We start from the raw sequence: 114695 nt of genomic DNA, 5'->3' as shown, positions 1-114695 counted from the left end.
TCTTCGTCGACACGCTCGGCGGCACGCTCACCGTGAAGGTCACCGACGACACCGAGTCGCCGGACGGCATCTACGAGGAGCCCGTCGACGAGCCGCTGCAGTCGCTGGCCGACGCCGACGTCGAGTACGCCGAGGTCGGGCCGCTGGTGCTGCTGCGGGTGCGGCCGTACAAGGAGACGGACTGGCGGTACCTCGTCTTCAACTCGCTGCTCTCCAGCGTCCGGCGGCTCGACTCGATCGGGCCCGCGTGCCACCGGCTGCCCGAGGACCAGGGGATCATCTTCCCCGGCGGCTACTACCTCACCACCGGCACCGCGAAGACCTTCGACACCGCCGAGGAGCTGACCGAGCCGGTCTTCGAGGGCGCGGTCCGCTCACCCAACGGTGAGGACGTGCTCTACGTCTTCCGCTCCCGCGACGGCCTGCGCAGCCTTCTCCTCCCCTACAACCTGATCCGCCAGGAGGTCGCCACTCCGCTCACCGGGCGCGGCCACGCGCTGCTCGACGACGGCACGCTGATCCTGCTCCGGGACAACCCGGACGGTCCGGCCCGGGTGCACCCGTTGCAGCGCTGGCAGACGCCGTACGTCTCCGACACCTACGCCGCCGCCCGGCCCGCCGGGACCGGGCCGCTCGCCCGGACCGGCAACGCCGACCTGGTGCGCGGGATTTCGGACTGCCTCGCGCTCGCGCACGGCGTTCAGGACATGACGCCGACGACCGCCGTCTACGGACAGCTCGCCGCCGACTGCGCCCGCGCCCAGGACCGCTACCACTGGCTGTCCGACCCCGAACTGGGTTCGCTGGCGGAGCCGTTGGGCGAGCTGCGGGCCACCGCGCAACAGGTGCTGGCCGAGTTCACCGCCGTACAGGAGCTGACCCGGCGGGCCGCCGAAGCGCTGGAGGAGACCGCCGCGCGGATCACCGCGCTGGTGCGGCGGGTACGTGGCGAGGTTCCCGGGTCGGCGTCCGTCTGGGTCGAGCGGCTGACGGAACTGCGGCAGGCGCACGGTCACTTGGCGACGGTCGGCGAGATGCGGTACGCCGATGTCGAGCGGATCGCGGAACTGTCGGCCCGGACCGAGGACGACATCGCCTCCGCCGCCCAGCGGGCCGTGTCCTTCCTCGCCCGCGAGGACGCGTTCGACGGGTACCACGAGGACATCGCGGGGCTCGTGGCCGAAGCGGGTGCGCTGGAGACCGTCCGGGACGCCTCCGCCGTGACCGACCGGCTGTCCGCGATGACGGAGGGACTCGCCACCGTCACGGATGTGGTCGCCGGTCTCGACATCGGCGACGCCACGGTGCGTACGTCGATCCTGGAGCGGATCGCGGAGGTGCTGGGCGGGGCGAACCGGGCCCGCGCCACGCTGGACGCGCGCCGCCGGGAGCTGCTGTCGAAGGAGGGGCGGGCCGAGTTCGCCGCCGAGTTCGCGCTGCTCGGGCAGGCCGTCACGGGCGCGCTGGCCGCCGCCGGATCGCCGGAGGCCTGTGACAACCAACTGGCGCGCCTGCTGCTCCAGTTGGAGAACCTGGAGTCGCGGTTCGCGGAGTTCGACGACTTCCTCGCCGAGCTGGCCGAGCGCCGCACCGAGGTGTACGAGGCGTTCTCGGCGCGCAAGCAGACCCTCCAGGACGAGCGGGCGCGGCGCGCGGAGCGGCTGGCCGGGTCGGCGGACCGGGTGCTCGACACCATCGCCCGGCGGGTCGCCGCGCTGGAGGACCTCGACGCCGTCCACACCTACTTCGCCTCCGACCCGATGGTCGCCAAGGTCCGCCGGACCGCCGACGAGTTGCGGGAACTGGGCGACCCGGTACGGGCCGAGGAGCTGGACGGGCGGCTGAAGGCGGCCCGGCAGGAGGCGGGCCGCGCCCTGCGCGACCGCACCGAGCTGTACGCGGACGGCGGGTCCGTGATCAAGCTGGGCCGCCACCGCTTCGCGGTGAACACCCAGCCGTTCGACCTGACACTGGTGCCCTCCGGGGACAGCCTCGCCTTCGCGCTGACGGGGACCGACTACCGGGCCCCGGTCACCGACCCGGAGTTCGCGGCGGCCCGGCCGTACTGGGAGCAGCTGCTCCCCTCGGAGAACGCCTCCGTCTACCGCGCCGAGCATCTGGCCGCCCGGCTCCTCGACGAGCACGGGGCCGGACACCTCGCCACGCTCGCCGACACCGAACTGGCCTCTCTCGTCCGGGAGTCGGCTGCCGAGGCGTACGACGAGGGGTACACGCGGGGCGTCCACGACGAGGACGCCACCGCCATCCTGGCCGCCCTGCTGCGGCTGCACACAGACGCCGGGCTGCTGCGCCACGAGCCGGCCGTCCGCGCGGCGGCCCAGCTCTTCTGGGCGTACGGCTCCGACGAGGCGCGGCGCACCTCCTGGACCAGGCGCGCGGTCTCCCTGGCCCGGGCCCGCGACACGTTCGGGCTCGCCCCGGCCATCGCGGCGCTCCAGGAGGAGTGGGCGTCGGCGATCGGCTCCCCGTCGCCCTCCGCACCGGCCCACGCCGTCGCCGCGTACCTCTTCGAGGAGCTGACCACCGGGCCCTCCGGGTTCGTCGTGGGCTCCCCGATCCGGGCCTTCCTGGAAGCCTTCCACCGGGCGGCGGGCCCCGACGCGTACGGGGACGACCTCGCGGCCCTCGGCGACGACCTGGCCGCGCGCCGGCAGCTCGTGGAGGGCTGGCTGGCCCCGTACGCCGAGGCCACGGGGGCGGGCCTCGGCGACGGCGATCTGGCGGAGGCCGTGGCGGTGGAGCTCTGCCCGGAGCTGGAGCGTTACGCCTGCGACGCCCCGCTCACCGAGCGGCTGGAGGGTCTTCTCGGCGATCACCCGCGGATCGCGGACGGCGGGATCCTCACCGTACGGATCGACGAACTCCTCGCCCGTACCGCCGAGTTCCGCAACGACACCGTGCCCGGGTTCCGCGCCTACCAACGGCTGCGCACCTCGCTGGTGACCGCCGAGCGCGGGCGGCTGCGGCTGGACGACCACCGGCCGCGCGTGATGTCGGCGTTCGTCCGCAACCGGCTGCTCGACGAGGTGTATCTGCCGCTGATCGGCGACAGCCTGGCCAAGCAGCTCGGCACCGCCGACGCCGACCGGCGCACCGACTCGCAGGGCATGCTGCTGCTCGTCTCGCCGCCCGGCTACGGCAAGACGACGCTGATGGAGTACGTCGCGGACCGGCTCGGCATGGTCCTCGTCAAGATCAGCGGTCCGAACCTGGGCCACGACGTGACCTCCCTCGACCCGGGCCAGGCCCCGAGCACCACCGCCCGGCAGGAGATCGAGAAGATCAACTTCGCCCTGGAGGCGGGCAACAACACGCTTCTCTACCTCGACGACATCCAGCACACCTCGCCCGAACTGCTGCAGAAATTCATCCCGTTGTGCGACGCCACCCGCCGCATCGAGGGCGTGCGGGACGGCGAGCCGCGCAGCTACGACCTGCGGGGCAAGCGGTTCGCGGTGTGCATGGCGGGCAACCCGTACACCGAGTCCGGCGAGCAGTTCCGGATCCCGGACATGCTCGCCAACCGGGCCGACGTGTGGAACCTCGGCGAGGTCCTCAGCGGCCGGGACGACGTCTTCGCGCTGAGCTTCGTGGAGAACGCGCTGACCGCCAACCAGGTCCTCGCCCCGCTGGCCGCCCGCTCCCGGGACGATCTGGCGCTGCTGGTGCGGCTGGCGGGCGGCAGCGACCCGGCCGCGCGCGCGGAGCACCTGGAACACCCGTACAGCGCAGCCGAGTTGGACCGGATCCTGGCCGTGCTGCGCCATCTGCTCACGGCCCGGAACACCGTGCTCGCGGTGAACGCGGCGTACATCGCCTCGGCCGCGCAGACGGACGCCACGCGCACCGAGCCGCCGTTCCGGCTCCAGGGCTCCTACCGCAACATGAACAAGATCGCCGAGCGGATCGTGCCCGTCATGAACGACGACGAGCTGTCCGCCGTCGTCGAGGACCACTACGCGGGCGAGGCACAGACGCTCACCACCGGCGCCGAGGCCAACCTGCTGAAGCTGGCCGCCCTGCGCGGCACGCTCACCGCCGGACAGGCCGAGCGGTGGGCGGCGATCACCGCCTCCTACGTCCGTACGCAGGCGCTCGGCGGTCCGGACGGCGACCCGATGACCCGGGCGGTGGCCGCGCTCGGGCTGCTCGCGGACCGGATCGCGGCGGTCGAGACGGCGATCCAGCGGGCGGCGGACCCCCGGCACCTGCCGGCCGGGCCGTCGGCGCCGGTGCACCAGCCGCATCCGCCGCACCCGGTGAACCCGCCGGTCACGGCGCACGAGCGGGCCGCCGTGAACCCGCCGCACGTGGTCGACGACCAGGCCGCGCCCGACCGTCGTGCGAAGATCACCAACACTCCACACTGATCGGGACCGATCGGGAAGACCGAGCCGGAGGGATCACGGCATGCTGGGTTTCGTGCCTCCACTTCCTCAGCAGCCGGGACGGCCGCCGTCCACCGGCCACATGATCGTCTGCGGTGACGACGCCCTGGCGCGCCGGCTCGCCGTGGAGCTGCGCTTCGTCTACGGGGAGCGGGTCACGCTGCTCCTGCCGCCGGGCCGGTACGCGAACAGCCCGGAGACGCCGCTGACCCAACGGGGTCGGGCAGCCGCCCTGTTCGGCCGGATGTCGGCGGCGATGAACCGCGCGGGCAACGGCGGCGGGAACACCGGCGGCAGCGGTGACACCAACGCCGGAGTCGAGGCCGTCCGCATCATGGAGGCCCCCGAGCCCTCCGACGACGTACTGGAGGAGGCGGGCGTCGACCGGGCCGCCGCCCTCGCGCTCGTCTACGACGACGACGAGCGCAACATCCGCGCCGCCCTGACCGCCCGCCGCCTCAACCCCCGTCTGCGGCTGGTGATCCGGCTCTACAACCGCAAGCTCGGGCAGCATCTGGAGGAGCTGCTCGACCAGGCGGCGGCCGTCGCCATGCCCGGCATCGACCCGGCGCTGCTGGACGCCTCCACCACCGTCCTGTCCGACGCCGACACCGCCGCCCCGGCCCTCGCCGCCACCGCGCTGACCGGCAGCAGCAAGATCATCCAGGCCGAGGGGCTGCTCCTGCGCGCCGCCGAGCGTCCCCCGCCCCGCTCCGGCGAGCGGGCCGACCCCGGCCTGTGCACCCTCGCCCTGCTCTCCTCCACCACCAACGACCCGGCGGGCGCGGAGGGTTCGGACAGCAGCGGCGACGAGGCCCCGCAACTGCTGCCCGACGAGAGCGCCATCGCCGCCGCGACCGGCCGGGGCACGGTGGTCCTCGAAGCGGTCAGCCGGGCCGACCCGGACCGTCCGGCCACCCGCATGGGCGGCCGGGGCGCCCCGCTCTCCCAGGTCTTCTCCCGCAGGCTGCGCTGGTCGGCCCTCGGCGTCGCGGTCGCCGCGCTCGCCCTGGTGATCGCCTCGCTCCTGACCACCGAGGACACGGCGATCCACTCCACCTATCTGACCCTGCTCGACCTGCTGGGCATGAACGACCCGGCGGAGGGCGCCCCACCGGCCCGGCAGATCATCCAGCTCCTCTCCGGCATCGCCGGGCTGCTCCTGCTCCCGCTGCTGCTCGCCGCCGTCCTGGAGGCGTTCGGCACCCTGCGCACCGCCTCCTCGCTGCGCCGGCCGCCGCGCGGTCTGTCGGGGCACGTGGTGCTGCTGGGGCTCGGCAAGATCGGTACGCGCGTCCTCGTACGGCTCCGCGAGCTCGACATCCCCGTGGTCGTCGTCGAGGAGGACCCCGAGGCGCGGGGCATTCCGCTGGCCCGCTCGATGCACGTGCCGACCGTCATCGGCGACGTCACCCAGGAAGGCGTCCTCGAAGCGGCCAAGATCCGCCGCGCCCGCGCCCTCCTCGCCCTCACCAGCATCGACACCACGAACCTGGAAGCGGCGCTGTACGCGCGCTCGGTGAAGCCGGACCTGAGGGTGGCGCTGCGGCTGTACGACGACGAGTTCGCCACCGCCGTCTACCGCACCCTGCGCACCGCGCACCCCGGGGCCCTGACCCGCTCCCGCTCGGTCTCCCATCTGGCCGCCCCGGCCTTCGCGGGCGCCATGATGGGCCGCCAGATCCTCGGCGCGGTCCCGGTCGAGCGCAAGGTCATGCTGTTCGCGGCCCTGGAGGTGGCGGGGCACCCGCAGTTGGAGGGCCGCACGGTCGAGCAGGCGTTCCGGGCGGGCGCCTGGCGGGTCCTGGCCATCGACGCCACCCCGCCCGGCGACCGCACCCCCGACCTCGCCGCCCCCCTGCCGTTCGACCCGGAGGGCGACGCGACGCCGCCGCCCTCCGGCCTGGTCTGGGACCTGCACCCCGGCTACGTCCTTCGCGCCCAGGACCGGGTGGTGATCGCCGCCACCCGCCGCGGCCTCGCGGAGCTGCTGCGACGGCAGCGGTCGGTGGTGCCGGGACGGTAGGGCTGCCGAGACGCCCCGGTGGCCGCCGACCGCCGGGGCGTCTCGGCGGCGGGCCCGGGCTACCGGAACGCGCCCATCGCCTCCCGCACCTCGTCCAGCGTGGCCTCCGCCAGCGCGTTCGCCCGCTCGTTGCCCGCCCGGAGCACCGACCGCACGTACGGCAGGTCCTTCGCGTACTCCGCCCGCCGGGCCCGGAAGGCGGCCAGGTGGCCGTTGACCGCGTCGGTCACCGTCCTCTTGAGAGCGGCGGCTCCGCCGTCGCCGATCTCCGCCGCGACCTCGCGCGGGTCCCGCTCCAGGCAGAGGGCGGCCAGCAGCACCAGCGAGGAGACGTTGGGGCGGGTGTCGGGGTCGTAGGTGATGTGCCGGTCGGCGTCCGTGGTCGCGCCCTTGATGAGGCGGGCCGTCTCGTCGGCGGTGGCGCCGAGCGGGACGGAGTTGGCCCGGCTCTTGCTCATCTTCGTGCCGTCCGTGCCGAGCAGCAGGGGCGCGGCGGAGAGCAGGGTCTCCGGTTCCGGGAAGACATCGCCGTACCGCTCGTTGAAGCGGCGGGCGATCGTCCGGGTGACTTCCAGGTGGGGCGCCTGGTCCCGGCCGACCGGAACCAGGTTGCCCTTGCAGGACAGGATGTCGGCGGCCTGGTGGACCGGGTAGGTGAGCATCAGCCCGCTGACCGTGGACTGCCGGGAGTGCGCGATCTCGTCCTTGACCGTGGGGTTCCGGTTCAGCTCCGCGACGGAGACCAGGCTGAGGAAGGGCAGCATGAGCTGGTTGAGCGCGGGGACGGCGCTGTGGCAGAAGACCGTGGACCGGGCGGGGTCGAGACCGAGGGCCAGATAGTCCAGGAGCAGTCCGTCGGTGTACTCCCCCAGCCGCTCCGCGGTGTCCCGGTCGGTGATGACCTGGTAGTCGGGGATGAGGACGATGACGTCCACGCCGAGTTCCTGGAGGCGGACCCGGTTGAGCAGGGATCCGAAGTAGTGGCCGAGGTGAAGGGCGCCGGTGGGGCGGTCCCCGGTGAGGACCCGGAAGCTGCCGGGGTCCTGGGCGATGCGGCGCTCCAGCTCGGCGGAGGCGGCCGGGGCGGGCGTGGTGGCGGTGACGGCGGTGGGCGCTGTGGCGGTGGGCTTTGCGCCGGTGGTGGTGGATGCGTGTGCCGGTGTGGTGCTGGTCATGGGATCGGGTCTCTCCTCGCGTGGATGGTGCGTGGAGGACGGCCCCGCCGGTGAGCGCCGCTGCGCTTCGTCTCCGTTTCCGCGCCGTACGAGGTGCCGTACGAGGGCAGCGAAAAGGGCCGTCCATGTCGAACGGCCCTGGTTCCGTGCGGATGCTGTGGCCGCTCCTACGAGGAGCGCCACCAGTTTCGGCACGGGACGGAGGTCATGGCTTCACTATAAAGGGGTCCGCTTCCCGCGGGGGCTTCATCCTGCTGGGGTCTACTTCGGCGCGTGCCCGCCCACGGAGAAGAGGAGCCAGATGAATCCGGCGAAGAGGTGCGTCGCAAAGACATAGACGAAGACGCGCAGGAACACTCCGCGCGCTTTCCACTCCTCGCTGCTGCTCCTCAGCTCGCTCACCGCTCCAGAGTACGCCCGCCCGGGGAGGGCGCCCGGCCGCGCGGAATAGGACGGAGAGGGGTCCCGTTGTAGAGTGTAGTTCAACGTTCAACCAAATCGGTCAGGACCTCCGGATCCCCGGATCCCCGGCCGGGACTCAGGAAGGCGGACGCCATGCAGTTCGGGATCTTCACCGTCGGAGACGTCACGACCGACCCGACCACCGGCCGGACCCCCACCGAGAACGAGCGGATCAAGGCGACCCTGGCCATCGCACAGAAGGCCGAGGAGGTCGGTCTGGACGTCTTCGCGACCGGCGAGCACCACAACCCGCCGTTCGTCCCGTCCTCCCCGACGACGACCCTCGGCTACATCGCCGCCCGCACCGAGAACCTGATCCTGTCCACTTCCACCACGCTGATCACCACCAACGACCCGGTGAAGATCGCCGAGGACTACGCCACCCTCCAGCACCTCGCGGACGGCCGCGTCGACCTGATGATGGGCCGGGGCAACACGGGACCGGTCTATCCGTGGTTCGGCAAGGACATCCGCCAGGGCATCCCGATGGCCATTGAGAACTACGCCCTGCTGCACAAGCTGTGGCGCGAGGACGTCGTCGACTGGGAGGGCAAGTTCCGTACGCCGCTCCAGTCCTTCACCGCCACCCCGCGCCCGCTGGACGGCGTCCCGCCGTTCGTCTGGCACGGCTCCATCCGCTCGCCGGAGATCGCCGAGCAGGCCGCGTACTACGGCGACGGCTTCTTCCACAACAACATCTTCTGGCCCATGGAGCACACGGAGAAGATGGTCGGCCTCTACCGGCGCCGCTACGCCCACTACGGGCACGGCACCGCCGAACAGGCCATCGTCGGGCTCGGCGGCCAGGTGTTCATGCGGAAGAACTCGCAGGACGCGGTACGGGAGTTCCGCCCGTACTTCGACAACGCGCCGGTCTACGGCCACGGCCCGTCCCTGGAGGACTTCACCCGCGAGACCCCGCTGACGGTGGGCTCCCCGCAGGAGGTCATCGAGCGGACCCTGACGTTCCGGGACGCGGTCGGCGACTACCAGCGCCAGCTGTTCCTGATGGACCACGCGGGGCTCCCGCTGAAGACGGTCCTGGAGCAGCTCGACATCCTCGGCGAGGAGGTCGTGCCCGTCCTGCGCAAGGAGTTCGCCAACCTGCGGCCGGCCGGTGTGCCGGAGTCCGCGCCCGTCCACCCGGCGGTCGCCGCCGCCCGGGCCTCCGGAAAGGAGAGCTGACCCCGATGTTCGCCACCACCCCGCTGCGCATCGTCGCCGTATCGGCCGGGCTCAGCCAGCCGTCCTCCACCCGGCTGCTGGCCGACCGGCTGGCCGCCGCCACCCGTGAGCGCCTCACGGCCGAACAGGACAGAGACGTGGAGGTCCGCGTCATCGAGCTGCGCGATCTCGCCGTGGACATCGCGAACCACCTGGTCAGCGGATTCCCGTCGGCCGGACTGCGTGGGGCGATCGACGCGGTGACGGAGGCCGACGGGCTGATCGCCGTGACGCCCGTCTTCACCGCCTCGTACAGCGGACTGTTCAAGTCGTTCTTCGACCTGATCGACCACACCGCGCTGACCGGCAAGCCCGTCGTGATCGCCGCGACGGGCGGCACCGCCCGGCACTCGCTGGTCCTGGAGCACGCGCTGCGCCCGCTCTTCGCCTATCTGCGGGCCGTCACCGTGCCCACCTCCGTCTACGCGGCGTCGGAGGACTGGGGCTCCTCGGGCGACGAGTACACCGAGGGCCTGCCGTCCCGGATCCGGCGCGCTGGCGGCGAGCTGGCCTCCGCGGTCCTGGGCCGTACGGTCTCCGGGGCCTCGCGGACCCTGGGTCTGGACGACGGGGAGGACGCGGTCGTCCCCTTCGAGCAGCAGCTCGCGGACCTGCGGCTGGACTGAGACCGGGGGAACGAGCCCACGGGGCGGGTCACATCGACCCGCCCCGATTGCCCTACTTGATTACAGTGAGACAGGGCGCTGTACCGAGCGCGACCGAGCGCGACCGAGCTGGAGGCAGATATGGGCAGGATCGTTGTGGGCGTCGACGGCTCCGAATCCTCGATCAAGGCACTGCACTGGGCCGTGCGCCAGGCCGAGCTGACCGGCGCCACGGTGGAGGCCGTGAACAGCTGGGAGTACCCCGCCACCAGCTGGGCGTCGATGATGCCGGGCATGCCGGAGGACTTCGACCCGCAGGCCCTCGCCACCGTCTCCCTCACCGAGGCGCTGGAGGAGGCCCTCGGCGCCGAGGGAGCCGCCGCGGTCAGCAAGATCGTGGTCATCGGCAATCCCGCCCAGGCCCTGCTGGACCGTGCCCGGGGCGCCGATCTGCTCGTCGTCGGGGCCCGCGGCCACACCGGCTTCAAGGCCACCCTGCTGGGCTCGGTCAGCCTCCACGTCACCCAGCACGCGCCGTGCCCGGTGACGGTGGTCCGCGACTGACGGTCGCGGAGGCTGTTTCGCGTGCGGCCCCGGGAAGCGGCCCGCGGAGAAACGAGGGGACGTTGTCAGTGGCTGCTCCTATCGTGTGGTCATGACCCCTGCTCTCTTCGGGCGCGACCACCCCGTCGGCGTACTCCGCTCGGAGATCGCCCGGGCCACGGACAGCCACGGCGGTCTCGTGCTGGTCACCGGCGAGGCCGGGATCGGCAAGAGCACTCTTGTCACCGACGCCGCGCACGAGGCGCGGCGGCGCGGGGCGCTGGTGGTCGGCGGTTCCTGCTGGGACTCCGACAACACTCCGGGCTACTGGCCCTGGGTACAGGTTCTGCGCGGTATGCGCCGGTCCGCCACGGCGGCGGAATGGGCGGCGGCCCAGGAGGCGTCCGACGGCCGGCTCGCCGTGCTCCTCGGCGATCCGGTCAGGTTCGCCACGGGCGGCTCGGACGGCCCGGGGCCCAGCACACTGTCGGTCCCGGGAGCGGCGGCCGGGGGCCCGGGCGCCGGTGCGGCCCAGGGCGGCGACCCCGGCACGGCGACGGGCACGAGCCCACCGGGCGGCGGTTCGCCCGGGCACGGCTCTCCGGGCGGCGGTCCGCCGGGGGCCGACTCTTCGAACGTCGGCTCTCCGGGCGGCGGTCCGGCGGAGGGGCCCGAGGCCTTCGGGCTCTTCGACGCGGTGACCACGGCCCTCGTCACGGTCTCCCAGAGCCGGCCGCTGGTGGTCGTCCTGGACGATCTGCACAGCTCCGACCCGGCCTCGCTGCGGCTGCTCGAATTCGCCGCCCAGCACGCCTGGTTCGAGCGGCTGCTGCTGATCGGCACCTACCGGGACGTCGAGGTGGAGGCCCCCGGGCACCCGCTCCAGCAGCTGATCCTGCCACTGGTCTCGCGCGCCGCCGCGACGCTCACGCTGACCGGCCTCGGCCGGGACGAGGTGGGCGCGCTGATGACGGTGACGACGGGCCGTGAGCCCGCACCGCAGCTGGTCGACGAGGTCCACCGGCGCACCGGCGGCAACCCCTTCTTCGTCGAGCAGACCGCCCGGCTCTGGCACAGCGGGGCCCCGGTCTCCACCATTCCGCCCGGTGTACGGGAAGCGGTCCGGCAGCGGCTCGCCCTGCTGCCCGAGCCGGTCGTCGCCCTGCTGACCAGCGCCGCCCTGCTCGGCCGGGAGTTCCGCCGGCAGGTCCTGGCCGTGGTGCACGGTTCGCCGGTCCCCCATGTGGAGCGGCTGCTGGAGTCGGCAGTCGTCGCCCGGGTCGTCGTTCCCCGCCCGTCCGGTCAGTACGCCTTCGCCCACGACCTGCTGCGCGAGACGCTGTACGCCTCGCTGGACGACGCCGAGGCCCGCGAGGCCCATGCCGCCGCCGTACGGGCCCTGGACGCGCACGGCGGCATCGGTGACGCCGTGGGGCCCGGCGAGCTGGCCCGGCACGCCCACCTCGCGGGCGGGGCGCTGGAGCGCGACCGCCGGATCGACCTGCTGCTGGCGGCAGCCCGGGACGCCTCGGGACGCCTGGCCGACGAGGAGGCCGTCGGCCACTACCGACGCGCCCTCGCGGTGGCCTCCGGCGAGGTTCCCGATCTCCGACGGGCCGCGCTGATCGGTCTCGACCTCGCGGAGCAGCTCCGGCACGCGGGGGAGAGCGCCGAGGCGCAGCGGCTGCTGGACGGGGCGGTCGCCCGCACCCGGGAGCTGGACGACCCGGAGCTGCTGGCCCGGGTGGCGATCACCCTGTACCGCGACGGCTCCATGGGCGGCGGCCACGACGCCTCCACGAAGGACCTCCTCGTCGGGGCGCACCGCGAACTCACCGGCAAGGAGGGCCAGGAGCACCTCTCCGACGACCGGCTCGCCCAGGAGCTGGCCATCCACATCATGGCGCTGGCCCGCAGCGGCTCGGACGACGAGGCGCTCGCCTTCTCGCTCTGGGCGCGCCACGACTCCGTGTGGGGCCTCGGCTCGGCGGTGGAGCGGATCGAGCTGACCGACGAGATGACCGTCATCGGCCGGCGCACCCGGCACCAGGACATGGAGCTGCACGCGACGTCGATGCGCTGGGTGGCGCTGCTGGAGCTGGGCGACCCGGCCTTCGTCGACCAGTTCCGTACGTTCGTCCGGCTCGCCGAACAGAGCGAGCTGCCCCGATTCGCCCTGGGCATCGCCGTCGACACCAGCCTGATCGCCTCCCTGCAGGGCCGGTTCGCCGAGGCGACCACCGCATTGCGGGACGACGCACTCGACCCGGAGAACAACGACCACGCGGCCTTCGGCTTCATGGGGCACCACCTGCGCTGGGCGCTGCATCTGCTTCAGGGGCACTTCGCCGAGGCCGAGGAGGTCCTCGGCAGGCTTCCGGCCGCCGGGTACCCCTACCCCGGGCTGCTGGAGTCGGTCACGGCGGTGGAGCAGGGCGACGCGACGCCCGCGCTGCGTCTGATCGCCGAGCAGACGGACCGCGACGGCCCCTATCCGCGGGCGTTCATGCCGCTGTGGCTCCGGCTGCTGGCCCAGACGGCCGCGGTGACGGGCGACCGGCGCCTCATCGCCCGCGCGGAGGACGAGCTGACCCCGTACACGGGCCAGTGGATCGTCTCGCTGTACGGGTGCGACATCGGCGGCCCCGTCGACCTCTGGCTCGGGATGCTCGCCGCCGCGCGCGACGACCAGGACGCGGCAGTGGCGGCGCTCACCGAGGCCGCCGCCTCCTCGGACCGCCTCGGCGCCCGCCCCTGGGCCGTACGCGCCCGGCTCGGCCTGGCCCGCGCCCTGCTCGCCCGCGCCGGTGCGGATTCCGCCGGTGGCAGGAGTGGCGGTGCGGAAGGTGGCGGGGCGGCGGCGGGTGGCGGTGACGCGGGGCGGGCTCGGCGGCTGCTCGGTGAAGTGGCGCGGGAGGCGGGCGAGTTGGGCCTGCGTCACCTGGAGGCCGAGGCCTCGGCCCTCCGCACGGCCCCGCCCACCGCTCCTCGCACCGTCGCCGCCTCCGCCGCCACTTCCGCCACCGCCGGGACCGGCGCCACCGCCGCTCCCGGCCCCGCCGAGTTCCGGCGGAACGGGCCCGTGTGGCAGCTGCGGTGGGACGGGGTGACCGTGCACGTCCCGGACGCCAAGGGGCTGCGGGACCTGCACAGTCTGCTGGGGCTGCCCGGCGCCGACGTCCCGGCGGTCCAGCTCCTCGCGCCCGAGGGCGGGGAGCTCGTCGTCGCCGCCGGACAGCTCGGCGGCGACCCGGTGCTCGACGAGGAGGCCAAGCGCCGCTACAAGGAACGCCTGGCCCGGCTGGACGCCGAGATAGACCGAGCCGCCGCCCGGGACGACACCCGGCAGGTCGAGACGTACGACCGGGAGCGGCAGGCCCTTCTCGACGAGCTCCGCACCGCGGCGGGGCTCGGCGGCCGGACCCGGCGGCTGGGCGACCAGACCGAGCGGGCCCGCAAGACGGTCACTGCCCGGATCCGCGACACCCTGCGCAAGCTGGAGACCCTGCACCCCGCGCTGGCGGCCCATCTGAAGGCCTCCGTGACGACCGGGACCACCTGCGCCTACCGCCCTGAACACTCCCCCGACTGGCGCCTCTGACCCGAGCCGCCCCTTCTCCCGATCCGGCTACTCCTCCTGTTCCTCGACGACGACGTCGGCGACGGCACACGCCACGTTGTCGGGCCCGCCCGCCTCGCGGGCCAGGCCGACCAACCGGCGTACGGCCTCTTCCGGGTCGTCCGCCGCGACGACCGCCGCCCTCAGGCCCGCCTCGTCCACCACCGCCGACAAGCCGTCCGAGCAGAGCAGATAGCGGTCCCCGGCCAGCACCTCCTGCAGGCGGACATCGGGACGGGACGCCACCGCGACCTGGGCGGACCGCGCCTCGCCGGCCAGGGCCTTCAGCAGCAGTGCGCGCTGCGGATGGGAAGCGGCCTCCTCCTGGCTCAGCGAACCGTCGTCGATCATCGACTGGACCAGGCTGTGGTCGTGCGTGATCCGGAACAGCTCACCGCCCCGCAGCAGATACGCCCGCGAGTCCCCGATGTGGACGAGCCCGAGCCGCGACCCGGTCCACAGCATCGCGGTGAGCGTGGTCCCCGAACCGTCCGGGGCCGCACAGGACGCGACCGCCTCCCGGACCGCCCGCGAAGCGGAATCCGCCGTGTCCTCCAGGGCGTTCAGCAGATCCGCGGCGGAGGGAGCACCGCCCCCGGAGCCCCACGCGGAGGGCTTGAGCGCCTCGATCGCCGCCGCACTCGCCTCGGCCCCGCCCTCCCCGAAACCGTCGGCGACCGCCAGCAGCCGGGGCCCGGCGAACGCCGCGTCCTGGTTCGCCGTACGCACCGCCCCGGTATCGGTCAGCGCGGCGCAGCGGATCGCGAGGGCCCCCGCCCCCGCACTGCGTGTGCTCCCCGTACTGCCGGTGTTCCCCGTGCTGCCTGTGCTTCCCGTGTTCCCCGTGGTGCCCGGTATCCGCGCCATGGCCCTGCCTTCCGCTGACAGATGGTCGACGAGGTACATCGCCAGATCGCGCCGGGCCGCCGTCTCGGCCTCCACCCGTGCCCAGTAGGCCCGGATCTCCACCGCCGCGGCGCCCGCGTCGAGCGCCACGACCGGGCCGATCCGGCTCAGCGGCATGCCGATCCTGCGCAGCCACGCCACGAGCCGGGCCTCCTCCGCCTGCGCCGGGTCGTAGTACCGGTAGCCGTTCACCGGGTCGACCAGGGCCGGCCGGAGCAGGCCCAGCTCGTCGTAGCGCCGGAGCGCCTTGGCGGAGAGCCGGGACAGCCGGGCGAACTCCCCGATCGTCACCAGCCCCCCGCTCGCGGCGCCCACCGCGCGGCCTTCGCCTTCCACCCCGTACCTCCTCGTACCGGGCGCTTCCCGCCCGGCCCCACCGATGCTGGGGCTTCCCCCGCGGGGAACGTCAAGGATGCCTGCGCGAGTGGGTCCGCCGTCGGTCACTTCCGGTTGTAGAGCCGCATCGTCACCACGCCGAAGACCGTCATGAGCACCCCGGCCCAGCTCAGCGACCAGACGATGTCGGCGGCCGGCCAGTTGCCCGCCATCAGCTCACGCACCGCCGTGGCGAGGTGGGTGACCGGGCTGTTGTTCACGAAGGCCTGGAGCCAGCCCGGCATCGTCTTCGGGTCGACGAAGACATTGCTGAGGAAGGTCAGCGGGAAGATCACCATCATGCTGACGCCCATCACCGACTTCTCGGAGCGCAGCAGCAGACCGAACATGGTCCAGATCCAGGAGAACCCGAACGAGAACACCACCAGCAGAGCGATGCCCGCCAGCACACCGAGCACACCGCCCTCCGGCCGGAACCCGATGATCATGCCGATGGTGAGCATCACCGCCGACGCCAGCAGATAGCGCAGGACGTCGCCGAGCAGATAGCCGACCATCGGGGCGGGCCGCCAGATCGGCAGCGTGCGGAACCGGTCGAAGACGCCCTTGGCGATGTCCGTGTTCACCGCGACACCCGTGTACATCGTGATCATCACGACGCTCATCACCATGATGCCGGGCAGCAGGAACTGGATGTACTCCTCGGTGGAGCCGGCCAGCGCCCCTCCGAAGAGGTACGTGTACATCAGGACCAGCATGATCGGGAAAGCCGTCACATCGAAGAGCTGATCCGGCACGTGCTTGATCTTCAGCATGGCGCGCCAGCCGAAGGTCACCGATGCCGACAGCGCGCTGGGCCTCGGCGGGCGCTCGTGGCCCACCAGGAGCGCCGAGAGGCGTTCCCGGTCCGGCGCGGCGAGCTCGACGCCTTCCAGCTCCGTCTTGGCGGTCGCGGTGCTCATGCCGCCACTCCCTTCTTGTCCGTGAGTGCGAGGAAGACCTCGTCGAGGCTGGGCTGTCCCAGCGAGAAGTTGTCGACCGTGATGCCGGAACCGGCCAGCTCGGCCAGGGCGCGCCCGGCCTGTTCCGCCGCGCCCTGCTCGGTCCGCTGTCCGTCGACCCGGGCGGTCAGCGCCACCGGGTCCGCGTCCAGCTGGACCTCCGCGTTCAGTGCGAGCGCCAGCACTCGCTGGGCCTCGGCCCGCTGGCCGGCGTCCCGCAGCCGCAGATGGACGGTGCCGGCGCCGACGGACGCCTTGAGCTCGCCCTTGGTCCCCTCGGCGATGACCTTGCCGTGGTCGATCACCGCGATACGGGAGGCCAGCTGGTCGGCCTCGTCCAGATACTGGGTGGTCAGCAGCACCGTGGTGCCGAGGGCGACGATCGCCCGCACGATGTCCCACACCTGGTTGCGGCTGCGGGGGTCGAGTCCGGTGGTCGGCTCGTCCAGGAACAGCACGTCCGGGGTGTTCAGGATGGACGCGGCGATGTCGATGCGCCGCCGCATGCCTCCCGAGTAGTTCTTCACCTGCCTGCCCGCCGCTTCGCTCAGCCCGAACCCTTCGAGCAGCTGGGCCGCCCGGTCGCGGGCCGCCGGCTTGGAGTGCCCGAGCAGCCGGCCGAGCAGGACGAGGTTCTCCGAGCCGGTCAGGTCCTCGTCCACCGAGGCGTACTGCCCGGTCAGGCTGACCCGGCTGCGGACCGCGTCGGCGTCCTTCACGACGTCCTTGCCGAACACCCGGGCCGTGCCTCCGTCGGGGCGCAGCAGGGTCGCGAGCATGCGGACGGCGGTGGTCTTGCCGGCGCCGTTGGGTCCGAGGACGCCGTAGACGGTGCCGGTGGGGACGGCGAGGTCGATGCCGTCCACCGCGCGGTTGTCGCCGAAGACCTTCACCAGCCCCGTGGTCTCGATGGCCAGTTCAGTGCTCATGATCCATTCCTTGTGGGTCGTCGGTGGAAGTCTGCGAGCTGCGGCGGGCCCGGCAGCTCACGAGACGTACGGGCGGACGGCGCGCGCCTCGCGCAGGGCCCAGCCCCACCAGCCGAGCTGGTCGAGCATCAGGCCCACGGACCGGTCCCGGCCGGTGTCGCCGGGGTGGCCCTCCAGCGGCTGCTGGAGGAAGTCGAGCGCGACCCCGTTCCTCAGGGTCACCGTGTGCAGCTCGGTGAAGACCGAGCGCAGCTGCTCCACGGCGTACAGCCCGGCGGAACCGTGTCCGTAGCTCACGAAGGCGACCGGCTTGGCCTGCCACTCCTCGTACGCGAAGTCGATGGCCTGCTTCAGCGAGGCGGGGAACGAGCGGTTGTACTCCGGGGTGACCACGACATAGGCCTCGGCCCTGGCGATCTCCTCGGTGAACTCCGTCATCTGCTCGGTCGCCCGCCCCGGGTAGTGCACGGGGAAGTCGAAATCGGCGAGATCCAGCACGGCGAGGTCCAGCTCGCTCCGGCCCCGGGCCCGCTCCATGAACCAGCGGCCGACCGCATCGCCGATGCGGCCCTCGCGGGTACTGCCGATGATCACCGCGACCCGCAGCGGAACACCGTCCGTCGTCATCGCCCGCTCCTCCTCCCGCGTCCCGGGGCGCTTCGCTCCCTCACCTCTTGGGCGCCAGACACCAAGGCGCGGCCGCCAGATCGAATCTGGCGGCCGCGCACGCGGTCACGGGGAGCCCGGACGCCGGACGGGCCTCAGGTCTCCCGCGTGTAGAAGAGGTAGAACGAGACGACGAGGACACCCGCCCCGACCGCCAGGCCCAGCCCGGTCGACCGCAGCACGCTGGTGTCGGTGAGGCTCACCAGGAAGCCGATCGCACACGCGGTCAGCGCGCCGTACGCGGCCGCCCGCAGCTCGCGCGGCAGGGACTGCTGGATCCGGCCCAGCGCGAAGCAGAGGGCCGCCAGGGCGATACCGGAGACGAACCCGAGCAGGACCTGCCCGCCGGTGCTGGGGCCGCCGTCGCGGCGGATGAACGCCGCGTAGAAGCCGTAGATCACGCCGAGCACCAGAGGCAGGGCCCAGGCGAGCCGGGTGTGGTGGCGGGTTCGCGCATGCGCGCGGGCGCCCCTTCGGCCGGGCATGGCTGCGTGTGTGGCCATCGCGGACAGCTCCTTCCGTCGCCCCCGTCGCACGCCCCCGTTCCTCCAGAGCACACCCGCCCGCGCGACCCGGCAACTCGAATGGCGTACGGCCCGGAGCGGCCCGGCTCCGTACGGGATTCCCTGGAGGGGTGCGGACCTCTCCCTCGGCGACCTCGTCGATCTCGGCGGCCTTCTCGGCGCTCCTGCTCCTCCTGCTCGCCGTCCTCGTGCCGTTCGGCGCGCTCTCCGCCTGGGTCGACCTGGAGATCGACGACACCGACCGGTACGTCGCCGCCGTCTCCCCGCTCGCCTCGGCCCCGGCGGTGCGGACCACCGTCGCGAACCTGGTCACCGAGGAAGCGATGCGGCAGATCGATCTCGGCCCGCTCCAGGACACGGTCCGGGAGTTCCTGCACGAGTCCGTACGGTCCTTCACCACCACCGAGGCCTTCCAGCAGGCCTGGGACACCGCGAACCGGGTCGCGCACCAGGCGGTGGAGGCCGCCCTGGATGGCAACAGCGGAGAGGCCGTGACGATCGACCTGGCCCCGGTGATCGAGCAGGTCAAACAGGACCTGGTCCGTGACGGGGTGCCGTTCGCGGATCGGATCCCGGTCGAGCGGACGGAAATCACCGTGCTCGGCCCCGGTCAGGCCGACGACCTCAGGGACTCGTTCCGGTGGCTTCGCTCCTGCAGCATCTGGCCGGCGGTCGCGACGCTGGTCCTGCTCGTCCTGGTGGTGGGCATCGCGACCGTACGGCGTGGGCTGCGGGCCGGGCTGTGGACCACCGCGATCGTGGGTGCCGGGTTCGTGCTCGGCGCGGTCCTGCTCCGGGTGCTGGTCGCGGTCGGCCGCAGCCGGGTGCTGGACGAGGTGCCGGGCAGCGACCGGGACGCGGCCGCCGCGGTCTTCGACGCCCTGACCGACTCGCTGCGGACCACGGCGTGGGTGGTGCTGGCGGTCGGCGCGGCGCTGCTGGTGGGGGCGGTCTCGGCGCGGGTGCTCCTGCGGAACAGGACGTCCTCGGCCGACGTGCGATGAGGCGGTGACCGGGTGAGAGTGGGATCCGTGGCCGTCACCGGGCGACGACCGCCACTGCGACCCGAAAGAGGCGTCATGGCCGACCGAGACATCTTCGAGAACATCGACGAGCTGGTCTCCGAGGAGCGCGACCTTCGCGACCGCTCCGTGGCGAAGATGGGCCTGTCCACGGACGAGAAGGCCCGGCTGCAGGCGGTGGAGGTCCAGCTCGACCAGTGCTGGGACCTGCTGCGCCGACGGCGGGCGCTCAGCGAGTACGGCGAGGACCCCTCGACGGCGAAGGTCCGCCCCGCCGCCGAGGTGGAGGGCTACCAGAGCTGAACCAGAACTGACCGTGACGGCGGATCCACGGCCCGAAGCGTGCTGGTGGTGACCGCCGTCCGGTGTTTCACGTGAAACACCGGACGGCGCGCGTCAGCTCTCCGGCGGGCGCCCCTGAAGACGTTCCATCTCCCGGCGGTCGCGCTTGGTCGGACGGCCCGCGCCCCGGTCCCGTACCGGAACCTGGATCGCGATCTCGCGGGGCGGCGGGGGCGGGCTGTTGTCGACGAAGCACTCCACGGCCACCGGCGGGCCGACCCGCTTCTTCACGATCTTCGAGACGACGACCACCCGGTCCCGCCCCGCGTGCCGGAGCCGCACCTCGTCGCCGACGCGCACGGCCTGTGCGGGCTTGGCCCGCTCGCCGCCGACCTTCACATGTCCTGCCCGGCAGGCGGCGGCCGCCTGGGCACGGGTCTTCGTCAGCCGGACCGACCAGATCCACACGTCGACCCGGACGCTTCCCTCCGCCTGCGGCGCGTCACCGGAAACCATGGGTCCGACTGTAATGCGGACCGGGCGGCGGACGGGAAGCAATTCCGGGCGGCGGACGGAAGGCAAGGGCGGGCGGGAGGCACGAGGACCCTCCCGCCCGCCGACTGCGTCCTGGTCCTGCCGGGCCTCACACGCCGATGTCGCGCCCGTCCTTGCGCCAGACGGCGACGACCGAGGGACGGACGATCCTGCCCGGTCCGTCGGGCCAGACGCTCGCCGGCTTCTCCACGGAGGCCCCGTCGATCTCGCCCGGGTGCTGGACCGCGACCAGGACACGGCGGTCCTGGATGACCGGGCCACAGGTCTCGGCCCCGGCCGGGACGGTGAGGAACTGCTTCAGTTCGCCGCGCCGGTCACCGTGGGTCGCCACGCCGAACAGGCCGTCGTGCGAGTCGAGCTTGTTCCCGTCCGTGGAGATCCACAGGTTGCCGTGGGCATCGAACGCCACGTTGTCCGGGCAGGAGATGGGGCTGACGTTCTCCTTGGGGAAGCCGGCGAAGTACGTCGACGGGTCGTCCGGGTCGCCCGCCACGAGGAACAGCCGCCAGGCGAAGCCGTCGCCCGCCGGGTCGTCCCAGTTCTCCGCGAGCTCCAGGATCTGCCCGTGCTTGTTGCCGTTGCGCGGGTTCGCCTCGTCCGCCGCGGCCTTGCCCTCCTTGCCGCGGTCCGAGTTGTTGGTGAGCGCCACATAGACCCGGCCGGTGCGCGGCGAGGGCTCGACGTCCTCGGGGCGGTCCATCTTGGTCGCGCCGACCTTGTCCCCGGCGCGCCGGGTGTAGACGTACACCTCGTCGGCGGTCATGCCCGGCACGTGGGAGGTGGTGCCGGTGGCCAGCGGGATCCAGACGCCGCTGCCGTCGAACTCACCGTCGTTGGGCAGCTTTCCGGTGCCGTCGATCTCGGTGACCGGCGAGTCGCCCGTCAACTTGGCGACGTACAGCGTGCCCTCGTCCAGCAGCGTCAGGTTGTACTCGCGGGCGGCCCGCGAGTTTCCCTTCTTCATCCGCCTGCTGGAGACGAACTTGTAGAGGTAGTCGAACTTCTCGTCGTCGCCCATGTAGACGACCGGGCGGCCGTCGGAGGTGAGCCGGGGCTCTGCCGCCTCGTGCTTGAACCGGCCCAGCGCGGTCCGCTTGCGCGGGGTGGAGTCCGGGTCGTACGGGTCGAGTTCGACGACCCAGCCGAAGCGGTTGGCCTCGTTGGGCTCCTTCGCCAGGTCGAACCGCCGGTCGAACCGCTCCCACTTGCGCTCGGTGGCGCCCGTGCCGATCCCGTACCGCTTGTGCATGTCGGTGTTGCCGTTGGCGAAGTACTGGTTGAAGTTCTCCTCGCCGTGCAGCGTGGTGCCCCACGGAGTGGTGCCGCCCGCACAGTTGTTGAGGGTGCCGAGCACCTTGCGGCCCGTGCGGTCGGCGGACGTCCGCAGCAGCGGGCTGCCCGCCGCGGGGCCCGTCAACCGGAACTCGCTCGTCGCGGTCAGGCGGCGGTTCAGCGGGTGCCGGTTGACCGGGCCCAGCTTTCCGGTGCGGTGCTCCTCCTGGACGACGACCACGGAGAGTCCGTGCGCCGCCCAGGCGATCTCCACCTGTTCGCGGGTCGGGTTGGCCGGATCGTAGCCGCGGAACATGAGGATCTCGTCCGTGTACTCATGGTTCGCGACCATCACCTGCCGCCCGCGCTCACCGCGCAGCGGGAGCAGGGAGAGGAAGTCGTTGTTGTAGCCGAACTGGCCCGCCTGCGCCTTCGCCGTCTGCTTGTCCGGGTTGAAGGCGGGCGCGCCGCGCAGGATCGGCTCGCCCCAGCGGATCACCACGTTCTGGGCGTACCCGTCGGGGATCGTGACCTTGTCGTCCTTGTTGGGGGCGACCGGCGAGAACCGCAGGCCACGCGCCCCGGACGGGGCCGGTTTATGGGGGTGACCCGGTTTGTTCCCGTGTCCGGCGAGCGCGGCGGCCTCGGCCTGCGGGGCGCTCGGGCCGGTCAGGGCGGCGGCCCCGGCGGCGGAGGCGACGGTGACCACGGCGGCGGCGCGCATCATCGAGCGGCGCGACACGGCTCCGGCGATGATGTCGCCGGCGTACTCGTTGTCGCTGGTGTTGGGCGTCTCCTTGAAGCAGGCGTCGCCGCAGCGGAAGCGGCAGGTCAGCGCGGAACGCCCACCGGGATGCGAACTGATGAACGGCAGCAGATTGCGCACGTGGATTCCCTCCGTCTGGTGTCGTGCGTGACGGTAGGTGCGCCTCCACGCGATCCGAGGGACTCCCGGTGAACGGCGAGTGAAGTCCGGGCCACCGCTGTGCCCTTGGGGGTCGGCGGTGGACACCGTCGGGGACTCGGTCAGGGAACGGTTTCGGCTCGGTTGACGCAGCGGTGGGCCGCACCGGCGAACGGCCGGATCCGGCCGCTAACCTTACGTATCCGTCCTGGCCAGGGATGAATTCACCCAGGTCGGACATTCCCCGCACCCAACTCATGCGAAAGGCCTCGCTCATGGGCATTCGGAGCTTGCTGCGTAAGGTGTTCGGCCGCACGGAGCAGGACGAGCCGACCACGGCCACCGTCCCGCCCCAGGCCGAGCGCACTCAGCCCAAGGAGACGGAGCCGGAGACCACTTCGGCGGCCGAGCCCGCCGCGGAGAAGAAGGCGTCGATCCCGGCGCCCGCCTCGCCCGCGTCCGCCACCCCGTCCTCCGCCGGCGCACCGTCCACGGCGTCCGCGTCCGCCGCCGCCGGCTCCACCGGCTCCGGCGACTCCACGGAGCGTGACGGTTCGAAGGCCACCGACATGGTGGCGGAGGCCTTCGACAAGGCGGCCGCCACCGCCAAGCCGTCGCCGACCGTCCCCGCGCAGGCGTCGGCCCCGGAGGAGACCGCGGAGGAGACCCCGAAGGCGGAGCAGCCCGCGGAGCCGGAGCCGGTGGCCGCCGAAGAGCCGGTGGCCGCCGAGAAGCCCGTGGCCGCCGAAGAGCCCGTTGCCGTCGTGGAGCCGGTCGAGGCCGAGGAGCCCGTATCGGCTCCGGAGCCGATCACGATCGACCTCGATCTCGACGAGACCCCGGGGCCGGAGGCCAAACCGGAGCCGGAGCCGGCAGCGGAGGCCGCACTGGCGGTGGCTGAGGTTGCGGAGACGGCTCCCGAGGCCACACCTGAAACCGCTCCCGAGGCGCCTCAGGCCACCTCTGAGACCCCTGAGCCCTCCGGCGCCTCCGCGACCGCCGAGGCTCCCAAGGCCCCCGAAGCCTCAGCGGCACCGGCGGTCACGGAAGAGACCCCCGCGGCCCCCACCACCCCGGAGCCGGCCGCGGCCGAAGAAGCCCCCGAGGCCTCCACCGAACCGGCCGCCGCCATCGCCCCCGGCAAGCCCGCCACCACCCTCGCGCGGGTCAAGTCGCAGGCTCCGCAGCTAGTCGCCCCGTACAAGGCGGCGCAGGCGGCGCTCAAGGGGCACGGGCTGACCGGGCTCCGTGCCCGCGTCTACCTGGTGCTCGACCGCTCCGGTTCGATGCGGCCGTTCTACAAGGACGGCAGCGCCCAGCACCTGGGCGACCGGACGCTCGCGCTCGCCGCGCACCTGGACGAGGACGCCACCGTGCCGGTCGTGTTCTTCTCGACCGACATCGACGGCACCGGGTCCATCGAGCTCTCCGGCCACGAGGGCCGCGTCGACGAGCTGCACGCGGGCCTCGGCCGGCTGGGCCGGACGCACTACCACCGCGCGGTCGAGGAGATCGTCGCGCACTACGAGAAGTCGGAGGCCACCGGTCCGGCTCTCGTGATCTTCCAGACGGACGGCCCGCCGGACGCCAAGCAGGCAGCCCGGCAGGCCCTCACGGAGGCGGCGCGGCTGCCGCTGTTCTTCCAGTTCGTCGCCTTCGGCGAGCAGGACGCGAAGGGCTTCGACTTCCTGCGGAAGCTCGACGCCCCGAACACCGGCTTCTTCCACGCCGGCCCGGCGCCCCGCGAGATCGCGGACGCCGAGCTCTACCGGGAGATCCTCGCCGGGCTGCCGGCCTGGACCGCCGCGCGCGCGGCCGGCTCCGAGGCCTGATCGACCGGAAGCCGTACGGTCACGGCGAGACCGCCGCCCTCGGGGCCCGGTCTCGCCGTGACCGTTCCGCCGTGGGCCATCGTGATCGACCGCACGATCGACAGACCGAGGCCCGACCCCGGCCCCATCCGGTCCCGGCCCTCGCCCCGCCGGAACGGTTCGAAGAACCCCGCGATATCGGCCTCGGAGACCACCGGGCCGGTATTGCGCACCAGCAGGGCCCCCTGACCGCTCAGCGAGACCTCCACCGAGCCGCCCGGCACGTTGTACGTGACCGCGTTGGCCAGCAGGTTCGCCACCAGCTGGGCGAGCAGCAGCCGGTTGCCGCGCACGGAACACGCGGCCGCCGTCACCTTCACCGCCGGCCCGCCGTCCGTCCTCCGGACCTCCGGGCCGCCGATCGTGCCCCGTACCGCCGGATGCCGGGCCGTCTCCTCCCTGACCACGTGGTCGAGGCGGACCGACTCGCGCTCGTCCGTGGCCAGACCCCGTTCGCTGCGGGCCAGCACGAGCAGCCCCTCGATGAGCCGCTCGCTGCGCCGGTTGGTGTCCAGCAGGGTCTGCCGGGTGCGGACGAGGTCCTCGGGGGACGGGTCGTCCAGGCCGACCTGGATCGCGGCGCGCTGGGTGGCCAGCGGGGTCCGCAGCTCGTGGGAGGCGTTCGCGATGAACCTCCGCTGGCTGTCGAATGCCTTCTCCAGACGGGCCAGCAGCGCGTCCAGGGTCTCGCCCAGCTCCTTCAGCTCGTCGTCGGGGCCGCTGGACGCGATCCGCTCGTGCAGGGTCCGTTCGCTGAGCCTGCGGGCCTTCGCGGTCATCGCGTGGACCGGCTGCAGCACCCGGCCCGCTATCCACCAGCCCACCCCGACCGCGCCCGCCGTCATCACGAGCAGCGCGGCGAACGACCAGTTCATGAGCTGCTTGCCCGCCGCGTCGCTGACATGGTCGGTGATCTCGTAGACGGTGGGCGATTCCACGGGGCTACGGCTGATGACGGGGCCGTTCACCCTATGGCCGGGCGGTGCGACGACGTATCGGGGCGGGCCGATGACGTATCCGGGCGGGCCGACGGCCGCCGAGGAGGCGATGGCCCGCGCATCGGTCTCCGTACCGGCGCGGGAGGCCAGGTTGACGGTGGCCAGCAGCGCGGTGCCGAGCACCAGGAAGACACCGCCGTACACGAGGGCGATACGGGTCCGGATCGTCGTGTGCGGCAGCTTCGAGGCGTCCACCAGCCGCCGCAGGACCATCCGCTTCACAGGGCGTACCCGACGCCCTGCACGGTGCGGATCAGCGCGGGCTCGCCGAGTTTGGCGCGGAGCTTGCTCATACAGACGCGGACGGCCCCGGTGAACGGGTCGGCGTTGGCGTCCCAGGCCCGCTCCAGCAGCTCTTCCGCGCTGACCGTGCCGCCGTCGGCCTCCAGGAGCAGCTGCAGCACGGTGAACTCCTTCGGCGAGAGGTCCAGATCCCGGCCGTCGCGGAGCGCGGAACGCCGTACGGTGTCGAGCCGGATGCCGTGCCGTTCCAGCTGGGGCGGTACGGGCCGGGCGCTGCGCCGGCGCAGGGCGCGCACCCGGGAGACCAGCTCGGGGAACTCGAAGGGTTTGCTGACGTAGTCGTCGGCCCCCAGGTCGAGCCCGGCGACCCGGTCCTCCATGGTGCCGGAGGCGGTGAGCATCAGGATCCGGGTGCGGGAGCCGGAGGCGACCAGGCGGCGGGCCACGTCGTCGCCGTGCACCCGGGGGAGGTCGCGGTCGAGCACGACGACGTCGTAGTCGTGCAGGCCGAGGTAGGCGAGGGCCGCGTCGCCGCTGTACACCGTGTCGACCGCGAAGCCGGCCCGGCGCAGTCCGGTGGCGACCAGCTCCGCGAGGATCTCCTCGTCCTCGGCGACCAGTACCCGCATGGTGTTGTCCCCTGCCTCGTGCACGCTTGTCCGCTCCCTCCCAGGATGCGACTTTCCTTCGGGAACCATTACGGGAACGGATGTTTCGCAAAGCTCTCCACCGGAGGGCTTCGCTCCGCCCGCGCGGGAGGCCACCGTTCATCGATGTGAGTGGATCTTGATCGGGCCGTTAGGATTTCGACCATGGCGGCCACTGGATCCGAGAAGCAGGGGGCGACGGCGTACTACGTCTCGACCCCCATCTACTACGTCAACGACGCTCCTCACCTGGGCCACGCCTACACGACCGTCGCAGGCGACGTGCTCACGCGCTGGCACCGCCAGCGCGGCGAGAAGGTGTGGTACCTCACCGGCACGGACGAGCACGGTCAGAAGATCATGCGCACGGCCGAGGCGAACGACGTCACTCCGCAGGCTTGGTGCGACAAGCTCGTCGAGGAGGCGTGGAAGCCCCTCTGGGAGCATCTGAACATCGCCAACGACGACTTCATCCGGACGACGGAGAAGCGGCACACCGACCGTGTGCAGGAGTTCGTGCAGGACCTGTACGACAAGGGCGAGATCTACAAGGGCGGGTACGAGGGCCCGTACTGCGTGGGCTGCGAGGAGTACAAGCTCCCCGGCGATCTGATCGACGGCGAGGGCGAGTTCGCCGGTCAGAAGCTCTGCCCGATCCACAAGAAGCCGGTGGAGCTCCTCAAGGAGGAGAACTACTTCTTCAAGCTCGGTGAGTACGGCCCGAAGCTGCTGGAGTTCTACGCGGCGAACCCGGACTTCATCCAGCCCGAGTCGGCACGCAACGAGGTCGTGAACTTCGTCGAGCAGGGCCTGCAGGACCTGTCGATCTCGCGCTCGACCTTCGACTGGGGCGTCCCGGTGCCGTGGGACGACAAGCACGTCATCTACGTCTGGATCGACGCGCTGCTCAACTACGCGACGGCCGTCGGCTACGGCGCCAACCAGGAGAAGTTCGACGGTACGTTCCCGGCGAACGTGCACCTGATCGGCAAGGACATCCTCCGCTTCCACTCGGTGATCTGGCCCGCGATGCTGATGGCGCAGGGCCTGCCGCTGCCCGGCAAGGTCGTCGCCAACGGCTGGCTGATGGTCGGCGGCGAGAAGATGTCGAAGTCCAACCTGACCGGCATCAAGCCGCAGGACCTGACCTCGCACTTCGGCGTGGACGCGTACCGCTGGTACTTCCTGCGGGCCATCGCGTACGGCAGCGACGGCTCGTTCTCCTGGGAGGACTTCACCGCCCGCTACACCTCCGAGCTGGCCAACGACTACGGGAACCTCGCCTCGCGCGTGGCGGCGATGGTCGGCAAGTACTTCGGCGGCGCGCTGCCGGAGGCCACGGCGGCCGGTGACGCCGAGCGGGCCGTGCAGGAGGGCCTGGCGAAGGCCGTCGCGACCGCCGACCGGAAGATCGGCGAGGAGCTGGACTTCCAGTCCGGCATCCTGGCGGTCTTCGACTTCGTGAAGCAGGTCAACGGCTACATCACGGAGCAGGAGCCGTGGAAGGTGGCCAAGGACACCACTCCCGAGGGCCAGGCCCGCCTCGCGACCATCCTGTACACGGCCGCCGAGTCGCTCCGCGGGGTCGCGGTCCTGCTGAACCCCGTGATGCCGGAGACCTCGCAGAGCCTGTGGGAGTCGCTGGGCGCCGAGGAGTCCCTGGGCGCGCTGGCCGACCAGAAGGTCCAGGACGCGGGCGCATGGGGCATCCTGCCCGCGGGCGCGACGGTGACGAAGGGCGCGGTGCTGTTCCCGCGCCTGGAGGAGAAGCCGGCGTAGTACGTACGTGAGGAGCCCGGGACCACCGCTGTGTGGTCCCGGGCTCCTTGCGTTGCGGCGCGGGGTCAGCGCACCCAGCTCTTGAGGGGTTCGGTGTCCAGCTCGATCCCGACGGGGTCGGGGAGGGTAACGGACTTGCCGTACGGCACGGTGACAACCTGCTCGTAGCGCACGCCGTCGGGCTGCGAGTGGACCTTGACCTCGCAGGTGTCCCGGTCGATCAGCAGATAGACGGGGATACCGGTCTCGGCGTACGCCCGGGGCTTCTCGACGCGGTCGCGGCGGTCGGTGTCCTCATCGTACGAGGTGACCTCGACGACCATGAGGACGTCGTCGGGGTTGGCCCATTCGCCTTGGCCGACGAAGGCGTCGATAGGAGCGAGACAGGCATCAGGGCGAGCGTTGCCCCTGCGGTAGGACTCGATACGAAGACCTTGCTCGCCGAAGAGCCATCTGCTCGGATCCGACTGCATGCAGATCTGCGTCAGCCAGGCGATGATCCGCCCGTGGTCCCCGTCCGGCACAGCCTTGACCCCCAGTTTCCCGTTCACGAACTCCAGCCGCAGTGCCTCCTCGGCACGTATGGCGTGACGGGCCAGATCCTCGAAGACGTCCTGCGTCAGGACGCGGTCCTCGACCACGCTCACAACGACCTCCTCCTGCACCGGGCCACCGGTTCGACTTGTACCGGGGAACATCCTCAGCGTACGGGCAAGGCCTCCGCCCCGTACCCCGATCACCGCCCCAGCTTCTCCCCGTCCCCCATCACGATCACCGGGTTCATCGCCGGATCCAGGGTGCGCAGGAGTTCTTCCATCAGCTCCTCCGGGATGGAGACACAGCCCTGGGTGGGGCCGCCGTGGTCGACGTGGATCCAGATGCCGCCGCCGCGTTCGAGGCCGAGGGGGCGGTCGCGGTCCAGGGGGGTGACGCCCTCGATGCGGTTGTAGTTGATCGCGATGACGTAGTCGAAGGACCCTTCCAGGGGCTCCCCGTAGAACCCCTCGCCGTCCACCGCGAACCGGGGGTGCTCGTCGTACGGGAGCAGGGCCCCCGGGTCGGGGAGCCGGCCGCCGGCGTCGGTGAGGGTGTAGACGCCCGTGGGGGATCGGAGGTCGCCCGCCACGTGGTGGTCGGTCCAGCCCGCCATGCCGTTGTGCGCCGGCCAGGGCCCCGCGACCGGCTGCCAGCCCTTCGCGGGGTCCTCGCGGCTGTAGAGGACCGCGCTGGACTGGTGGGAGTCGGCCCCCTCGCCGGTCACGACGAACGCCTGCCGGGCCTCGGCGGGGATCGCCGCGCGCGTCTGCGGTCCCAGGTCGGGCATCTCGGCGGGGCTGGGGGCGGGCGTCGGGGCGGGTGAGACGCGGAGCGCGGACGCGGCGTCGGACTGCGGGCCCGCGGCGCCCTGGCCCGGGACGCCTTCGGGGGTCTTCGCGGGTGCGCCGTCGGAGCCGCAGCCGGTGAGCAGCAGGGTCAGGGCGAGGAGCGTTGCGGCGAGCAGGGCGGGCGGGCGGCGCGGGACGGACACGGTGACGGGCTCCTCGGGTGGCGGCGGACGGCGCGAGGCGGCGGGGCGCGAGGCGGGAGGGGTGTCTCGGTGCCAGTCTTTGCCGGACCCGGCCCGGCCGAATCCGATCCGGGGCCATCCGGCTGTACCGCGTCGCCCGGCTGTCATCACCTCCCGGCCGCGTGCAACGAAACAGCCCCCGATCGGGTGATCGGGGGCTGTTTCACGTGAAACATCCGCAGAGCGGGACCGTCCGGACCGTCGGCCCTGCGCGGACTACTTCTCCGCTGCGGGCTTCTCCGACGCGCCCTTCGCGGCGACCGGCTTGCGCAGCTGGATGTTCAGCTCGCGCAGCCGGGTCTCGTCCAGCTCGGTCGGGGCGCCCATCATCAGGTCCTGGGCGTTGCCGTTGAGCGGGAAGGCGATCGTCTCGCGGATGTTCGGCTCGTCGGCGAGCAGCATCACGATGCGGTCGACGCCCGGGGCGATGCCGCCGTGCGGCGGGGCGCCGAGGCGGAACGCGCGGAGCATGCCCGCGAACTCGTGCTCGACGGTCTCGCGGTCGTACCCGGCGATCTCGAAGGCCTTGAGCATCAGCTCGGGCTCGTGGTTACGGATGGCGCCCGAGGACAGCTCGATGCCGTTGCAGACGATGTCGTACTGCCAGGCGAGGATGTCCAGCGGGTCCTTCTCCTCCAGGTCGGCCAGACCGCCCTGGGGCATCGAGAAGGGGTTGTGCGAGAAGTCGATCCTGCCGGTCTCCTCGTCCTTCTCGTACATCGGGAAGTCGACGATCCAGCAGAACCGGAAGACGCCCTCCTCGAAGTGACCGGCGCGCTTGGCGGCCTCGACCCGGACGGCCGACATGATCTTGGAGACCTCGTCGAACTCGCCCGCGCCGAAGAAGACCGCGTGGCCCGGGCCCAGCGAGAGCCGCTCGGTGAGCGTCTTGACGTCGGTCTCGGTGAGGAACTTGGCGATCGGACCGGCCAGCGTGCCGTCCTCGCCCACCCGCACCCAGGCCAGGCCCTTGGCGCCGTGCTCGACGGCGTACTCACCGAGGCCGTCGAAGAACTTCCGGGACTGGCCCGCGGTGTCCGGGACCGGCAGCGCGCGGACGTGCTTGCCGGCGAACGCCTTGAACCCGGAGTCGGCGAAGACATCCGAGATGTCGACGAGCTCCAGCTTGGCGCGCAGGTCCGGCTTGTCGTTGCCGTACTTCAGCATCGACTCGCGGAACGGGATGCGCGGGAACGGCGAGGTGACCTCGCGGCCGTTGCCGAACTCGGTGAAGAGCTCGGTCATCAGCTTCTCGATCGGCTGGAAGACGTCCTCCTGCTCGACGAAGGACATCTCGACGTCGAGCTGGTAGAACTCGCCCGGCGAACGGTCCGCACGGGCGTCCTCGTCGCGGAAGCAGGGCGCGATCTGGAAGTAGCGGTCGAAGCCCGAGATCATCAGCAGCTGCTTGAACTGCTGCGGGGCCTGCGGCAGCGCGTAGAACTTGCCGGGGTTCAGCCGGGACGGGACGACGAAGTCACGGGCGCCCTCGGGGGAGGTCGCGGTGAGGATCGGTGTCGCCATCTCGTTGAAGCCGAGGGCCACCATCTTGGAGCGGATGGAGGCGATCACGGCCGAGCGCAGCATGATGTTGCGGTGCATGCGCTCGCGGCGCAGGTCGAGGAAGCGGTACTCCAGGCGCCGCTCCTCGTTGACGCCGTCCTCGGTGTTGATCGTGAACGGCAGCGGGCCGGCCTCGCCGAGCACCTCGACCTCGGTGACCTCGATCTCGATCTCACCGGTCGGCAGCTCCGGGTTGACGTTGTCGGCGCCGCGCGCGGACACCTTGCCGTCGATCCGGACGACGGTCTCCTTGGTGAGCTTCGCCAGGGCCTCGTTGCCGGGGGTGCCGGGGCGGGCGACGAGCTGCACCAGACCGTAGTGGTCACGCAGATCGATGAAGAGGATGCCACCCAGGTCTCGGCGATTGTGCAGCCAGCCGCTCAGCCGGACGTCGGTGCCGACGTCAGAGGCGCGGAGCTCGCCGCAGGTGTGGGACCTGTACCGATGCATCGTCGTTCATCCAGTCTTCGCGGTTGGGGTGGGAGGAGCCTCCCCAGGCTACCGTCCGGGACCGGGACGCTTCATTTCGCTTTGCGCCGCCGCACCCGCCCGGCCGCCGGGGCAGGTGGCGGCTCCTCGGTGGCGTCCGCCGAGCAGACCTTCCTAAAGTGGGGCAATGCGCACCGAGGACGTCCTGGCCGCGATCGCGACGGGCCTGTGGCGCTGGGACAACGCAGCCGGCACGGTCACGCTCGACGCGGAGGCGGCCCGGCTGCTCGGCCTGCCGCCCGAGCCCGGCAGCTACCGGGAAGCGGCGGTGCGCTCCCGCTTCCACCCGGTCGACTGGAACGAGATCTACGGGGTGGTGAACCTCGCGGTCGCCGAAGGCAGCCTCGCCGAGGCGCGGCTGCGGATCGTGGACGAGCGCGGGCAGGTTCTCCGTACCGTGCGCAGCCGCTCCAAGCCGGTCTTCCCGCCGGACCGGGAGGCCGGGAACTACGTCCTCATCGGCACGCTCCAGGAGGTCGCCGAGCCACAGCCCGGCTCCACCGACTCCGCCCACACGCCGATCACCGGAGACTGGCGGCGGTCCCGGGAGGCGTTCCTGCTGGACGCCGGGCGCGCGCTGGCCGAGGCCCGGTCCACCGCGGAGGTGCTGCGGGTCGCCGGATCGCTGTCGATGCCCGGCTTCTCCCCGGACGGCCTCGCGGTCTTCGGCTCCGTCGGGGAGCGGCTGACGATCATCGGGCACCACGGGCACACCATGGGGGACGAGGAGCCCTTCACGGACATGCCCCTGGAGACCGACTACCCGGCCGCCGAGGTCGTCCGCACCGGCCGCGCGATCTACCTCCCCTCCCCCGAGGAGTACCGCCGCCGCTACCCGGCCACCTGGCCGCTCGCCCGGCGCTTCGGGCGGCAGTCCTGGGCGTTCCTGCCGCTGGTCTCCTCCGGCCGCACGATGGGCGCCTGGATGGCCGGGTTCCGGCATCCGGTGGCGTTCTCCCCGGACGAGCGCGCGGTGCTCTCGACGGTCGCCCGGATGCTCGCACAGGCGCTGGCCCGCGCCTCGGTGGCCGAGACGGAACGCGAACTGTCGCTCGGGCTCCAGCGCTCGATGATGCCGACGCTGGGCCCGGACATCCCCGGGATGACGGTGGCCGCGCGGTACGTGCCGACCGGGGGCGGGCTCCAGGTGGGCGGCGACTGGTACGACATGATCCCGCTGCCCAACGGCCGGATCGCCCTGGTCATCGGCGATGTCCAGGGCCACGATGTGCGGGCCGCCGGGCTGATGGGCCAGCTCCGTATCGCCCTGCGCGCCTACGCCTCCGAGGGGCACCGCCCGGACGCGGTGCTCTCCCGGGCCTCGCGCTTCCTGTCCGGGCTCACCGACGCGTACGAGAGCGTGGAGGGCGACGCGGAACCGGCGGCGCCGCGCTTCGCGACCTGCCTGTACGCGGAGGTGGACCCGGAGGCCGGGACGCTGGACATCGCCCGTGCGGGCCACCCCGACCCGGTGGTGATCAGCGCCGACGGGACCGCGGTGATCCGGCAGACGGCGGGCGGGCTGCCGCTCGGGATCGAGACGGACTCCGACTACCCCACCACCCGGGTGGTCCTGGAACCCGGCGAGACGATCATGCTGTGCACGGACGGCCTCATCGAGACCGGCGGGCACGACATGGCCACCGGCTGGACCCGGCTGAGGCCCGTCCTGGAGCGGCCCGTCGAGGACCTGGAGCAGTTGGCGGACGCCCTGGTCCAGGCCGTGCACGGGCCGACCTCGCACTACACGACGGGGCCGCTCGCGGACCGGCGGGAGGACGACATCGCGGTCCTGGTGCTGCGACGGGAGAGCGCCCCGGCGCCGGAGACGCCGCCACGCCGCAGCGTCATGACCATCGCGCAGGCCGAGCCCGAGCGGATCTCGGTCGGCCGCCAGCTGGTGCGTGAGCTGCTGCACGACTGGAGCGATCCGGAGCAGGTCGACTCGGCGGTCCTGATGGTCTCCGAGATGGCCACCAATGTGCTTGTCCACACGGACGGGGACGCGCTGATGGTGGCGGAGGTCTCCGGTGAACAGGGGGAGCGGCGGCTGCGCGTCGAGGTCGCCGACGGCAGTGACGAACTGCCGCACAAGCGGCGGCCCGGGGAGATGGCGTCCAGCGGGCGGGGGCTTGTGCTGATGGAGATGCTGGCGGATGTGTGGGGGGTGGATCCTCGGGGGGAGGGGAAGTCGATCTGGTTCGAGCTGTACGAGGCGGCCTGGGCGGGGGGTTCTTGAGCGGGTGGGCCCCCGGGCCGTGGCTCTCCGCGTGCTCGGGCTCGGCCCCGTGACGGTTCCGCCCTCAACGCCGGACGGGCTGGATCTGCCGGTCCCGGCCCACCTGGAGCACGGGCCCGCCGGCGCGAGGGTTCCGCCCTCAAGCGCCGGACGGGCCGGGTTCGCCGGGCGGTCCGGGGCGGTCCTTGCGTAGTTCGCCCAGGACGCCGAAGGCCGCCGCACACAGGGGGACGGCCAGGAGCATGCCCAGCAGGCCCGCCACGCTCGCGCCCGCCGTCAGCGCGATCATGATCATGGCGGGGTGCATCTGGACCGTACGGCTCTGGATCATCGGCTGGAGCACATGGCCCTCCAGCACCTGGACCGCGAGCACCACGCCCAGGGCCCACAGCGCGATCACGAACCCCCGGTCGGCCAGCGCGACCAGCACCGCCACCGCGCCGGAGAGGAACGCCCCGAGGTAGGGGATGTACGCGCCGACGAAGACCAGCGCGCCGAGCCCCACCGCCCCCGGGACGTCCAGGATCAGCAGGCCCACCGTGATGCACACGGCGTCGATCAGGGCGATGAACGTGGTGCCGCGCATGAAGCCCTCGACGGCCTCGAACGCCCGGCGCCCCATGGCCTCCACCAGGTCACCGGTGCCGCGCGGGGCCACCGCGTGGGCCAGGCTCACGGCCCGGTCCGAGTCGCGCAGGAAGAAGAAGGTCAGCAGCAGGGCCAGCACGCTGGTCGCCACCAGCGAACCGATCAGGCTGATGCCGCTGAGCAGCCCGCCCGCCGCGCTCGCCCCGAACTTCTCGACCAGGTTCTTCGCGTTGTCGGCCAGGTCGTCGACGTCCGTGGCCCCGGCGATGTCCAGATGGTCGACGACCCACTGACCGGCGTCCTTCAGCGAGGCGACGATCTGGTCGCCGGAATCGACGAGGGCGGTGACCACGATGTATCCGGCGCCGCCGACCACCGCGACGAGGACCGCGCAGGTGAGGCCCGCGGCCAGCGAACGGTTGAGGCGAAGCGCGATGAGCCAGCGGTGCACGGGGCCGAGCAGCGCGGTGCCGAGCAGGGCAAGCAGCACCGGGGTGACCGCGGTCTTGAGGGCGACGACCAGCCAGATCGCGACGGCGGCGACGCCCACGACGAGCAGGACCACTCCGCACCAGGCGGCCGCGCGGCGGGCACTCTCGGGCAGGAGGGGCTTGGGTGCGGGCACCCTCCCACCCGATCACGGCGCACGACGGCTGTCCCGTCCGCCGCCCCCGTACGGGTGACGGAGCGTCACCCGGCAGGAGCGGCGGGGCGGATCACATGCCGTGGACCGCCGGAACCGTGCCCAGTCGGCCGGCCTGGAAGTCCTCGAAGGCCTGCTTCAGCTCGGCCTGACTGTTCATCACGAACGGTCCGTAGTGCGCCATCGGCTCCCGGATCGGGCGGCCGCCGAGGAGGACGACCTCCAGGTCCGGGGTGTTGCCGTCCTGCCGCTCGTCGGCGCGGACGGTCAGCGAGCCGCCTGCGCCGAACACCGCGGTCTGGCCCATCGCGATGGGGCGGCGCTCCGCGCCGACCGTGCCGCGGCCGGCCAGGACGTACGCGAGACCGTTGAAGTCCTCGCGCCAGGGCAGGGTCACCTCGGCGCCGGGCCGGACGGTGGCGTGGATCATCGTGATCGGGGTGTGGGTGATGCCGGGGCCCTCGTGGCCGTCGAGCTCACCGGCGATGACCCGGAGCAGCGCGCCGCCGTCGGGGGAGGCCAGCAGCTGGACCTCGCCACCGCGGATGTCCTGGTAGCGCGGGTTCATCATCTTGTCGGCCTTGGGCAGGTTCACCCAGAGCTGGAGGCCGTGGAAGAGCCCGCCGGACATGACGAGCGACTCCGGCGGGGCCTCGATGTGCAGCAGGCCCGAACCGGCGGTCATCCACTGGGTGTCGCCGTTCTCGATGGTGCCGCCGCCACCGTTGGAGTCCTGGTGGATGAAGGTCCCGTCGATCAGGTACGTGACGGTCTCGAAGCCGCGGTGCGGGTGCCAGGGGGTGCCCTTCGGCTCACCGGCGGCGTACTCCACCTCACCCATCTGGTCCATCATGATGAACGGGTCGAGGTGCCGGTAGTTGATCCCGGCGAATGCGCGGCGCACCGGGAAGCCCTCGCCCTCGAATCCGCTCGGCGCGGTCGTGACGGCGACCACGGGGCGGGCCGCGGCATCGCCGGAAGCGGCGACCTTGGGCAGGGTCAGCGGGTTTTCGACAGTCACTGCGGGCATGGAAGCCACCTCCGGGCGAGTATTCTGGAATCAATTTAGTTGAATGGTGAACATCCCGCAAGGCGTCGCGCATTCCCGGCCCACGCCGGAGGCGCCCCGACAGCGAGAAGGGCCCGTGCCCACTCCTGGCACGGACCCTCGCCCGAACGCTGAAACAGCAGGCCGGCGGCCCGCTGAAGCCTCAGCCCTACCCGTACATCCGGCGCATCGCGAAGTCGACCATCTGCTCGACCGCCTTGGCGTCGAAGACCATCCGGTGGTCGCCCTCCATGTCCAGGACGAAGCCGTAGCCCGTCGGCAGCAGGTCGATCACCTCGGCCCCGGTGATCACGAAGTACTTCGACTCCTTGCCCGCGTACCGGCGCAGCTCCTTGAGCGTGGTGAACATCGGGATCACCGGCTGCTGCGTGTTGTGCAGCGCCAGGAAGCCGGGGTTGTCACCGCGCGGGCAGTAGACCTTCGAGGTGGCGAAGATCTGCTGGAAGTCCTCGGCGGAGAGGGAGCCGGTGGTGAAGGCCCGTACCGCGTCGGCCAGGGAGGGCGGCGACGGTTCCGGATACAGCGGCTGCTCCCCGTAGCCGCCGCCCATCTGACCCATCTGGCCCATCTGACCCATCTGCTGCTGAGCACCAGGGTTCTGGTCGTAGCCGTACATGCTGCAAAGAGTAATCGGACACATCTACGGCTTGAGGGGTTGCGCCTTATTACTGACGGGTAGCATCATCGGAGAGGTCAGCTGATGGACCCACGCCTGCCTGTCGCCCGACCCGCACCACTCCCCGGGGCGCTGTGCGCCACTGCTATTGATTACGGAGCCTTCCCATGGGGCACTACAAGTCGAATCTCCGCGACATCGAGTTCAACCTCTTCGAGGTCCTCGGGCGCGACAAGGTGTACGGCACCGGTCCGTTCGCTGAGATGGACGTCGACACCGCGAAGAGCATCCTGGACGAGCTCACCCGCCTCGCGGAGAACGAGCTCGCCGACTCCTACGCCGACGCCGACCGCAACCCGCCGGTCTTCGACCCGGAGACCAAGACCGCCCCGGTCCCGGCGAGCTTCAAGAAGTCGTACCAGGCCTTCATGGACTCCGAGTACTGGCGCCTGGGCCTCCCCGAGGAGATCGGCGGCACCACCTCGCCCCGCTCCCTGATCTGGGGCTACGCGGAACTGCTGCTCGGCGCGAACCCGGCCGTGTGGATGTACTCCTCCGGCCCGGCCTTCGCCGGCATCCTCTTCGACGAGGGCAACGAGGAGCAGAAGAAGATCGCGGAGATCGCCGTCGAGAAGCAGTGGGGCTCGACGATGGTGCTGACCGAGCCGGACGCCGGCTCCGACGTCGGCGCCGGCCGGACGAAGGCCGTGCAGCAGGACGACGGCTCCTGGCACATCGAGGGTGTGAAGCGCTTCATCACCTCGGGCGAGCACGACATGTCCGAGAACATCATCCACTACGTGCTGGCCCGCCCCGAGGGCGCCGGACCCGGCACCAAGGGCCTCTCGCTCTTCATGGTCCCGAAGTTCCACTTCGACTGGACCACCGGCGAGCTGGGCGAGCGCAACGGCGTGTACGCGACGAACGTCGAGCACAAGATGGGCCTCAAGGCGTCCAACACCTGCGAGATGACGTTCGGCGACCAGCACCCCGCCAAGGGCTGGCTGATCGGCGACAAGCACGACGGCATCCGCCAGATGTTCCGCATCATCGAGTTCGCCCGCATGATGGTCGGCACGAAGGCCATCGCCGCCCTCTCCACGGGCTACCTGAACGCCCTGGAGTACGCCAAGGAGCGCGTCCAGGGTCCGGACCTGGCGAACTTCATGGACAAGACGGCGCCCAAGGTCACCATCACGCACCACCCCGACGTGCGCCGCTCGCTCATGACGCAGAAGGCGTACGCGGAGGGCATGCGCTCCCTCGTGCTGTACACCGCCTCCGTCCAGGACGCGATCCAGGAGCAGGAGGCCGCGGGCGAGGACGCCAAGGCCCTGATCGGCCTCAACGACCTGCTGCTGCCGATCGTGAAGGGCTACGGCTCCGAGAAGTCCTACGAGCAGCTCGCGCAGTCGCTCCAGACCTTCGGCGGCTCCGGCTACCTCCAGGAGTACCCGGTCGAGCAGTACATCCGGGACGCCAAGATCGACACCCTCTACGAGGGCACCACGGCGATCCAGGGCCAGGACTTCTTCTTCCGGAAGATCGTCCGCGACCAGGGCGCCTCCCTCAACACGCTCTCCGAGGAGATCAAGAAGTTCCTCGCGGGCAACCAGGGCAACGAGGAGCTGGCCCCCGCGCTGGACTCGCTCGCCAAGGCCGCCGTGGACCTGGAGGCGATCGTCGGCACGATGATCACCGACCTCACCGCGACCGGCGAGGACGTCAAGAACATCTACAAGGTGGGCCTCAACACGACCCGCCTGCTGATGGCCTCCGGCGATGTCGTCGTCGGTTACCTGCTCCTCAAGGGCGCGGCCGTGGCGGCCGAGAAGCTGCCGACCGCCGCCGCCAAGGACGTCGCCTTCTACCAGGGCAAGATCGCCGCCGCGAAGTTCTTCGCCGCGAACGTCCTGCCGGGCGTCTCCACCGAGCGCGCGCTCGCCGAGGCGATCGACAACTCGCTGATGGAGCTGGACGAGGCCGCGTTCTAGGACCTCGCCCGCCTGCTCGATGCGTCAACCAGTGCCGCCATCCGGAATTCGTTCGGGTGGCGGCGCTGTCGTACCAGCTGGGTACGCTGAGTGCACGGCCCAGAATCCCGTCCATGGGAGGAACCATGACCGCCGAGGCACTGCCCGAATCGCTGCACCGCCAGCCGGACGGCTCCAAGTGGCCGGTCCCGCCTGCGGACGGCTACACCGTGGACGAATTCTTCACGCTTGACCTCCCGCCGCACACAGAGCTGATCGACGGGAGCCTGGTTTTCGTGAGTCCGCAGCGGAAGTTCCACACGCTGGCGATGTATCTGCTGGAGCAGGGGCTTCGACTCCATGTGCCCGGCCATCTGCGAGTGCGTCGGGAAATGGCGGTCGTCCTGGGCAAGCGAAGTGCGCCTGAGCCGGACCTGGTGGTGGTGTCGGCAGAGGCGGACGGCGACCAGCTCCAGACCCGCTACCAGGCCTCCGACGTCCTGCTCGCCGTCGAGGTCGTCTCGCCCGACTCCGAGGACCGCGACCGTGACACCAAGCCGCACAAGTACGCGGCGGCGGGTATCAAGCACTTCTGGCTGGTGGAAATGGTCGGCGATGGCCACCGCCCCATGGTCATCACCTACGAGCTCGACCCGGTCAACAAGACGTACGTCTCCACCGGCGTCCACCACGACCGGCTCAAGCTCTCCGCCCCGTACGACATCGATATCGACCTGACCTCGATCGACGAGCTGTAGGGCCACCGGTCTCCCCGGTCACCGGATACCGGACCGCGAGTCCTCGTTACAGTGAAGAACATGAGTTCCCCTCTCCGGTTCGACCGCGCCCACACCGATGACCTGATGTCCTTCCTGGCGGCCAGCCCGTCCCCGTACCACGCGGTGGCGAACGCCGCCGCGCTGCTGGCGGAGGCCGGCTTCCGGCAGGTCGAGGAGACCGCCGCCTGGGACGCGTCGGCCGGCGGGAAGTACGTGCTGCGCGGCGGGGCGATCGTCGCCTGGTACGTGCCGGAGGGCGCCGAGGCGCACACCCCGTTCCGGATCGCCGGGGCGCACACCGACTCCCCCAACCTCCGGGTGAAGCCGCTGCCCGACACCGGGGCACACGGCTGGCGCCAGATCGCCGTCGAGGTCTACGGCGGCACCCTGCTGAACACCTGGCTCGACCGGGACCTGGGCCTGGCCGGGCGGATCTCGCTGCGGGACGGCACCCACCGGCTGGTCAACATCGACCGGGCGCTGCTGCGGGTGCCGCAGCTGGCCGTGCACCTGGACCGGTCGGCCAACACCGAGGGGCTCAAGCTCGACCGGCAGAAGCACATGCAGCCGATCTGGGGGCTCGGCGATGTCGAGGAGGGCGACCTGATCCGCTTCGTCGCCGAGGAGGCGGGCGTCGACGCGGAGGACGTCACCGGCTGGGACCTGATGCCGCACGCCATCGAGCCGCCCTCCTACCTGGGCCGCGACCGGGAGCTGGTGGCCGGGCCCCGGATGGACAACCTCCTCTCGGTGCACGCCGCGACCGCCGCCCTGGCCGCCGTCTCCGCACTGCCCGACGCCGACCTCCCGTACATCCCGGTGCTCGCCGCCTTCGACCACGAGGAGAACGGCTCGCAGTCCGACACCGGGGCCGACGGGCCGCTGCTCGGATCGGTGCTGGAGCGCTCGGTGTTCGCGCGCGGCGGCACGTACGAGGACCGCGCCCGCGCCTTCGCCGGCACGGTCTGTCTCTCCTCCGACACCGGCCACGCCGTGCACCCCAACTACGCGGAGCGGCACGACCCGACGCACCACCCGGTCGCCAACGGCGGGCCGATCCTCAAGGTCAACGTCAACATGCGCTACGCCACCGACGGCAGCGGCCGGGCCGTGTTCGCCGCGGCCTGCGAGAAGGCGGGCGTGCCGTGGCAGAGCTTCGTGTCCAACAACGCGATGCCCTGCGGCACGACGATCGGTCCGATCACCGCGGCCCGGCACGGCATCCAGACCGTGGACATCGGCGTGGCGATCCTCTCGATGCACAGCGCGCGTGAGCTGTGCGGCGCCGACGACCCGTATCTGCTGGCGAACGCTCTGGCCTCGTTCCTCGCGGGCTGATCCGCCGCCCGACCGCCGACGCGCACATGCTTGTTGCCGGGCCGGGTACGCGACCCGTACACCGGCCCGGACTCACCGGGCGGTCGAGGAGGCGGAATTCATGGGACTCGGAGGATGCATTCTCCTGATCGGCGGGGGCGCGATCCTGGCGTTCGCCACGGACTGGAAGCTGGACACCGTCAACGTGGACCTGGTCGGCTGGATCATGATGCTCGTCGGCCTCGTCGGGGTCTTCGTCTACATGAGCATCGCGCGCCGCCGCCGGATGGTCGTGCCGCCCACCACCACCGTCGTCCAGGACGACGAGCAGCGCTACCGCTGACGGCCCGCGGCGGCCCGGCGAGGACCCTGCGGGAGCCCGGATATCCTGGGGCGGGTCCCACGCCCCACCGTGGGCGCGTCCCGCCCCGAAGAGGAGCCGTCCGTGGAGTTCCGGCTGCTCGGCACGGTCGCTGTCGAAACGCTCGCCGGACCGCTGCCCCTGGGGCCCGCCAAGCGACGCAGTCTGCTCGCCGCGCTGCTGCTGTCCGCCAACACCCCGGTATCGGTCGGCCGGCTGACGGACTCCCTCTAGGACGACACCCCGCCGTCGCAGGCCCGTGGCGTCATCCAGGGTCATGTGTCGCGGCTGCGCGCCCTGCTGGTGGGCGCGGACGCGGAGGCGTACGGGGTCGAACTGGCCACCCTCGGCGACGCGTACGTCCTGCGGGTGCCCGAGACCCTGGTGGACGCGCAGCGGTTCGAGGAACTGCTGATGCTGGCACGCGAACAGCGCACCTGGGCGGACACCGTGCTGATGCTGAAGGAGGCCCTGTCCCTCTGGCAGGGTCCGGCCCTCGGCGGGGCGTTCGCCGGTCCGCCGCTCCGGGCCGCCGCGCACTCCCTGGAGGAGTCGCGGCTGGCGACGGTCGAGCAGTTGGCCCGTGCGTACGGAGAGCTCGGCGAGCACCACCGGGCGGCGGCCCTGCTGGCGGCGGAGACCGCGGCGCATCCGCTGCGCGAGTCGCTGGCCGCGGAGCTGATGCTGGCGCTGTACCGGGCCGGGCGTCAGTCGGAGGCACTGGACCGTTTCCACCGTACGAGACGGCTCCTCGCCGACGAGCTGGGCATCGACCCGGGACACGAACTCGCCGACGCGTACGCGCTGATCCTGCGGGGTGAGCCGGGGGCGGGCGGTCCGGGGCCGGGCCGTCCAGGGGCGGGCGGTCCGGGGGCGCGCGGCGTCGCGGCCCCGGAACCTGCCCCGGCCCCAGCCCTGGCCCTGGCCCCTGCCGGTGCGGTGCCCGTGCCGCACCCGGCGCACGCCGGAGAACCGCTCCCCGTCGATCTGCTCCCCCGGGCGCCCCGTGGCTTCCACGGGCGGGCCGCCGAGCTGGCCGCGCTCACCCGGGCGGCGGCGGGCGAGGCGCCCGTCTGTCTGGTCACCGGACCGGCCGGGGTCGGCAAGACCGCGCTGGCGCTCCAGTGGGCGCACCGCAGCGGCGCGCTCTTCCCGGACGGACGCCTCTTCGCCGATCTGCGCGGGTTCAGCGAGGCCGGCGAGCCCGCGCTCACCGACGTCCTGCGGGAGTTCCTGCTCGCGCTCGGCGTCGCACCGCGCCGGATACCGGAGTCCGCCCCGGCGGCCGCCGCGCTCTTCCGCTCGCTGTCCGACCGGCGCAGGCTGCTGGTCGTCCTCGACAACGCCCGCGACTCCGCCACCGTCAGGGCGCTGCTGCCGGGCGGCAGCGACTGCGTCACGCTGGTTACCAGCCGGCACCGGCTGGAGGGGCTCATCGCCTCGGACGCCGCCCGGCCCGTACCGCTCGACACGCTGGAGGCCGACGACGGCACGGCCCTGCTCGCCGGGGTGCTGGGGGAGGAGCGGGTGCTCGCCGAACCGGTGGCGGCCCGCCGGCTCGCCGAGCTCTGCGGCGGGCTGCCGCTCGCGCTGCGCGTCACCGCCGCCCGGCTGGCGGGCCGGCCGCACTGGACGCTGGCCGCGCTCGCCGACGAACTGGCCGACGAGCGCGGCCGGCTGGCCTGTCTCGACGTGGACGACACCGGTGTCGCGGCCGCGCTGCGGCTGACCGTCCAGCATCTGCCGCCCGAGGCCGTCCACCAGTTCGCACGGCTCGGGCACCATCCCGGCGGCCATGTCGACCCGTACGCGGCCGCCGCGCTGGCGGGGACGGACCCGGTCGCCGCGGCTGCGGCACTGGAGCGTCTCGGCGCCGCCCACCTCGTCGCCGAGACCGCCCCGGGCCGGTGGATCCTGCACGACCTGGTGCGCCTGTACGCCCGGGGCCTCGACCCGGCGTCGGCGCACGAGGCCCTCACCGGCGTGCTCGACCACTGCATCGCCACCGCGCTGGCCGCCGCCGACACGGCGGAGCCCGGCGGCGAGCCCTGCTTCGTGCTCCCGGACGGCTACCGCAAACCCGCCGCCGTACGGGACTTCGCCGACCGTGCGGAGGCGATGCGCTGGCTGGCGGCCGAGCGCGAGAACCTGGCGCTGGCCGCCGTGGCGGCGCGGGAGGCGGGGCTTGAGGACCGGGCCTGGCGGATCATCCTGCTCCAGTGGCCGCAGGTGGTATGGCGGGTACGGGACAACTGGGCGCCGCTGCTGGAACTGGCCCTGGAGTCGGCCCGGGCCGGGAAGGACGCGTACGCCGAGTCGAGGGTGCTCACGCTGCTGGGCTGGGTGCTGACGGAGGAGGGCCGGACCGCCGAGGCCGGCGCCGTACTGGAGCGTTCACCGGTGCTCGCCCGGGAGGCCGGCGACCCGCTGGGCGAGGCGACCGCGCTGATCAACCTGGCTGTCGTCCAGGCCGAGCTGGGCGAGCTGCCGACCGCGCTGGAGAACTGCACCCGCGCCGTGGAGCTGTGCCGCGGGGAGGAGGACCGGCACACCGAGATGCTCGGTCTCCAGCACCTGGCCCGGATGCAGCTCACCGCGCACCGCCCGCGGGAGGCTCTGGACTGTGCGCGGGCCGCGCTCGATCTGGGCCCCGAGCACGAGGAGGCGGTACGCCGGTCGCTGCTGCTCGCGGTCTGCGGCGAGGCGCGGATCGCGCTGGGCGAGGAGGAGGACGGCATCCGGCTGCTGGACCGGGCCGCGCAGGAGGCGGAGAAGGCCGGTTACGACGACGGGGCCGTGCGGGCGCTGGAGGCGCTGATGCGGGTGTCGGCGCGGACGGAGTACCGGCGGCGGTACGACGAGGCGCTGCGGCGGCTCGCCGACGAGGGCTGACCGGCTGACCTGCGGGTTCTCGCTGCCGACCGGGACATCAGCGGTACGTCAGCGGGACGGCAGCGATACGTGAGCGGCGGCGGTCAGAGTCGTTCCTGTCAGCAGTTCGCGGGCGGGCGTCTAGACCGGGCGTCCGCCTCACCGTCTCCCCGGGGGAATCTCCATGCGTACCTTCCGCAACCGCACCACCGTTCTGGCCGCCGCGACCACGGCCGCCCTCGCTCTCACCCTCACCGCCTGCGGCGACAACGGCTCCGGCACCCGTTCGGAGGGCGCGGCCGACAGCTCCGCGACCACCGCCGCGTCGACCGCCGGGTCCGGGAAGGACGCCGGATCCGAGAAGGCCGCCGACGACGCGGCGGTGACCGGCGCCAAGGGCTCCACCGGCGCCGCTCAGCCCGCGGGCGCGGCCAAGAGCTCCGGCGGTTCCGGAAACACCGGCGGCGCGTCCGACAAGGCCGCCGTCGCCCTCTGCACGGCGAAGGGCGTGAACATCACCGCCGAGCGTCAGGACGGCCCGCCCTACACCCACCTCACGCTCGCCGCGAGGAACACCTCCGGCGCGAGCTGCGAGATGAAGGAGTACCCGCACATCCACTTCCTGGACAACGCGCGGGGCATCGTCCCGCCCGTCGCCAAGAGCAAGCCGCAGGCCCCGGTGATCCTGGAGCCCGGCCAGTCCGCCTATGTCGCGGTGCGCATGTCCGAGGGCGGCCGGAAGGAGGTCACCGAGACCGTGAAGGAGTTCACGGTCACGCTGAAGGCCAACGGCGGCGGCATGGCGGTCGTGAAGTCCCCCGCCGCCGAGGGCCTGTCCGTCAACCCGCAGAAGTGGGCCACCGGTTACTGGACCACCGAACTGCGCAACGGCGCCGACGAGTTCTGATCCGTCAAGCGGTCACGAGGGGCTGTCCATCCCGGCCAGCACCAGCGCCAGCCGGGATTCGCCCTCCGCCGTGACGCGGACCGGCACCCCCCAGTCCTGCTGGTGCACATGGCAGGCCGGGTACTCGTTGGCCGGGTCGTCGTCGCAGGACGCCGCCATCGCGGAGACATGCAGGACGCCCTCGGTGACCCCGTCGGCGAGAACCAGATCGCGCCCGAGGTCCGTGCCCGGGCCGGAGCCCTCCGCCAGCAGCTCGGGCGGGGTCGCGGAGACCAGCAGCCGGGTCGAGGGCCCGTAACGGGTGTCCAGCTTCTGTCCGGCGGGGGCCTGGAAGACCACGTCGAGGCGGAGGGTGCCCGGGGTGATCTCGGTGGCGGCTCGCTGGGTGCGGTGCGCCCGGTCCGCGACCCGTACCGCCTCCTCGGGCAGCCGGAGGCGGGTCAGCCGGTGGCGGGCCGACTCGACGACGACCAGGTCGCCGTCGACCAGCACCGCGTCGCTGGGCTCGCGGACATCGGTGGCCAGGGTGGTGACCTCGCCGGAGTCCGGGTCGTACCGGCGCAGGGCGTGGTTGTACGTGTCGCTGACGGCGACGGACCCGTCGGGCAGCGCGGTCACGCCGAGCGGGTGCTGCAGGAGCGCCTGTTCGGCGGCCCCGTCGCGGTGGCCGAAGTCGAAGAGGCCGGTGCCCACGGCGGTGTGCACCTGCGCTTCGCGGTCGACCCAGCGCAGCGCGGAGGTCTCGGAGTCGGCGACCCAGAGCCGATCCCCGTCGGCGGAGACGGCGAGCCCGGACGGCTGGGCGAACCAGGCCTCGGCGGCCGGCCCGTCGACCAGACCCTCGTTGGTGGTACCGGCGGCCACGCGTACGGTCGCGCTCTCCGGGTCGTACGTCCACAGCTGGTGCACGCCCGCCATGGCGATCCACAGCCGGTCGCCGAACCACGCGACGTCCCAGGGCGAGGAGAGGTCCACCTCGCGCGCCGGGCCGCTGGTCGCGGTCCCCTGCCACCACTGGCGGCCGGTGCCGGCGAGGGTGCTGGTCATCCCGGTCGTGAGGTCCAGGGCGCGGATGGCGTGGTTGACGGTGTCCGCGACGGCGATGCGGCCGTCCGGTAGCACGGCGAGCCCCTGCGGTTCGCTGAACCGGGCCTCGTCCGGACCGCCGTCGTTCAGCCCGCGTTCGCCGGTGCCGAAGTGGCGTCGTACGGTCTCGCCGTCGGCGTCCAGCTCGACGAGGCGGTGGCGGGTGGTGTCGGAGACCAGGAAGCCGCCGTCGGGCAGGAGCAGCGCCTTGCCCGGGAAGCGCAGATGCGTGGCGACGGGCTCGGGCGCGACGTAGGGGCCGTCACCGCGGCGGAGCGTGCCCTTGGCGGCGTGCTCGGTCTCCAGCTCCTCGACGAGCTTCTCGATGGCGTGCGCGTGGCCCTCGCCCGCGTGCTGGGCGACGACATAGCCCTCGGGGTCGATCACGACGAGCGTGGGCCAGGCGCGTACGGCGTACTGCTTCCAGGTGGCCAGCTCGGGGTCGTCCAGGACGGGGTGGTGGACCTCGTAGCGCTCGACGGCGTCGACGACGGCCTGGTGCTCGGCCTCGTGGACGAACTTCGGCGAGTGGACACCGATGATCACCACGGTGTCGCGGTGCTTCTCCTCCAGCTCGCGCAGCTCGTCCAGGACATGCAGACAGTTCACACAGCAGAACGTCCAGAAGTCGAGGATGACGATGCGTCCTCGCAGGTCAGCGAGGGTGTACTGCTGGTCGCCTGTATTGAGCCAGCCGCCCTTGCCGATGAGTTCGGGGGCGCGGACGCGTGCACGTGTTGCCATGCCACAAGTCAACACCTCCCCCACCTGCACGCATTCCGCCGGGGCCCGGGGGAACCTGTGACGCATGAGACTTCTCGTACGTGAGCGGCTTTTCGCCATCGGCGACGACTACTGGATCGAGGACGACGGGGGCCGCAAGGTCTTCCTGGTCGACGGCAAGGCGATGCGGCTGCGCGACACCTTCGAGCTGAAGGACGCCGACGGCCGGGTCCTGGTCGAACTGCGGAAGAAGCTGATCAGCCTGCGCGACACGATGCTCATCGAGCGGGGCGGCGAGGAGCTGGCCACGGTCAAGCGCAAGCGGCTGTCTCTGCTCCGCAACCACTACCGGGTCACGCTGGTGGACGGTACGGAGCTGGACGTCAGCGGCAAGATCCTGGACCGCGAGTTCGCCATCGAGTACGACGGTGAACTGCTGGCCCAGATCTCGCGCCGCTGGCTGACCGTCCGGGACACGTACGGCATCGACGTCGTCCGCGACGACGCCGACACCGCGCTGCTCATCGCCGTGGCGATGTGCGTGATCGTGCTGGCGGAGAAGGAGCAGGAGGGCTGAGCGCGTTCCCATGGTCGGGACCACGGGCGGGGCCGCGCGCGGGAGTTCGTTGTTTCACGTGAAACAGCGCACACCACGACGTCCCTCAGGAGCTGAGGCGCGGCGGCGCGAGCCCCAGCCGGCGGTCCTTCAGGGCCGGGAACTGGTCCCGGGTCGTGCGCACCTTCTCCGGGTCCAGCTCGACGGTCAGGATCTCCTCGTCCGCGCCCGCCTGGGCCAGCACCTCGCCCCAGGGGTCGATGACGCTGCTGTGCCCGGCCTGCTGAACGCCCGCGTGCGTGCCCGCCGTGCCGACGGCGAGGACGTACGCCTGGTTCTCCACGGCGCGGGCCTGCGCCAGGAGCGTCCAGTGGGCGCGCCGGCGCTCGGGCCAGCCGGCCGCCACCACCAGTGTTTCGGCGCCCGCGTCGACGAGCCCCCGGAACTGCTCCGGGAAGCGAAGGTCGTAGCAGGTGGCGAGGCCCAGCGTGGTGTCCGGCAGGGCGACGGTCACCAGCTCCTCGCCCGCGCCCATCATCACCGCCTCGCCCTGGTCGAAGCCGAAGCGGTGGATCTTGCGGTAGGCGGCCGTGCGCTCGCCCTCGGGCGAGAAGACCAGGCTGGTGTTGTACAGGGTTCCGTCGTCCGCGCGTTCGACGAAGGATCCGGCGTGCAGCCAGACACCGGCCTCGGCGGCGGCCTTCGCCATCACCTCGTGCGTGGGCCCCTCCAGCGGCTCGGCCTCCGCCTCGAAGGCGGTGTAGGCGAATGCCCCGACCGGCCAGAGTTCAGGGAGAACCACCAGGTCAGCGCCCCGCTGGCCGACCACCAGGGAAGCCGCTCGCGCCCTGCGGGCCTCGACGGATTCGTCCGGGTCTACTGCGATCTGGATGAGGGAGGCGCGCACAGTACCACCGTCCTGGCATTCAAGCCGTCAACACGGGCCTACGATCGTCACACGAAAGCACTGCCGGGGTGCCTGCTCGCAGCGTAACTTAGCGGTCGAACCTCCCACGCAGCCCGCCGACAGCGCCGTCAGAGCCGGCCCACCCGCCGGCACTTCCTGCTCTCCAGCCCATGCACCGCAGAACCGCACGAGGGGTCCCGTGACCGTCCATCCCAGCCTCCAGCCCTACACCGACGCCGCGACCCACTCCATCGAGGCGATAGCCGAGCTGGTGAAGCCCCTCGCCGAGAGCGAGTGGAACCGCCGTACGCCCTGCCCGGGGTGGTCGGTGCGCGACATCGTGTCGCACGTCATCGGCATGGAGTGCGAGATGCTCGGCGACCCACGGCCGATCCACACCCTGCCGCGCGACCTCTACCACGTACAGAGCGACTTCGCCCGGTACATGGAGATGCAGGTCGACGTCCGGCGGCACCACACCTCCCCGGAGATCACCGCCGAGCTGGAGTACGTCCTCATCCGCCGGGCCCGCCAGATCCGCAACGAGTCGCGCAGCCCCGAGACCAAGGTCCGCGCGCCCCTGGGCGCCGAGCAGACCCTCGAAACGGCGCTGAATCTGCGCGCCTTCGACCTCTGGGTGCACGAACAGGATCTGCGCACCACGCTCGGCCAGCCGGGCAACCTCGACTCCCCCGGCGCCCTGATCACCCGGGACATGCTGCTCGCCGGGCTGCCGAAGGTGGTCGCCAAGGGGGCGGGCGCGCCCGCCAATTCGGCGGTCGTCTTCGATGTGCACGGCCCGGTGGAGTTCCTGCGGACGGTCCGGGTCGACGCGGAGGGCCGCGGTTCGATCGACGGCGCGCCCTCGCTGGGCCCCGCCGTGACGCTGTCGCTGGACTGGGAGACGTACGTCCGCCTCGCCTGCGGCCGGGTCCGGCACGCGGCCGTCGCCGACCGGATCAAGGTCGAGGGCGACCAGGAGCTGGCCACGGCGATCCTGGACAACTTCGCCGTGACGCCATGACCCCGTTACCGCTTCACAGGCACGTGCCCGCGCCCGGGATGAGGGTCACGCGGGCACGTGCACGGCCTCGACGCGGCTGACCACGTGGTGGTCGCGTTCCCTGAGCGCCGCCCGGCGGCGCAGCCGCAGGATCTGGGCGACGCCGAGCGCCTCCAGGACGAAGACCGAGGCGAACGCGACGCGGTAGTTGTCGCCCGTGGCGTCCAGCAGGACCCCGACGGCGAACAGGGTGGTCATCGAGGCGACGAACCCGCCCATGTTGACGATGCCCGAGGCGGTGCCCTGACGTTCGGGCGGGTTGGCCGGGCGGGCGAAGTCGAAGCCGACCATCGAGGCCGGACCGCAGGCTCCGAGCACCAGGCACAGGACGACCAGCAGCCACATCGGCGTGCGGTCGGCCGGGTAGAAGATCGCGGACGCCCAGAGCAGGGCCGTCGTCGCCACCGTGCCCAGCGCGATCGGGACGCGCGCCTCGTGGTGGCGGGCGATGATCTGCCCGTACACGAGCCCGACCACCATGTTGGACAGCACCACCAGGGTGAGCAGTGTGCCCGCCGTGCCCCGGCTCAGCCCCTGCGCCTCGACCAGGAACGGCATGCCCCACAGCAGCAGGAACACCATCGCCGGGAACTGGGTGGTGAAGTGCACCCACATCCCGAGCCGGGTCCCGGGCTCCCGCCAGGCGGCGGCGATCTGCCGGCGCACGTACGCGGCCCCGGCGTGCTCGGCGGGCGGCGGCTCATGGCCCTCGGGGTGGTCCTTGAGGAACAGCAGGAGCAGCACCAGCACCACCACGCCCGCCAGCGAACTGCCGACGAACGTCGTGGTCCAGCCGTAGCTGTGCAGCGCACGCGCGATGAACAGCGTCGAGACGAGGTTGCCCGCCATCCCGAACAGCGCCGCGACCTGGCCGATCAGCGGACCGCGCCGGGCCGGGAACCAGCGGCTGCCGAGCCGCAGCACGCTGATGAACGTCATCGCGTCGCCGCAGCCGAGCAGTGCGCGGGCCGCCAGCGCCATCCCGTACGACGGGGAGAGCGCGAAACCGAGCTGCCCGACCGTGAACAGCACGACCCCGATGGTGAGGACCTTCTTGGTGCCGAGCCGGTCGACCATCAGCCCGACGGGTATCTGCATGCCCGCGTAGACGAGGAGCTGGAGGATGGAGAACGTGGAGAGCGCGGAGGCGTTGACGTCGAACCGGTCGGCGGCGTCGAGGCCGGCGACGCCCAGGCTCGTACGGAAGATGATCGCGACGAAGTAGACGGCGACCCCGATGCCCCAGACCCAGGCGGCACGCCGGCCGCCGGGCGGGTCACCGGGCAGGGAGAGCGTGGGGGCGGCCGAACTCACCGGTCCTCACCCCGCACCAGCACCCGCACCCGGCCGACATGGCGGCGCACGACCTGCGCGGCCATGTCGGCGTCCCCGGCCCGGATCGCGTCCAGCAGCTCGCCGTGCTCGGTGACGTTGGCCTCGATCCTGCCGGGGTGGGCCTCCATCACCGCGACGCCCATCCGCAGCTGACGGTCGCGCAGCTGGTCGTAGAGGCGCGAGAGGATCTCGTTGCCCGCGTACTTCACGATCTCGGCGTGGAAACAGCGGTCCTTGACGGCCACCGCCGCCAGATCGCCGGCCTCCGCCAACTGCCGTTGCTCCTCCAGCAGCTGCTCCAGCCGCTCGATCAGCTGCGGCGACGCGGGCACCGCCTTGCGCGCGGCGAACTCCTCGACCAGCAGCCGGGTCTCCACCACGTCCTTGATCTCCTGCGCGGAGACGGCGAGGACGAGCGCGCCCTTCTTCGGGTAGAGCTTGATCAGCCCCTCGACCTCCAGCCGCAGCAGCGCCTCGCGCACGGGCGTGCGGGAGACACCGACCGCGTCCGCCAGGCCGCCTTCGGTGAGCAGCGTGCCGCCCTCGTAACGGCGGTCCAGGACCGCTTCCTTGATGTGCGTGTAGACGCGTTCGGCGGCGGGCGGGCGCTTGAGGGAGGAGGACGTGGACCGTACGGGGGCGGAGGGCGCGGCAGGCATGCGCACAGCATAGATACAACATGCACGCATGGGGACCGGCGTCCGGATTCTGGACCTCCGGAACACCCCGGGAGATCAGCAATAGTTCATGCTTTCCTGAATTCAGGAACAGCTGTACTGTCACCCCATGCTGACCGTCGCTTCCGACATCGAGGTGCTCGCGCGGTTCGGCCGCGCGCTCGCCGACCCGATCCGCTGCCGCCTGCTGCTCGCGCTCCGCGAGGCCCCGGCGTACCCCTCCGACCTCGCCGAGGCCCTCGGCATCTCGCGCACCCGGCTCTCCAACCACCTGGCCTGCCTGCGCGACTGCGGTCTGGTCGTCACCGTGCCGGACGGCCGCCGGACGCGTTACGAGCTGGCCGACGAGCGTCTCGGCAGCGCACTGGGCGATCTGCGCTCCGCGGTACTGGCCGTCGAGACCGACCGCACCTGCCCGGATGCGGAGACGAAGGGCTGCTGCTGATGACGGTGCTCTCCCCCGGCCCTTCGCCGGCCCGCCGGGACGCGCTCGCCCGCCGGATACGGCTGCTGGTCGCGGCCACCATCGCCTACAACGTCGTCGAGGCGGTGGTCGCGCTCACCGCCGGAACGATCGCCTCCTCCAGCGCCCTGGTCGGCTTCGGCCTGGACTCCGTCATCGAGGTCTCCTCCGCGGCCGCGGTCGCCTGGCAGTTCTCCGCCCGCGGGCACGCGGTGCGCGCGAGGCGGGAGCGGACCGCCCTGCGGATCATCTCCGTATCGTTCTTCGCGCTCGCCGCGTACGTCGCCGTCGACGCGGTCCGGGCGCTGGCCGGGACCGGCGAGGCCGAACCGTCGCCGCTCGGCATCGTCGTCGCCGCGCTCTCGCTCGCGGTCATGCCGTTCCTGTCGGCCGCCCAACGGCGGGCCGGCCGTGAGATCGGATCCGCCTCCGCCGTCGCCGACTCGAAGCAGACCCTGCTGTGCACGTACCTCTCCGCCGTCCTGCTCGTCGGACTGGTCCTCAACGCCACGCTCGGCTGGTCCTGGGCCGACCCGGTGGCCGCCCTCGCCATCGCCGTCATCGCGGTCAAGGAAGGGCGCGACGCCTGGCGGGGCAAGGGCTGCTGCGCCCCGGCGGCGGGCTCGGACGGCTGCGGACGCTGACCGGAGGACGCCCCGGTCAAGCCCGCGCAAAATCACCCGTTCGGTAACACATCCATTGCCTCTCCCCAGGAGTCTCATCTGCGAGCGGCACCCTTATGTGGCCGCATATCAGGGGCATTTGGAGCGTTCAGTTGAAAATCGGCATCAAGCGCATCAATCGCGTCACCGTGACGGCCACCGTGACCCTCACCGCCGGTGCGGTGCTCGCGGGCAGCGCCTTCGCCTCCACGGCGCACGCCGCCGCACCGCCGGCTCCGAAGATCGTCGCCAAGGGCGGCTTCGTGATGAACGACGGCACCGGGAAGACCCTCTTCACCAAGTCCGCGGACACCCGCCGGGCCACCGGCTCCACCACGAAGATCATGACGGCGCTGGTCGTGCTGTCGCAGAAGAACGTGAACCTGAAGACCAAGGTCACGATCCAGAAGGCCTACAGCGACTACATCGTCTCGAAGAACGCCTCGTCCGCCCGGCTGATCGTCGGCGACAAGGTCACCGTGGGCCAGCTCCTCTACGGTCTGATGCTCCCCTCCGGCTGCGACGCCGCGTACGCCCTGGCCGACAAGTTCGGCTCCGGCAAGACCCGTGCGGCCCGCGTGAAGTCGTTCATCGGCAAGATGAACTCCACGGCGAAGAGCCTCAAGCTGAAGAACACCCGCTTCGACTCGTTCGACGGCATAGGGAGTGGCAACAACTACTCGACCCCCCGTGACCTGACGAAGATCGCCAGCAAGGCGATGAAGAACTCCACGTTCCGCTCCATCGTCAAGACCAAGTCGACGAAGCAGAAGGTGACCACGAAGAGCGGTGGCTACCGCTACATGTCGTGGAGCAACACCAACAAGATGCTCAGCAGCTACAGCGGCGCGACCGGCGTCAAGACCGGCTCCGGCCCGACCGCCAAGTACTGCCTGGTCTTCGCGGCGACCCGCAAGGGCAAGACGGTCATCGGCACAGTGCTCACCTCGTCCTCCGAGGCGAACCGCACCGCCGACGCGAAGAAGCTGATGGACTACGGCTTCAAGAAGTAGCCCGCACGCGTTGTACGCAAAGGGGCCCGGCCCGCACGAGGTGTGCGGGCCGGGCCCCTTTGCGTAAAGGCCGCCGATGAACGCGCTACGCCCAGGTGATCAGGCGCTTCGGCTGCTCCAGGATCGCCGCCACGTCGGCCAGCACCTTGGAGCCCAGCTCGCCGTCGACCAGGCGGTGGTCGAACGACAGGGCCAGCGTGGTGACCTGCCGCGGCTTCACCTTGCCCTTGTGGACCCACGGCTGGAGCTTGATCGCGCCGACCGCAAGGATCGCGGACTCACCGGAGTTGAGGATCGGCGTACCGGTGTCGACGCCGAAGACGCCGACGTTGGTGATGGTCACCGTGCCGCCCGCCATCGCGACCGGGGAAGTCTTGCCGTCCCGGGCCGTGCCGACCAGCTCGCCCAGGGCCGCCGCGAGCTGCGGCAGCGTCTTGTCGTGCGCGTCCTTGATGTTCGGCACGATCAGACCGCGCGGGGTGGCCGCCGCGATGCCCAGGTTCACGTAGTGCTTCTGCACGATCTCCTGGTTGGCCTCGTCCCAGGCGGCGTTGACCTCGGGGTTCCGCTTGATCGCGACGAGGAGGGCCTTGGCGATGACGAGGAGCGGGTTGACCCGCACCCCCGCCATGTCCTTGTCCTCCTTCAGCTCGGCCACGAGCTTCATCGTGCGCGTCACGTCGACCGTGATGAACTCGGTGACGTGCGGCGCGGTGAACGCGCTGCCGACCATCGCCTGCGCGATGGCCTTGCGCACGCCCTTGACCGGGATACGGGTCTCGCGGGCGGAGTCGGAGACCACCGCCGGGGCCTCGGCGACCGCCGGTGCGGGGGTCGCCGGGGTGGGGGCCGGGGCAGCCGCCGGAGCAGCGGCCGGAGCCGCCGCGGCGTGGACGTCCTCGCGGGTGATGATGCCGTCCTTGCCGGTCGGCACCACCGTCGCCAGGTCGATGCCCAGGTCCTTGGCCAGCTTGCGCACCGGGGGCTTGGCGAGTGGACGGCCGCCCTGGGCCGGCACCGCCGCGGCCGGGGCGACGGGCGCGGCGGGCGCCGCGTGCCCGTTCAGCTCGGCCTGCACCGCAGCCGCGACGGCGGCGGCCTCCGGAGCGGCCGACGCCCCCTTGCGCGGGCGGCGCTTGGTGGAGCTCTCGGCGACGCCGTAGCCCACCAGGACCGGCGTACGGCCCTTCGGTTCGGCCTCGGCCTCCGGCGTCTCCACCGGCTCCTGAGCCGGAGCGGCGGCGGCCGGGGCGGGCGCGTCGCCGCTGCCCGGGGCCACGTCGATCGCGATGATCACCTGGCCGACGTCGACGGTCGTGCCCTCGGGGAAGCGCAGTTCGTGCACCACCCCGTCGAACGGGATCGGCAGCTCGACGGCCGCCTTCGCGGTCTCGACCTCGCACACGACCTGGCCGTCGGTGACGGTGTCGCCGGGCTGGACGAACCACTTGAGGATCTCGGCCTCGGTCAGTCCTTCGCCCACGTCGGGCATCTTGAACTCACGGAAGCGAGCAGACGTTTCGGTCATCGTCGTCACGAACCCTCTCCTCAGAACGCCAGCGAGCGGTCGACGGCGTCGAGCACCCGGTCCAGGCCGGGCAGATACTCGTCCTCCAGCCGGGCAGGCGGGTACGGGACGTGGTAGCCGCCGACCCGCAGCACGGGCGCTTCGAGGTGGTAGAAGCAGCGTTCGGTGATCCGGGCGGCGATCTCCGCGCCGGAGCCGTAGAAGACGGGCGCCTCGTGGACGACCACGACCCGGCCGGTCTTCTCGGCCGACGTCTGGATGGCGTCGAAGTCGATCGGGGACATCGAGCGCAGGTCCAGGACCTCGATCGACTTGCCCTCCTCCTGGGCGGCCGCGGCCGCCTCCAGGCAGACCTTCACCATCGGCCCGTACGCGACGAGCGTGAGGTCGCTGCCCTCGCGGACGGTGACGGCCTTGTGCAGCGGGCCGGGGATGGACTCGGTGTCGACCTCGCCCTTGTCCCAGTAACGCCGCTTGGGCTCGAAGAAGATGATCGGGTCGTCACTCTGGACGGCCTGCTGCATCATCCAGTAGGCGTCGCTCGCGTTGGACGGCGAGACCACCTTGAGGCCCGCGACGTGCGCGAAGAGCGCCTCGGGGGACTCGCTGTGGTGCTCGACCGCGCCGATGCCGCCGCCGTACGGAATGCGCACGACGACCGGCAGCTTGACCTTGCCGAGCGCCCGGGCGTGCATCTTGGCGAGCTGCGTGACGATCTGGTCGTACGCGGGGAAGACGAAGCCGTCGAACTGGATCTCGACGATCGGGCGGTAGCCGCGCAGGGCCAGGCCGATCGCCGTGCCGACGATGCCGGACTCGGCGAGCGGGGTGTCGATCACCCGGTCCTCGCCGAAGTCCTTCTGGAGTCCGTCGGTGATCCGGAAGACGCCGCCGAGCTTGCCGACGTCCTCACCCATGATGAGGACCTTCGGGTCGTTGTCGAGGGCGAGGCGGAGCGACTCGTTGAGCGCTTTCGCGATGGACATCTTTTCCACGGCCATGGCTACTTGCCCTCCTCGGCAGAGTCGGCGAACGATGCCTGGTAGGCGGCGAACTGGGCCCGCTCCTCGTCCACGAGGGAGTTGCCGTCGGCGTAGCCGTGTTCGAACAGGGCCATCGGGTCCGGATCGGGCATCGCGCGTACCGCTTCCCGTACCCGCTTGCCGAGGGTCTCGCTCTCCGTCTCCAGCTCGGTGAAGAAGGCCTCGTCCGCGAGCTTCTCCTTCTCCAGGTACGCGCGCAGCCGCAGGATCGGGTCCTTGGCCTCCCAGGCGGCCCGCTCCTCGTCGGCCCGGTACTTCGTCGGGTCGTCGGAGGTGGTGTGGGCGCCCATGCGGTACGTGAACGCCTCGACGAGGGTCGGGCCCTCGCCGCGGCGGGCGCGCTCCAGCGCGGAGCGGGTGACGGCGAGACAGGCGAGGACGTCGTTGCCGTCGACCCGGACGCCGGGGAAGCCGTAACCCTGGGCGCGCTGGTAGAGCGGCACGCGGGTCTGGCGCTCGGTGGGCTCGGAGATGGCCCACTGGTTGTTCTGGCAGAAGAACACGACCGGGGCGTTGTAGACCGCGGAGAAGGTGAACGACTCGGCGACGTCGCCCTGGCTGGAGGCCCCGTCACCGAAGTACGCGATCACGGCGGAGTCCGCGCCGTCCTTGGCGACGCCCATGGCGTAGCCGGTGGCGTGCAGCGTCTGCGAGCCGATGACGATCGTGTACAGGTGGAAGTTGTTGCTGTTCGGGTCCCAGCCGCCGTGGTTCACGCCGCGGAACATGCCCAGCAGATTGGTCGGGTCGACACCGCGGCACCAGGCGACGCCGTGCTCCCGGTAGGTCGGGAAGACGTAGTCGTCGTCGCGCAGGGCCCGGCCGCTGCCGATCTGGGCGGCCTCCTGGCCGAGCAGCGAGGCCCACAGGCCCAGCTCGCCCTGACGCTGGAGGGCGGTCGCCTCGGCGTCGAAGCGGCGGGTGAGCACCATGTCGCGGAACAGGCCGCGCAGCTCGTCGGCGCTCAGATCGATGCTGTAGTCCGGGTGCTCGACGCGCTCGCCCTCGGGCGTCAGCAGCTGTACGAGCTGGGGCTCGGAACTCTGCGGCTTCTTCGCGGCGCTGGTCCGCTTACTGGCGCGTCGCGGTTTACGCGCGGCGGCACTGCTCTCCACGGTCACGTGCGTGCTCCTCCGTCGGTCCGGCCCCCGGGGTCTGCCGGGAAACCAGTGCGGCTCGCCTGAATCCGACAGCCGTGCACGGGGTGGGTGCCGGTCGGCCGGGATCAGGCGTGACAGGTGCCCCGGCGAGCGCCCTGTCATAGGCACGTTACCCAGTGCGTCGCATAACTGCGAAACCCTATCTGACCTGCGATTTTGCTTGGATTTCCAAGTAAATCGAAAAAATCGCGAAGCTCTGCTGGTCAGGGCACTGGAAACAGCCTTGCAGGCCGCCGGAACAACGGCACGTTATCCCGCGGATCAGCGCCAGGGAAGAGCGGAGGGGAAGCGAGTGTGTGAGACTGCGATCGTGCGCGAAGAAGGAAAAATCACGGTATTTCTGCTCGACGATCATGAGGTCGTCCGGCGTGGCGTCCATGAGCTGCTCGCTTCCGAACCGGACATCGAGGTGGTCGGCGAGGCCGGTACGGCGGCGGACGCCCTGGCGCGTATCCCGGCGACGCGTCCCGATGTGGCGGTGCTCGACGTGCGGCTGCCGGACGGCAGCGGGGTGGAGGTGTGCCGGGAGGTCCGTTCCCAGGACGAGAACATCAAATGCCTGATGCTCACCTCGTACGCCGATGACGAGGCGCTTTTCGACGCGATCATGGCGGGTGCCTCGGGATATGTGCTGAAGGCGATCCGCGGCAATGAACTGCTGAATGCCGTACGGGACGTGGCCGCCGGAAAGTCGCTGCTGGACCCGGTGGCGACCGCCCGGGTGCTGGAGCGGCTGCGCGACGGCGGCAACGGCAAGGGCGACGACAAGCTCGCCGGCCTCACCGAGCAGGAGCGCAAGATCCTGGACCTGATCGGCGAGGGGCTGACCAACCGGGTCATCGGGGAACGTCTGCACCTCGCCGAGAAGACCATCAAGAACTACGTCTCCAGCCTGCTGTCCAAGCTGGGCATGGAGCGCCGCTCGCAGGCGGCCGCGTATGTCGCGCGGCTCCAGGCCGAGCGCCGCTGAGCCCGTCGCGGGCTGTCCCGCCCCCGCGCCGGGACTTTGGTCCCGCGCCACCCGGGGCAGGCGACTCTTACGCGGCCCCTACGCCCGGGGGACAGTGGAAGCCATGTCCTTCGACTCCCTCGGATCCCGCCACGGACGCCGCGCGGTCGGCACGGTCGAACGAGCCGAGCCGCTCGATCTGCTCGGCCGGGTCCCGTACGGCCGCCTCGCGACCAGCATGCGGGCCCTGCCGTTCCTGGCGGTGGCCCGGCACATCGTGTGCGACGGCCGCATCCTGCTGCGGATGCACAGCGGCTTCGGCCATCACGAGGCGTGCGACGGAAGCGTCGTCGCGTACGGGGCGGACAACTACAACGACGCGGCGTCCGGCGACGGCGGCAATCTGTGGTCGGTGCAGTTCACCGGCCCCGCCGAGATCGTGCACCCCCGCCCCGAGCAGGAGGAACTGTTCGGCGCGGCGCCCGTCTCCGTGAACGGGGAGCCCTATGCGCCGGCCTATCTGCGGGTCGATCCGCACTTCGTCACGGAACACACGCTGGACTTCTGAGGCTTCGGTTCCGTGACGCCTTAGCGCACCGGCGGGCGTGACCGCAAGTCCGCAAAGCGGCCACGCAGAGTGATCTAACATCTGGTAAGTGCCGCGCTCATATGTCACTCGTCCACCTGTTCCCCCGGTCGGCGAGGTGCTGCGCCGTTACCCGGGCGTGGGCGAGCCGCTCGCCTGCGAGCCGATCACCAAAGGCCTGCTCAACCACGGATACCGCGTCTCCACCACGAGCGGTTCCTATTTCCTCAAGCACCATCTCGACAAGAAGCACCTGGACGACCGCAGCGGCGAACGCGCCGCGATCGTGCGCCAGCACCGCGCCACCCAGCGTCTGCAGTCGCTCGGCGTGCCCGTCGTCCCGCCGCTGACGGACACCCGGGGCGACACCGTCACCGTGATCGGCGAGCGGTGCTACGCCCTGCACCCCTGGGTCAACGGCCTCCACCGGGTCGGCGCCCAGCTGACCCTCGCCCAGTCGCAGCGGCTCGGAACGCTCCTGGGGACCGTGCACACCGGCCTGGAACAGGTGATGGCGCCGCGCGAGGGCCCGCATCCGGCGGGAGAGCCCACCCGGCCGGGGCACCGCAGCCCGGACGCCGCCGACACCTTCGCGCTGATCGACGACCTGCTGGCCGCCGCGCGCGGGCAGCGCGGCCGGGACACCCCGCGCGACGCCTTCGACGAACTCGCCGTGCACCGGCTCGTGGAGCGCCGCGCCCTGCTCGAACAGCACGCCCACCGCCGCCCGCCCACGCCGGACGGGCCGGCCACGGGGTGGGTGCACGGGGACTTCCACCCGCTGAACCTGCTCTACCGGGGCGCCGATCCGGTCGCGATCGTGGACTGGGACCGGCTGGACGTACAGCCGCGCGCCGAGGAGGCGGTACGGGCGGCGGCGATCTTCTTCGTCCGGCCGGCCGGCGAGCTGGACCTCGCGAAGGTCCGGGCGTACGCCCGCGCGTACCGGCGGGCCGCCGGGGCGGGGGCGGCGGAACTGGCGGCCGCGGTGCACCGGGTGTGGTGGGAGCGGCTCAACGACTTCTGGATACTCCGCTGGCGCTACCGCCTCGACGACCGCAGGGCCGACCCGCAGTTCCCCGCGGTGTCGGCCCTGGCGGTGTGGTGGACGCGGGAGTACGAGGCGGTGTGCGCGGCCTTCACGGAGTGAAGCGGTGCATCACCGCGTGAGCCCGGCGCGCGCCAGTGGGGCGCACGCCGGGCTCACGCGGTGATGCCGTGGTGTCCGGCTACGTCGCCGCGCCGCCGGCCGCCGGGTCGCCGGGCGTCGTGCCCGTACCGCCTTCGTCCCCGCCGGCCCCGCCCTCGACGGCGCCGCCCGGGGTGCCGGGGTCGGTGCTCGGATCGGTCGGATCGCCGGTGGGCTCGCCGCTGCTGCCCTCGTTCGTGCTGCCGTCCGACGTACCGGCGTCCGTGTCGGTCGGGGTCGGGGACGGGCTGAACGTGGGCTCGCTCGGTGTCGGGTCCGGGGTCCACGGCGGCGGGTTGGGCTGCGTCTGACCGCCGTCGGAGGTGTCCGGATCCTCCGGCTCATCGCTCTCCTCCTCGGACGGCTCCTCCGAGGGCTCCTCCTCGGACTGGCTGACCGAGGTGGACGGGGTGACCGGCTTCTTCCTGCCGCCGCCGTCACCCTGCGCCGCGTTGAGGGCGAAGGCGACGCCCGCTCCGATCGCGATCAGCGCGAGCAGGACGAAGAGCCACATCTTGCCGCGCCCGCCGGAGCGCCGCTGCCCGCCGCCACCGTCGTACCCGCCGTCGTCCGGGTTGTACGGGGGCAGGATCGGACCCTGCGAGGTGTCCCCGTGCATCGGGTGGCCCGTGCCCATGGCGCGGGTGGAGCCGGTCATCCCGTGCGGCGGGGTCTGGCCGCCCTCGTGCAGCGTGACCGGGCCGGTGTTCCAGGTGCCCGTGTGACCGCCCTGCACCTGGAGCATCTGCAGGCTGTACTGGACGAGCCCGCGCATCTCCTCGGCGCTCTGGAACCGGTCGTCCGGGTCCTTCGCCAGCGAGCGCATCACCATCCCGTCCAGCTCCGGCGGCACCACGTCCGAGACCTCGGACGGCGGCACCGGAATGTCCTGGACGTGCTGGTAGACCACCGAGAGCGGGGTCTCGCCGGTGAACGGGGGCCGCAGCGCCAGCAGCTCGTAGAGCAGGCAGCCGGTGGCGTACAGGTCGGACCGGTGGTCGACGGCCTTGCCGAGCGCCTGCTCGGGGGAGAGGTACTGCGGGGTGCCCATGACCATGCCGGTCTGGGTCATCGTCGACTGCGCGCCGTGCAGCGCGCGGGCGATGCCGAAGTCCATCACCTTGACCGCGCCGGAGTCCGTGATGATCACGTTGGCGGGCTTGATGTCGCGGTGCACGATGCCGTGCTGGTGCGAGTACGCCAGGGCCTCCAGCACGCCCGAGACGATGATCAGCGCCTGCTCGGGCGGCGGGGCCTCGGCGGTCAGGAGGAGGTCGCGGATGGTGCGGCCCTCGACCAGCTCCATCACGATGTACGGCACGGTCTGGCCGCCCACGACGTCCTCGCCGGAGTCGTACACGGCGACGATCGCGTGGTGGTTGAGGCCCGCGACGGACTGTGCCTCGCGGGTGAAGCGGGCCTTGGAGACCGGGTCCTCGGCCAGGTCGGAGCGGAGCAGCTTCACCGCGACCGTCCGTCCGAGCCGGACGTCCTCCGCCGCGTAGACCTCCGCCATGCCGCCCCGGCCGAGCCGGTGGGTCATCCGGTAACGTCCGTCACCGACGACGCCGCCGACGCCCCAGGAGTCGGTGCCATCCGAAACTCCGCCGCCGTTTGCTTCGGAATCGGGTGCCATCAGTCCTCGCCGTCGTATCTGTCCGCGCGTCCGCGGGTTCTCACGGTGCCTTGCTGCACTTGCTGCATTGCCACGTCACGCTACAGCCTCCGCCGGACACCCCGGTTCCGCTGCGGCAGGATCATCGGACCGCCCGGCGCGTCCTCCACCTGAATTTGATGCGTTTCCTGTAACGCTTCCGAGACGCTTCTTGTGCGTAGGGTCACGGAACGGGCACCCGGCTTGACGTGTCGGACCCCTACGGCAGACTTGGCGCGTAATCGCGTTGTACGGGAACCGCGTCGCACGCCATCACGTCAGACAAAAACACGACGAACAGAAACACCGCGTGCGACCGCGCGCCGCCGAGGGGGATGCAAGTCATGAGCCAGGACGGCGCACAGGGCCGCTATGCGGGCGGGGCGGTCGCGGGCGGCCGCTACCAGCTGCGCGACCTGCTCGGCGAGGGCGGGATGGCCTCTGTCTACCTGGCCTACGACTCCGCCCTGGACCGCCAGGTGGCGATCAAGACCCTGCACACCGAGCTCGGCCGCGAGCAGTCCTTCCGCGAGCGCTTCCGGCGCGAGGCGCAGGCCGTCGCCAAGCTCCAGCACACCAACATCGTCTCCGTCTTCGACACCGGCGAGGACGAGCTCGGCGGTGCGCTGATGCCGTACATCGTCATGGAGTACGTCGAGGGGCAGCCGCTCGGCTCGGTGCTGGCCGCCGACATCCGCGATCACGGCGCGATGCCGGCCGACAAGGCCCTCAAGGTGACGGCGGACGTGCTCGCCGCCCTGGAGACCAGCCACGAGATGGGCCTGGTCCACCGGGACATCAAGCCCGGCAACGTGATGATGACCAAGCGCGGCGTCGTCAAGGTCATGGACTTCGGCATCGCCCGCGCCATGCAGTCCGGCGTCACCTCGATGACCCAGACCGGCATGGTCGTCGGCACCCCGCAGTACCTCTCGCCCGAGCAGGCCCTGGGCCGCGGCGTCGACGCCCGCTCCGACCTGTACTCGGTCGGCATCATGCTCTTCCAGCTGCTCACCGGCCGGATCCCGTTCGACGCGGACTCGCCGCTGGCCATCGCGTACGCACATGTGCAGGAGGAGCCGGTCGCGCCCTCCAGCATCAACCGGGCGGTCACCCCGGCGATGGACGCCCTCGTCGCCCGCGCCCTCAAGAAGAACCCGAACGAGCGCTTCCCGAGCGCCGCCGCGATGCGCGACGAGATCGCCCGGGTGCTGAACGCCTTCGGCGGCCAGACCGGCGCCCCGGTGATCGTGGCCGGCGGCGGTCCCGCCAACAGCGGTTCCGGTGTCGGTTCGGCGGTGTTCCCGCCGGTCGACCAGAGCACCCCGGCGCCGCACGGCGTGCAGACGCCGTACCAGCCGCATCCGCAGCACCAGCAGCCCGGCCCGTACAGCCAGCCGACCCCGGCGCCCACGCCGAGCTACGGCTACCCGCAGTCCGGCCAGGTCCAGGGCTACCCGACCCCGGGCCCCCTGTCCCACCAGACCCCGCCGCCGTACTCGATCAGCCCGCAGCACTCCACGGCCGTCGGCACCACCGACCGCGGCGGCTCCAAGCGGAACATGCCGGTCGTCGTCGGCTCGATCGTCGTCGCCCTGCTGGCCATCGGCGGCCTGATCACCGCCATCGCCCTCCAGGGCAAGGACGACGAGGCGGGCAAGGACGGCGACAAGGGCACGGGCACCGAGCAGGTGGAGGGCTACCGCCCGCCGGAGCGCAACCGGACGATGAAGGACACGGAGTGCTCCGGCGCGTCCGAGGACTCCAACGACCCGAAGAAGGTCCGCGCGCCCAGCTTCATCTACAAGGACATCCTGTCGGCGAAGGCGTGTGCCGCCGCCGCCGGCTGGACGATCAAGGAGATCGAGGAGCCGGGCAACACCTACGCCGACGGCCAGGTCGTCGGCCAGTTCCCGTCCTCCGGTGCCGCGGTCGACGAGCGCGGCGCGCACTTCGAGCTGAAGGTCTCCACCGGCAAGCCCTCCTGAACCTCCGCCGGTACGTCGGACACCGCCCGGCCGGGAGGTGTCCGAAGCTGATCGTTACGGGTCCACGGATCTCGCCGGATCTTCGTCGTGGACCGGTAAGCGGACCGGTAAAGAGCCCCTGACTTCCGGATACCGCGTCCGGGATGCCGGATACAGGGGCGCGTGTGACGCTGATCTCATGGCTCCAGGACTTCCGGCCGCGTGGCCGTCGAGGTGTGCGGTCTGTCTGCTGGCGGCGGTCGGAGCGGCGCTGGGCCCGTCGGCGGGCTCAGCCCACGGTTCGTCGGCGCCCGACGGTCCGCCGTCCGTGACCGCCACGGCCCCCGGGAGGTCGAGCCCCGCGGCCACCACGTCCGCCGAACCGGCCTCTCCGCCGCCCGTCCCATCGGGCTCCACGTCCCCCTCGGCGTTTCCTTCCGCCCTGCCCCTGCCGTCCGGCGTTCCGGTCCCCGGAGCGTCGGGGACCGGCCCGGTCCCGTCCTCCCCGGTGTCGACCTGGCGCGGCGCGCAGCCCCCCGCCGGGCCCGGGGCCGACCCGCCGGAACCCTCCTCCTCCGCTTCCGCTTCTCCCGATGTCTCCGGGTCGACCGCCCCGCTGGCCGGGCGCGAGGCCGGGGCCGGGAAGGAGCGCCCCGGGCGTTCGCTGTCACCGCTGGAGCAGGCGCGGGCCGAGGATCCCGTCGCGGAGGTCGAGCCCGAGGAGGCCGAGGAGCCGGTGGTGGACGCCGTCGACCTGCCCGTTTCCCCTCCGCCGTCCAGTGCCTTCACCGATCCGGGGCAGCGGGCCGGGCAGGCTATGGACGCCGCGGACGTACGCCGCGTACAGCAGGTCTCGCTCGGTTCGGGCATCGCCCTGGTCGGTCTGGGGCTCGGCTTCCTCGCGTTCCGTATGCGCCGCACGAACTGAGCGTCGCGCCCTGTGGATCCGCCTCCTCCCCGGCGACCGTAGAGACTTGCCAGGACGAACATACTCGGTATACATACTCAGTATGTCCATTCGTCACGGCCTGCTGGCCCTGCTGGAGCGAGGCCCGCGTTACGGGTCCCGGCTCCGCACCGAGTTCGAGTCGCGCACCGGCTCCACCTGGCCCCTGAACGTCGGGCAGGTCTACACGACGCTCAGCCGCCTGGAACGCGACGGCATGGTCGTCCAGGACGGTACGGACGACGCCGGGCACGACCTCTACGCGATCACCGACGACGGCCGCGCCGAGCTGCGCACCTGGTTCGGGACGCCCGTGGACCGCACCAGTCCGCCCCGCGACGAGCTGGCCATCAAGCTCGCCATGGCCGTCGGCGCGCCGGGCGTCGACATCCGCGACGTCATCCAGTCCCAGCGCCACCACACGCTCAAGGCGATGCAGGACTACACCCGGCTCAAGGCCCAGGCCCTGGCCGACGTCCCGGCCAACCGGGACGAGGTCGCCTGGCTGCTCGTCGTGGAGCAGCTGATCTTCCAGGCGGAGGCCGAGGCCCGCTGGCTCGACCACTGCGAGTCCCGGCTCGTCCGCCTCGCCGAGGCCGCCGCCGTCGAGCCCGCCGACGAGCCCGGCCCCGCGGCCACCCGCGGTCCGGCCCGCTCGCCGGCCGGCCGCACCCGCTCCCAGCGCTGACGCCGCCGCGCCCGGCTCGGCCGACGCCGGTTCGCGGTCGCCCGCAGCCCGGGCGATGCCCGTACCGCCGTCACCCGCAGCGCGTGATGCCAGTACCGGTCCCGGCGCCGCCGCCCACACCTGACCCAGTCCGTTCCTAGGGGGAACCACCCGTCATGCCCTCGTCCGCCACACCCCCGCCCCCGCCGTCCTCCGGGACGCCCGGCGGCAGCCCCGTACTCGAACTGCGGGCGCTGACCCGTACCCACGGCTCCGGCATCGCCGAGGTGCACGCCCTGCGCGGAATCCACCTCTCCGTCCACCCGGGCGAACTGGTCGCCGTGATGGGACCCTCCGGCTCCGGCAAGTCCACCCTGCTGACCCTGGCCGGCGGGCTCGACACCGCCACCAGCGGCCAGGTGGTCATCGAGGGCCAGGACATCGCCACCCTCGGCCCCAAGGGAATGGCCGCCCTGCGCCGCCGCAGCGTCGGCTACGTCTTCCAGGACTACAACCTCATCCCCGCCCTGACCGCCGCCGAGAACATCGCGCTGCCCCGCGAACTCGACGGCGTCTCCGTGCGCAAGGCCCGCAAGGAGGCCCTCGCCGCACTGGCCGAGATGAAGCTGGAGGAGATCGCCGACCGCTTCCCCGACGAGATGTCCGGCGGCCAGCAGCAGCGCGTCGCCATCGCCCGCGCCCTCGTCGGCGACCGGCGCCTCGTGCTGGCCGACGAGCCGACCGGAGCACTCGACTCCGAGACCGGCGAGTCCGTCCTCGCCCTGCTGCGCACCCGCTGCGACCAGGGCGCGGCCGGCGTCATGGTCACCCATGAGCCCCGTTACGCGGCCTGGGCCGACCGGGTCGTCTTCCTCCGGGACGGCTCGATCGTCGACCAGACGCTCACCACCGGAGCCGACTCCCTCCTCTCCGCCGGAACCGCCGAGGCCGCCACGTGAACCCCCTCCCCGGTTGGCGCGCCGCCTTCCGCATAGCCCGGCGCGACGCCGCACGGGCCAAGGGCCGCAGCGCCCTGGTCGTCGCGATGATCGCCCTGCCGGTCCTCGGTGTGACCGCCGCCGACCTCACCTACCGCAGCGCCCTGCCCACCAAGGCCGAGGAGCTGACGGCCGAGCTGGGCTCGGCCGACGCCCGGTTCACGGCCACGAGCATGGGCCCGATGAAGCTTCAGCAGATGCCCGACGGCATCAGCTGGAACCCGGCCGATGACACCGCCGACCCCACGCCCGAGGAGCAGGCGAGGCCGGTCGACGTGACCGCGACCTTCCCCGAGGGCGCACGGCACCTCACCGAGCGGAGCGTGCCCGCGTCGGTGACCACCCGCCACGGCATCACCGACACCGAGATCACCGAACTGCGCATCGGCGACCCGATGCTGCGCGGCCGGGTCGAACTGACCGACGGAAGCTTCCCCCGGGCCGCCGACGAGATCGCGGCGACCGAGAAGTTCATCGAGTCGTCCGGGCTGTCCGTCGGCGACCGCATCACCGTGCGCGGCCCCGACCGGACCTACACGCTCACCGGCGCCGTCGAACTCCCCGCCGACCTGCGGGCCGACTCCCTCTACGCGCTCCCCGGCTCGGTCATCGCCCCCTGGCAGAAGACCGCCGACGGCGACAAGACCGTCCTGCCGCCCCAGGCGACCGACCTGAAGTGGCTGGTCAAGGTCCCGTCCGGAGCGGGCGTGACCTGGCAGGACATCCTCGCCGCCAACGAGAAGGGCGTGGTGGTCACATCCCGCCAGGTCGTCCTGAATCCGCCGCCGGACTCCGAGGTGCCGATGGCGTCCATGATGGGCGACTCGTTCGACACGAACACGGAGCTGACCGCGGCCGCTCTCACGGTGACCGCCATGGCTCTCCTGGAGATCGTGCTGCTGGCCGGTCCGGCGTTCGCCGTGGGCGCCCGCCGCTCGCGCCGCCAGCTGGGTCTGGTCGGTTCGTGCGGCGGCAGCCGGGGCCAGGTCCGGGCCGTGGTGCTCGCGGGCGGCGCGGTGCTCGGCGGGGTCGGCGCGGTGGCCGGGGTCGGCGCCGGGTTCGGCCTGACCGCCCTGTTCCGCCCGATGATCGAGGACTACACGGGCAACCGCTTCGGCGAACTGACCGTACGGCCCTGGGAGATCCTCGGCATCGCCGTGCTCGGCCTGGTCACCGGTGTCCTCGCCGCGCTCGCCCCGGCGATCGTCGCGGGCCGCCAGTCGGTCCTGGAGTCGCTCACCGGCCGGCGCGGTATCCGCCGCAGCTCCCGGGTGCTGCCCGTCATCGGTGTCATCGCGCTCACGGTCGGCGTCGCGATCGCGGTCTACGGCGGGATCAACGGCAGCACCAATCTCGTCGCCGGTGGATCCGTCCTCGCCGAGCTGGGCGTCCTCTGCTGCATCCCGGTGATCGTCGGCCTCCTCGGCCGGCTCGGCCGACGGCTCCCGCTGACGCCCCGGATCGCCCTGCGCGACGCGGCCCGCAACCGGGGCCGTACCGCACCCGCCGTCGCCGCCGTGATGGCGGCCGTCGCGGGCAGCATCGCCATCGCCACGTACACCAGCAGCAACGCCGCCGAGCAGGAGTACGACTTCGTACCCAACATGACCCCGGGCACCGTCGCGATGATGGACTCCGGCGACAGCGACGACACCGCCGATCTGGCGCGCTCCCGGGCGGCCGTCGAGCAGAACTTCCCGGTCAGCGGCGGGCGCGCCGACATCGGACGGGTCTGGGCCGGCAGCGACTGCACGGCCTACTACGAGGAGGACGAGGCCGGCTGCGGCACCCTCGAACTCGTCAAGCCCACCGGCAAGGCCCACTCCTGCCCGCTGAAGGGCAAGGGCGCCAAGGAGCTGGCCCTGCGGGTCTCGGCCGACGAACACAAGCGGCTGATGAACTCCCCGGCCTGCATGGACGAGAACTACACGATGGTCGCGTTCGGCTCCGACGAGCACAAGATCGTCGTCGGGGGCGCGGACGTGCTCTCCACGTACGTGAAGCTCGACGACCCGGCGGCGGTGAAGGCCCTGGCCGAGGGCACGCCCGTCCTGCTGAACTCGGCCTACGCGAAGAACGGCGAGGTCACCCTCAAGGCCGCGCACATCTACAACGACCGCGACAAGAAGAACCGGGCCCTGCACCCCGGCAAGGCCCGCACCTCCACGGATCAGCTGAAGGTCTACGTCGCGGAGGACCGCTTCGCGGCGACGCCGGGCATCCGGATGGTCATGCCGAAGCAGACCGCGCAGCGGCTCGGCCTGCATGTCGAGGACCACGGCAGCTTCTACCCGATCACCCGCGAACCCACGGACGCCGAACACCAGGCGGCCTACTCCGCGCTCCAACGGGCCGGTGGCCATGGGTACCTCATGACCTCGAACGAGCAGTACCGGACGGAGGACGACACGATCCTGCTGATCCTCGCCCTCTTCGCCGGAGTGGTGACCCTGGGCGCCGCGGCCATCACGACCGGGCTGTCCAAGGCCGACGCGGAGGCCGACCTCACCACCCTCAGCGCGGTGGGCGCGCCCCCGGGCGTACGGCGTTCGCTGTCCGGCTTCCAGTGCCTGGTCGTCGCCCTGACCGGCGTACTCCTGGGAACGGCGGCAGGGCTCGTGCCCGCGGTCGCCCTGCGCCTGACCGATCTGCGCGCGGCTCTGGAGAAGATGCGCGAGGACCCGATGGAGTCGGCGTACACGCCGATCGTGATGCCGTGGGAGACCATCGGGCTGCTGGCCCTGGTCGTCCCGGTGCTCGCCGGACTGCTGGCCGCCGCCCTCACCAGCTCCCGGCCGGCCCTGGCCCGGCGCGCGGGCTGAACGCCCTTCCGGCGCTCCGGGAAGGGATCCGGTGCCCCCGAGGACGGTGGATCATCCGTTTTCGGGGGCACCACCGTGGGGTACGGCATGTGTGCGAGACAATGGCGGCATGGAAATGCCGAGGAATGACCGGTCGCAGGAGCACCCGCAGGTCCTTGTCGTGGGCCAGGACGGAATGGCTATCGGCGGCGGTGCCAGTGACGACGAGTCGCGCGAGGTCCCGGTGACGGAAATGGTGGAACAGCCCGCGAAGGTCATGCGCATCGGCAGCATGATCAAGCAGCTTCTGGAAGAGGTCAGGGCGGCTCCTCTCGACGAGGCGAGCCGGGTCAGGCTCAAGGAGATCCACGCCAGCTCCGTGAAGGAGCTGGAGGACGGCCTGGCGCCCGAGCTGGTCGAGGAGCTGGAACGGCTCTCGCTGCCTTTCACCGAGGAGTCGGTGCCCTCCGAGGCCGAGCTGCGGATCGCCCAGGCACAGCTCGTGGGCTGGCTGGAGGGGCTTTTCCACGGCATCCAGACGGCACTGTTCGCGCAGCAGATGGCGGCCCGCGCCCAGCTGGAGCAGATGCGCCGGGCCCTGCCGCCGGGCATGGGCCACGAGGACGAGGAAGGCGGCGCGGACCCGCACGGCCCGATCCGTTCGGGCCCGTATCTGTAAACCCGTAATCTCCCCGGAGACCGAGGACCGACCGCGAGGGGCCCGGCGGCACACCGTGTGGTGTGCCGCCGGGCCCCTTCGTCGTACGTGTGGGCGTCCTGTCCGCCGAGGTCGGGCGTCGTTACGGGTCAGGCGCCGGCCGACGGTGCGGTCAGCAGGACCTTGCCGATGTGCGCGCTGGACTCCAGCACCCGGTGCGCCTCGGCCGCGTCCGCCATCGGCAGCGCCCGGTCCACCACGGGCCGGACCACCCCGTCGGCGATCAGCGGCCACACGTGCTCGCTTACGGCGGCGACGATGGCGGCCTTCTCGTGGAGCGGGCGACCGCGCAGCGAGGTCGCGGTGACGGCGGCCCGCTTGGTCAGCAGGGCGCCGAGGTTCAGCTCGCCCTTGGCCCCGCCCTGGAGTCCGATGATCGCGAGGCGACCGTTGACGGCGAGCGCCTGGACGTTCCGGTCCAGGTACTTGGCGCCGATGAGGTCCAGGATGACGTCGGCCCCCGCTCCGGCGGTGTTCTCCCGGATCTCCTCGACGAAGTCCTGCTCGCGGTAGTTGACGAGGATGTCCGCCCCCAGTTCGGCGCACCGGGCGAGCTTCTCCGGGCTGCCCGCCGTGACCGCGACCCGGGCGCCGACCGCCTTCGCCAGCTGGATCGCCATCGTGCCGATGCCGCTGGAGCCGCCGTGGACCAGGAAGGTCTCGCCAGGGCGGAGGTGAGAAACCATGAACACGTTCGACCAGACCGTCGCGGTGACCTCGGGCAGCGCCGCGGCCTCCACCAGGTCGACGCCCTCCGGTACGGGCAGGAGCTGGCCCACCGGAACGGCGACCTTCTCCGCGTAACCGCCGCCCGCCAGCAGCGCGCACACCGCGTCGCCGACCGCCCAGCCGGTCACCCCGGGGCCGAGCGCGAGGATGCGGCCCGCGCACTCCAGACCGGGGTAGGGGGACGCGCCGGGCGGCGGGTTGTAGAAGCCCTGCCGCTGGAGCACGTCGGCACGGTTCACGGCACTGGAGACGACCTCGACGAGGACCTCGCCGTCGCCGGGTACGGGATCGGGCACCTCGGCCCACACGAGCGCCTCGGGGCCGCCGGGTTCAGGAATCGTGATCGCATGCATGGCCGCGAGGCTACTCCGGCGGAGCGTGCGTTCAGGGGCGCGGCGGCAGCGAGTTGTGCGGCACGGAGGGTGTGCTGGGGCTCTTGCGGACGATGGTGATGAGCCGGTCCGTCAGCTGCAGCGGGCTGGCCTGCGGGTCGTCGTAACCGAGCAGCCGGTGCCCGCGCAGGACACTGACGACGAGGTCCTCCGTCTCCCGTACGTTCTTGCCCACCTCGGCCTTTATGACCGGCCTTTCCACCAGGTCGAGTCCGCTGCCCTGCTGGATCAGATCCTCCATCACCGTGCCCGCGCTGGGGCTGAGGACGGAGAGGCCGAGCAGCCGGCCGGCTGCGCTGGCGCTGGTGATGACGGCGTCGGCGCCGGACTGCCGCAGGAGAGGCGCGTTCTCCTCCTCACGCACCGCCGCCACGATCTTCGCCCCGCGGTTCAGCTGTCGCGCGGTCAGGGCCACCAGCACGGCGGTGTCGTCGCGCTGGGTGGCGATGATGATCTGACGGGCCTTCTGGAGCTCGGCGCGCAGCAGGACATCACTGCGGGTGGCGTCGCCGAGGACGCCGGTGAAGCCCTCGGCGTTGGCCGCCTCGATCACCTTGGTGGCCGGATCGACAACGACGATCTGGTCCTTCCGCAGCCCGGTGGAACAGAGTGTCAGGATTGCCGAGCGGCCCTTCGTACCGAAGCCGACGACGACAGTGTGGTCACGCAAGTTGGATCTCCAACGCTTCAGCCGGAAGTCCTCCCGGGTCCGTTCCGTGAGGACTTCGAGGGTGGTACCGACCAGGATGATCAGGAAGAGCACGCGCAGCGGTGTCACGAGCACCACATTGATCAGCCTGGCTCCGTCGCTGGCCGGCGTGATGTCGCCGTATCCGGTGGTGGAGAGAGTGACCGTCGCGTAGTAGATCGCGTCGAGCAGATCGACCTTGCCGTCGGCGGTGTCGTTGTAGCCGTCACGGTCGAGCCAGACGATCAGCACGGTCGCGGTCAGCACGAGCAGCGCCATCAGCAGGCGCTTGCCGACCTGACGGGCCGGGCCGTCGACAACCCGGCGGGGGAGCATCACCCGGGTCGGCACGACCACTTCGTCGGCTCGCCTGGCCATCGCATCATGGCCGGGAAGTTTCACGTGAAACACCCTTCCGTCCACGGCGTCGCCGGGGCCCATGGGAGATCCAGAATCTCCACCTCGGTGCCGGACCGTACCCCGCCCGGCGGCACGACGGCCAACCCGTCCGCCGCGGCGATGCCCCGCAGCATGGCGGGCCCGTTGTAGCGGAGTGGTGCGACATGGTCCCGGCCGCCCGCACGGCCCGCGCGGTGCACCACGGGGACGAGGCGGGTGTCGTGCGGGTGCCCGTGCACCTCGGCATGGACGAGGGCCCGGTACGCGTCCTGGGCGGGGCGGCCCGCGATGCCCGCGAGCAGCGGTTCCGCGAGCGTCAGCAGCCCGGATACGGCCGCGAGCGGATTGCCGGGCAGCCCGACCAGATACGGCCCCTCCGCCTGCCCCTCCGCCTGCCCGGCGGCCGGCAGGCGCGCCAGCAGCATGGGGTGGCCGGGGCGGACCGCGACCCCGTCCACCAGCAGTTCGGCCCCGAGGGCGTCGAGGACCGGGTGCACATGGTCGACCGGGCCGGAGGCGGTACCGCCGGTGGTGACGATCAGGTCGGCGTCGGAGGAGGCGAGGGCGTCGCGCAGGGCCCCGGCGTCGTCCCCGAGGCGGACGGGCCCGGAGACCTCGGCGCCCAGGGCCCGCAGCCAGGGGCCGAGCATGGGGCCCAGAGCGTCACGGATCAGCCCGTCGTGCGGCAGGCCGGCGGCGAGCAGTTCGTCGCCGAGGACGAGGATGTCGACGCGCGGACGGGGCACGGCGGGCAGCGCGTCGTACCCGGCGGCCGCGGCGAGGCCGAGCACGGCCGGGGTCACGACCGTCCCGGCCGGAACGAGCTGCTCGCCCGAACGGCACTCCTGGCCGCGGGGCCTGATGTCCTGTCCGGTGACCACGGACCGCCGCGCGTGCAACAGCCCCTTGGCCTCGTCGGGGTGCGCGTGCTCGCTGCGGATGACCGCCGTGGTGTCGGGCGGTACGCGGGCGCCGGTGGCGATCCGTACGGCGGTGCCGTCGGGCAGCGGGGTGTCCGGGCCCCGTCCGGCGAGAAGCCCCGCCCCGGCCTCGTACGCCCAGGGGCCCGGTCCGGCGACCGCCCAGCCGTCCATGGCCGAGGTGTCGAAGGACGGCAGGTCGGTGAGCGCACCGAGCGGCTCGGCCAGCACATGGCCCAGCGCCCGGTCGAGCGGCAGCCGGATCGTCGCGGGCGGCCCGGTCCGCCCGGCCCTGGTGGCGACCGCCCGCGCCCGGTCCCAGGACAGCGGCGGGGCCTTCGGCGTGACCGGCTCGGCGTTCGGCGTGGGAGCTTCGGAGGAGGACCGGTCGGGCCGGGGTCGCTGATCGCTTCCGGATGCCTGGGCGGCGGCACGAACGCCGTCAGAACGGCTGTCTGCACTTGGACCGTTGCCGGCCGGGGAGCCGCCGGCCCGGGCGCTGCCGGGCGGGACTCCTCTGTCCGGGCCGTTGCCGGTCGGGACGCTGTTGCCCGGGCGGTCGCTGTCCGGGCTCCCGCTCGGGCCGCTGCTCAAGTCACCGCCGGAAGCGCCGGGGGTGCCGGGGGTGCCGCGACCGCGGCTCGGGCGCAGGGTCGTCCCGCCGACCAGGGCGAGCGCCTGCTCCACGGCCCGCTCCTCCTCCTCGCGTGCGAGGTCGCTGCCGTCGCCGCCGGGCTCACGGTGCGGCCCGCCGGGGCCCGTCATGGTGTCCCGGTCCCTTCGCGGCCCGCGTCGGGCTTGGCCCCGCCCGCCGCATCGCCTCCCGCACTCGCCTCCGCCTCCCAGCGCAGAGCGAGGGCGGTGGCCTTGCGAGCGGCCTCCGCGACCGCTGCGGCGGCCTCGTCGGGCCCCGCGCCGGCGCTCGCCCTGGCCGCCGCGTACCCGACCAGGAAGGTCGTGAGCGGAGCAGCGGGCCGGGCGACTCCGTGCGCGGCGTCACGGGCGAGGTCGAGCAGGACACCGGTGTCGACGTCGAGGTCGATACCCAGTTCGTTCTTGACCGAGGTGATCCATTCGTCCAGCACGGCCCCATGCTCCCTGATCCGGGCTCTGGCGGCGGCGATGTCGTCCCAAGTGTCGCAGTCGAACGCGGCGTCGGGGCCCGCCTCGACCCGGGCGAGGTCCAGCTCCGCCGTCAGGAGCCGGAGCGGCAGCCCGGCGAGGCTTCCGTGCTCGGTGGCGATCAGGGCCAGCTCCCGGCGGAGCGGCTCGGCGCGGTAGGCGGCCACGAGCGGCTGGTCGCGCCCGTCGGGGTCGGTGCACAGGACCCCTTCCCGGCCGGGCTGTCCGACGGCGGCGAGCAGGGCGTCGACCGTCTCCGGGCGGAGGAACGGAAGGTCGGCGGAGAGCACGAGAACGCGCTCCGCCGTTGTCAGCCGCAGACCCGCGCCCAGCGCCGCCAACGGACCGCCGCCCTCGGGCACTTCCCGGGTCCAGACGACCGGCCGGACGGTGGCTCGACGACCGCCCACCACGACGGTCCGGGCCGCGCCGGCGCAGGCCGCGAGGACCCGGTCGAGCAGCGCCCGGCCGCCCACCCGGACTCCTGGCTTGTCGGCGCCGCCGAGCCGCTTCGCGGCCCCGCCGGCAAGGACGATCACGTCGTAGGCGGTCATACGTCGAGTATGGGCGGCGCCCCGGAGCGACGCCCCCGCCGGGGTGGGTGGAAGACCCCGACCTGGCGGGGGCGCGTGGGTGACGACGCCGGATGCACGGCTACAGGGTGCGCAGCAGCACCGCCGGCTGCTCCACGCAGTCCGCCACATACCGGAGGAAGCCGCCCGCCGTTCCGCCGTCGCACACCCGGTGGTCGAAGGTGAGGGACAGCTGGACGACCTGACGTACGGCCAGTTCGCCCTGGTGCACCCAGGGCTTGGGCATGATCCGGCCGACGCCGAGCATCGCCGCTTCCGGGTGGTTGATGATCGGCGTCGAACCGTCGACCCCGAACACCCCGTAGTTGTTCAGCGTGAACGTGCCCCCGGTCAGCTGGGCCGGGCTGAGCTTCCCGGTCCGCGCCAGCTCGGTCAGCCGGGCGATCTCGGCCCCGACCGACTCGGCGTTACGGGTGTGCGCGTCCCGGACGACCGGAACGACGAGGCCCCGCTCGGTCTGGGCCGCGAACCCGAGGTGCACGCCGGGCAGCCGGACGATCTCCCGGGCCGCCGTGTCCACGGTGGCGTTGAGCTCGGGGAACCGGGCCAGCGCCGCCGTGCAGATCCGCGCCAGGAGGGCCAGGACCGACACCTTGGGCCCGGCGGACGGGCCCGTGGCGGCGTTCATCGCGGCCCGGACCGCCATCAGTTCGGTGGCGTCGGCGTCGACCCAGCAGGTGGCGTCCGGGATCTCGGTCCGGCTGCGCGACAGCTTGTCGGCGACCGCTCCGCGCACCCCGCGCAGCGGGATCCGCTCGGCGTCGACGGCAGCGGGAACGCCGGTCGGGGCTGCGGCCGCCGCCGGCTGGGCCTGGGCCGGGGCATGTGCCGAACCTGCCGTCACCGTCCCGGTACCGGCCTCCGCCGTCCGGATCGCCCGGTCGACGTCGGCGCGCAGGATCAGCCCGTCCGGACCCGAACCCGCCAGCCGCCGCAGATCGATGTCGTGCTGCCGGGCCAGCCGGCGTACCAGCGGAGAGACCACCGGCAGGGGGCCCTCCCGGTCCACCGCCACCGCGTCCGGCTCGGTGGCAACCGTCGCGGTCACGATCGCGGTCACGGGGGCCGTGGCCGGGGCGGTCACGACGACGTCGGCCACCGCCCGGTCGAGCCGGTCCGGACGAATACGCCGACGGCGTGCCGCCGGTGCGCCGGTCCCGTACCCCACGAGCACGTTCCCCGAGCCGCCCGAGGACTCCGTGCCGGAGCCGGAGGGGGAGGGCGAAGAGCCGGAGGAGGAGGGCGAAGAGGGGGAGGAGACCGGCCCCTCCGCTGCTCCGACGGCGACCGTCAGCAACGGTGCGCCGACGGGAAGTTCCGTACCCTCCTCGCCGAACCGTGCGGTCACCACACCCCCGTAGGGGCAGGGCACCTCCACCATGGCCTTGGCCGTCTCGACCTCGACCACGGGCTGGTCGATGGCGACGACATCGCCGACCTCCACCAGCCAGCGGACGATCTCCGCCTCGGTCAGTCCCTCACCGAGGTCCGGCAGCTTGAATTCCAGCACCTGGGCCATCAGCTGTCCGCCTCCCACTGCAGCCGGGCCACCGCGTCGAGCACCCGGTCCACTCCCGGCAGATGGTGCCGCTCCAGCATGGGCGGCGGATAGGGGATGTCGAACCCGGCCACCCGCAGCACCGGGGCCTCCAGATGGTGGAAGCACCGCTCGGTGATCCGGGCCGCGATCTCACCGCCGGGCCCGCCGAAGCCGGGGGATTCGTGGACGACGACCGCGCGTCCGGTGCGCCGCACCGAAGCGGCCACCGTCTCGTCGTCGAACGGCACCAGTGAACGCAGGTCCACCACTTCGAGGTCCCAGCCCTCGGCGACCGCGGCTTCGGCAGCCTCCATACAGACCGGCAGCGAGGGCCCGTACGTGATCAGTGTGGCGCTGCGGCCGGAGCGGCGCACCACCGCCTTGCCGATCGGCTCGACCGCGGCGGGGGCCTCGGGCGACCAGTCGGCCTTGGACCAGTAGAGCCGCTTCGGCTCCAGGAACACCACCGGGTCGTCCGAGGCGATCGACTGCCGCAGCAGCCCGTACGCGTCCTCGACCGTGGCCGGGGTGACGACGTGCAGACCGGGGGTGGCCATGTAGTACGCCTCGGAGGAGTCGCTGTGGTGCTCGACCCCGCCGATGCCGCCGCCGTACGGCACCCGCACGGTGATGGGCAGCGGCATGGCCCCGCCGGTGCGGTTGCGCATCTTGGCGACATGGCTCATCAGCTGCTCGAACGCCGGGTAGGCGAACGCGTCGAACTGCATCTCCACCACGGGCCGCAGCCCGTACATCGCCATGCCGACGGCCGCGCCGAGGATGCCCGCCTCGGCCAGCGGGGTGTCGGTGCAGCGGTCGTCGCCGAACTCCTTCGCCAGCCCGTCGGTGATCCGGAAGACCCCGCCGAGCGTGCCCACGTCCTCACCGAGCACATGGACCGTGGGGTCCTCGGCCATCGAGTCGCGCAGCGCCCGCCCGAGGGCCTGCGCCATCGTGGCCGGTTTCGCCTTCGCCGTACGTCCGCCGGCCGTCGCTGCCGCGGTGGTCATCGTCCTGCCTCCGCGCTGTGCTCGTCGTGGTCCTGCTCGGCGTCCAGCTCGGCGCGCAGAGCCGCGGCCTGCTCCCGGAGCTGGCTGGTCTGCTCGGCGTAGACATGGGTGAAGAGGTCCATCGGGGTCAGCTCCGGATCGGCGTTCATCCGGTCGCGCAGGGCGGCGGCCATGCGCTCGGCGGCCTCCTTCGCCTGCTCGATGCCCGCGTCGTCCAAAAGCCCGCGCTCCGTCAGCTCGCGCTCCAGGAGCCGCACCGGGTCGTGCGCCTTCCAGGTCTCGACCTCGCTGTCGACCCGGTAGCGGGTGGCGTCGTCGGCGTTGGTGTGGGCTTCCATGCGGTAGGTGACCGCCTCGACCAGCGTCGGGCCCTCGCCGCGCCGGGCCCGGGCCACGGCCTCACTCAGCACTTGGTGCACCGCGGCGGCGTCGTTGCCGTCGACGAGGCGGCCCGGCATTCCGTATCCGACGGCCTTGTGGGCCAGGGAGGGGGCGGCGGTCTGCTTGGCCAGCGGAACGGAGATCGCGAAACCGTTGTTCTGGACGAAGAAGACGACCGGGGCCTTCCAGACGGCCGCGAAGTTCAGCGCCTCGTGGAAGTCACCCTCGCTGGTGCCGCCGTCGCCGACCATGGCGAGCGCCACCACATCGTCGCCCTTGAGCCGGGCGGCGTGCGCCAGCCCCACGGCGTGCGGGAGCTGGGTGGCGAGCGGGGTGCACAGCGGGGCGATGCGGTGCTCTCGCGGGTCGTAGCCGGTGTGCCGGTCGCCGCGCAGCAGGGTCAGCGCCTCGACCGGGTCCAGACCGCGCGCGACGGCGGCCAGCGTGTCGCGGTAGCTGGGGAAGAGCCAGTCGCGCTCCTCCAGGACCAGGGCGGCGGCGATCTCGCACGCCTCCTGGCCGGTGCTCGACGGGTAGACCGCCAGTCGGCCCTGCTTCGTCAGCGCGGTCGCCTGGGCGTTGTAGCGGCGCCCGCGGACCAGCTCGGCGTGGAGCCGCAGCAACAGCTCGGGATCGACGTCGGCGACCGCGTCCGTACCGAGCACCCGGTAGGGCTCCGGATCCGGGAGCAGCGGGGCGGGGTCGGTGATCGGCTTCCAGGCCGGGGGCGGCGTGGGCCGGTAGGCGGCCGCGCCGGGCAGCTCTTGGACCGTCATGAGGAGCACCTCCTGGCATCGAGGGAGATCGAGGGGTGTCGATCGGCGGTGTCGATGGGTGTCGATGGTGTCGATCGGGAGCGAGACATCGAGGACTGGGCGAGGCACGGGTGTGGTGTGCCTCACCTACCGATTGTTCGGTCGCGGGGGCATTTTGGCTACAGGCACCGCCAGCCTGTGGACAAACGGTTCTCCACAGCCTGGGATGGGTACAGGTCGTCCACGACAGGGAGGCGCGGGCCGATGGCAGCTGAACAAATGGCCGACGGCGGCGAGGAGCAGGGCCAGACCCGCCCGACCTCGCCCACCGCGACACCGCCCGGCGCGACACCGTCGGCCGCCGCCCCCGCGCCGGAGCCGGCCGCTGTTCCGCCCGCCCGGCCGCTGGACGCCATCGACCGCGACATCCTGCGGATCCTCCAGACGGACGGCCGCGCCTCGATACGGTCCGTGGCCGAACGGGTCCACGTCTCGCGTGCCAACGCCTACGCCCGGATCAACCGGCTCGTCGAGGACGGGGTGATCCGTGGCTTCGGCGCCCGGGTCGACCACGAGCGGGCGGGCCAGGGGGCATCCGCGTACATCACGCTCAAGATCGTGCAGAACTCCTGGCGCACCGTGCGCGAACAGCTCCAGGCGCTGCCCGGGGCCACGCACATCGCGCTGGTCAGCGGCGACTTCGACGTACTGCTGCTGGTGCACACGCCGGACAACCGGGCACTGCGCGAGCTGGTCCTCACCCGGATCCAGTCCATCCCCGAGGTGCTCTCCACGCGCACCCTGCTGGTGTTCGAGGAGACGGACCTCGGCCCGCGCCCGGACCGGCCGGCCGAACTCGCCTGACCTCGCCGACGGGCAGGGCGGCGGGCTCAGCGGCCGTTCGCCCGCATCCCCTCGAAGGCCAGCTGGACGACCGTGTCCGCGAGCTGTTCCTCCCCCGGGAAACCGCCCGGCTGCGGCCGGTACCACTCGACCAGCGAGTTCACCATGCCGAACAGCAGCCGGGTCGCCAGCCGTATGTCCACGTCCGCCCGGAGGTCGCCCTCGGCGACCGCCGCCTGGAGCAGCTCCGACACCCGCTGGTCGAACTCGCGGCGGCGCTCCAGCGCCCAGCGCTCCGTCTTCGTGTTGCCGCGCACCCGCAGCAGCAGGGTGACGTAGGGGACCTCGGCCATCAGCACGTCGACGGTCCGGCGCGTGACGTACTCGACCCGCTCGACCGCGCGCCCGCGCTGCGCCCCCGGCTCGTCGAGGATCGCGAAGAGTCCGTCGAGCGCCCGGCTCACGGCCCGGCGCAGCAGCTCCTCCTTGCCCGCCACATGGTGGTAGATGGAGGATTTCGAGATGCCCGCCGCCCGGGAGAGGTGCTCCATGGACGTGCCGTCGTAGCCGCGCTCGTTGAACACACGGACGGCGACGGTGAGCAGGGTCTCCGGTGTGTACGTGTCCCGCTTGGCCGTGGTCATGTCCGCGATCCTCCCCCATGAGGGATCAGCCCCGCACAGGCGGGGACCATCGAAGTTGTCCACAGGTTTTCCCGGGGCCCCTTGTCCCGACCGATCGTTCGGTTACTCTAACTCCGTCCGTACGTCCCCGCCCGGCTCGATGAGGAGTTGGTCCGCCATGGCCGCCGCGCTCACCCCCCAGCAGCTGTCCGAGACCCACCGGCCCACGCTCGACCAGGCCCTCGACGTGATCAGTACCCGCGCGTACTGGTCACCGCACCCCGAGCACCCGAAGGCGTACGGCGAGGGCGGCGCCCCGGGCAGCCTGGGAGCGGCCGAGGGCAAGGCCGCTTTCGACGCGCTGCTGAACACCCGGTTCGACCTGGGGCAGCCCGGCACCGACGGCTGGGCCGGCGGCGAGGTCTCGCCGTACGGGCCGGAGCTCGGCGTCGAGTATCCGCACGCCGACCTGGATGTCCTGCTGTCGGCGATGAAGGCCGGCACGGGCGCCTGGCGGGCGGCGGGACCGGAGATCCGGGCCCTGGTCTGTCTGGAGATCCTGTCGCGGATCAGCGCCCGCACCCACGAGCTGGCCCACGCGGTGATGCACACGAGCGGCCAGGCCTTCATGATGGCGTTCCAGGCGGGCGGCCCGCACGCCCAGGACCGCGGCCTGGAAGCCGTGGCGTACGCCTACCGTGAGCAGGTCCGCACCCCGGAGACCGCCGACTGGTCCAAGCCCCAGGGCAAGCGTGATCCGCTGAAGCTGCACAAGTCGTTCATCACGTCGGGTCGCGGCGTCGCGCTGGTCATCGGCTGCAACACCTTCCCCACGTGGAACGGCTATCCGGGCCTCTTCGCCTCGCTCGCCACGGGCAACCCGGTGCTGGTCAAGCCGCACCCCCGCGCCGTGCTGCCGCTGGCCCTCACGGTGTCCATCGCCCGCGAGGTGCTGAGCGAGGCGGGCTTCGACCCGAATCTGGTCGCGCTGGCCGCCGAGCGGCCCGGCGAGGGCATCGCCAAGACCCTCGCGGTCCGCCCCGAGATCCGGATCATCGACTACACCGGCTCCACCGCCTTCGGCGACTGGCTGGAGGAGAACGCCCGCCAGGCCCAGGTCTACACCGAGAAGGCCGGCGTCAACACGATCGTCGTCGACTCCACCGACGACTACCGGGGCATGCTCGCCAACCTGGCGTTCTCGCTCTCGCTGTACAGCGGCCAGATGTGCACCACCCCGCAGAACCTGCTGATCCCCCGGGACGGCATCGCCACCGACGACGGCGCCAAGTCCTACGACGACGTGGTCGCCGACCTCGCGGCCGCCGTCACCGGGCTGCTCGGCGACGATGCCCGCGCGGCCGCCCTGCTCGGCGCGCTGGTCAACCCGGACGTCAGGGGCCGGGTGGAGGCGGCGGGAGAGCTCGGCGAGGTGGCACTGGCCTCGCGGACGGTCGCGAACGCCGAATTCCCCGACGCGGTCGTCCGTACGCCGGTCGTCGTGAAGCTCGACGGCACCAAGCCCGACGACAGCGCGGCGTACCTCTCGGAGTGCTTCGGACCGGTCTCCTTCGCCGTCGCCGTCGAGTCGACGTCCGCCGCCCTGGACCTGCTCCGCCGCACGATCCGCGACAAGGGGGCGATGACGGTCGGCGCCTACACCACCTCCCCCGAGGTGGAGCGGGCGATCGAGGACGTCTGCCTGGACGAGTCGGCCCAGCTCTCGCTGAACCTGACCGGTGGGGTCTACGTCAACCAGACCGCCGCCTTCTCCGACTTCCACGGCTCCGGCGGCAACCCCGCCGCGAACGCGGCGCTGTGCGACGGGGCCTTCGTCGCCAACCGCTTCCGGGTGGTGGAGGTCCGCCGCCAGGCGTGACTAGCGGACCTCTCGCGGGTCCGGGACGTCGGCGTAGCGCTGCACCCACGCGTGCATCGCGATGGCCGCGGCGGCGCCGGCGTTGATGGACCGGGTCGAGCCGAACTGCGCGATCGAGCACACCATCGAGGCGTGCTTCCGCGCCTCCTCGGTCAGGCCCGGTCCCTCCTGCCCGAACAGCAGGACGCACCGGCGCGGCAGCTCGGTGCGCTCCAGCGGTACGGCGCCGGGGAGGTTGTCGATCCCGATGATCGGCAGCCCCTCGGCCGCCGCCCAGGCGGTCAGGTCCGCCGTGTCGGGGTGGTGGCGCACATGCTGGTAGCGGTCGGTGACCATGGCGCCGCGCCGGTTCCAGCGGCGGCGGCCCACGATGTGGATCTCCTTGGCCAGGAAGGCGTTGGCGGTCCGCACCACCGAGCCGATGTTGAAGTCGTGGCCCCAGTTCTCCACGGCCACGTGGAAGTCGTGCCGCCGCAGGTCGAGATCGGCGACGATCGCCTCCCGCGTCCAGTAGCGGTAGGCGTCGCCGACGTTGCGCCGGTCGCCCTGGGCCAGCAGCTCGGGGTCGTAGCGCTCGCCCTCGGGCCAGGGCAGCGGGTGCGGCCCGACGCCGATCGTCTGGCCGTAGCCGTCGTCGTACTGGAGAGGCTCCGTGGCGAGGGGCTCTGTCGGGAGAGGCTCCGTCGGGGGCCGCTCCGCCGGGGGCTGCTGGGTTCTGCCGGTCTCACTGCTCACCCGACGAGCGTATGGCCCCCGCCGCCGCCCTGGAGCCGGGGCTCCTCCGTACCGCCGGGACCGTCCTTCGCCGGACCGGCCGCCGACCGGCCTTCGGGTCCGTCGTCGGCACCGGACTTCCCGGGCTTCCCCGGCGTACGGGACCGCCCGGGCAGCCCGGCGAGCAGCAGGCGCCTGCCGGTCGTGACGCGGGCGCCCAGCCATACGAGGAAGGCCGTCGGCAGGAACACCGCGTCGGCCGCGATCATCGCCATGGAGAAGAACGGCAGCCCGAGCAGCAGGGCGATCCCCGCGTGCTCACAGATCATCGCGACCAGCAGGACGTTCTTGACCCGCCGGTTGAACAGCGTGAACGGAAAGGCGACCTGGACGATGACCGTGCCGTATGTCAGCACCATCACCATCAGCCCGCTGGCGCCCAGGATGTCCGACAGAGCGGGCCACGGGGTGAAGTAGTCGAGGTTCAGCGGGTAGTAGAGCGCGGTGCCGTCCTGCCAGCGCGAGCCCTGGATCTTGTACCAGCCGGCGGTCGCGTAGATCAGACAGACCTCGGCCATGATCACGGCGAGCGTGGCGTTGTGCGCGAGGTTGGCCAGTACGTCGAGCAGGGTGCGGGGCTCGCTCTGCGGCAGATAGCGGTTCACGGCCCACCAGGCGGCGGCGGAGAGCCAGATCACCCACAGCAGGGTCGGCAGCCACCAGGTGCCGCCGAGCCCGCCCGTCAGCGTGGCCGTCACGAGGACGGGACCGAGGAGCACCCAGAGCACCGGGCCCACGATGTCCCTCAGCGGCGGCAGGCCGGCCGCCGCGCGCTGCGCGTTGCGCGCCGCACGGCGGGCGTCCAGCGACCAGACCTGGGCGCAGCGCGTCAGCACCAGGTAGATCGCCATGAGGTGGACGACGTTGTCGCCGCCGTCGCCCATGAAGATGCTGCGGTTCTGCACCGAGAGCACGCCGACCATGAAGAGGACGGACATGGTCCGGGTCCGCCAGCCGAGCATCAGCGCCGCCGCGGACAGCAGGGTGAGGACGTACACCGCCTCGAACCAGACCGTGCTGTCGGTCCACATGAGGACGGAGAAGGCCTCGTTGCCGTTGGTCAGTTGACGGGCCAGGTCCCAGTGCCACGGGCTGTCCGGGCCGTACAGCTCGTGGCGGTGCGGCAGCTCGCGCAGCAGGAAGAAGAGATAGGTGGCGGCGAAGCCGATCCGCACGACGGCGCTCTGGTACGGGCCGAGGGCCGAGGCGGTGACGCGCTGAAGGGCGCGGGCCGGTCCGCTGCCGGGTGCGCCGGGGCGGGGGCCGCCGGAGCGGGGGGCCGTGGGCTGCTGAGCCGCGTCCTGCGGGGTCGCGGGCGGGGGGACGGTCACCGGTTCTCCTCCACGCCGTGCGCCGTGTCCCGCTGTTCCGCCGCACGCTGTTCCGCGCCGCGCTCGGGAAGGTCGTCCGGGGTCACGGTCCACCAGGGGAGTACGCGGTAGACAGGCCGGGTGCTGATCTTCTCGTTGCTCCACGGGGGCGGGGCGATGGAGCTGGTGGCGGAGCGGAGCTGAATGCGTTCGATCGTGCCGCCGTAGTCGCGCTCGCTCAGCCGCAGCATCGCGATGCGCCGCACGTAGCGCTCGGAGAGATCGCCGCGCAGGCCGTTGGGGCGGTTCTCGCTGTCGTGGGAGTTGACGTAGAAGTCCCAGCCCCGGCGGAGCTCGTTCTGGGCCACATGGCTGGGGAAGAGGCTGCCGCGTATCGCTTCGCCGTCCTCATGGGTGAGGTTCATCCACCTCGTGGTGTGGCGGCCGTCGGCCCCCACCACATCGGCCCGCACATGGACGGCGACGTTCTGCTGGAGCGGGTTGGGCGCGAAGAGCTTCCAGTTCTGCTCGAACTCCGGGTAGATCCAGCGGTCGATCGACTTCCCGTGCTGCTTGGTCAGCGTGTTGGACGGGGCGACGTGCAGGAACACCATGGCCACCTGGGTGCAGGCGAGCAGCCCGATCAGGGACAGCGCCAGGGCCGCGACCACCTGGTAGGGGAAGGAGAGTCCCGCTATGCCCCGGCCGGTGTCCGAGGGCTCCGCAACCGTTTCCGAGGGCGTCGGCGGTATGGCTTCGGGGGTGTTTCGCGCTTCCGCCGGCCGGTTCAACGCCTGCGGCCAGGCGTCCTTCCCCCCGACCGCAGAGCTCCTGTCGTGGTCCGAATCCATCCCGCCCCGCTCACCGTCGATCACCACTCAGTTATCCACAGGGTTGACACCCTACGGGCCTCCGACTCACCATTGAAGTCAAGGAACCGAACGATCGGTCGGTAGGGAGCCCGGGATGGCGGCAGTGACTGCGGACCAGACGACGCAGAAGACGCTCGGCACGGCAAATGCGGTGGAAGCGGCGGACGCGGACCGCCTCGCGGCCTTCGACGCGACGGTCGCGGCGGACGAGCGGATCGAGCCGCGCGACTGGATGCCCGACGCCTATCGCGCGACGCTGGTCCGCCAGATGGCCCAGCACGCCCACTCGGAGATCATCGGCATGCAGCCCGAGGCCAACTGGATCACTCGGGCGCCCTCGCTGCGCCGCAAGGCGATCCTCATGGCCAAGGTGCAGGACGAGGCGGGCCACGGCTTGTATCTCTACAGCGCCGCCGAGACCCTGGGCACCAGCCGCGAGGAGCTGCTCGACAAGCTGCACGCGGGCCGCCAGCGCTATTCGTCGATCTTCAACTACCCCACGCTGACCTGGGCCGACGTCGGCGCGATCGGCTGGCTGGTGGACGGGGCGGCGATCACCAACCAGGTGCCGCTCTGCCGCTGCTCCTACGGCCCGTACGCCCGCGCGATGGTCCGCATCTGCAAGGAGGAGTCCTTCCACCAGCGCCAGGGGTACGAGCTGCTGCTCGCCCTCAGCCGTGGCACCGAGGCCCAGCACGCCATGGCCCAGGACGCGGTGAACCGCTGGTGGTGGCCCTCCCTGATGATGTTCGGCCCGCCCGACGACGCCTCCTCGCACTCCGAGCAGTCCATGGCCTGGAAGATCAAGCGGCACTCCAACGACGAGCTGCGCCGGCGCTTCGTGGACATCTGCGTGCCCCAGGCCGAGGCGCTGGGCCTGGAGCTCCCGGACCCCGACATCCGGTGGAACGAGGAGCTGGGCCGACACGACTTCGGGGCGATCGACTGGGCCGAGTTCCAGGCGGTCCTCAAGGGCAACGGCCCCTGCAACGAAGAGCGGATCACCCAGCGGCGCAAGGCCCACGAGGAAGGCGCCTGGGTCCGGGACGCGGCAGTCGCGTACGCCGCCAAGCACGCCCCGGCCGGAGCACCCGCAGCCTCGCAGGCACAGGCACAGGCAGCAGCCCACGCATCGGCACAGAACAGCGCGTCCGCGCAGCATGTGGAGGAGACGGCATGAGCAGCTCGACCGACTGGCCCCTGTGGGAGGTGTTCGTGCGCTCGCGGCGCGGACTGTCCCACACCCATGCGGGCAGCCTGCACGCGCCGGACGCCGAGATGGCCCTGCGCAACGCCCGTGACCTCTACACCCGCCGCTCGGAGGGCGTCTCGATCTGGGTGGTCCCGTCCACCGAGATCACCGCCTCCTCCCCCGACGAGAAGGACTCCTTCTTCGAGCCGGCCGCCGACAAGCCCTACCGCCACCCGACGTTCTACGAGATCCCGGACGGGGTGAAGCACCTGTGAGCGCCGCACTCGCCCTCGGCGACGACGCGCTGGTGCTATCGCACCGGCTGGGGGAGTGGGCCGGTCACGCCCCCGTCCTGGAGGAGGAGGTGGCGCTCGCCAACATCGCCCTGGACCTGCTGGGACAGGCGCGGGTGCTGCTCTCCCTCGTCGGCGACGAGGACGAGCTCGCCTACCTCCGCGAGGAGCGCGCCTTCCGCAACCTCCAGCTGGTCGAACAGCCGAACGGGGACTTCGCCCACACCATCGCCCGGCAGCTCTACTTCTCGGTGTACCAGCACCTGCTGTACGGGCGTCTCGCGGCCGAGGACGGCGAATTCAGCGGCCTGGCGGCCAAGGCCGTCAAGGAGGTGGCCTACCACCGTGACCACGCCGAGCAGTGGGTCCTGCGGCTCGGCGACGGCACCGAGGAGAGCCACCGCCGGATGCAGAGCGGCCTGGACGCGCTGTGGCGGTTCACCGGCGAGATGTTCCAGCCGGTCGAAGGGCTCGACGCCCCGGACTCCGGTGTCGACTGGCAGGCCCTGCAGAGCGGTTGGCTCGACGCCGTCACCGAGGTCGTCGAGCGGGCCGGTCTGACCCTCCCCGCGGGCCCGCGGTCCGGGGGCTGGGCGGCGGGTGCGGGCCGGCAGGGCCTGCACACCGAGCCGTTCGGCCGCATGCTCGCCGAGATGCAGCATCTGCACCGCAGTCATCCGGGGGCGTCATGGTGACCGACACCCTGCTGGAGGCGGAGCTGCGCGGCCTCGCCGGTTCCGTGCCGGACCCCGAGCTCCCGGTGCTGACCCTGGCGGAGCTCGGCGTCCTGCGGGACGTGCGGGTGGACGGCCCCGGCCGGGTGACCGTGCACCTCACCCCGACCTACACCGGCTGCCCGGCGATCGAGGCGATGTCCGCCGACATCGAGCGGGTGCTGCACGACCACGGCGTGCCGGAGGTCTCCGTGGTCACGGTCCTGGCGCCGGCCTGGTCGACGGACGACATCAGCGCCGAAGGCCGTCGCAAGCTCGCCGAGTTCGGCATAGCCCCGCCGCGCGCCCACAGCGCGGACGGCGGCCCCGTGCCGCTGACGCTCTCGGTGCGCTGCCCGCACTGCGGCTCCACGGACACGGAACTGCTCAGCCGGTTCTCCTCCACGGCGTGCAAGGCCCTGCGCCGCTGCGTCGCCTGCCGCGAACCGTTCGACCACTTCAAGGAGTTGTAGATGTTCCATCCGCTCCGGGTCAGCGCGATCGAACGGATCACGGACGACGCGGTGGCCGTCACCTTCGCCGTGCCCGCCGAGCTGCGCGAGACCTTCCGCCACACCCCCGGCCAGCATCTGAACGTGCGCTTCACCGTGGACGGCAAGGAGATCCGCCGCTCCTACTCGATCTGCGCACCGGCCACCGAGCAGCCCGGCGAACCGGTGCTGCGCGTGGGCATCCGCAGGGTCGAGGGCGGGGCGTTCTCCACGTACGCCCTGAAGGAACTGGCTGTCGGGGACCAGGTGGAGGCCATGCCTCCGATGGGCCGATTCGTCCTGAAGCCGCGCCCGGGCCTGTTCGCCGCGGTGGTCGGCGGCAGCGGCATCACCCCGGTGCTGTCGATGGCGGCCACCCTGCTCGACCGTGAGCCGGCGGCCCGGTTCTGTCTGATCCGCAGCGACCGCACGGCGGCCTCGACGATGTTCCTCGACGAGGTGGCCGACCTCAAGGACCGCTATCCGGACCGCTTCCAGCTGGTCACCGCGCTCTCCCGGGAGGAGCAGTCGGCCGGGCTCCCCTCCGGGCGGCTCGACGCCGAACGGCTCACCGGCCTGCTGCCCGCCGTGCTCCCGGTGCCGGAGGTGGACGGCTGGTTCCTGTGCGGACCGCTCGGCCTCGTACGGGGCACGGAGAAGGCCCTGAAAGCGCTCGGCGTCGACCGTTCGCGGGTCCACCAGGAGATCTTCCACGTCGACGAAGGCCCCACCGATGTGACGGTGGCCAAGGTCGCCGCACCGTCCGACGCCATGCTGACGGCCACCCTCCACGGCCGTTCGGGCAGCTGGCCGGTGCAGGACTCCGAATCCCTGCTGGAGACGGTGCTGCGCAGCCGTGCGGACGCTCCGTACGCCTGCAAGGGAGGGGTGTGCGGGACCTGCCGGGCCTTCCTCGTATCGGGCGAGGTCCGGATGGAGCGCAACTTCGCGCTGGAGCCGGAGGAGACCGGGGCGGGCTTCGTGCTGGCCTGCCAGTCGCATCCGCTCACCCCGGAGGTGGAGCTCGACTTCGACCGCTGAGGCGGCTGACGCAGCCCTCGGGCCGTCGCACACTGTTCCCTTCCCGTAGAACCTGTTCTATCTTGACGACCCGTCAGGTCGTCGATGGTCAACGGGAGGCCGGGACAGTGGACTTCACCTTCACCGAGGAACAGCAGGCGGCCGTCGAGGCGGCCAGGGCCGTCTTCTCGGACGTCGCACCCGACCGCGCGCCCAGCCCCGCCCTGACCCCGGGGGCCGTGGCGGAGGACATCGACCGGCAGCTCTGGCACGAGCTGGCGCGCACGGACCTGCTCGGGCTCACGCTGTCGCCGGAGCACGGGGGCGCGGGCCTGGACCCGATCGCGCTCTGCCTGGTCCTGCGGGAGTCGGCCAAGGTGCTGGCCAGGGTCCCGTTGCTGGAGAGCTGTGCGGTGGCGACGGCCCTCCAGCGGTACGGCGATCGCGCCCTCGCGGCGGAGCTGCTGCCCCGGGCCGGGCGGGGCGAGCTGATCCTGACCGTCGGCGCCAACGGACGCAGCGGCCACGATCCGGCCGAACTCGCCGTCTCCGCGCGGCCGTACGGCGAGGAAGACGGAGCCACCGGCAGCAAGGGCGACGGGGAGGCCGACGGCTCCGGCTGGGTGCTCGACGGGGTGCAGTCCGCGGTTCCCTGGGCCCAGGTGGCCGACTGGATCGCCGTGCCCGCGCACACCGCCGGGGGCAGGACGGTCCTCGCCCTCGTGCCCCGTACCCGTGACGGCGTCACCCTGGCGGACCAGGTCTCCACCAGCGGTGAACGCCTGGCCGAGGTCCGGCTCGACGCCGTCCGCGTGGCGGCCCTCGAGCTGATCGACGCGGCGGACTGCTGGGAGTGGCTGCGGTCGCTGCTCACCGCGGGAACCTGCGCGCTCGCGCTCGGGCTGGGCGAGCGGGTGCTCGCGATGACCGCCGAATACACCGGCAGGCGCGAGCAGTTCGGGTTCCCGGTCGCCACGTTCCAGGCGGTGGCGGTCCAGGCCGCCGACCGGTACATCGATCTGCGGGCGATGGAGGCGACGCTCTGGCAGGCCGCCTGGCGGATCTCCACCGACGCCGGGGGCCCGCTGCCCGCCGCGGGCGATGTCGCCGTGGCGAAGATCTGGGCCTCCGACGGCGTCCGCCGCGTCGTGCAGACCGCCCAGCATCTGCACGGCGGCTTCGGCGCGGACACCGACTACCCGCTGCACCGCTTCCACGCCTGGGCGAAACAGATCGAGCTCTCCCTCGGGCCGGCCGCGGCCCATGAGGAGGCGCTGGGCGACCTGCTGGCCGCCCATCCGCTCGGGTGAACCCGCGGGGCCGCGCCGCCCTCAGAGGACGAAGGCGGGCGTCCCGTTGTCCGTGACCATCGGGCGCCCGGCGCCGTCCCAGGCCTGCATGCCGCCGTCGATGTTCACGGCGTCGATGCCCTGCTGGACCAGGTACTGGGTGACCTGGGCCGACCGGCCACCGACCCGGCACATCACATGCACGCGCCGGCCGTCCTCGGCGGCCTCGGTCAGCTCACCGAACCGGCCCACGAAGTCGCTCATCGGGATGTGCAGCGCACCCTCGACGTGACCGGCCGCCCACTCGTCGTTCTCACGGACGTCCAGGACGAAGCCGTCCGACGGCACCGCCGCGGCGTCCACCGAGGGCAGCGGGGCGAAATTCATGGGTCATGCCTTCTCTCGTGCGATCTTGAGCTTGCCGTCCTGGGGGCGCGGGCCGGGACCTCGTACCGAGGGCCTCGTGTCCACGCGGCGGATTCATCCGGAACGCTACTGCACCAGCTCCGCAAGCTCGGCCTCACGCCGGGACACCTCGCCGAGCAGCTGCTCCGCGATGTCCTCCAGCAGCTGGTCCGGGTCGTCCGGCGCCATCCGCAGCATCGAGCCGATCGCGCCCTCCTCCAGCTCCTTGGCGAGCACCGTCAGCAGCTCCTTGCGCCGGCTGAGCCACTCCAGCCGGGCATAGAGCTCCTCGCTCTCGCTCAGCGGCGTCAGAGGCTGCACCGGGCCGGCCTCCCACTCCGCCACGAGCTCCTTGAGCAGCTCGATGTCGCCCCGCCCGTAGGCGGCGTTCACCCGGGCGATGAACTCGTCGCGGCGCTGCCGCTCCGGCTCGTCCTGGGCGAGGTCCGGGTGCGCCTTGCGGGCCAGCTCCCGGTAGAGCCTGCGGGCCTCCTCGCTCGGCCTGACCCGCTTCGGCGGCCGGACCGGCTGTTCGGTGAGCATGGCCGCGGCCTCGGGGGACAGCCCGTCGGTGTCCATCCAGTCGTGGAACAGCTCGTCGACCCCGGGCATCGGCATGACGACGGCCCGCGCCTCACGCGCTTTGCGCTCGTCCTCCGGATCCCCGGTCCTGGCCGCCCGCGCCTCGGCGATCAGCGCGTCCAGCTCGTCGAGGCGGGTGTACATCGGGCCGAGCTTCTGGTGGTGCAGCCGGGAGAAGTTCTCGACCTCCACCCGGAAGGTCTCCACCGCGATCTCGAACTCGATCAGCGCCTGCTCGGCGGCCTGCACCGCCCTGGCCAGCCGCGCCTCGGGCCGCGGCGCGGCGTCCTCGGCGCCGGCCTGCTCCCCGGCAGCGGCGTCCGCGGCCCCGGGGCCACCCGGCGCCCCCGGGGCGTCCTGCGCCTCCGGGGCGGACCCGGGCTCGTCCGTCCGGCCGCTGTCCCGCCGGTCGTTGTCCTGCCGGTCTTCATCGTTCCGGGTGGTCGGCACCCCGGCGGCTTCGTCGCTCACCCGTCCAGCGTATGGCCACGGCCGGGCGGCCCGGCACACACGGTGGGCCCCGGCCCCGGGACCCACCGCCTCACGGTCCCGTCACACACCGAACTCGGCGGCCAGCCTGCCCGCCTTGACCGCCCGCACCAGTTCGGCGTGATCCGCCTCCGTACGGTCGGCGTACGTCACCGCGAACGCGGCCACCGCATCGTCGAGTTCGTCGTTCTTGCCGCAGTAGCCCGCCAGCAGCCGGGGATCGGCGCTGTGCGCGTGCGCCCGGGCGAGCAGCGCACCGGTCATCCGCCCGTAGTCGTCCACCTGGTCGGCGGCGAGGGCGGCGGGGTCCACGCTGCCCTTGCGGTTACGGAACTGCCGGACCTGGAACTGCCTGCCGTCGACGTCCGCCCAGCCGAGCAGGATGTCGCTGACGACCTGCATCCGCTTCTGTCCGAGCACCACCCGGCGGCCCTCGTGCGCCACCTCCGGCACATCGAAACCGACCGCGGGCAGATAGGGCGCGAGCACCGAGGCGCGCGCCTCCTTCACCTGGAGGACCAGCGGCTCCCCCCGGTGGTCGAGCAGCAGCACCACGTACGACCGGGTGCCCACGCTGCCGGTGCCGACCACCCGGAACGCCACGTCGTGGATCGTGTACCGGGCCAGCAGCGGCACCCGGTCCTCGGAGACGGTGGAGAGATATCCGGCGAGCCCGGCGGCCACCGCCGCGGCCTCGGCGTCCGGCACCCGGCGCAGCACGGGCCGGGCGTCGACGAAGCGCCGGCCGCCGTCCGGGCACTCCTCGGTGGAACGGGCGGCGAAGCGGGCGCTGGTGTTGTTACGGGCCTTCTCCGAGACCCGTTCCAGGGTGCCGACCAGGTCACGCGCGTCCGTGTGCGAGACGAGTTCCTCGTCCGCGATGGCGTTCCAGGCGTCCAGGGCGGGCAGCCGGGCCAGCAGCCGCATCGTGCGCCGGTAGGCGCCGACGGCGTCGTACGCGCCCCGGCGGCAGGTGTCCTCGTCGGCGCCGGCGGCCCGGCCGGCCAGCACCAGGGAGGTGGCGAGCCGCTTGAGGTCCCATTCCCAGGGCCCGAAGACGGTCTCGTCGAAGTCGTTGAGATCGATGACCAGGCCGCCCCGGGCATCGCCGTAGAGGCCGAAGTTGGCCGCGTGCGCGTCGCCGCAGAGCTGGGCGCCGACACCGGTGACCGGGCTGCCCATCAGGTCGTGGGCCATCAGTCCGGCCGCACCCCGCAGGAAGGCGAACGGCGTCGCCGCCATCCGGCCCACCCGTATCGGCGTCAGCCCGGGCACCCGGCCCCGGTTCGACTCCTCGACCGCCCGCACCGCGTCCGGCCGGCCCTGCGGCAGGACCAGCGAGGCGTGCGAGGACCTCGGCACCCGGTCGCGGAGCGCCTTGCCCGCCGCCTTCGGTGAACTCGTGGCCCCGCGCCGGGCGAACCCGGGCACGACCGGAATGCGCGGGCCCGGCTCCTCGGCACGCTGTTCAGGCATCGTCGTCCCGGTTACGCCCATGGAGCGTCGCCTCCCCCACCCTCGTACACACGCGTCGGCTGCCCGGCTGTCCGCACGGCCAGCGGCCCTGCCCAGCAGCGGCCGAGCACGACGGTACCGCCGATTCGGCAGCCGGTATCAGCAGCCGGTACCGGGGTCCGGCGCCAGGTAGGTGTCCGCCCACTGCCCGAGCTCCTTGAGCGCGGGCTCCATCGCGGCGCCGGCCTCGGTGAGCCGGTACGCGACGCGCAGCGGCGGCCCCTCGTCGACCTCGCGGATCACCAGCCCGGCCGCGCCGAGTTCGGTCAGCCGGTCCGAGAGCATGCGCTCGCTGATTCCGGGAATCGCCCGGCGCAGCTCGGCGAAGTGGACCGGTCGCTGCAGCAGCACCGAGACGATCGGACCGGTCCAGCGCTTGCCGAACAACTCGAAGACGCGACTGATCCCCCCATCGACCCGCCGACAGGCCTGTTCGTTGTGATCCGCCATGCCCCCAGAGTACTGCGCCACCGTGGGCGGCTTACTAAAAATAAGTAACTATGTTATTAGTAGTTATGTACGGAATGGATCCGCTCGGACGCCCGCGAGGTCCCGTGGACCCGCCCGCGCCCCCTTCCCCTCTCTGTGGAGATCACCATGGCCACGCTTCTGCACCTCGACTCCGCCGTCTTCCCCCAGAGCTCCGCCTCCCGCGACATCACGGCGGCGTTCGTCGACGCCTGGCGCGAGCAGCACCCGGACGGCACCGTCGTCCATCGCGATCTCGCCGCCGATCCGCTGCCCCACCTGGACGCCGGCGCCACGGCCGCGGGCGCCGACGACCCGCTGCGCCGGGAGCTCGCCGACGAGCTGGCCTCGGCGGACGCCGTCCTGATCGGCGCGCCGATGTACAACTTCACGATTCCGTCCACCCTCAAGGCCTGGCTCGACCAGGTGATCATCGTCGGGCACAACGCGGGACCGGACTCCCCCGTCGCCGGGACCCCGGTGACCGTCGTCGCCAGCCGGGGCGGTTCGTATGCTCCGGGCACCCCGCGCGAGAGCTTTGAATTTGTCCAGAATTACCTGGAGAAGGTGTTCGCGGGCATGTTCTCCACCGAGGTGGACTTCATCGTTCCGGAGCTGACCCTCGCCCACTCGCAGCCGTCGATGGCCGAACTGGTCCCGCTCGCCGAGGCCTCCCGCGCCAAGGCGCTCGACGACGCCCGGGAGAAGGCGAAGGCCCTCGCCACCCGTCTCGCCGCCTGAGCGGAACAGCAGAACAGCGGAACACGGACCCCGAGAACGCAGACAGGGCCGCGGAGCTTCTACGAGCTCCGCGACCCTGCCGCATGATGAATCGGGCGTTTCACGTGAAACATCGCTACCCCGAGCATGATCCGGGCTCTCCCGAGCGCGGTTCAGGCAGCCCCTCCGGCCGCCACCCCCGCACCCGCGCCCGCCGGCTCCTCGTCGGCCTCGTCGGCCCCGTGCCCGGCCCTCGTACCGCGACCGGCTTCACCGCCCCGCGGACCGGCCTCGCCGGGCAGGGAGCCAGCGTCCTTGGCCTCCGCGGCGATCCTGGCCTCCTGCTCCTCGCGTTCGGCCTGCTCGCGCGCCTGGGCCGCCAGATCCACCCGGCCCTCCGGCTTGATGTGGGCGATGACACCGGGGTGCGCGATCGACGGCAGGATGTGGCGCCACATCTCCGCCACCTGCTCGCGCAGATCGGCGCGACCCGTGTCGGCCTCCGAGACCAGCTGGATACCGGTGAACGAGGCGACGATGATTTTGGCGGACACCATCGGGTCGATCTGCGGGAACACCTCGCCGCGTTCCTGGCCCAGCTCCAGCATCCGGGCCGTCGCGTCGATCCAGTCGCCCCACGGGTGCGGCCCGCCGAGGAAGACACCCTCGATGGAGAGCCTCGTACCGGCACGGGCCATCGCGTTGTGGCGCAGGGCGAAGGCGAACTGCTGGCCGCCGTCCACCAGGGACTGGAGCGGCGATCCCTCCTGCTCGAACTCGACCGTGGAGGTCTGCTCGTCCATGATCGCCTGCGCGATGGCCTCCTTGGAGGCGAAGTGGAAGTACAGGGCTCCCTTGGTGACCTTGGCGCGGCGGAGAATCTCCGAGATGGCGGCACGCTCGTAGCCGTAGTCGTCGAAGACACTCGCCGCGGCGTCCACGATCGACCGCCACGTCTGGACCGCGCGAGCCTGCTTCGCCATTTCCTGCCTCCGGGACGTTCTGTGCGCTCAGCCCTTCACCGCCGAGCCGCCGTCGATCCAACCTCTGCGGCCAGCGTAAGCACGTGCGCCGTTGCATCGGCCATCGGTCTGTCCGGAAACCGCGCCCGCGCCCCGGTGGATCACCGCCTGCGGACGACCGCTGCCGCCGCTTCTTACCCGCCTGTCCGTACCCCGGCCGTCCGGCGAAAACACGGAACAACGAAGAACCCCCGCTCTGGATCTCTCCAGAGCGGGGGTTCTCTCGAATCAACTTCAGCAGCTGTGGGCAACTGCCGTTGTGCGCGAGGGGGGATTTGAACCCCCACGTCCCTAAGGACACTGGCACCTGAAGCCAGCGCGTCTGCCGTTCCGCCACTCGCGCAAGTGGTGTTCCAGACCCTCACCTTGTGGGGTGAGCGCCTGGCGACAAACGGAAGATTAGCACGCTGGACAGGGTGGATTCACATCCGTTGTTTCGCCGGCTCGGGGAAGGGAAGCGGGAACCCCGAACCATCGCCCCCACTCCTCCAGAGTGCGTCCCGGGTGCGGGACACTGTGAGGAGGCCACCTCTACGATCCGTGTGAGGGGTGACACTCATCCACAGGCCAGACAAGGGGAACCAGCCGATTTCCCGACGCGTGGATACGATCAGTAAGCAGTACAGGGACGATGACAACGGAGGAGGTGCCCCATGGGGGTCATGAAGCGTTTCGAGCAGCGCCTCGAGGGGCTGGTCAACGGCACCTTCGCCAAGGTCTTCAAGTCCGAGGTGCAGCCCGTCGAGATCGCCGGCGCCCTCCAGCGCGAGTGCGACAACAACGCGACGATCTGGAACCGCGAGCGGACCGTCGTCCCCAACGACTTCATCGTCGAGCTCAGCACACCCGACTACGAGCGGCTCAGCCCGTACTCCGGTCAGCTGGGCGACGAGCTCTCCGGCCTGGTGCGCGACTACGCCAAGCAGCAGCGCTACACCTTCATGGGACCGATCAAGGTCCACCTGGAGAAGGCCGACGACCTCGACACCGGGCTCTACCGGGTCCGCAGCCGCACCCTGGCGTCGAGTTCGTCACAGCACGACCCGTCGGGTCAGCCCCAGCCCGCGCCCGGACGGCCCGCCGCCCCACAGGCTCCCGGCGGCTACGGCTACCCCCCGAGCGCCGCCCCGCCGATGCCCGCGGCCCCGCCGCCCGGTGCCGGACGGCCCTCGGCCCCCACGAACGACCGGCGCCCGCCGGCCGCGGCCGGCCCCCTGCCGGACGCCCGGACGCGACGCTGGATCGAGATCAACGGCACCCGCCATCAGATTTCCCGCCCGACGTTGGTGATGGGACGATCCACCGACGCCGACGTGCGGATCGACGACCCCGGCGTATCGCGCCGGCACTGTGAGATCCGGACCGGAACGCCCTCGACGATCCAGGATCTCGGGTCTACCAACGGCATCGTGGTGGACGGGCAGCACACCACCCGCGCTACGCTCCGCGACGGCTCGCGGATCGTCGTGGGCAGCACCACCATCGTTTACCGGCAAGCCGAAGGGTGAAGCGGGGGCAATGTCAGAGCTGACCCTGACGGTCATGCGGCTAGGTTTCCTGGCTGTTCTGTGGCTGTTCGTCATCGTGGCCGTACAGGTCATCCGCAGCGACCTGTTCGGAACGCGCGTCACGCAGCGCGGCTCACGCCGCACTGCCGCCGACACGCGCCCCCAGCAGGGCCGCCAACAACAACAAGCGGCGCCGCCCCAGCAGCGCCAGCAGTCGGGCCGGCAGCGCCGCGGGGCGCCCACGAAGCTGGTCGTGTCCGAGGGCACGCTCACGGGCACCACGGTCGCGCTCCAGGGCCAGACCATCACCCTGGGCCGGGCCCACGATTCAACGATCGTGCTGGACGACGACTACGCGTCCAGCAGGCATGCCAGGATCTACCCGGACCGTGACGGCCAGTGGATCGTCGAGGATCTCGGGTCCACCAACGGCACGTATCTGGAACGGACCCGGCTCACCACCCCGACACCAGTTCCGCTGGGCGCGCCGATCCGTATCGGCAAGACCGTCATCGAGCTGCGGAAGTAGTACGACAATGAGCGAGCGGAGCGAGCGAGCCGCGGCGGTCCCGAGGACGGACGCTGCCCGGTTCCCGACCGGAGGGTGGGCAGTGTGGCTCGAGACAGGCTGTACCCCGAGCCGACGGGCGAGGTGCGCATGAGTCTGTCGCTGCGCTTCGCCGCCGGGTCGCACAAGGGCATGATCCGGGAGGGCAACGAGGACTCCGGCTATGCCGGACCCCGGCTGCTCGCCATCGCCGACGGCATGGGCGGTCAGGCGGCCGGTGAGGTCGCCAGCTCCGAGGTGATCTCCACGCTCGTCCCGCTCGACGACGACGTACCGGGATCCGATCTCCTGACCTCGCTCGGCACCGCCGTGCAGCAGGCCAACGACCAGTTGCGCGTCATGGTCGAGGAGGACCCCCAGCTGGAGGGCATGGGCACCACGCTCACCGCCCTGCTCTGGACCGGTCAGCGCCTCGGCCTGGTGCACGTCGGCGACTCCCGCGCGTATCTGCTGCGCGACGGCGTCCTGACACAGATCACCCAGGACCACACCTGGGTGCAGCGCCTCGTCGACGAGGGCCGGATCACCGAAGAAGAGGCCACCACCCACCCGCAGCGCTCCCTGCTGATGCGCGCGCTGGGCAGTGGCGACCATGTCGAGCCGGACCTCTCCATCCGCGAGGTCCGCGCGGGCGACCGCTATCTGATCTGCTCCGACGGCCTCTCCGGCGTGGTCTCGCACCAGACGATGGAGGAGACCCTCGCCAGCTACCAGGGCCCGCAGGAGACCATCCAGGAGCTGATCCAGCTCGCTCTGCGCGGCGGCGGCCCCGACAACATCACCTGCATCGTGGCCGACGTCCTGGACGTCGACAGCAACGACACCCTGGCCGGCCAGCTCAACGACACCCCGGTCGTCGTCGGCGCGGTCGCGGAGAACCAGGCCCAGCTGGGCGACGGCGGGGCCATGCAGACGCCCGCCGGCCGCGCGGCCGGTCTCGGCCGCCCCGTGCCCCCGCCCGCCGGCGGCTTCGGCCCGCCCGGCAGCGGCGACGTCGGCTACGGCGGCATGCCGGACGGCTCCTACGACGCCTATACGGACGACGACTTCGCCAAACCGCGCGGCGGTCGTAAATGGCTGAAGCGTTCCGTCTACATCGTGCTGGCGCTGGCCGTGATCGGCGGCGGTCTGTACGGCGGCTACCGCTGGACTCAGACGCAGTACTACGTCGGCGCGAAGGACGAGAACGTCGCGCTGTTCCAGGGCATCAGCCAGGACCTCGCCTGGGTCTCGCTCTCGAAGATCGAGAAGAACCACCCCGAGATCGAGCTCAAGTACCTGCCGCCGTACCAGCGCAAGCAGGTCGAGTCGACCATCGCCGAGGGCAACATCACCGACGCCCGCAAGAAGATCGCCGAGCTCGCCGCCCAGGCCTCCGCCTGCAAGAAGGACGCGCAGCGCCGCGCGGCCGACGCCGAGAACCGGGCCCGCACGGGCGAGGGCGAGGCCGGCGGCACCGCCGGGGCCCCCGCCACCAGGACTTCCGCCACGTCCTCCGCCAAGGGGACCAAGCCGACCACCGCTCCCACTCCCGGCCCCAGCCTCTCGGAGGAAGAGAAGAAGCTGGTCCCGCAGTGCGGTAAGCAGTAAGCCGTAGGGGGCCTTCAGCACCATGAGCGTTGTCACCAACACGACCACCATCGGCGCGATCGACGCGCCGAGCCGCCGCAACACCGAGCTGGCGCTCGTCGTCTTCGCCGTCGCCATCTCGGTGTTCGCCTACGCCAACGTGGGCCTCGCGCTCAACGGCGAGCTGCCCGCGGGCATGCTCGGCTACGGGGCGGGGCTGGCGCTGCTCGGCGGGGTCGCCCACCTCGCGGTGCGCAGGTTCGCCAAGTACGCCGACCCCTTGCTGCTGCCGCTGGCCACCCTGCTCAACGGGCTGGGCCTGGCGCTGATCTGGCGGTTGGACCAGTCGGAACGCTTCCAGGCGCTGGACACCTTCGCTCCCGCCGCCTCGAAGCAGCTGCTGTTCTCCGCCGTCGGCGTGGGCACGCTGGTCGCGGTCCTGGCCATCCTCAAGGATCACCGCATCCTCCAGCGCTACACGTACATCTCGATGGTCGTGGCGCTGTTCCTGCTGATCCTGCCCATGTTCTTCCCCGCCGTGAACGGCGCCAAGATCTGGATCAGGATCCCCGGGGCCGGGACGATCCAGCCCGGCGAGTTCGCCAAGATCATCATCACCGTGTTCTTCGCGGGCTACCTGATGGTCAAGCGGGACGCGCTGGCCCTGGCCAGCCGTCGCTTCATGGGCCTGTATCTCCCCCGCGGCCGTGACCTGGGTCCGATCCTGATGGTCTGGGCGTTCTCCATCCTCATCCTGGTCTTCGAGACCGACCTCGGTTCCTCGCTGCTCTTCTTCGGCATGTTCGTCGTCATGCTGTACGTCGCCACCGAACGCACCAGCTGGATCGTCTTCGGTCTGCTGATGTCCGCGATCGGCGCGGTCGGCGTCGCCACGTTCGAACCGCACGTCCAGCAGCGCGTCACCGCCTGGCTCGACCCGTTCGCCGGCTGGGGCGAGGTGGCCGCGAGCGAGCAGATGGCGAAGTCCCTGATGGCCTTCGGCTCCGGAGGAACCCTCGGGACCGGACTTGGGCAGGGCAACTCCGACCTCATCGGCTTCGCCGCCAACTCCGACTTCATCCTTGCCACGGTCGGCGAGGAGCTCGGGCTCGCCGGGATGATGGGCGTGCTCCTCATCTACGGCCTAATCGTCGAACGCGGAGTGCGCACCGCCCTGGCAGCCCGTGACCCGTTCGGCAAGCTGCTCGCGATCGGCCTCTCCGGATCGTTCGCCATCCAGGTGTTCGTCGTCGCCGGCGGTGTGATGGGCCTCATCCCGCTCACCGGTATGACGATGCCGTTCCTGGCGGCTGGTGGCTCCTCGGTGCTCGCCAACTGGGCCCTGATCGCCATTCTGATCAGAATCAGCGACACCGCCCGCCGCCCCGCTCCGGCCCCCTCACCGTCGACGGACGCCGAGATGACCCAGGTGGTCCGACCGTGAACAAGCCCCTGCGCCGGATCGCGATCTTCTGCGGAATCCTCGTCCTCGCGCTCCTCATCCGGGACAACTGGCTCCAGTACGTCCGTGCCGACGAGCTGAACAGCCACAAGTACAACCGCCGTGTCGAGATCGAGCGGTACGCCCACGAGCGCGGCGACATCATCGTCGACGGCAAGGCGGTCACCGGCTCCGCGGAGACCGAGGACAGCGACTTCACGTACAAGCGGGTCTGGAAGAACGGGCCCCTGTGGGCACCGGTGACCGGCTACTCCTCGCAGGCCTTCGACTCCTCGCAGCTGGAGAACCTCGAGGACGGCATCCTCACCGGCAACGACGACCAGCTGTTCTTCGACCGCACGCTGTCGATGTTCACCGGCGAGAAGAAGCGCGGCGGCAACATCGTCACCACCCTGAGCAGCGACGCCCAGAAGGCCGCCTTCAAGGGGCTCGGCGGCAAGAAGGGCGCGGTCGTCGCCCTCGACCCGAAGACCGGTGCCATCCTGGCTCTCGCCAGCACCCCGTCCTACGACCCGTCGGTCTTCGCCGGGAACTCCATGAAGGACTCGGACAACCGGCAGAAGCTCCTGAAGGACGAGGACAAGCCGATGCTCAACCGGGCATTGCGCGAGACCTACCCGCCGGGCTCCACGTTCAAGGTCGTCACCGCCGCGGCCGCCCTGGAGAACGGGCTCTACGACGACATCGACGCCAAGACCGATTCGCCGATGCCCTGGACGCTTCCGCAGTCCACCACGCCGCTCAGCAACGAGGGCAACATCCCCTGCGAGGACGCCTCGCTGCGGGAGGCGCTGCGCTGGTCGTGCAACACCGTCTTCGGCAAGATGAGCGACGACCTCGGCAACAAGAAGATGATCGAGCAGACGGACAAGTTCGGCTTCAACAAGGAAGTCTTCACGCCCGTCCGCGCCGACGCGAGCATCTACCCCGAGGACAACAGGCCGCAGAACGCGATGGCCGGCATCGGTCAGGCGTCCAACCGGGCCACCCCGCTCCAGATGGCCATGGTCGCCTCCGCCATCGCCAACGACGGCAAGCTGATGGAGCCGTACATGGTCGCCCAGCGCCAGGCTCCCGACCTCGACCCCGTCTACACGCACGAGCCCAAGGAGCTCAGCCGCGCGCTCTCCGGCGAGAACGCCCAGAAGGTCCAGCAGATGATGGAAACCGTCGTCAAGGACGGCACGGGAACCAACGCGCAGATCCCCGGCGTCACAGTGGGCGGCAAGACCGGTACCGCACAGCACGGTCTGAACAACAGCGAGAAGCCGTACGCCTGGTTCATCTCGTACGCGAAGACCGACAGCGGCTCACCGGTCGCCGTCGCCGTCGTGGTCGAGGACGGCAACGCCAACCGGGACGACATCTCCGGTGGCGGGCTGGCCGCCCCCATCGCGCGCGACGTGATGAAGGCGGTCATCGACGCCAAGAAGTGAGACCTGTCACGGCGGTCGCCCGTCATACCGGACATCGGATACCGGTCGGATATCGGCTGACGGGTGCGGGCTGATCACGTCACCCGTGCCCGGTAGCGTATGCGCGAACAGCGCACCGCCGCGGACCACACACGGGTGCGGTCGGGACTGACGGAGAGGGCTGGAACAGTTATGGAAGAGCCGCGTCGCCTCGGCGGCCGGTACGAGCTGGGCTCGGTGCTCGGCCGTGGTGGCATGGCCGAGGTATACCTCGCGCACGACACCCGGCTCGGCCGCACCGTAGCTGTGAAGACGCTCCGGGCCGATCTGGCCCGTGACCCGTCGTTCCAGGCCCGGTTCCGCCGTGAGGCCCAGTCGGCCGCCTCGCTCAACCACCCCGCGATCGTCGCCGTGTACGACACCGGCGAGGACTACGTCGACGGGGTCTCCATCCCGTACATCGTGATGGAGTACGTCGACGGGTCGACGCTGCGGGAACTGCTGCACTCCGGTCGCAGACTGCTCCCCGAGCGCACGCTGGAGATGACGGTCGGCATCCTCCAGGCCCTGGAGTACTCGCACCGCGCCCAGATCGTCCACCGCGACATCAAACCGGCGAACGTCATGCTGACGCGCACCGGCCAGGTCAAGGTCATGGACTTCGGCATCGCCCGTGCCATGGGCGACTCCGGCATGACGATGACGCAGACCGCCGCGGTCATCGGCACCGCCCAGTACCTCTCCCCGGAGCAGGCCAAGGGCGAGCAGGTCGACGCGCGCTCCGACCTGTACTCCACCGGCTGCCTGCTGTACGAGCTGCTCGCCGTGCGGCCCCCGTTCGTCGGGGACTCGCCCGTCGCGGTGGCCTATCAGCACGTCCGGGAGGAGCCGCAGCCGCCGAGCAACTTCGACCCCGAGATCACGCCCGAGATGGACGCGATCGTGTTGAAGGCGCTCACCAAGGACCCGGACTACCGCTACCAGTCCGCCGACGAGATGCGGGCCGACATCGAGGCCTGCCTCGACGGCCAGCCGGTCGCGGCCACGGCGGCGATGGGCGCCGCGGGGTACGGGGGCTACGACGGCTACAACAGCGACCAGCCCACCGCCGCCCTGCACCCGACCGATCCGAACAACGCCCAGACCTCGATGCTGCCCCCGGTCAACCCGGACGACGGCGGCTACGGCTACGACGACCGCCAGGGCCGTCGGCGCCAGCAGAAGAAGAGCAACACCTCGACGATCCTGCTGGTCGTCGCGGGCATCCTGGTGCTCATCGGCGCGATCCTGATCGGCCGGGTGATCTTCACCCCGAGCGGCGACGACGGCAAGATCAAGGCCCCGAACCTGGTGGGCTCCACGCTCGACGGCGCGGAGAGACTCGCGGGCAACGCCGGCGTCACCGTGAAGGTCGGGGCCGAGGAGCCGTGCGAGGACCAGGAGAAGGGCGAGATCTGCTCGCAGGATCCGACGGCCGACGCGATGATGGACAAGGACGGCACCGTCACGGTCGTCGTCTCCACCGGAGCGCCGAAGACCGAGGTTCCCAACGTCCTGGAGAAGTCCGAGGACGGCGCCCGCCAGGTCCTGGAGGAGAAGGGCTTCACGGTCAACGTCACCACGGAGGAGTCCGAGGCGACCGAGGGCACCGTGATCAAGCAGGACCCCAAGGGCGGCGCGAAGGCCGAGGAGGGGGCCGAGATCACCATCACCGTGGCCGCGCAGGCGACGCTCGACCTGCCGGACATGCGGACCCGCACGTACGAGGCGGCGGAGCAGCAGCTGCGGGGTATCGGGTTCACCAACGTCTCGCGGACCGACGTGGACTCGGACAAGCCGGCCGGAGAGGTGGTCGAGCAGACCCCCACAGGTCCGAGCAAGCAGGCCAAGGACACGCAGATCGTCCTGAAGGTCTCCAAGGGTCCGGCGCAGCCGGAGCAGGTACCGATCCCCGGTGACATCGCGGGCAAGTCGTACCAGGACGCGAAGGGCCAGCTCGAAGGGCTCGGCTTCGTGGTCCAGCTCGCCCCGGGTTCGGTCGACAAGCCGAACGCCAGGGTGATCACCAGCAACCCGGGGCCGAACACCCAGGCGGACAAGGGCAGCACCGTCATGCTCGTGACCATCGAGGGCGGCGGGAACGGCGGTGGCGGTCTCTTCGGGGGCCGGGACGGCGACTGAGCCTCCGCCCCACGGCGTACGGCGAAGGGCCCCGGTCACCACGATGGTGACCGGGGCCCTTCCCGTGTGCCCGAGCGTCCGCGGGTGCTCAGCGCAGTTCGACCGGCTGGGTGCGGTCCTTGTCGACCTTCTCCGTACGCTCCAGCTCGCCCCACACGATGTACCGGTACTTCGAGGTGTAGACCGGGGTGCAGGTCGTCAGCGTGATGTAGCGGCCGGGCTTCTTGACGCCCGACTCCTCCGGGACCGGCTGGATCACGTCCACGTTGAACTTCGAGGTCTCGGGAAGCGTCTTGTAGACCTTGTAGACGTACCAGGTGTCCTTGGTCTCGAAGACGACCGGATCGCCGTTCTTCAGCTTGTGGATGTTGTGGAACTTCGCGCCGTGCCCGTCGCGGTGCGCGGCCAGCGTGAAGTTGCCCTCGTCGTCCCAGGGGAGGCCCGACTCGACGGGGTCGGTGTAGTAGCCCGCGATGCCGTTGTTGAGGGTCTTGGGGTCGGTGCCCTTCTTGACCAGCACCTCGCCGTTCTTCATGGCGGGTACGTGCAGGAAGCCGATGCCGTCCTTGGTGTCCAGGTCGCCCGGCCCGCCCGCCCACTTGCTGCGGACCGTGTCGCCCTGCTTGTCGGCCTCGCGGTCGGCGAGCACGTTGGTCCACCACAGGGAGTACGCGACGAACAGCGCGAGCACCAGGCCCGCGGTGATGAGCAGTTCGCCGAAGACGCTGACGGCCGTCGCGACGGGGTGACGGCCGCGTCGGCGTGCCTTCGGCGGGGACGCGGACGTGTCGGTCCGCTCGTCGTGCTCGGTCCTCGCTGCCACCGCACCGTCCCTGTCGTGAGGATGTTCAGCCGAGGAGCGCGTCGGGCTTCCCCTCGCTGCGCGGCCGTTCGTCGACCATCTTGCCCCAGACGATCAGCCGGTAGGTACTCGTGAATTCCGGGGTGCAGGTGGTCAGCGTGAGGTATTTGCCCGGCCCCTCGAACCCCGAACCGACCGGGACCGGTTCGATCACGGAGATGTTGGAGGGCGAGGTCTGCGGGAGGATGCTCGCCATCTCGTACGTGTAGTACGCGTCCTGCGTCTCGACCACGATCGGGTCGCCGGGGGTGAGCTTGTTGATGTAGCGGAACGGTTCGCCGTGGGTGTTGCGGTGACCGGCCACCGCGAAGTTGCCCTGTTTGTCGGAGGGCATCGCCGTCTTGAGCTTGCCCTCGCCGTAGTGGCCGATCATCCCCCGGTCGAGGACCTTCTCCTTGTCGATGCCCTCGGCGATCGGGGCGACGACGTCGAGCTTGGGGATGTGCATGATCGCAAAGCCCTGGCCGGGCGCGAACACCCCGGGCTTCCGGTCGCCGTTGGCCCATTCGTCCTGGATCCGGTTGGTCTCCTTGCCGGCGATCTGCTCGGCCCGGACGTTGGTCCACCAGAGCTGGTAGGTGACGAACAGCAGCATCAGGACGCCCAGCGAGATGAACACCTCGCCGACCACCCGGCTGGCGACGACCGCCGGGCTGTCCTTCGCCGCCTTGGCCGCGCGCCTGGCCTCCATCCGGGACATCGGGGCGGCGGCCGGGGCGGCCTGCTCCACGGCCGGTCCCGGGCGTCTGCGTCCGCGCCCCTTGGCCGCCCGCCGCCGCTCGGCCCGCCCGCCGGAGGGCGGCGGCACGGCGGCCGGGGCGGAGGCCAGGTCCCGGTCTTCCGCGCCGGATCCGTGCTCCCGGGCAGGCTCGTAGGCGACGTCGGGCTCGTACGCCACGTCGGGCTCGAACGGGGCTGCGGGCTCGGCCGGGACGCGGGCGATGACTTCGGTACGCGGTTCGGCGGGGGAGCCCGGGGCCGGGGCCCGTTCCTCGGCCGGGGCCGCCGGAGGTACCGGCGCCGCCTGCGCCGCCTCAGCTATTCGTACAGACGGCTCCTGGGGGCCGTACCAGTCGCGTTGGTACCCGTCGGGGTCGTACCACTCGTTCGGCGCTCCCTGGGGCTGCTGAGGCCCTTGGTGGGGCGCGTAGCCGGAAGCGGGGCCCGGGTCCGGGACCTGCGCGGGGCCCTGACCGGTCGGCGCCGGGCCGCCCGCCGGGATGTTGTCCGCCCGGAACCACGGTGAGGCGTGCCCGCCGGGCAGCGGATCGTTGAGCGGATCCGCGAGGCCGTCCACTGCCGCCACGAACGCGCCGTCGGCCCCGTACGCCCCCTGCGGGTGAGGGCCCTCCGGTCCGGCGTCGGGCCCGGGGCGGCCCGCGGTCACGCGGCGGCCTTGCCCACCACCGGCGCGAGCCCCGCCGACCGCGCGACGGCCCCCTGGTCCCCGCACTGCTCCAGCCAGTTGGCGAGCATCAGATGGCCGTACTCGGTGAGCACCGACTCGGGGTGGAACTGCACGCCCTCCACCGCCCGGTCACGGTGGCGCAGCCCCATGATGATGCCGTCCGCCGTGCGGGCGGTGACCTCCAGCTCCGGGGGCAGCGCGCCGGGTTCGGCGGCGAGCGAGTGGTAGCGCGTCGCGGTGAAGGGCGACGGCAGTCCGGCGAAGACGCCCTTGCCCTCGTGGGTCACGGGGGAGGTCTTGCCGTGCAGCAGCTCGGGGGCGCGGTCGACGACGCCGCCGTACGCGACCGCCATCGACTGCATGCCCAGGCAGACGCCGAAGACCGGGACGCCGGTGTCCGCGCAGTGGCGCACCATCTCGACGCAGACGCCGGCCTGCTCGGGCGTCCCGGGGCCGGGCGAGAGCAGGACGCCGTCGAAGCCGTCCTGGGCGTGCGCGGTGGTCACCTCGTCGTTGCGCAGCACCTCGCACTCGGCGCCGAGTTGGTAGAGGTACTGGACGAGGTTGAAGACAAAGCTGTCGTAGTTGTCCACGACGAGAATGCGTGCGCTCATCGGTCGGCTCCTGCTCCACCGGCGCTCGCGCCGTCGACGGTCACATCACCGAACGGAAGCAGCGGCTCCGCCCACGGGAACACGTACTGGAACAGCGCGTAGACGACCGCCAGAACCAGCACGAGCGCGATGATGCTCCGCACCCATGCGTTGCCCGGCAGATGCCGCCAGATCCAGCCGTACATGCTGCCCCCTCCATTCGGTACCCGCACCAGACTAGAGGGCCGCGGCCGGGGAGTGGGTCAGCTGGGGAAAAGCTCCGGCCGGGCGGGACTCATCCGGAAAGCTCCGGCGGTCTGCCGTCGCTCACCGGCCGCGTCGCGTCCAGATGCGCCCAGGCGATCAGCCGGTGGCTGCTGCCCCATTCCGGCTCGCACGTGGTGAGCGTCAGATAGCGCCCGGCGCCCTCGAAGCCGGACCCGCGGGGCACCGGGTCGACGACGGCGGTGTCGGTGGGCACGGTCCGGTACGGCTCTTTCGCGATGCGGTACGTGAACCAGGTCGTGCCGTCGTTGACGATCACCGCGTCCCCGGGGCGCAGTTCCGGGAAGTCCTTGAAGGGGTCGCCGTACGTCCGCCGGTGGCCCGCCACCGCGAAATTGCCCGTGTCACCGGGGCGGGCCGTTCCGCGGTAGTGCCCGAGCCCCTTCTGCAAGGTCGTGGCCTCGGTGTTCTCCAGGACCGGCCACTCCCAGCCGGAGCCGAGGCGGGGGATGTGCAGTGTCGCGAAGGGTTTTCCGTCGCGGTACGGGGCCGGGGCCGCCGGAGCGGAGGGCCCGTCGGACGGATCGGCGGAGGGCTCGGTGGTGGCGGGCGGCGGGGCCGGTGTCATGGGCTGCCGGGCCCACTGGCTCCGGAGCGTGTCGATCTCGCCCTCGGCCGCGTCGGCCGCCTTCACCCCCGTCCACAGCAGGAGGTAGGCGACGAAGAGCACGATCAGGGCGCCCACGGTGATGCAGAGTTCGCTGAAGGTTCTGACGACGAGTCGCACCGACACCGGACGGCCTCCCCGGGGCTCAGCTCGGGCTCACTCCACAGGCTGTGCGTAGTGGAGATCCACTGTGCCCGAGTACCCGGGAAGAGTCACCGCCTCGTTCTCGTCGACTTTCCAGCCCAGCCCGTACGCCTTCACGTACAGCAGGTAGTTCTGGATCGCGGTGGAGTCGTTGAGGGCCCGCTTGAGCTTGCCGGGGTCGCCGACCGCGGTGACCTTGTACGGCGGGGAGTAGACGCGGCCCTGGAGGATCAGGGTGTTGCCCACGCAGCGGACCGCGCTGGTGGAGATCAGCCGCTGGTCCATCACCTGGATTCCGCGGGCCCCGCCCTGCCAGAGCGCGTTCACCACGGCCTGCAGATCCTGCTGGTGGATGACCAGGTCGTTGGGCTGGGGCTCGGGGTAGCCGGGGTTGGCGGTGGCGTCCGGGGGTGCGTCGTCGAGGGTCACGCTGACCGCGTCGCCGCTGATCTTCGTGGTGCCGGCCGCCTTCTCCAGGGCCTTCAGCCGGGCGTCCTCGGCCTTGGTGGAGCCGTCGTCGCGCTGGGCGAGCGCGTCGATGTCCGCACGCACGGCGGCGGCGGAGTCGTTCAGCTCGCCGTTCTTCTCGCTGCGCTCCCTGATCAGGTCGGAGAGCTTGAGCAGCGAGGAGTCGCTGCGCAGATTGGTGCCCTTGGCGGTGTTGGCGCTGGTGACGAAGATGAGTCCGGCCAGGGCGAAAACCGCAGCGGTGAGCCCCCGGACCGCCCACACGGAGGTGCGCCGAGCCGGGCCTTCGGGGGAGTCGGCAGAATTGCTCAACGTACCCTTATCTCATCAGGCGCCAGGGAAGCACTACGCTAACGGACGCTCGGGGGAGGCAGCATTCCCCCTGGCACCCCGCCCCCGGCGCCCGCCACAGATCCCTGCGCGGTCACGCAGCGCATCGACAGGAGAGTCCCTCGTGCCGAAGTCACGTATCCGCAAGAAGGCCGACTTCACGCCGCCCCCGGCGAAGCAGGCAACGGCTATCAAGCTGACCAACCGCAGTTGGGTCGCTCCGGTGATGCTGGCCCTGTTCCTCATCGGGCTGGCCTGGATCGTGGTGTTCTACGTGACCGAAGGCGATCTGCCGGTCGACGCCCTGGGCAACTGGAACATCGTGGTCGGCTTCGGCTTCATCGCCGGCGGCTTCGCCGTGTCGACGCAGTGGAAGTGACGGACCACCTCCCCTCCGCGCAAGCCTTGCCCTGAGTTACCCACAGAGTTATCCACAGCTGGGGGAAAAGGTCAGACGATCTGTGGATAACCTCCACTCAAGTTGACGCCGGTGTGACTGCAGCCTCCCTCATCGAGGGGGGCTGCACCCCGTTGTCCGGGCGGATAGACCCAGCTCAGCGACTACGGGAACGCATGTTCCTCTTGCCATGCACAAGATTCTGCGCACACTGTGGACAACTTCGGTCCGCCTGGGGGTGGAGGGCCCCGTTCCGCACAGGATCCGGCCCTGGATCCGCCCTGGATCCGGCTCAGGCGAGCGCCATCGTCCGGGCGACGATCATCCCGACCGTCGCCAGCAGGACGAGCGCACACGTCCCCGCCTGCACCGCCGTACGCCGCTCACGCGGGGCGTGGACCATGCCGACGGCGATGGCGACACCCGCGATCAGTCCGCCGACGTGCGCCTCCCAGGCGATGCCGCCCCAGGTGAAGGTGAAGACCATGTTGATCGCCAGCAGCACCAGCACCGGACGCATGTCGTAGTTCATCCGGCGCATCAGGACGGCGGTGGCGCCGAAGAGGCCGTAGACCGCGCCGGACGCGCCCAGCGAAGGCTGGTTGGGCGCGGCGATCAGATAGGTGAGGGCGCTGCCCGCGAGGCCGGACAGCAGATAGAGGGCGAGATAGCGGGAGCGCCCGAGCGCGGCCTCCAGCTGTCCGCCGAGCCACCACAGCCCCAGCATGTTGAACCCGATGTGCACCACTTCCTGGTGCAGGAACATCGAGGTCACCAGGCGGTACCACTGGCCCTCGGCGACGCCTTCGATGGATCCCGGCGGCGGGCTCGGGTCCCAGGCCCGCCCGAGCAGCGTCAGATCGTTCACCAGCTCGGGACGGATGCTGACCAGGAGGAAGACGGCGAGATTGACGCCGAGCAGGATCTTGGTGACCAGGCGCGGATCGGCGGCCACCGAGCCGCCCGCCAGCGTGCGCGGCCGGGAGGCCGCCGGGTGGTGTCCGGTGCCCGAACCCTGGCGTACGCAGTCGGGGCACTGGAAGCCGACCGAGGCGCTGACCATGCACTCGGGGCAGATCGGCCGCTCGCAGCGCGTACAGCTGATGCCGGTCCCGCGGTCGGGATGGCGGTAGCAGGTCGGCGTCGGCACACCGCTTCCCGCGGCGGCCCGGTCCCCCGGCGGCTGCTGCTCCATCGGTCCTGGCCTGCCTCTCGGTCCTCGTCACTCGGGCGGCGCGGACAGAGCCGCCCCGCCGGTCCGCTCGGTAACAAGTACGGACGGGCGGGGCGGTTGGTTCCCGCGCCCGACACCCCGGGGGTCTCCCGCTAGGGGGTGTCCGCCGGGCGGCGGTCGGTCAGCGGGTCTCGACGACCACGGACTCGATCACCACGTCCTGCAGCGGACGGTCGGTGCGCGGATTGGTCGGAGTGGCCGCGATGGCGTCGACGACCTTGCGGCCGGCCTCGCCCGCCACCTCGCCGAAGATGGTGTGCTTGCCGGTCAGCCAGGCGGTGGGGGACACGGTCAGGAAGAACTGCGAGCCGTTCGTCCCCGGGCCCGCGTTCGCCATGGCCAGCAGATACGGCTGGGTGAAGCCCAGCTCCGGGTGGAACTCGTCGGCGAACTTGTAGCCGGGACCGCCGGTGCCGTTGCCCAGCGGGTCACCGCCCTGGATCATGAAACCGCTGATGACGCGGTGGAAGACGGTGCCGTCGTACAGCCGGTCCGTGGTCTTCTCGCCCGTCTCCGGGTTGACCCACTCGCGCTGTCCGGTGGCCAGCTCGACGAAGTTCCTGACCGTCTTGGGGGCGTGGTTCGGCAGGAGCCGGATCTCGATGTCGCCCTGACTGGTCTTCAAGGTGGCGTAAAGCTGCTCGGCCACGATCTGCCTTCCTTCGTCCTTCGCCCGCCGCCGAATCCTTCGCCAGCGTCCGCCGATCCTCCCACGGACCGGGAAACGTACGGCCGGATGCCGGGCGAAACGGCGCGTTCACCACCGAACCGTGGCATTGTCGTCGACACACTTCGCATGAACCGTTTTGACCGCAAATGACGATCATGACCCGGATGCCCGTCCCGCATGCCGGGCATGGCCACAACAGGCATGATTTCGAACTGGGCGGACAGGCGGAGTACCTACCCGCCACCAAGGAGGAGGATCTCGTGACCCGCATCGACAGCGTGCGCGCCGCAACCGACTCGGCGAAGGACAGCGCGCAGCACGCCGCGGAAGTGGTGGCGCCCTACGCCGACACGGCCAAGGAGCAGGCGGCCCACTACGCGCACGAGGCGCGCGTACGGCTCGCACCGAAGGTGACGAAGGCGGCCCAGCAGGCCCGTGTCCAGTACGCGTCCCATCTCGCACCGCGCCTCGAACAGGCCCGTTCGCATGTGCCGCCCCGGGTCGACGAGGCCGCGCACCGCGCCGCGGTCTCCACCCGGAAGGCCGCACGGAGCGCCGCCGACTACACCGCGCCCCGCGTCGAGCACGCCCGGGCGGTGGCCCTGCCCGTCGCCGAGCAGGCGTCGGCGCGCAGCGCGGCGGCCCTGGCTGCGCTGCGTACCCAGGTGACCGCCAAGGAGATCCAGAAGCTGGCCAGGAAGCACCAGCGGCGGGCCAAGGCCGGCCGGGCCGCGAAGGGCTTCCTGGTGCTGGGCGTGCTGGCGGGCGGCGCCTATGCCGCCTGGCGCTGGTGGGACAAGCAGGCCAACCCGGACTGGCTGGTCGAGCCGCCCGTCGCCACCGAGGTGGGCGACGAGCGCTCGCCGCTGAGCTCGGTCGACGGCAGCAGCCGGGCCGACCTCGACCCGGAGGTCAAGGCCAAGCAGGACGAGGCCGAGTCGGGCGGGGGGAACACCCCCGGTCGCGACGACCGGCCCTGATCCCGGCTCCCGGAACCCCGGTACCCCGGTACCCCGGAAACAACGAACGCGGCTGCGGCGACCACTCCTGTGGTCGCCGCAGCCGCGTGTGCTTCAGCCGTGTGTCCGGTCGGCCGCCCGGCTCCGCCACGACGGCGGCGCCAGGGCTTCGGCACCCGGCGACGACCGGTGACTATCGGCTCACGGCGAAGCGCATCAGGGCCTGCTCGTCGCCCTGCTTGATCTTCCCGGTCTCGTTGATCACCTGGAGCTTCCAGCCCGCGCCCTCGCGGATCGCCTTGGCGACGGCGACGCCGTTGTCCTGGGTGAGCATGCTCGGCCAGATGTCGGCGACCTGCTGCGTGCTGCCGCCCGTCGCGTCGTACACCTTGAAGCTGATGTTGCGCGCGTTCTTGAACGCGCTGCGCTTCTTGTACGCGGCGGCGATGAAGACGATCGACGTGATGTTCGAAGGAATCTTGGCGAACTCGACGGTCACGGTCTCGTCGTCGCCGTCCCCGTGACCCGTCTGGTTGTCGCCGCTGTGCACCAGCGAGCCGTTGCCCAGCGGGTCCAGGGAGTCCAGCCCGGCCAGCCGTACCGGGTCCCCGCCCTGCAGCGCGATCGCGATCAGGTCGAGGTCCGTGCCGGCCTTCTGCTTGATCTTCCCCATCAGACCGCCGCTGCTGCCGACGGTCGGGTCCCAGGACGCCCCGATGGACAGGTGCGTCACCCCGCCCAGGTCCGCCGGGCCGTCTTCCTTCGTCAACGTGATCATGCCTGAGTCCTTCGGTGGCTCGACTGTTTACGTATGAGTGTGCCTGGTGCCGCCGGTACGAGATGCCCGGAGGCGGTCTGTCTGGAAACGACTCCTGGCGCCGAGACGTTCCATGGCCCTCCGCGACCGGGGTACCGGCGGGGGAAGCAGACGGGACCGAGCCGGGAAGCGGCCCCTGCACGCTGTTTTCACGCCCCGGAGGACAGACCCGGGAGGAACAGCGAAGGGAAACCATGGCCGCGTCATCGCTCGTCGCCCGCTCCCCATCCGCTTTCGGCGGGCTCGGTGCCGAGCTCGAGAAGCTCAGGAACGCCGGGCTCTACCGGGAGTTCACCCCCTGCTCCTACATCGCCCACGACCGCGGGCACGCCATGCACGACGGCCGCCGTATCCAGGTCTGGTGCACCAACGACTACCTGGGCATGAGCCAGCACCCCGAGGTGATGGAGGCACAGATCACCTCCACCGTCCAGCACGGCGTCGGCAACGGCGGCTCCCGCAACATCGCCGGGACCAGCGAGACGCACGCCCGGCTGGAGCGGGAGCTGGCCGAGTGGCACGGCAAGGAACGCGCGCTGGTCTTCAACAGCGGGTACGTCGCCAACTTCGAGACGCTGAGCGTCCTGCTGAAGGCGCTGCCGGACGCCGTGGTCCTCTCCGACGAGCTGAACCACCGGTCGCTGATCGAGGGCATCCGCGCGACCAAGAACACCCGGCACGTGTTCGCCCACAGCGACCTGGCCGCCCTGGAGGAGCTGCTCGCCGGCTACCCCCTGGAACGGCCCAAGCTGATCGTCTTCGAGTCGGTGTACTCGATGGACGGGGACATCGCGCCCATCAGCGAGATCTGCGACCTCGCGGAGCGCTACAACGCCCTCACCTATCTGGACGAGACCCACGCCATCGGAGTCAACGGACCGACCGGGGCGGGCATCTGCGAGGAGATCGGCGACCACCGCGCGACCTTCGTGCAGGGGGTGTTCGGCAAGGCCGTGGGCACCACCGGAGGCTATGTGGCCGGGCCGGACGACGCCCTGGACTACGTACGCTCGCACGCCCCCGGCTTCATCTTCACCACCACCATCCCGCGGTCCAGCCTGGACGCCACCGTGCGCAGCCTGGACATCATCGGCGGTGACACCGGCCGGCTGCTGCGGAAGACGCTGCGGGAGAACGCCGACCGCATGCGCGCCGAACTGGCCCGGCGTGACATCGACTTCATCGCGGCCCCGACCCATCTCGTGCCCATCATCGTGCCGGGCGGCGAACGGGTGAAACAGGTCTCCCGACGACTCCTCGACGAGTTCGGCATCTACGTCCAGCCCGTCAACTACCCCTCCGTGCCCAAGGGAAGCGAACGCTTCCGGGTCACGGTCCAGCCCTTCCGGACCCCCGAGCAGATCGAGGGCTTCGCCGAGGCGATGCACACCTGCCTCACCACCACGTGAAACCACTGTCCGAGGAGAGGAACACCTTCGCCATGTCAACGACCACCCCTGTACAGGTCGAGCAGCTCACGCCGTTCATCGGCTCGGTGATGCTCGGCGTCACCTACGACGACCTGAAGCGCGACGAGGTGTGGCAGACCCTCGTCGACATCGTCCACCAGCGTGAGCTGGTGGTGGTGCGGGGCCTGCGCATCACCCCCGAGCAGCAGGTGGAGCTCGCGGGCCGGCTGGGCACGCCGAAGCCCTTCCTGATGGCGAAGTACCGCCACCCCGAGTTCCCGGAGATCATGATCTCCTCCAACGCCACCCGCGCCGAGAAGCCGATCGGCGTGGCCCGCGTGGGCAACTTCTGGCACCAGGACTCCACGTACCAGCAGAACCCGGCCCCGTACACGATGCTGCACGGGGTGCAGGTGCCCAGCACCAGCGGCCACACGCTGTACGCCAACGCCTGCGACGTGTACGACCGGCTGCCCGAGGAGTGGAAGCAGCGGATCGCCGACCGCACCGCGCTGCACACCGTGAACAAGCGACAGCGCATCGGCAGCGAGCATGTCGGGCTGTCCATCGCCGAGTTCCGGGCGCTCGTCGACCAGGAGTACCCGAAGGTCGAGCACCCGCTGGTGAAGCGCGACCCGGCCAGCGGACGCCAGTACCTCTACGGCGCCCCGGAGTACATGGACTCCGTCGTCGGGTTCGACGCCAACGAGAACGCGGAGTTCTTCGCGCTGCTGGACAGCCTCATCCAGGACCCCGAGCGGGTCTACACGCACCGCTGGACCACCGACGACCTGGTGGTCTGGAAGACGGAGACGACCTATCACGCGGCGACCGCGGTGGCGCCGGACGCCGTCCGCACCGTGCACCGGGTGAGCATCGATGCGGCCGAGCCGTGGGAGGCATAGTCGACTTCGCGGTGAGCTTCCCGTCCGCGACGGCCGACATCCGCGCGATGCACCGCGCCTCGGGTGTCCCCGTCGCGGACATCGCCCGGATCACCCACACCGAGAGCTTCCCGGTGCTGGACGACGGCGAGCCGGCCTGGGAGCTGGCGGTGCGGGCCGCCCGTACGGTGCTGGACCGTACGGCGGCCCCGCCGCACCGCATCC

The 114695-nt window shown here is 71.5% G+C and carries 100 protein-coding genes, 1 tRNA gene and 1 pseudogene (2 of these 102 cut by a window edge); 51 read left to right on the top strand and 51 right to left on the bottom strand.

Going from position 1 to position 114695, the window contains the following annotated elements; genetic code table 11:
- Both AC0VY3_RS00730 and AC0VY3_RS00725 read left to right on the top strand, forming a co-directional pair.
- A protein-coding gene (locus tag AC0VY3_RS00730) for a DNA repair ATPase (protein WP_475548663.1) crosses the window boundary here: on the top strand, positions 1–4391 show its 3' portion. 691 nt of this gene lie to the left of the window's left edge; only the last 4391 of its 5082 coding nucleotides appear in the window; its start codon lies beyond the left edge, outside the window; it ends in the stop codon at positions 4389–4391.
- Between the two features lie 40 nt (positions 4392–4431).
- A complete protein-coding gene (locus AC0VY3_RS00725) occupies positions 4432–6435 on the top strand; it encodes an NAD-binding protein (protein ID WP_103513309.1) in 2004 nt (667 codons plus the stop codon).
- 59 nt (positions 6436–6494) lie between these two features.
- On the opposite strand, the gene trpS is transcribed toward AC0VY3_RS00725, so the two are convergent.
- The gene (trpS, locus tag AC0VY3_RS00720; RefSeq protein WP_475548662.1) at positions 6495–7610 is read right to left on the bottom strand and encodes a tryptophan--tRNA ligase; all 1116 of its coding nucleotides are present in this window, start codon (positions 7608–7610) and stop codon (positions 6495–6497) included.
- A gap of 261 nt (positions 7611–7871) precedes the next feature.
- On the bottom strand, positions 7872–8012 hold the full coding sequence (locus tag AC0VY3_RS00715; protein ID WP_475548661.1) for a DUF6126 family protein: 141 nt from the start codon (positions 8010–8012) through the stop codon (positions 7872–7874).
- A gap of 153 nt (positions 8013–8165) precedes the next feature.
- On the opposite strand from AC0VY3_RS00715, the gene AC0VY3_RS00710 reads away from it, so the two are divergent.
- The 4 genes from AC0VY3_RS00710 (at position 8166) to AC0VY3_RS00695 (ending at position 14045) form a co-directional block, all read left to right on the top strand.
- Positions 8166–9257 (top strand): LLM class flavin-dependent oxidoreductase, encoded by a 1092-nt coding sequence (locus tag AC0VY3_RS00710; protein ID WP_103513311.1) that lies wholly within the window; start codon positions 8166–8168, stop codon positions 9255–9257.
- Between the two features lie 5 nt (positions 9258–9262).
- Positions 9263–9922 carry an FMN reductase gene (locus tag AC0VY3_RS00705; protein ID WP_103513312.1) on the top strand — a complete coding sequence of 220 codons (660 nt, stop codon included), beginning with the start codon at positions 9263–9265 and terminating at the stop codon, positions 9920–9922.
- A 120-nt stretch (positions 9923–10042) separates the two neighbouring features.
- Entirely contained in the window at positions 10043–10465 is a 423-nt protein-coding gene (locus AC0VY3_RS00700; RefSeq protein ID WP_242743187.1) for a universal stress protein, read from the top strand.
- 91 nt (positions 10466–10556) lie between these two features.
- Entirely contained in the window at positions 10557–14045 is a 3489-nt protein-coding gene (locus AC0VY3_RS00695; protein WP_475548660.1) for an ATP-binding protein, read from the top strand.
- Between the two features lie 27 nt (positions 14046–14072).
- On the opposite strand, the gene AC0VY3_RS00690 is transcribed toward AC0VY3_RS00695, so the two are convergent.
- The 5 genes from AC0VY3_RS00690 to AC0VY3_RS00670 form a co-directional block, all read right to left on the bottom strand.
- The gene (locus tag AC0VY3_RS00690; RefSeq protein ID WP_475548659.1) at positions 14073–15305 is read right to left on the bottom strand and encodes a MerR family DNA-binding transcriptional regulator; all 1233 of its coding nucleotides are present in this window, start codon (positions 15303–15305) and stop codon (positions 14073–14075) included.
- Positions 15306–15409: 104 nt separating this feature from the next.
- On the bottom strand, positions 15410–16267 hold the full coding sequence (locus AC0VY3_RS00685; protein WP_103507855.1) for an ABC transporter permease: 858 nt from the start codon (positions 16265–16267) through the stop codon (positions 15410–15412).
- Complete coding sequence (locus tag AC0VY3_RS00680; protein WP_103507854.1) at positions 16264–17235, bottom strand: ATP-binding cassette domain-containing protein; 972 nt, start codon at positions 17233–17235, stop codon at positions 16264–16266. Before AC0VY3_RS00680 ends, AC0VY3_RS00685 begins: the two co-directional genes overlap by 4 nt.
- Before the next feature lie 57 nt (positions 17236–17292).
- Positions 17293–17862, bottom strand: a complete 570-nt coding sequence (locus AC0VY3_RS00675; RefSeq protein WP_103507853.1) for an NADPH-dependent FMN reductase — start codon at positions 17860–17862, stop codon at positions 17293–17295.
- A gap of 134 nt (positions 17863–17996) precedes the next feature.
- A complete protein-coding gene (locus tag AC0VY3_RS00670) occupies positions 17997–18404 on the bottom strand; it encodes a hypothetical protein (RefSeq protein WP_103507852.1) in 408 nt (135 codons plus the stop codon).
- 131 nt (positions 18405–18535) lie between these two features.
- On the opposite strand from AC0VY3_RS00670, the gene AC0VY3_RS00665 reads away from it, so the two are divergent.
- Both AC0VY3_RS00665 and AC0VY3_RS00660 read left to right on the top strand, forming a co-directional pair.
- Complete coding sequence (locus AC0VY3_RS00665) at positions 18536–19429, top strand: hypothetical protein (RefSeq protein WP_103507851.1); 894 nt, start codon at positions 18536–18538, stop codon at positions 19427–19429.
- A 75-nt stretch (positions 19430–19504) separates the two neighbouring features.
- On the top strand, positions 19505–19750 hold the full coding sequence (locus AC0VY3_RS00660; protein WP_103507850.1) for a DUF2630 family protein: 246 nt from the start codon (positions 19505–19507) through the stop codon (positions 19748–19750).
- A 93-nt stretch (positions 19751–19843) separates the two neighbouring features.
- Here the strand turns inward: AC0VY3_RS00660 and AC0VY3_RS00655 are convergent, their stop codons facing one another.
- Both AC0VY3_RS00655 and AC0VY3_RS00650 read right to left on the bottom strand, forming a co-directional pair.
- Positions 19844–20245 (bottom strand): RNA-binding S4 domain-containing protein, encoded by a 402-nt coding sequence (locus AC0VY3_RS00655; RefSeq protein ID WP_103507849.1) that lies wholly within the window; start codon positions 20243–20245, stop codon positions 19844–19846.
- 127 nt (positions 20246–20372) lie between these two features.
- Complete coding sequence (locus tag AC0VY3_RS00650) at positions 20373–22442, bottom strand: PhoX family protein (RefSeq protein WP_103507848.1); 2070 nt, start codon at positions 22440–22442, stop codon at positions 20373–20375.
- A 293-nt stretch (positions 22443–22735) separates the two neighbouring features.
- Between AC0VY3_RS00650 and AC0VY3_RS00645 the strand changes: the two genes are divergently transcribed.
- Complete coding sequence (locus AC0VY3_RS00645) at positions 22736–24292, top strand: VWA domain-containing protein (RefSeq protein ID WP_475548658.1); 1557 nt, start codon at positions 22736–22738, stop codon at positions 24290–24292.
- On the opposite strand, the gene AC0VY3_RS00640 is transcribed toward AC0VY3_RS00645, so the two are convergent.
- On the bottom strand, positions 24226–25542 hold the full coding sequence (locus AC0VY3_RS00640; protein ID WP_374935457.1) for a sensor histidine kinase: 1317 nt from the start codon (positions 25540–25542) through the stop codon (positions 24226–24228). The two genes, AC0VY3_RS00645 and AC0VY3_RS00640, sit on opposite strands and share 67 nt — an antisense overlap.
- Positions 25543–25547: 5 nt before the next feature.
- Positions 25548–26201: a response regulator transcription factor gene (locus tag AC0VY3_RS00635; protein ID WP_181010754.1), complete on the bottom strand. Its 654-nt coding sequence runs from the start codon at positions 26199–26201 to the stop codon at positions 25548–25550.
- 183 nt (positions 26202–26384) lie between these two features.
- Between AC0VY3_RS00635 and metG the strand changes: the two genes are divergently transcribed.
- A complete protein-coding gene (gene metG / locus AC0VY3_RS00630) occupies positions 26385–27998 on the top strand; it encodes a methionine--tRNA ligase (RefSeq protein ID WP_103507845.1) in 1614 nt (537 codons plus the stop codon).
- Between the two features lie 65 nt (positions 27999–28063).
- Here the strand turns inward: metG and AC0VY3_RS00625 are convergent, their stop codons facing one another.
- From AC0VY3_RS00625 to aspS, 3 genes are all read right to left on the bottom strand, one after another.
- Positions 28064–28645 carry a Uma2 family endonuclease gene (locus tag AC0VY3_RS00625; protein ID WP_181010753.1) on the bottom strand — a complete coding sequence of 194 codons (582 nt, stop codon included), beginning with the start codon at positions 28643–28645 and terminating at the stop codon, positions 28064–28066.
- Between the two features lie 89 nt (positions 28646–28734).
- A complete protein-coding gene (locus tag AC0VY3_RS00620) occupies positions 28735–29526 on the bottom strand; it encodes a L,D-transpeptidase family protein (RefSeq protein WP_475548657.1) in 792 nt (263 codons plus the stop codon).
- 255 nt (positions 29527–29781) lie between these two features.
- On the bottom strand, positions 29782–31578 hold the full coding sequence (gene aspS / locus AC0VY3_RS00615; RefSeq protein WP_103507842.1) for an aspartate--tRNA ligase: 1797 nt from the start codon (positions 31576–31578) through the stop codon (positions 29782–29784).
- A 166-nt stretch (positions 31579–31744) separates the two neighbouring features.
- Here aspS and AC0VY3_RS00610 point away from each other — a divergent pair, with 166 nt between their 5' ends.
- On the top strand, positions 31745–33856 hold the full coding sequence (locus AC0VY3_RS00610) for an ATP-binding SpoIIE family protein phosphatase (protein WP_475548656.1): 2112 nt from the start codon (positions 31745–31747) through the stop codon (positions 33854–33856).
- A gap of 139 nt (positions 33857–33995) precedes the next feature.
- On the opposite strand, the gene AC0VY3_RS00605 is transcribed toward AC0VY3_RS00610, so the two are convergent.
- From AC0VY3_RS00605 to AC0VY3_RS00595, 3 genes are all read right to left on the bottom strand, one after another.
- Positions 33996–35069, bottom strand: a complete 1074-nt coding sequence (locus tag AC0VY3_RS00605) for an AI-2E family transporter (RefSeq protein ID WP_242743199.1) — start codon at positions 35067–35069, stop codon at positions 33996–33998.
- Positions 35070–35160: 91 nt separating this feature from the next.
- A complete protein-coding gene (locus AC0VY3_RS00600) occupies positions 35161–36117 on the bottom strand; it encodes a pirin family protein (RefSeq protein ID WP_475548655.1) in 957 nt (318 codons plus the stop codon).
- 187 nt (positions 36118–36304) lie between these two features.
- On the bottom strand, positions 36305–36772 hold the full coding sequence (locus AC0VY3_RS00595; RefSeq protein WP_006125898.1) for an SseB family protein: 468 nt from the start codon (positions 36770–36772) through the stop codon (positions 36305–36307).
- Between the two features lie 167 nt (positions 36773–36939).
- Between AC0VY3_RS00595 and AC0VY3_RS00590 the strand changes: the two genes are divergently transcribed.
- The 6 genes and pseudogenes from AC0VY3_RS00590 to AC0VY3_RS00565 all read left to right on the top strand — a co-directional run bounded on the left by AC0VY3_RS00590 (position 36940) and on the right by AC0VY3_RS00565 (position 44980).
- Entirely contained in the window at positions 36940–38766 is a 1827-nt protein-coding gene (locus AC0VY3_RS00590) for an acyl-CoA dehydrogenase (RefSeq protein ID WP_103507838.1), read from the top strand.
- A gap of 113 nt (positions 38767–38879) precedes the next feature.
- Positions 38880–39503, top strand: coding sequence for a Uma2 family endonuclease (locus AC0VY3_RS00585; protein WP_242743201.1), 624 nt, complete (start codon positions 38880–38882; stop codon positions 39501–39503).
- A 60-nt stretch (positions 39504–39563) separates the two neighbouring features.
- Positions 39564–40862, top strand: coding sequence for a M18 family aminopeptidase (locus AC0VY3_RS00580; protein WP_030077044.1), 1299 nt, complete (start codon positions 39564–39566; stop codon positions 40860–40862).
- A gap of 100 nt (positions 40863–40962) precedes the next feature.
- Complete coding sequence (locus AC0VY3_RS00575; protein ID WP_103507836.1) at positions 40963–41184, top strand: DUF6458 family protein; 222 nt, start codon at positions 40963–40965, stop codon at positions 41182–41184.
- Between the two features lie 102 nt (positions 41185–41286).
- A pseudogene (locus AC0VY3_RS00570) lies at positions 41287–44094 on the top strand (AfsR/SARP family transcriptional regulator).
- Positions 44095–44257: 163 nt separating this feature from the next.
- Entirely contained in the window at positions 44258–44980 is a 723-nt protein-coding gene (locus AC0VY3_RS00565) for a DUF4232 domain-containing protein (RefSeq protein WP_475548654.1), read from the top strand.
- Positions 44981–44992: 12 nt separating this feature from the next.
- Here the strand turns inward: AC0VY3_RS00565 and AC0VY3_RS00560 are convergent, their stop codons facing one another.
- Complete coding sequence (locus AC0VY3_RS00560; RefSeq protein WP_475548653.1) at positions 44993–46810, bottom strand: NHL domain-containing thioredoxin family protein; 1818 nt, start codon at positions 46808–46810, stop codon at positions 44993–44995.
- A gap of 64 nt (positions 46811–46874) precedes the next feature.
- On the opposite strand from AC0VY3_RS00560, the gene AC0VY3_RS00555 reads away from it, so the two are divergent.
- Positions 46875–47366 (top strand): LURP-one-related/scramblase family protein, encoded by a 492-nt coding sequence (locus AC0VY3_RS00555; protein WP_103507324.1) that lies wholly within the window; start codon positions 46875–46877, stop codon positions 47364–47366.
- A gap of 85 nt (positions 47367–47451) precedes the next feature.
- Here the strand turns inward: AC0VY3_RS00555 and AC0VY3_RS00550 are convergent, their stop codons facing one another.
- A complete protein-coding gene (locus tag AC0VY3_RS00550; protein WP_475548652.1) occupies positions 47452–48252 on the bottom strand; it encodes a carbon-nitrogen family hydrolase in 801 nt (266 codons plus the stop codon).
- A 199-nt stretch (positions 48253–48451) separates the two neighbouring features.
- Between AC0VY3_RS00550 and AC0VY3_RS00545 the strand changes: the two genes are divergently transcribed.
- A complete protein-coding gene (locus AC0VY3_RS00545) occupies positions 48452–49276 on the top strand; it encodes a maleylpyruvate isomerase family mycothiol-dependent enzyme (protein WP_103507322.1) in 825 nt (274 codons plus the stop codon).
- A 45-nt stretch (positions 49277–49321) separates the two neighbouring features.
- On the opposite strand, the gene AC0VY3_RS00540 is transcribed toward AC0VY3_RS00545, so the two are convergent.
- Both AC0VY3_RS00540 and AC0VY3_RS00535 read right to left on the bottom strand, forming a co-directional pair.
- Positions 49322–50629 carry an MFS transporter gene (locus AC0VY3_RS00540; RefSeq protein WP_103507321.1) on the bottom strand — a complete coding sequence of 436 codons (1308 nt, stop codon included), beginning with the start codon at positions 50627–50629 and terminating at the stop codon, positions 49322–49324.
- Entirely contained in the window at positions 50626–51309 is a 684-nt protein-coding gene (locus AC0VY3_RS00535) for a GntR family transcriptional regulator (RefSeq protein WP_103507327.1), read from the bottom strand. The genes AC0VY3_RS00540 and AC0VY3_RS00535 overlap by 4 nt, the downstream gene beginning before the upstream one ends.
- Positions 51310–51436: 127 nt before the next feature.
- Between AC0VY3_RS00535 and AC0VY3_RS00530 the strand changes: the two genes are divergently transcribed.
- From AC0VY3_RS00530 to AC0VY3_RS00520, 3 genes are all read left to right on the top strand, one after another.
- Positions 51437–51772 carry an ArsR/SmtB family transcription factor gene (locus AC0VY3_RS00530; RefSeq protein WP_103507320.1) on the top strand — a complete coding sequence of 112 codons (336 nt, stop codon included), beginning with the start codon at positions 51437–51439 and terminating at the stop codon, positions 51770–51772.
- Entirely contained in the window at positions 51772–52434 is a 663-nt protein-coding gene (locus AC0VY3_RS00525) for a cation efflux transmembrane domain-containing protein (protein WP_475548651.1), read from the top strand. The genes AC0VY3_RS00530 and AC0VY3_RS00525 overlap by 1 nt, the downstream gene beginning before the upstream one ends.
- A 131-nt stretch (positions 52435–52565) precedes the next feature.
- Positions 52566–53465 (top strand): D-alanyl-D-alanine carboxypeptidase family protein, encoded by a 900-nt coding sequence (locus AC0VY3_RS00520; RefSeq protein WP_103507318.1) that lies wholly within the window; start codon positions 52566–52568, stop codon positions 53463–53465.
- Between the two features lie 85 nt (positions 53466–53550).
- Here AC0VY3_RS00520 and AC0VY3_RS00515 read toward each other — a convergent pair whose 3' ends face one another.
- Genes AC0VY3_RS00515 through pdhA (AC0VY3_RS00505) form a run of 3 tightly spaced genes read right to left on the bottom strand, consistent with a single transcriptional unit; the run spans position 53551 to position 57157 of the window.
- Entirely contained in the window at positions 53551–55002 is a 1452-nt protein-coding gene (locus AC0VY3_RS00515; RefSeq protein WP_475548650.1) for a dihydrolipoamide acetyltransferase family protein, read from the bottom strand.
- An 11-nt stretch (positions 55003–55013) separates the two neighbouring features.
- Entirely contained in the window at positions 55014–55994 is a 981-nt protein-coding gene (locus AC0VY3_RS00510) for an alpha-ketoacid dehydrogenase subunit beta (protein ID WP_103507253.1), read from the bottom strand.
- A gap of 2 nt (positions 55995–55996) precedes the next feature.
- Positions 55997–57157: a pyruvate dehydrogenase (acetyl-transferring) E1 component subunit alpha gene (pdhA, locus tag AC0VY3_RS00505; protein ID WP_103507252.1), complete on the bottom strand. Its 1161-nt coding sequence runs from the start codon at positions 57155–57157 to the stop codon at positions 55997–55999.
- Positions 57158–57506: 349 nt separating this feature from the next.
- On the opposite strand from pdhA (AC0VY3_RS00505), the gene AC0VY3_RS00500 reads away from it, so the two are divergent.
- The 3 genes from AC0VY3_RS00500 to AC0VY3_RS00490 all read left to right on the top strand — a co-directional run bounded on the left by AC0VY3_RS00500 (position 57507) and on the right by AC0VY3_RS00490 (position 59881).
- Positions 57507–58166, top strand: coding sequence for a response regulator (locus AC0VY3_RS00500; RefSeq protein ID WP_103507251.1), 660 nt, complete (start codon positions 57507–57509; stop codon positions 58164–58166).
- Between the two features lie 103 nt (positions 58167–58269).
- Positions 58270–58713 (top strand): pyridoxamine 5'-phosphate oxidase family protein, encoded by a 444-nt coding sequence (locus AC0VY3_RS00495; protein ID WP_103507250.1) that lies wholly within the window; start codon positions 58270–58272, stop codon positions 58711–58713.
- A 136-nt stretch (positions 58714–58849) separates the two neighbouring features.
- Positions 58850–59881: a phosphotransferase gene (locus AC0VY3_RS00490; RefSeq protein WP_103507249.1), complete on the top strand. Its 1032-nt coding sequence runs from the start codon at positions 58850–58852 to the stop codon at positions 59879–59881.
- A gap of 79 nt (positions 59882–59960) precedes the next feature.
- Here the strand turns inward: AC0VY3_RS00490 and AC0VY3_RS00485 are convergent, their stop codons facing one another.
- Entirely contained in the window at positions 59961–61556 is a 1596-nt protein-coding gene (locus AC0VY3_RS00485; RefSeq protein WP_475548649.1) for a protein kinase domain-containing protein, read from the bottom strand.
- A 362-nt stretch (positions 61557–61918) separates the two neighbouring features.
- Here AC0VY3_RS00485 and AC0VY3_RS00480 point away from each other — a divergent pair, with 362 nt between their 5' ends.
- The 6 genes from AC0VY3_RS00480 (at position 61919) to AC0VY3_RS00455 (ending at position 69632) form a co-directional block, all read left to right on the top strand.
- The gene (locus tag AC0VY3_RS00480; RefSeq protein ID WP_242743212.1) at positions 61919–63562 is read left to right on the top strand and encodes a protein kinase domain-containing protein; all 1644 of its coding nucleotides are present in this window, start codon (positions 61919–61921) and stop codon (positions 63560–63562) included.
- 487 nt (positions 63563–64049) lie between these two features.
- Positions 64050–64469 (top strand): hypothetical protein, encoded by a 420-nt coding sequence (locus AC0VY3_RS00475; RefSeq protein ID WP_475548648.1) that lies wholly within the window; start codon positions 64050–64052, stop codon positions 64467–64469.
- 82 nt (positions 64470–64551) lie between these two features.
- Positions 64552–65175 (top strand): PadR family transcriptional regulator, encoded by a 624-nt coding sequence (locus AC0VY3_RS00470; RefSeq protein WP_475548647.1) that lies wholly within the window; start codon positions 64552–64554, stop codon positions 65173–65175.
- Positions 65176–65330: 155 nt separating this feature from the next.
- Positions 65331–66113, top strand: coding sequence for an ABC transporter ATP-binding protein (locus AC0VY3_RS00465; protein ID WP_103511963.1), 783 nt, complete (start codon positions 65331–65333; stop codon positions 66111–66113).
- Positions 66110–68974: an FtsX-like permease family protein gene (locus AC0VY3_RS00460; RefSeq protein WP_475548646.1), complete on the top strand. Its 2865-nt coding sequence runs from the start codon at positions 66110–66112 to the stop codon at positions 68972–68974. The genes AC0VY3_RS00465 and AC0VY3_RS00460 overlap by 4 nt, the downstream gene beginning before the upstream one ends.
- Before the next feature lie 109 nt (positions 68975–69083).
- Positions 69084–69632, top strand: a complete 549-nt coding sequence (locus AC0VY3_RS00455; RefSeq protein WP_073776059.1) for a bacterial proteasome activator family protein — start codon at positions 69084–69086, stop codon at positions 69630–69632.
- A gap of 128 nt (positions 69633–69760) precedes the next feature.
- On the opposite strand, the gene AC0VY3_RS00450 is transcribed toward AC0VY3_RS00455, so the two are convergent.
- From AC0VY3_RS00450 to pdhA (AC0VY3_RS00420), 7 genes are all read right to left on the bottom strand, one after another.
- The gene (locus AC0VY3_RS00450) at positions 69761–70753 is read right to left on the bottom strand and encodes an NAD(P)H-quinone oxidoreductase (protein ID WP_475548645.1); all 993 of its coding nucleotides are present in this window, start codon (positions 70751–70753) and stop codon (positions 69761–69763) included.
- A 31-nt stretch (positions 70754–70784) separates the two neighbouring features.
- Positions 70785–71921, bottom strand: coding sequence for a potassium channel family protein (locus tag AC0VY3_RS00445; protein ID WP_103511965.1), 1137 nt, complete (start codon positions 71919–71921; stop codon positions 70785–70787).
- The gene (locus tag AC0VY3_RS00440; protein WP_475548644.1) at positions 71879–73564 is read right to left on the bottom strand and encodes a molybdopterin molybdotransferase MoeA; all 1686 of its coding nucleotides are present in this window, start codon (positions 73562–73564) and stop codon (positions 71879–71881) included. The genes AC0VY3_RS00445 and AC0VY3_RS00440 overlap by 43 nt, the downstream gene beginning before the upstream one ends.
- Positions 73561–74475, bottom strand: a complete 915-nt coding sequence (locus AC0VY3_RS00435; protein ID WP_475548643.1) for an NTP transferase domain-containing protein — start codon at positions 74473–74475, stop codon at positions 73561–73563. Before AC0VY3_RS00435 ends, AC0VY3_RS00440 begins: the two co-directional genes overlap by 4 nt.
- A 100-nt stretch (positions 74476–74575) precedes the next feature.
- The gene (locus AC0VY3_RS00430) at positions 74576–76033 is read right to left on the bottom strand and encodes a dihydrolipoamide acetyltransferase family protein (RefSeq protein ID WP_475548642.1); all 1458 of its coding nucleotides are present in this window, start codon (positions 76031–76033) and stop codon (positions 74576–74578) included.
- On the bottom strand, positions 76033–77064 hold the full coding sequence (locus AC0VY3_RS00425) for an alpha-ketoacid dehydrogenase subunit beta (protein WP_098025346.1): 1032 nt from the start codon (positions 77062–77064) through the stop codon (positions 76033–76035). Before AC0VY3_RS00425 ends, AC0VY3_RS00430 begins: the two co-directional genes overlap by 1 nt.
- A complete protein-coding gene (pdhA, locus tag AC0VY3_RS00420; protein ID WP_103511967.1) occupies positions 77061–78221 on the bottom strand; it encodes a pyruvate dehydrogenase (acetyl-transferring) E1 component subunit alpha in 1161 nt (386 codons plus the stop codon). Before pdhA (AC0VY3_RS00420) ends, AC0VY3_RS00425 begins: the two co-directional genes overlap by 4 nt.
- A gap of 258 nt (positions 78222–78479) precedes the next feature.
- Between pdhA (AC0VY3_RS00420) and AC0VY3_RS00415 the strand changes: the two genes are divergently transcribed.
- Complete coding sequence (locus AC0VY3_RS00415; RefSeq protein WP_103511968.1) at positions 78480–79064, top strand: Lrp/AsnC family transcriptional regulator; 585 nt, start codon at positions 78480–78482, stop codon at positions 79062–79064.
- A 26-nt stretch (positions 79065–79090) separates the two neighbouring features.
- Here AC0VY3_RS00415 and AC0VY3_RS00410 read toward each other — a convergent pair whose 3' ends face one another.
- On the bottom strand, positions 79091–79687 hold the full coding sequence (locus tag AC0VY3_RS00410) for a TetR/AcrR family transcriptional regulator (protein ID WP_103511969.1): 597 nt from the start codon (positions 79685–79687) through the stop codon (positions 79091–79093).
- Positions 79688–79844: 157 nt separating this feature from the next.
- Here AC0VY3_RS00410 and paaN point away from each other — a divergent pair, with 157 nt between their 5' ends.
- On the top strand, positions 79845–81545 hold the full coding sequence (paaN, locus tag AC0VY3_RS00405) for a phenylacetic acid degradation protein PaaN (RefSeq protein ID WP_475548641.1): 1701 nt from the start codon (positions 79845–79847) through the stop codon (positions 81543–81545).
- On the opposite strand, the gene AC0VY3_RS00400 is transcribed toward paaN, so the two are convergent.
- Genes AC0VY3_RS00400 through AC0VY3_RS00390 form a run of 3 tightly spaced genes read right to left on the bottom strand, consistent with a single transcriptional unit; the run spans position 81546 to position 84507 of the window.
- Complete coding sequence (locus AC0VY3_RS00400) at positions 81546–82280, bottom strand: TrmH family RNA methyltransferase (RefSeq protein WP_103511971.1); 735 nt, start codon at positions 82278–82280, stop codon at positions 81546–81548.
- Positions 82277–83650, bottom strand: coding sequence for an HTTM domain-containing protein (locus tag AC0VY3_RS00395; RefSeq protein WP_475548640.1), 1374 nt, complete (start codon positions 83648–83650; stop codon positions 82277–82279). The genes AC0VY3_RS00400 and AC0VY3_RS00395 overlap by 4 nt, the downstream gene beginning before the upstream one ends.
- Positions 83647–84507 (bottom strand): DUF5819 family protein, encoded by an 861-nt coding sequence (locus AC0VY3_RS00390; protein ID WP_475548639.1) that lies wholly within the window; start codon positions 84505–84507, stop codon positions 83647–83649. The genes AC0VY3_RS00395 and AC0VY3_RS00390 overlap by 4 nt, the downstream gene beginning before the upstream one ends.
- A gap of 88 nt (positions 84508–84595) precedes the next feature.
- Between AC0VY3_RS00390 and paaA the strand changes: the two genes are divergently transcribed.
- The 6 genes from paaA to AC0VY3_RS00360 all read left to right on the top strand — a co-directional run bounded on the left by paaA (position 84596) and on the right by AC0VY3_RS00360 (position 89520).
- Positions 84596–85681: a 1,2-phenylacetyl-CoA epoxidase subunit PaaA gene (gene paaA / locus AC0VY3_RS00385; protein WP_475548638.1), complete on the top strand. Its 1086-nt coding sequence runs from the start codon at positions 84596–84598 to the stop codon at positions 85679–85681.
- Positions 85678–85968 (top strand): 1,2-phenylacetyl-CoA epoxidase subunit PaaB, encoded by a 291-nt coding sequence (gene paaB, locus AC0VY3_RS00380; protein WP_018489793.1) that lies wholly within the window; start codon positions 85678–85680, stop codon positions 85966–85968. Before paaA ends, paaB begins: the two co-directional genes overlap by 4 nt.
- A complete protein-coding gene (gene paaC, locus AC0VY3_RS00375; RefSeq protein ID WP_475548637.1) occupies positions 85965–86681 on the top strand; it encodes a 1,2-phenylacetyl-CoA epoxidase subunit PaaC in 717 nt (238 codons plus the stop codon). The genes paaB and paaC overlap by 4 nt, the downstream gene beginning before the upstream one ends.
- Positions 86675–87172, top strand: a complete 498-nt coding sequence (paaD, locus tag AC0VY3_RS00370; protein WP_030077129.1) for a 1,2-phenylacetyl-CoA epoxidase subunit PaaD — start codon at positions 86675–86677, stop codon at positions 87170–87172. Before paaC ends, paaD begins: the two co-directional genes overlap by 7 nt.
- A complete protein-coding gene (locus tag AC0VY3_RS00365) occupies positions 87173–88231 on the top strand; it encodes a 2Fe-2S iron-sulfur cluster-binding protein (protein WP_103511976.1) in 1059 nt (352 codons plus the stop codon).
- A 107-nt stretch (positions 88232–88338) separates the two neighbouring features.
- Positions 88339–89520, top strand: coding sequence for an acyl-CoA dehydrogenase family protein (locus AC0VY3_RS00360; RefSeq protein ID WP_475551617.1), 1182 nt, complete (start codon positions 88339–88341; stop codon positions 89518–89520).
- A gap of 21 nt (positions 89521–89541) precedes the next feature.
- Here the strand turns inward: AC0VY3_RS00360 and AC0VY3_RS00355 are convergent, their stop codons facing one another.
- From AC0VY3_RS00355 to AC0VY3_RS00340, 4 genes are all read right to left on the bottom strand, one after another.
- On the bottom strand, positions 89542–89886 hold the full coding sequence (locus AC0VY3_RS00355) for a rhodanese-like domain-containing protein (protein WP_010071374.1): 345 nt from the start codon (positions 89884–89886) through the stop codon (positions 89542–89544).
- A gap of 105 nt (positions 89887–89991) precedes the next feature.
- Positions 89992–90957, bottom strand: coding sequence for a J domain-containing protein (locus AC0VY3_RS00350; protein WP_475548636.1), 966 nt, complete (start codon positions 90955–90957; stop codon positions 89992–89994).
- A gap of 81 nt (positions 90958–91038) precedes the next feature.
- The gene (locus AC0VY3_RS00345; protein WP_475548635.1) at positions 91039–92451 is read right to left on the bottom strand and encodes a DUF2252 domain-containing protein; all 1413 of its coding nucleotides are present in this window, start codon (positions 92449–92451) and stop codon (positions 91039–91041) included.
- Between the two features lie 138 nt (positions 92452–92589).
- Complete coding sequence (locus AC0VY3_RS00340) at positions 92590–92940, bottom strand: winged helix-turn-helix transcriptional regulator (protein ID WP_103509494.1); 351 nt, start codon at positions 92938–92940, stop codon at positions 92590–92592.
- 147 nt (positions 92941–93087) lie between these two features.
- On the opposite strand from AC0VY3_RS00340, the gene AC0VY3_RS00335 reads away from it, so the two are divergent.
- Positions 93088–93699, top strand: coding sequence for an FMN-dependent NADH-azoreductase (locus tag AC0VY3_RS00335; RefSeq protein WP_103509499.1), 612 nt, complete (start codon positions 93088–93090; stop codon positions 93697–93699).
- A gap of 152 nt (positions 93700–93851) precedes the next feature.
- Here AC0VY3_RS00335 and AC0VY3_RS00330 read toward each other — a convergent pair whose 3' ends face one another.
- Together AC0VY3_RS00330 and AC0VY3_RS00325 are read right to left on the bottom strand one after the other, a co-directional pair.
- Positions 93852–94661, bottom strand: coding sequence for a ScbR family autoregulator-binding transcription factor (locus AC0VY3_RS00330; RefSeq protein WP_103509495.1), 810 nt, complete (start codon positions 94659–94661; stop codon positions 93852–93854).
- Between the two features lie 299 nt (positions 94662–94960).
- Positions 94961–95043, bottom strand: a tRNA-Leu gene (locus AC0VY3_RS00325).
- Between the two features lie 310 nt (positions 95044–95353).
- On the opposite strand from AC0VY3_RS00325, the gene AC0VY3_RS00320 reads away from it, so the two are divergent.
- From AC0VY3_RS00320 to pknB, 6 genes are all read left to right on the top strand, one after another.
- Positions 95354–96208 (top strand): FhaA domain-containing protein, encoded by an 855-nt coding sequence (locus AC0VY3_RS00320; RefSeq protein WP_475548634.1) that lies wholly within the window; start codon positions 95354–95356, stop codon positions 96206–96208.
- 10 nt (positions 96209–96218) lie between these two features.
- Positions 96219–96737, top strand: coding sequence for an FHA domain-containing protein FhaB/FipA (locus AC0VY3_RS00315; RefSeq protein ID WP_006125955.1), 519 nt, complete (start codon positions 96219–96221; stop codon positions 96735–96737).
- Positions 96738–96866: 129 nt separating this feature from the next.
- On the top strand, positions 96867–98366 hold the full coding sequence (locus AC0VY3_RS00310) for a PP2C family protein-serine/threonine phosphatase (protein WP_103509401.1): 1500 nt from the start codon (positions 96867–96869) through the stop codon (positions 98364–98366).
- 22 nt (positions 98367–98388) lie between these two features.
- Complete coding sequence (locus AC0VY3_RS00305) at positions 98389–99789, top strand: FtsW/RodA/SpoVE family cell cycle protein (RefSeq protein WP_103509402.1); 1401 nt, start codon at positions 98389–98391, stop codon at positions 99787–99789.
- Positions 99786–101243, top strand: coding sequence for a peptidoglycan D,D-transpeptidase FtsI family protein (locus tag AC0VY3_RS00300; RefSeq protein ID WP_103509403.1), 1458 nt, complete (start codon positions 99786–99788; stop codon positions 101241–101243). Before AC0VY3_RS00305 ends, AC0VY3_RS00300 begins: the two co-directional genes overlap by 4 nt.
- Before the next feature lie 171 nt (positions 101244–101414).
- Complete coding sequence (gene pknB / locus AC0VY3_RS00295; RefSeq protein ID WP_103509404.1) at positions 101415–103403, top strand: Stk1 family PASTA domain-containing Ser/Thr kinase; 1989 nt, start codon at positions 101415–101417, stop codon at positions 103401–103403.
- Between the two features lie 88 nt (positions 103404–103491).
- Here the strand turns inward: pknB and AC0VY3_RS00290 are convergent, their stop codons facing one another.
- From AC0VY3_RS00290 to AC0VY3_RS00265, 6 genes are all read right to left on the bottom strand, one after another.
- Entirely contained in the window at positions 103492–104226 is a 735-nt protein-coding gene (locus AC0VY3_RS00290) for a class E sortase (RefSeq protein WP_103509405.1), read from the bottom strand.
- A 25-nt stretch (positions 104227–104251) separates the two neighbouring features.
- Positions 104252–105652: a class E sortase gene (locus AC0VY3_RS00285; protein WP_475548633.1), complete on the bottom strand. Its 1401-nt coding sequence runs from the start codon at positions 105650–105652 to the stop codon at positions 104252–104254.
- Positions 105649–106287 (bottom strand): aminodeoxychorismate/anthranilate synthase component II, encoded by a 639-nt coding sequence (locus AC0VY3_RS00280; RefSeq protein WP_030077162.1) that lies wholly within the window; start codon positions 106285–106287, stop codon positions 105649–105651. Before AC0VY3_RS00280 ends, AC0VY3_RS00285 begins: the two co-directional genes overlap by 4 nt.
- A complete protein-coding gene (locus tag AC0VY3_RS00275) occupies positions 106284–106472 on the bottom strand; it encodes a hypothetical protein (RefSeq protein ID WP_030077164.1) in 189 nt (62 codons plus the stop codon). The genes AC0VY3_RS00280 and AC0VY3_RS00275 overlap by 4 nt, the downstream gene beginning before the upstream one ends.
- Positions 106473–106561: 89 nt before the next feature.
- Positions 106562–107284, bottom strand: coding sequence for a class E sortase (locus AC0VY3_RS00270; RefSeq protein ID WP_475548632.1), 723 nt, complete (start codon positions 107282–107284; stop codon positions 106562–106564).
- 30 nt (positions 107285–107314) lie between these two features.
- Positions 107315–108082, bottom strand: coding sequence for a DUF881 domain-containing protein (locus AC0VY3_RS00265; protein ID WP_181010895.1), 768 nt, complete (start codon positions 108080–108082; stop codon positions 107315–107317).
- Positions 108083–108224: 142 nt separating this feature from the next.
- Between AC0VY3_RS00265 and crgA the strand changes: the two genes are divergently transcribed.
- Entirely contained in the window at positions 108225–108479 is a 255-nt protein-coding gene (gene crgA, locus AC0VY3_RS00260; RefSeq protein WP_003967902.1) for a cell division protein CrgA, read from the top strand.
- Between the two features lie 310 nt (positions 108480–108789).
- On the opposite strand, the gene AC0VY3_RS00255 is transcribed toward crgA, so the two are convergent.
- Together AC0VY3_RS00255 and AC0VY3_RS00250 are read right to left on the bottom strand one after the other, a co-directional pair.
- Entirely contained in the window at positions 108790–109692 is a 903-nt protein-coding gene (locus AC0VY3_RS00255; protein WP_103509409.1) for a rhomboid family intramembrane serine protease, read from the bottom strand.
- 160 nt (positions 109693–109852) lie between these two features.
- Entirely contained in the window at positions 109853–110380 is a 528-nt protein-coding gene (locus AC0VY3_RS00250) for a peptidylprolyl isomerase (protein ID WP_030626686.1), read from the bottom strand.
- A 281-nt stretch (positions 110381–110661) separates the two neighbouring features.
- Between AC0VY3_RS00250 and AC0VY3_RS00245 the strand changes: the two genes are divergently transcribed.
- Complete coding sequence (locus AC0VY3_RS00245; protein WP_103509484.1) at positions 110662–111381, top strand: DUF5324 family protein; 720 nt, start codon at positions 110662–110664, stop codon at positions 111379–111381.
- A gap of 172 nt (positions 111382–111553) precedes the next feature.
- Here the strand turns inward: AC0VY3_RS00245 and AC0VY3_RS00240 are convergent, their stop codons facing one another.
- A complete protein-coding gene (locus AC0VY3_RS00240) occupies positions 111554–112138 on the bottom strand; it encodes a TerD family protein (protein WP_030077175.1) in 585 nt (194 codons plus the stop codon).
- 233 nt (positions 112139–112371) lie between these two features.
- Between AC0VY3_RS00240 and hemA the strand changes: the two genes are divergently transcribed.
- The 3 genes in view from hemA to AC0VY3_RS00225 are tightly spaced (at most 32 nt apart) and all read left to right on the top strand, a layout consistent with a single transcriptional unit that may run on beyond the window.
- A complete protein-coding gene (hemA, locus tag AC0VY3_RS00235) occupies positions 112372–113586 on the top strand; it encodes a 5-aminolevulinate synthase (RefSeq protein WP_103509410.1) in 1215 nt (404 codons plus the stop codon).
- A 32-nt stretch (positions 113587–113618) separates the two neighbouring features.
- The gene (locus AC0VY3_RS00230) at positions 113619–114491 is read left to right on the top strand and encodes a TauD/TfdA dioxygenase family protein (RefSeq protein WP_242743235.1); all 873 of its coding nucleotides are present in this window, start codon (positions 113619–113621) and stop codon (positions 114489–114491) included.
- On the top strand, positions 114479–114695 hold the 5' end (the start) of the coding sequence (locus AC0VY3_RS00225; protein ID WP_475548631.1) for a 3-oxoacyl-ACP synthase III family protein. It continues 752 nt past the right edge of the window; only the first 217 of its 969 coding nucleotides appear in the window; it begins with the start codon at positions 114479–114481; its stop codon lies off the right edge, out of view. Before AC0VY3_RS00230 ends, AC0VY3_RS00225 begins: the two co-directional genes overlap by 13 nt.

The sequence above is a fragment of the Streptomyces sp. iso_384 genome, assembly GCF_056172905.1.
The sequence above is the reverse complement of the archived record's forward strand: the minus strand, read 5'-3'. Positions and strand labels throughout refer to the sequence as shown.

Coding starts and splice junctions, on each gene's coding strand:
- AC0VY3_RS00725 (WP_103513309.1), top strand. CDS start 4,432: ATGCTGGGTTTCGTGCCTCCACTTCCTCAGCAGCCGGGACGGCCGCCG.
- trpS (WP_475548662.1), bottom strand. CDS start 7,610: ATGACCAGCACCACACCGGCACACGCATCCACCACCACCGGCGCAAAG.
- AC0VY3_RS00710 (WP_103513311.1), top strand. CDS start 8,166: ATGCAGTTCGGGATCTTCACCGTCGGAGACGTCACGACCGACCCGACC.
- AC0VY3_RS00705 (WP_103513312.1), top strand. CDS start 9,263: ATGTTCGCCACCACCCCGCTGCGCATCGTCGCCGTATCGGCCGGGCTC.
- AC0VY3_RS00700 (WP_242743187.1), top strand. CDS start 10,043: ATGGGCAGGATCGTTGTGGGCGTCGACGGCTCCGAATCCTCGATCAAG.
- AC0VY3_RS00695 (WP_475548660.1), top strand. CDS start 10,557: ATGACCCCTGCTCTCTTCGGGCGCGACCACCCCGTCGGCGTACTCCGC.
- AC0VY3_RS00685 (WP_103507855.1), bottom strand. CDS start 16,267: ATGAGCACCGCGACCGCCAAGACGGAGCTGGAAGGCGTCGAGCTCGCC.
- AC0VY3_RS00680 (WP_103507854.1), bottom strand. CDS start 17,235: ATGAGCACTGAACTGGCCATCGAGACCACGGGGCTGGTGAAGGTCTTC.
- AC0VY3_RS00675 (WP_103507853.1), bottom strand. CDS start 17,862: ATGACGACGGACGGTGTTCCGCTGCGGGTCGCGGTGATCATCGGCAGT.
- AC0VY3_RS00670 (WP_103507852.1), bottom strand. CDS start 18,404: ATGGCCACACACGCAGCCATGCCCGGCCGAAGGGGCGCCCGCGCGCAT.
- AC0VY3_RS00660 (WP_103507850.1), top strand. CDS start 19,505: ATGGCCGACCGAGACATCTTCGAGAACATCGACGAGCTGGTCTCCGAG.
- AC0VY3_RS00655 (WP_103507849.1), bottom strand. CDS start 20,245: ATGGTTTCCGGTGACGCGCCGCAGGCGGAGGGAAGCGTCCGGGTCGAC.
- AC0VY3_RS00645 (WP_475548658.1), top strand. CDS start 22,736: ATGGGCATTCGGAGCTTGCTGCGTAAGGTGTTCGGCCGCACGGAGCAG.
- AC0VY3_RS00640 (WP_374935457.1), bottom strand. CDS start 25,542: ATGGTCCTGCGGCGGCTGGTGGACGCCTCGAAGCTGCCGCACACGACG.
- AC0VY3_RS00635 (WP_181010754.1), bottom strand. CDS start 26,201: ATGCGGGTACTGGTCGCCGAGGACGAGGAGATCCTCGCGGAGCTGGTC.
- metG (WP_103507845.1), top strand. CDS start 26,385: ATGGCGGCCACTGGATCCGAGAAGCAGGGGGCGACGGCGTACTACGTC.
- aspS (WP_103507842.1), bottom strand. CDS start 31,578: ATGCATCGGTACAGGTCCCACACCTGCGGCGAGCTCCGCGCCTCTGAC.
- AC0VY3_RS00610 (WP_475548656.1), top strand. CDS start 31,745: ATGCGCACCGAGGACGTCCTGGCCGCGATCGCGACGGGCCTGTGGCGC.
- AC0VY3_RS00600 (WP_475548655.1), bottom strand. CDS start 36,117: ATGCCCGCAGTGACTGTCGAAAACCCGCTGACCCTGCCCAAGGTCGCC.
- AC0VY3_RS00595 (WP_006125898.1), bottom strand. CDS start 36,772: ATGTACGGCTACGACCAGAACCCTGGTGCTCAGCAGCAGATGGGTCAG.
- AC0VY3_RS00590 (WP_103507838.1), top strand. CDS start 36,940: ATGGGGCACTACAAGTCGAATCTCCGCGACATCGAGTTCAACCTCTTC.
- AC0VY3_RS00585 (WP_242743201.1), top strand. CDS start 38,880: ATGGGAGGAACCATGACCGCCGAGGCACTGCCCGAATCGCTGCACCGC.
- AC0VY3_RS00580 (WP_030077044.1), top strand. CDS start 39,564: ATGAGTTCCCCTCTCCGGTTCGACCGCGCCCACACCGATGACCTGATG.
- AC0VY3_RS00575 (WP_103507836.1), top strand. CDS start 40,963: ATGGGACTCGGAGGATGCATTCTCCTGATCGGCGGGGGCGCGATCCTG.
- AC0VY3_RS00565 (WP_475548654.1), top strand. CDS start 44,258: ATGCGTACCTTCCGCAACCGCACCACCGTTCTGGCCGCCGCGACCACG.
- AC0VY3_RS00560 (WP_475548653.1), bottom strand. CDS start 46,810: ATGGCAACACGTGCACGCGTCCGCGCCCCCGAACTCATCGGCAAGGGC.
- AC0VY3_RS00555 (WP_103507324.1), top strand. CDS start 46,875: ATGAGACTTCTCGTACGTGAGCGGCTTTTCGCCATCGGCGACGACTAC.
- AC0VY3_RS00535 (WP_103507327.1), bottom strand. CDS start 51,309: ATGCCTGCCGCGCCCTCCGCCCCCGTACGGTCCACGTCCTCCTCCCTC.
- AC0VY3_RS00530 (WP_103507320.1), top strand. CDS start 51,437: ATGCTGACCGTCGCTTCCGACATCGAGGTGCTCGCGCGGTTCGGCCGC.
- AC0VY3_RS00525 (WP_475548651.1), top strand. CDS start 51,772: ATGACGGTGCTCTCCCCCGGCCCTTCGCCGGCCCGCCGGGACGCGCTC.
- AC0VY3_RS00510 (WP_103507253.1), bottom strand. CDS start 55,994: ATGGCCGTGGAAAAGATGTCCATCGCGAAAGCGCTCAACGAGTCGCTC.
- AC0VY3_RS00495 (WP_103507250.1), top strand. CDS start 58,270: ATGTCCTTCGACTCCCTCGGATCCCGCCACGGACGCCGCGCGGTCGGC.
- AC0VY3_RS00485 (WP_475548649.1), bottom strand. CDS start 61,556: ATGGCACCCGATTCCGAAGCAAACGGCGGCGGAGTTTCGGATGGCACC.
- AC0VY3_RS00480 (WP_242743212.1), top strand. CDS start 61,919: ATGAGCCAGGACGGCGCACAGGGCCGCTATGCGGGCGGGGCGGTCGCG.
- AC0VY3_RS00470 (WP_475548647.1), top strand. CDS start 64,552: ATGTCCATTCGTCACGGCCTGCTGGCCCTGCTGGAGCGAGGCCCGCGT.
- AC0VY3_RS00465 (WP_103511963.1), top strand. CDS start 65,331: ATGCCCTCGTCCGCCACACCCCCGCCCCCGCCGTCCTCCGGGACGCCC.
- AC0VY3_RS00455 (WP_073776059.1), top strand. CDS start 69,084: ATGGAAATGCCGAGGAATGACCGGTCGCAGGAGCACCCGCAGGTCCTT.
- AC0VY3_RS00450 (WP_475548645.1), bottom strand. CDS start 70,753: ATGCATGCGATCACGATTCCTGAACCCGGCGGCCCCGAGGCGCTCGTG.
- AC0VY3_RS00445 (WP_103511965.1), bottom strand. CDS start 71,921: ATGGGCCCCGGCGACGCCGTGGACGGAAGGGTGTTTCACGTGAAACTT.
- AC0VY3_RS00440 (WP_475548644.1), bottom strand. CDS start 73,564: ATGACGGGCCCCGGCGGGCCGCACCGTGAGCCCGGCGGCGACGGCAGC.
- AC0VY3_RS00435 (WP_475548643.1), bottom strand. CDS start 74,475: ATGACCGCCTACGACGTGATCGTCCTTGCCGGCGGGGCCGCGAAGCGG.
- AC0VY3_RS00430 (WP_475548642.1), bottom strand. CDS start 76,033: ATGGCCCAGGTGCTGGAATTCAAGCTGCCGGACCTCGGTGAGGGACTG.
- AC0VY3_RS00425 (WP_098025346.1), bottom strand. CDS start 77,064: ATGACCACCGCGGCAGCGACGGCCGGCGGACGTACGGCGAAGGCGAAA.
- pdhA (WP_103511967.1), bottom strand. CDS start 78,221: ATGACGGTCCAAGAGCTGCCCGGCGCGGCCGCCTACCGGCCCACGCCG.
- AC0VY3_RS00415 (WP_103511968.1), top strand. CDS start 78,480: ATGGCCGACGGCGGCGAGGAGCAGGGCCAGACCCGCCCGACCTCGCCC.
- AC0VY3_RS00410 (WP_103511969.1), bottom strand. CDS start 79,687: ATGACCACGGCCAAGCGGGACACGTACACACCGGAGACCCTGCTCACC.
- paaN (WP_475548641.1), top strand. CDS start 79,845: ATGGCCGCCGCGCTCACCCCCCAGCAGCTGTCCGAGACCCACCGGCCC.
- paaA (WP_475548638.1), top strand. CDS start 84,596: ATGGCGGCAGTGACTGCGGACCAGACGACGCAGAAGACGCTCGGCACG.
- paaB (WP_018489793.1), top strand. CDS start 85,678: ATGAGCAGCTCGACCGACTGGCCCCTGTGGGAGGTGTTCGTGCGCTCG.
- paaD (WP_030077129.1), top strand. CDS start 86,675: ATGGTGACCGACACCCTGCTGGAGGCGGAGCTGCGCGGCCTCGCCGGT.
- AC0VY3_RS00365 (WP_103511976.1), top strand. CDS start 87,173: ATGTTCCATCCGCTCCGGGTCAGCGCGATCGAACGGATCACGGACGAC.
- AC0VY3_RS00355 (WP_010071374.1), bottom strand. CDS start 89,886: ATGAATTTCGCCCCGCTGCCCTCGGTGGACGCCGCGGCGGTGCCGTCG.
- AC0VY3_RS00345 (WP_475548635.1), bottom strand. CDS start 92,451: ATGCCTGAACAGCGTGCCGAGGAGCCGGGCCCGCGCATTCCGGTCGTG.
- AC0VY3_RS00340 (WP_103509494.1), bottom strand. CDS start 92,940: ATGGCGGATCACAACGAACAGGCCTGTCGGCGGGTCGATGGGGGGATC.
- AC0VY3_RS00335 (WP_103509499.1), top strand. CDS start 93,088: ATGGCCACGCTTCTGCACCTCGACTCCGCCGTCTTCCCCCAGAGCTCC.
- AC0VY3_RS00330 (WP_103509495.1), bottom strand. CDS start 94,661: ATGGCGAAGCAGGCTCGCGCGGTCCAGACGTGGCGGTCGATCGTGGAC.
- AC0VY3_RS00320 (WP_475548634.1), top strand. CDS start 95,354: ATGGGGGTCATGAAGCGTTTCGAGCAGCGCCTCGAGGGGCTGGTCAAC.
- AC0VY3_RS00315 (WP_006125955.1), top strand. CDS start 96,219: ATGTCAGAGCTGACCCTGACGGTCATGCGGCTAGGTTTCCTGGCTGTT.
- AC0VY3_RS00310 (WP_103509401.1), top strand. CDS start 96,867: ATGAGTCTGTCGCTGCGCTTCGCCGCCGGGTCGCACAAGGGCATGATC.
- AC0VY3_RS00305 (WP_103509402.1), top strand. CDS start 98,389: ATGAGCGTTGTCACCAACACGACCACCATCGGCGCGATCGACGCGCCG.
- pknB (WP_103509404.1), top strand. CDS start 101,415: ATGGAAGAGCCGCGTCGCCTCGGCGGCCGGTACGAGCTGGGCTCGGTG.
- AC0VY3_RS00280 (WP_030077162.1), bottom strand. CDS start 106,287: ATGAGCGCACGCATTCTCGTCGTGGACAACTACGACAGCTTTGTCTTC.
- AC0VY3_RS00275 (WP_030077164.1), bottom strand. CDS start 106,472: ATGTACGGCTGGATCTGGCGGCATCTGCCGGGCAACGCATGGGTGCGG.
- AC0VY3_RS00255 (WP_103509409.1), bottom strand. CDS start 109,692: ATGGAGCAGCAGCCGCCGGGGGACCGGGCCGCCGCGGGAAGCGGTGTG.
- AC0VY3_RS00240 (WP_030077175.1), bottom strand. CDS start 112,138: ATGATCACGTTGACGAAGGAAGACGGCCCGGCGGACCTGGGCGGGGTG.
- hemA (WP_103509410.1), top strand. CDS start 112,372: ATGGCCGCGTCATCGCTCGTCGCCCGCTCCCCATCCGCTTTCGGCGGG.
- AC0VY3_RS00230 (WP_242743235.1), top strand. CDS start 113,619: ATGTCAACGACCACCCCTGTACAGGTCGAGCAGCTCACGCCGTTCATC.